Genomic DNA, 115,343 nt, shown 5'->3' with positions numbered 1-115,343 from the left:
CTGAAGTCCATTGCCATTTCAATTGCTTTAACAGTAGCTTCAACATCATCTGCATTTACATGGATAATTGGTAAGTCATAACCTTTTGCAACATCAGTTGAGTATGTTGTTGAGCGTCCATCTTCTGCTTCAGTAGTGAAACCAATTCTGTTATTCGTAATAATGTGTAATGAACCACCAGTTGTGTAACCATCTAAGTTACTCAAGTTCATAGATTCAAAGTTAATACCTTGTCCAGGGAATGCAGCATCACCATGAATTAAGACTGCAAGTGATTTATTAACATCTTGACTTGGTCTTCCAGTATCAATTGTTGTATCTTGATTAGCTCTCGCTTTACCAAGAACGACTGGAGAAACGATTTCTAGGTGACTTGGGTTGTTTGCTAAAGTAATCGATTGTTCGATACCGTATTTACTTGTTGTCTTCGTACCACCTAAGTGATATTTAACATCGCCTGTCCAACCAGCTGTGATTTCTAAAGAACCATCTTTCGGTAAGAAAATAAGTGGGTTCTTATGCATAAATTCAGAAATCATCATTTCATATGGCTTTTCTAATACATGAGTTAAAACGTTTAATCTACCCCTATGCGCCATACCAATTTGGATGTTTGGTATATTTGCAGCATTCGTACGTTTTAAGACTCTTTGTAACATTGGTACTAAACTATCTACACCCTCGATTGAGAAGCGTTTAGCACCTACGAAATTCTTATGGATATATTTTTCAAAGCCTTCTACTTCAGCTAAACTTTTTAATAATTCGATTTTTTCTTCTTTAGAAATTTCAATTGTATGTGTTGATTCGATATATCTCTTCAACCATACGCGTTCTTCATTATTATTAATATGCGTGTACTCAAAAGCGATAGGACCTTGGTAACAAGAAGTCATATATTCTATTGCTTCATATGCATTGTTAAATTCTCCATCAAAGTGATCTGATACGATAACTGCTGGAAGTTTTTCCAAAGTTTCTTTTGAAAGTCCAAAGTCTTGATGTGTTAATTTTGGTACGTTTTTTCTTTCTGGACGGTACACTGGATAAATATCTGCAGTTAAATGTCCATACTGTCTGATATTATCAATTAAACGCATTACACGTTTTACACTTGAGTTGTCCACCCCAGTACTTGATTGTAGGCCAGCGCCTGTGTTGTTACTTGTTAATTCATCGAATAACACTTGCAAGTCTTCCGGTACTGACTCTGGATCATTAACGTAATTATCATACATTTCTAACATTAACCCTAAGTTAGTTCCAAATCTTACAGGTGCTTCGACATGATTATCATTCTTCATGTTCCACCCTCCAAGAAAATTATAAACCGTTTACATTTCCATTTTAGCACTTAACAGTATTGAGTTAAAGGCTAATTTGACAATATTGAACTTATTTGTTTATAAAAGATTCTTTGAATACAACTGATATTTTTGTGTACTCATTCACAACACTTTCAACTTTTACAATTCCATCATAAGAATTAACTAATTTCTTAGCAATTGAAAGGCCGAGTCCATTGCCGCCTTCTTTTCTAGAACGCGATTTATCAACTCTATAAAATCGGTCAAATATGAATTCTAAGTCTTTTTGAGGTATGCCCACACCATGGTCAATAATATCAATTGTAATATTTCTATTTTTTAAATTCGTCACAATTTCAATGTTTTTATTTTTCTTATCATATTTCATAGCGTTATCAATAAAGATTAATAACATTTGTTCAAAATGAAATCGATTGATATTCATTCTAATAGCGTTGTAATTTGATTCGAAATTGAATGTATAATCTGGATGTAATTTCTTTAATGATTTAATTCTAGAATTTATTTCATAGTTGATATCGACAATATCAATCTCATCACCTGTACTAGATCGAGCGTCTTTTGATAATAATAGAAGTTCTTCGACGAGTTTCGTAATGCGTGTCATTTCTTCTATAGAAATATCTAGAGATTCTTCTAATACTTCTGGATTGTTTTTACCCCATCTTTGAATGAGGTTTAAATGCCCTTGTATAATTTGCAGCGGTGTTCTCAATTCATGTGAAGCATCTTCGACGAATTGTTTCTGTTGGTCGAAAGAACTTTCCAATTGTTCCATCATTCTATTAAATGTTTGGATCATATCGTCTGTTTCTTCATAGTTTGTGGGTACTTCAAGCTTTTCTTGGAAACCGTCTCTACGAATTTGTTTCATTTTATCGGATAATATCGTAATAGGTTTCGTGATTTGTGACGAGAATACATAACTGATTAATGCAATTAAGAACAATGCCGTTAATCCAAATACAGTTGCTAGTATAATCATAAATTTAATAATGGCATCATAATTTGCTAGTGGATGGACAACAGCTTCATAACCACTGAAATAACTTGTGTTTACAGGTGTATAAACGACAATATATGATTTATTATTTTGTTTCGTTTCATAAACTTTAAGTTGACTCACACGTTCAAATTTAGGCGTATAATCTAAATCATTATTATGTGTTTCTTCAAAAATTGGTTTACCAAATCTATCATATAGCACAAGCTTTTGATTATCCGTTATCGTCGCATTAATATCAGTTGAAGTAATTTGACCAAGTGTCTTCGTCTTCAATAAATTAATAGTGTCGTATGTACTTCTTGTTGCTGTGCTTGTTTCTTGGTCTTTTAAATATAAACTAATGAAATAAATGATAAACATACTGAACAAAGCAAATATAATAAACGTAATCGTCGTAGTGAGCATCATCCATTTAGTCTTTAATGATTGTTGTTTCATGATCTAATCACGTATCCCACTCCTCTAACAGTTTCGATAATATTCTCTTTCTTGAATGGTTTTAGTTTGTTACGTAAATAACGAATATATACGTCCACAACATTTGTCTCAACTTCTGACTCATAACCCCATACATGATTTAAAATCTGCTCTCTTTGTAAGACGAAATTTTGATTTTCAGCCAATAATAATAACAATTCGTATTCAGTCTTCGTTAAATCAACAGATTCACCATGGATAGATACAGAAAAAGCATTTTTATCAATTGTTAAATCATTAACAGTAATTGTGTGACTTACTGGTTCAACTGTTACATTTCTTCTAATAATAACGCGAATTCTCGCTAATAATTCTTCAATATCAAATGGTTTAACGATATAATCATCTGCGCCATAATCAAGACCAATAACTTTATCATATGTATCGCCCTTAGCCGTTATCATAATAATCGGCGTATCTTTCTCACGACGAACACGTCTACATACTTCAAGACCATTCATTTTTGGTAACATGAGATCTAATAATATACAATTGTAATCTTCAGCTAGAGCTTGGTTTAATCCACTCTCACCATCATTACATATTTCCACTTCATAGTCCTCATGCTTAAGTTCTAATTCTATAAATCTTGCTAAATTTTGTTCATCTTCTATGATGAGTATCTTTTTCATAGTGCCACCTCGTAATAAAATTATAAAAGTTTTCAATTTTTAATTGACAATGATTCTCAGTTAGTTATAATAGTAATTGAAAATGATTATCAATGAAAGAGTTCCCCCTCTAGTAAAAGATAACATTTTCGAGTTTAACATGTTCATTATATATGAGCATTACTATTTTATCATTTAAAATAGTAAAAAATTTAAATAACTAATTGACATTCATTCTCAATTGGTTATAATAGTAATTGAAAATGATTATCAATCAAATAAAAGAGTTCCCCCTCTAAGTATGGATTGAACATTTTCTATAACCCCCTTTTATGCCCATAAAAGTAAAACAGCCGCAGTGATTCTGTCCAAATCACTGTGGCTGTTTTTTGTTTGGATTTAATAGAGGATAGGAGCGTTATTTGCAGTTCGTGTGAGAACTGCTCATAACGGTATCAGTATTAGCACTTTTGGCGAGAACTGCAAATAACGGTATCAGTATTAGCACTTTTGGCCAGAACTGCAAATAACGGTACCAGTATTAGCACTTTTGGTAAGAACTGCAAATAACGCGGTTCTTATGAACACTTTCGGCTAAACTTGTTCATAACGGGTGTCTTATGAACACTTCTCGTCAAACTTGTTCATATCGACGCTACCATATTCACCTCGCCCAACTTAACTCACTCACATCCCATATTTAATCCAAAAAAAGTATGGAACAGCTCATCCTGTTCCATACTCATCTATAATTTCTTTCGTAACATACTTTGAGTTAGCATTATGCAAATGACGCCGCCGATTATACCAGCAATGATATCAGTTGGATAGTGTACGCCTAAATATACGCGTGATGATGATATCATTGCGATACAAATGACACATAACCCCATCAAATAAGGTCGAATAGATTTGTTCGCCACTCTAAATATAATGAATATTAGTGATCCGAAAAATGCCGTGGATCCCATTGCATGTCCGCTTGGAAAACTAAATCCAGATATATCTATCAGTCTAAGTAAAGTTGGTCTTTCTCTGTCGAATATATTTTTAAGAAGTGGATTTAATGTACCTGATAAAATCATCGTAACTGCAAAAAATAATGTTTCAATGTTATATTTTTTAAGTTTTAAGTAACAAATCACAATGAGTGATAAGGCAATCATTGCCCAAACTTCTCCTAGTTTTGTGAAACCAAGCATTATAGAAGTCGTTATAAAGCTTTCAGTTGAATATATAAAGTTATAAACTTCATTATCAATCCATTTACCGAGTCTTGATTCATGGAAAAATGCAATGACTCCAAATATCAAACTAAATATTAGTATGAGTAAAGTACGGTTTGCTTGGCTCATTCGATTGCCCCCTTTACTTTATGTCTGATTCAATTTTGTTGAATAGTGTTTCTTTAGTATAACTTTCTTTGAAATGTGACATTTTGTCAATAATAGCTTCACGTTCATTTTCTAATTTATCAAGTTGACTGATCAGATTAGATTGGTCGACATCTTTTTCTTGTAATACTTTAGCATATCCATTTTTCTCGAAAATTTTAGCGTTATCAATTTGGTCTCCTCTAGATTGATCTAAACCAAGTGGAATTAATAACATAGGTAATTTCAATGTCGCAAATTCATATATAGCGTTAGCGCCTGCTCTACTAATGACAGTGTCCGTAATCGCATAGAAGTGCATTAATTCATTTGAAACAAACTCATATTGGACATAGTTGTCGTTTTTAATACTATGATCCACGTGACCTTTACCAGTTAAATGAATAATTTGATATTTCTTTGTTAAATAGTCTAAGTTATCTCTAATCGCTTTATTTAAAGCTTTAGAACCTAAGCTACCACCCATTACAAGTAATACAGGTAATTGATCATTAAAGCCCGTTAATTGATAACCTTCTTCTTTAGAGCCATCTCTTAAATCTTCTCTAATAATCGCACCAATATAATCTGATTTTTCTTTAGGTACATATTTTAAAGTTTCTTCAAAAGTTGTATACATTTTATTAGCGAATTTCATTGAAATTTTATTTGCTAAACCAGGTGTAACATCTGATTCATGTACAATCGATGGAATTTTTAATGATTTGGCAGCGATAATTACTGGAACACTCACAAATCCACCTTTAGAAAAGACTAAATCCGGTTTTTCTTTCTTTAATACTTTTCTAGCATCTAATATACCTTTTAAAACTTTAAAGACGTCTTTTAAATTCTCAAAAGATAAATATCGACGTAACTTACCACTTGATATCGGAATATATTTCGTATCTTTGGCAGAGTCAGTAATCATTTCTTTTTCTATACCGTTTTTAGATCCAATATATATTGTTTCGATATCACGTTTTTGTGCTTCAGGAATCAGTGCTAAATTTACTGCAACATGTCCTATCGTACCGCCACCGGTAAATGCTATCTTCTTCATGTTTATTTCTCCTCGTTCTCTATCAATTTATAATATGCATAAAATGGTGCGTTTTTATCAAATGGAAACTCATCTGTTTCATATTCACCTATTTTAATAAAATCAAATTTTTCAAACAGTCTTTGTGCACGTTTATTAAGTGAAAATGTATCCGTTATGATAATAGGCGTGCCTGCTTCAGTAGCAATATCAATAGCAAATTGCATCATCTTCATTGCGATACCTTTATATTCAGGATTTGTAGCCATTCTATGAATGACATATGCGGCGTCAGTATTAGCTGGCCAGTCGAATTGTTTATACCATTCAGCTTGTACTTGATTGACACATATATAGCCTGCAATGTCATTGTTTTCTTCATATAGATATAAGTCTCCGTTATCTATATCTTCGTAAAAGTGCTTCTCTAAAGGATAACGATGATCCCATTGAGGATTCTGGTCGTTCTCCATAATCGATTTAGCCATTTCTGTTAATTGATTAATATGTTGAATATCTGATCTTGTTGCTTTTCTCAAACTAGTTTCCCCCATTTACTTATGCATATATTGAATTGCTTCATCAAGTTGTTTATCTTCACTACGGATTTTCTTGCGTAAAAGTTCAATAAATTTCTTAGTTGTATCATCTGTGAAAATACCATTTGCTGTTAAATCATGGTCACTTTGGAATGATTTAACTTGTGATGTCAGTTGGGCATCAAATTTGTCATTTTCATTGTTAATATTATACCCTAAAGCGTTCAAACCAATCTTAATTGATTTAATTTCTTTAGATTGATCGCCTTCTTGGTAAGTTTTACTTGGATCGATTATTTCAATTTCTTCATATTTAGGTGCTTTAATGGTTTTATCTGGTTGAATACCTTTTTTATGAATATAAGATTTATTAGGTGTTAACCATCTCATGTTTGTATATTTTAAAATGCTAGAATCGCTAAATTCTTTATGAACTTGTCCGATGCCTTTACCAAAAGTCGTTGTTCCTAGTACGTCTGCAATTTTATAATCTTGTAATGCGCCTGCGAATATTTCTGCAGCACTTGCAGATCCTTTATTAACGAGAACTGTGTAATCCATATCATCGATACCAGACATTTTGTCGTTTTCAGTTTCAACTGCTTGTGGTTTATCACCTTTCGTTTCTAGATATATAACAGGTTTATTTTTATCAACAAACAAGTTAACGCTTGTCACAACTTCATCTAATAGACCACCTGGATTGTTTCTTAAATCTAAAACGACATGTTTCACTTTGTCTTTTTTAGCTTGTTTCAATGCAGATTGTAATTCTTTTGTTGTTTTATTTTGGAACTTAGAAATTGCAATGACGCCAGTGTCATTTTTCTTCGTATAATCGACACTTGTAAGATGGATTTTGTCACGTTTAATTTTCACATCGAAAGGTTCTTTACCTTCTCGTTTAATTGTTAACGTAACAGTAGTACCTTTTTTACCTCTTACTTTTTTGACGATTTCATTTAAAGATTTATTTTTAATCGATTCATCGTCAACTTTCGTAATAACGTCTAAAGATTTTACGCCAGCTTTTTCAGCAGGAGAATCTTTCATAGGACTCGTAATTCTAACGTAGCCATCGTGCATTTCCATCTCTGCACCAATTCCAACAAAATCACCAGAAATTTCTTCGTTATAGCTTGTTGTATCTTTAGCGGATATGTATTCACTGTAAGGATCATCTAAAGATTTGATCATACCATCAATAGCGCCTTGCGTTAATTTGTCGTCATCAACATCTTTGTAATAGTCGTTATTAATTTGTTTATAAGCCTCTTCAATTTTGTTAAGTTCTTTTTGTTGATCATTCCCAAAGTATAAACCGAATTTATACGAAGCAAACGATACAACAGCCGTTAATAAGACCGTAACAAATAATATAATGAATAACTTATATAAAGGTAGCGTTATTTGCCGACTTTGTTTCTTTTTAAAAGGTTTCATTTACTCACAACTTTCTTGTCAAATATAATTTATTTTAACAGTTAAATCATATAAATAAAAACACTTTGGTGTGGGAAACAGCAAAGTGAACGAATTAATAAGGAAAAATGTTCATATCGTGAGTGTAACGGGAGTTGTTAGGGACAGAATTCTGAGAAATGTCCGTAAGAGATGTTGTTAGGGACAGAATTCCGAGAAGTGTCAGTAAGAAGTGTTGTTAGGGACAGAATTCCGAGAAATGTCCGTAAGAGGTGTTGTTAGGGACAGAATTCTGAGAAATGTCCGTAAGAGTTGTTGTTAGGGACAGAATTCTGAGAAATGTCCGTAAGAGGTGTTGTTAGGGACAGAATTCTGAGAAATCTCCGTAAAAGGTGCTGTTAGGGACATAATTCCGAGAAATGTCCGTAAGAAGTGTTGTTAGGGACAGAATTCTGAGAAATGTCCTCAAAATGAGCGCACTCATAATTACCAGAATTCAGAATAATGGAAGTTACAACGTTCTAATTACCAGAATTCAGAATAATGGAAGTTACAGCATTCTAATTACCAGAATTCAGAATAATGATAGTTAGCGGTCTCTAATTACCACAATCTCGAATTGTGGTAATTAGCACCCCATCACCCAAATCTACAAACGAAAAAACACCTCATTTCCGCTTGAAAATGAGGTGTTTTATTTTACCTTAGAATTTCAACCATTCTTCGTAAGATTCGAATAAGTCATCGAAGACGCTCATTGGTTGTGTGAACATGGCTTCTGTTTCTAAGTAATCTGAAAGTGTATGGTAATCGTTTGTGAATTTAGGGAATGATAAGTCTTGGAAGATTAAATCTGCCAACTTACCTACTTCGCTTTTTTCACTTCGCTTTGTTAGTGCGTATTGATAGAAAGAATATTGTTTCATTTATTTCATTTTCACATCAATAGCCTTAGTTTCACCTTTAACTAGACTTTCTAATTTTTCGATATTAATTTCTTCAGCGTCATCTGTGTTTGTAATAATTACAGGGCTGATTACTGATTTTACTTTTGATTCGATTGTTTCGATGTCGAATTTTAATAACTCATCGCCTTGTTTAACTGTATCACCAGTATTAACAAGTGCTTCAAAGCCTTCTCCACCTAATTGAACAGTTTCTAAACCTACGTGTACCAATACTTCTAATCCGTTAGCTGCTTTAATACCTACAGCGTGATTTGAAGGTTTGAATACATTCACAACTTCTCCATCAAATGGTGCAACTACTACACCTTCTGTTGGTTTAATACCGAATCCTTCACCCATCATTTTTTGAGCAAATACTGGATCTGGAATATCTTCAATTGCTACATATTCACCTGAAATTGGTGCAAATACTTCAACATTTGTATCTTTTGATTTGTTACCGCCAAATAATTTTTTAAACATTACAATCGACTCCTCTAATTTTTAAAATGATTTACTAATTCTCCATACCCTAAATCTTCTAATTTATCATATGGAATAAATTGTACAGCAGCTGAATTAATACAATATCTTAAGCCACCAGATTCTTTAGGACCGTCATTAAAGACATGACCTAAATGACTATCTGAATCTTCAGAGCGTACTTCAGTTCTGATCATACCATGTGTTTTATCAACAAGTTCGATGATATCTTCATCATCTAACGCTTTTGAAAAACTTGGCCAACCACAATCAGATTCAAATTTTTCTTCTGAAGTGAATAATGGTTTACCAGATAATTTATCTACATAAATACCTTTTTCAAAGTGATTCCAATATTCATTTTGAAAAGGTGGTTCTGTACCATTTTGTTGTGTTACGAGATATTCCATTTCATTTAATTCTTCTTTACTTTTTTTAAGCATTTTAACGCCCCCAATACTTTTCTATAAATGCTTTACGTCCAGAACCTTGTTGATACCCTTGATAATGTGCGGGATTCTTCAAGTAATAATCTTGATGATATTCTTCCGCAGGGTAAAAGTTCTTGTACGGTTTAACTGGCGTAATGACTGGTTTATCAAAAATATTTTGTTCATTTAATTGATTGATTTTGTTATGTGCTATTTCTTCTTGTTCTTTGTCGTGGTAGAAAATAACAGGTTCGTAACTTTCGCCTCTATCATAGAACTGACCTTTATTATCTGTTGGATCAAAAGTCTTAAAGTATATATCTAAAATAGCTTCAAAGTCTGTTTCATCTTCATTGTATTCAATTTGAACAGCTTCAACATGACCAGTTTGATTTGTACAAACTTCTTCATAAGTTGGATTTTCAACATGACCACCACTATATCCGGAAGTCACTTCAATAATACCAGGGAATTCATTGAAAGGTTTAACTAAACACCAAAAACATCCCCCAGCTAACGTTGCATATGCCATAGTTGTACCTCCTTTAATGATGTTAAGTTACTTTAACTTAATATCAAAGTACCATTTTTTGTCTGAAATATCTAATGTTTGAATTTGTATAGACTCAACATTATCAATCTCCAACTGATTTAAAGATAAATTGAAGGATTCATCTTTAGGATTTACATGAATATATGGTGGAAGTTCACTATATTTTTTGATTTGAGATAGAATAAATGGATTTGAAATATTTAATTTACCAATATCTATCGATTGAATTTTGAAATAGATTGTATCGTTATTTAACTTTTTAGGTTTCGTTTGAAGTGTTATATCAATATCTTTGCCTAAAATTTTAGTACGAGTATCAAATGACAATGATTTCTTAGTGATGCGTGATTGAATATCATAATCTTTCATAGAAGCATTCATTAACGATTCTAATTGTGCATTATCAAAAGAAATGGTGAAATCTTTCTTAGTTTGTTCTGTATTTATGGTTGGATGGTTTGTACCGTCTGAAATTTGAGACCATACATAAGCTAGAGCACCAAGTATTAGAATAATTAATATAATAAAAGCATAAAACCAAGCTCTATGATTCATCCAATGTTTATTTTCCATAGAAGAACACGCCAATAGCACCTTCACCAGTATGTGTTGAAACGACTGGTGTCGTTACTGCAGTATCAAACAAGTGGAAATTTTTCTTCTCTTTAATTGTATTCATCAATTTCGTCATCAATTGTTCTGCATTCGCATCTGCAATACCAATTTTAATAAGTTCTTTCTTCTCTAAGAAGACATCTAATTCTTTCATTAAATATTTAACGATAGCATTTTGCGTTCTTGCGTTATGCATCATTTCGATTTTTCCGTTAATCAATTCGCCAATTGGTTTAATATTCATCAATGAACCGAGTAAGCCTTTCGCTTTACCGATTCTACCACCTTTAATTAAGTTGTCGATATTACCAATGACCACAAATAGTCTTAAATTATTTTTAATCACTTCAATTTCTTCGACGATTTCTTCAACAGTTTTACCTGCGTTGATCATCTTCACGACTTCTTCAATTTGGAACCCGTAAGCTAATGAAATGAATTGACTATCCACAACTGTAACTTTACTTTCTGTCATTTGTGCTGCTTGTTGAGCTGCGCTAAATGTACCTGATAACTCAGAAGTCATATGAATACTAATAATTTCAGAACCATCTGCTCCTAATGCGTCATATGTTTCAACAATTTTACCAATTGGTGGCTGACTTGTTTTAGGTAGTTCTTTAGCGTCTTTCATTTTTTCTAGAAATTCTGTTGAGCTAATATCCTCTTGGTCTACGTACGTAACACCATCGATTAGTATATTTAGGGGTACGACAGTAATGTTATTTTCTTCTAAAAAGTCTGCTGATAAATCTGTCGTCGAATCAACAACTATTTTAATTTTTGACATAATGATTCTCCTTTAATGATTGAACAGTATTACTAATTTTTCCTTGTACAAATTGACTTACTTCTTGCATGGTCTTATCTTCAAAAATAGAAGGCTCAATTGGGTCTAGAATGTGTACATAAACATCACCAGGGACCATTTTTTTAGAATCTTGAGCTTCCATGATTTTAGATGTCCCATAAATCGCAATAGGTACAATTTTAACTTTAGCTGATTTAGCTAATTTAAAAGAACCTGCTTTAAATTCTTTCATTTCTCCGCCTTTACTTCTACTACCTTCAGGAAAAATTAATAAAGAGTGTTGTTCTTTTAATTTGTTAATACCATCTTTTATCATTTGTAAACTTGCGCGTCTATTTGAACGATCTAAATATATACAATTCATTTCTTCCATCCATGGACTTAAAAACGGAATTTTTTGAACTTCAGTCTTTGATATAAAGCCAAATGGTTGTGGTAAATGATTAATTAATACAGGAATATCAAAATTACCTTCATGATTTGAAATGTATAATACAGGCTCATCAAATGATTCTGTATTGCCAGACAAGTGTGTTGTAACACCAGCTGAATCTAGAATGCGTGAAGCCCATCTTTTTGCATATAAAAAGATCATTTCATCTTGTTTACGGACATCATTAATCAATGTCTTCTTATGCTTAACTTTGTTTAATTGTGAAGACACAAGTGCTGCATAACCTATAATATAACCGATTGTTTTCGTCGTTCTTAACATACTATTTTTTCCTTTCCAAATGCATATAAGTGTGTGGTAAAGTGTTTTTTTCATCGAGTTCGCCTGATTCAGATGAAAGAACCGTCCAATCTTTGAAGTCGTATGGAGGGAAAAAGGCATCACCTTGAAACTTATCTTCTATTACTGTTACATACATATCGTCAACGCGGTCCATCATTTGTTCATAAAGTCCTTGACCACCAAAGATAAAGATATGTCCATCAAGTTGATCGATTTCATCTAAAGAATGAATCACATCGACACCTTCATGTTCAAAAGATGGATTTGTCGTTAATACAACATTACGTCTATTCGGTAATGGCTTACCTAAAGAATCAAATGTTTTTCTTCCCATAACGATCGTATTTCCAGTCGTCAATGCTTTAACTCTTTTTAAGTCATTTGGTAAATGCCATGGCATCTTGTTGTCTAAGCCAATTACGCGATTTTGATCATGACAAACTATAATTGATTTCATTTAAATTACTCCTTTTTAAACTGCAATAGGTGCTTTAATACTTGGATGTGATTCGTAACCGTCAATTTCTAAATCTTCGTATTCAATATCAAACAATGATTTATCTGTGTTGATATTAAGTTTAGGTGCATCGTAAGAATCTCTTGAAAGTTGTTCATTTATTGCGTCTATATGGTTTTTATAAATATGCGCGTCTCCAAATGTATGGACAAACTCGCCTACTTCTAATCCACATTCTTTTGCAATTAAATGTGTTAATAAACTATAACTCGCAATATTAAAAGGTACACCTAAGAATATATCTGCACTTCGTTGATATAATTGACAGCTTAATTTTCCGTCTTTCACATAGAATTGGAATAATGTATGACAAGGTGGTAACGCCATCGTATCTATTTCAGTTGGGTTCCAAGCAGAAATAATATGGCGTCTTGAATTAGGATTTTGTTTAATATTTTCAATTAAAGTCTTAAGTTGGTCAAATCGTTTACCATCTTGATCTTTCCAATCTCTCCATTGTTTACCATAAACATTGCCTAAGTCACCGTATTTTATCATAAAATCATCATCATTTAGAATCTTATCTTTGAATATCGCAAGTTGCGCTTTATATTGTTCATTAAATTCATCATCTACTAAAGAACGACGACCAAAGTCTGTCATATCAGGACCATCATAGTCATTACTTTCAACCCATTTCTTGAAAGCCCACTCGTTCCAAATGTTATTCTTATATTGTAATAAATATCTTATATTTGTATCGCCTTTAATAAACCATAAAAGCTCAGTTGCAATTAATTTAAAAGAAACCTTTTTAGTTGTTAATAACGGAAAACCTTCAGATAAATCAAATCTCATTTGGTGACCAAATATAGAAATCGTACCCGTACCCGTTCTATCGTCCTTATTTTCGCCTTCTTCTAATACCCTTTTGCATAAATCGTGATACGCTTTATCAAAGTTATTCATTTGAGCACCTCTTTTTCATATTCTCCTGTTACTATATTAACGAAATTATCGGTAATTTACTACTGATATAATATAGAAAATTTCCAGATTATTAGGTATAATGGATATAAATTAACAAAGTGCTAACAAAACGAAGGAGGCTATTTCAATGAATGAAATTTTTGCTACTTTAGGGTTCTTCTTATTATTATGCTATATGATTAGTATGTGCATTACAGAATAGTATCAATAAGGGGTAATATACAAAAACTGGGACAAGAGATTGCCCCAGTTTTTTGCATTTTTAAATGATTACGTCCATCACTCAAATTTATAACCCTGATTTATTTTCAATCCGTAATGTGTTTTAGTGCTTTTCCTTATGCATTGTATCGTATTAAACTTTTTGAAAATCTCGCTTTTATAATGTGCTTTTACGATTAAATATTTGAACCCTGATACACTTTTGATTTCTGAAGGTATTTCAATATTACGTGAAAGTTCCCCCATTCTATCGTCTTCATCAAGTGTTTGTTCAAACATATGATCTAAATATAAGATGTCAACCAATTCTGGATGTCGTTCGATCCAATTGTGATAATCATCATTTATATAATGGATGCGTCTTAATTCATCTTCTGTTAAATAGCGTTCCATGCCTTCAGAAATAACATAATGGATAAGTGGATTTTGTTCTATTGCATATACATGTGCTTGTTGATAATGCTTTAATATTAAATACGTATCTCGCCCAAAGCCCATCGTGCCATCTATAAAATTAAATGTTGTAAAATCTGTTGTTATTTCATCTAACATTTCAATTAGTACAGGCATCTTACGTTGTTTCATCATATGCAATTTAACTTTAACTGTATCTAAATGAAAATATATCGGTGTATCTGGCTTGAAATAAAGTTTAGGTCCACTGCTTTCAAATACAATTAATGGTGTCGAATCTCGTTGAAACAATTGATTAATCGTTAATTTTCTTCGTTTAATGATTTGAACATTCTGAATGGATTCTAATTTAGATAACACAGAAAATGCATCTTCTACTTGTTTGTAGAGAGATGCATTTGTCTTAACGGCAGTTGTGATACGAATATTAGTCACAGTATTCATCAAAAGCGTCTTTAATATCCAAACAGATTTCTTGGATATCTCTTCCTTCAATATGTTCACGTGGCATAAAGTATTTAAGCTCATTACCTTTAAATAATGCCATTGATGGACTTGATGGTACTTGTGCGATATATTCTCTCATTGTTTCAGTTGCTTCTTTATCTTGTCCAGCAAATACTGTAGCGATTCTAGAAGGTTTTTTATCATTTTGTTGAGCTACTGTAACAGCTGCAGGACGTGCTAAACCAGCTGCACATCCACATACAGAGTTTACGACGATAAATGTTGTTTCGTTCGGTTGTGCGTTCTCCATATATTCTTTAACAGATTCTGCTGATTCTAAACTTTCAAAGCCTTGTCCTGTTAATTCACTTCTCATTGGTTGAGCAAGTTCTTTCATGTATTGTTCATATGCATTCATATTTTATCCCTCTTTCTTTCTATTAGCCATTTGTTTCCAAACAGAACCTAATGCTTCTTCACCATTTTCGATTCTTTCAATTGCCATTTGTACTTGCAACTTAACATCGAATGCTGGGTCGTCTTGTCTTTTCTTCAATGCTTCTAAAGCAGTTTCATCACCTTCATCAAATATAAACATAGCTGCACGCCATCTTACAATTTTCTGAGGGTCTTCTAATGCTTCTATCATTACTGGTAATGCTTCTTTAAAACCTAAATCACTTAAACAGTCACCAGCTGTTCTTCTAACAGAAACAACTTTATCTTTCATACCTTTATATAAATAAGGTAATGTTTCTTTTGATTCGATCATACCTAATAGTACGATTGCCATTCTGCGTACTTGTGGCTTTTCATCATTTAACGCTACATCTAACAATGGATAATCGTCTTCTGTTGGTGTTGGAAAGTCATTTAACATTCTTAATTTTACTTTCCAATCCTCTTCTTGTTCAAACGTTTCTTTATCAACATGTATAAATTGCTTTTCAGGAATGGTAATGTCACTTGTTAAAGCTTCTTCAACTAAAGCCTCTAATTTCTCTTTAGGGTACAAAGCTAATATTTCTTCTTGAACGGTTGCTAATACTTCCTCTACTTCGCCGTAACGTACACCTAAATCTTCCCATTTTCTTAAAAAGACAACGTTATCTGAGTCTTTCGTTGCTTTTAGCATACTATCAATATAAATTTCAGGAAGTTGTTTACGTTTCTCTTCTTCTTGTGTTGTTAATTTAATTTGATAAGGTATACCTTTAAACTTTAAGACTTCAGCTTTTACTTCACCGAAATGTTCATTTACTTGATTTTCAGCAAAGTCCCCTTCTTGATCTGAACCTGAGATGGCTGCTGTAACGTCTTTAAGTAAAGTATCCCAGTTTTCTTTTGGACGTTTATCTACAGCGATAAAGTCCATAACATGGAATACAGATTTAATACCATCTAATTGAAGAATACGGTTAATGAATTCTGGATTATGATCATTCACTTCAGTATAAGTATTTGAAGACCTATCTTCTTTCTTAAATGATAAAACGATTTTCATCGTATTTGGGCTTGGTGTCGGTTCAACTCTAACAATTTCCATAATATCCTCCTTATTGCAACTTGTTACCTAATTGTTTAATGCGTATACCGATAGAACATTCCGATATACAATACTGATGTGCTTGGTGTTTACCTTTAGTTTCCCTATAATGTGTCTTTAATAAACACCCTTTACAGTATGTTTCCATCAATTGATCTATTTGTTTAATTGCTTGTTTCTCTTCTTGAGCTAAAATGAGTGTCACTCCCTTACTAGACCGTTATTATAACATTCATCATACAAATTGTTTACGATAAAGCTTATTGATTTTTATAACTTTGAGCCGTATAATAGATAAGTTCGATTATCGCGGTTTCTAAACACCCGCTATATCAAAATTTAGGAGGAACAAAGTTATGTATAATGAATTAATAGGTATTGGAACTTTCTTCGTTACGTTTATATTGATGCTCGTTCTATACCGATTTTTTGGAAAAACAGGCCTGTTCGTTTGGGTTGCTATAGGTACTATTATAGCAAATATACAGGTTATTAAAACAGTAGAACTGTTTTCAGTTAGTGCAACACTTGGAAATGTTATGTTCGCATCAATATATCTTGCAACAGATATATTAAACGATATCTATGGTAGAAAACAAGCACGAAAAGCAGTTTGGCTTGGATTTTCTTCAGTAATCGTCATGGTTATATTATTACAGTGCTCTTTAACATTTATTCCTGCACAGGAAGATATCTCTCAAGAAGCGCTAGAAACAATCTTTAATATTGTACCAAGAATTGCACTTGGATCCATCATTGCGTATATCATTGGTCAACATTTAGATGTATTATTATTCACATTAATTAAGAAGAAATTCTCTTCAGATAGAACTTTCTATATAAGAGCTTACGGAAGTACAGTTGTCAGTTCAATAGTCGATACTGCAATCTTTGTATTGATTGCGTTCTATGGTAACTTACCGAACAATGTTGTATTTGAAATATTCTTTACGACATACTTCTTAAAACTCATCACAACATTATCTAACGTACCGTTTGGTTACATTGCTAAATCAATGTACAGAAATGATAAGATTAGCGAATAATTTCATACAAATCCAATAAAAATCCTACCTACTCCATTTCGATGGAAAAGGTAGGATTTTCTTATTGATTGAATACTTTCAAATACTCTACATAACTCGTTAAGTAATGTTCGATATCATCTATCTCTACACGATAACCTTCATGTTTAATATAGAATGCCTCTAATATGCGCTCTGGATTTTGGAAATACATTGCAACTTCAGGATAAAAATAACCTGTTCTCATATAATCTGCTCTTCTATGAATCGTATCAACTAATAAATCAACGTCAAAATATTGTTTAATCAACTCAGATTGGTCATGTTGTTTCGCACTTTCTACTATATTATATGTAGCCATTAACATGCCTAGTAATAATGGATCTGTAGATTGACGGTTTTGTACGTTATTCAAATGTTCTCCTAAATTTTGAAAAGCAAATTGATTATATTTTTCTGCTGGTTCTATTTGAATCAATACTTCTGCACTATAACTTAACCAGTAGTCATGATGTTTCCAATATGATTTTTGAATAAATTTTTCATAAAGTAATTTGGCAGCATTTAACCATTCTTCATTTTGATCAAGTTGATATAATTTTAATAACGCTAATGCTGCTTGACCTTCATAATAAATGACTCTAAATGAATCTTTAACAGTTAAATCTGGATAATTCAACACATGTGTTGTTTCTCCGTTCTCATCAATCATGTTTAATAAGCCTTTCGCAACACTTTGAGCTGCTTTTAAATACTTCTTATTCGAACGACCGTATTGTATATAACCACATACAGCTAGTATAAATGCGGCGTTCTGACCTAATTTAATCTCATTAATATAGTTTGTATCATCAAATACATATGTTGCACCGTCGTGTTTATATAAATAATGATTGATAATGTAATCTATCGATTTCTTAGCAATACTCACATTCTTTTTCAAATATGATAATGACTTGATAAATGCATAAGTTGTTGAACTATGACATAAATTGTTATAAGCATTGATATTGATATTAAAGTGTGGGAAAAATCCATAATGATACTTACCATTATCTTGTATAAGATTCATCAAATAATCTGTATTCGTTTGAATCATACGATCAATTTCAACTGGAAGATTATCTACTGGCCTTAACCCTTTCTTGTAACCTTCTTGTTCTAAATTTATAACCTGTTCACCTTCAATAAAGAAACTCTTTGTATAGAATCTCTTAACTACTTTGCCTTCATAATCTTTGTGTAAATACAAATTGTAATTCTTCTTATACTTTCTTAAATAATGATTGATATTTTTCTCAGAAAGTATGAATATCCCTTTCTCATTTGTTGGTCTAATAAAAGCATTACTGTTTATCTCTTCTGGTAAAAATGCAAGATGCCAATTGGAATCTAATACAAAACCATACTCAACATGATTTCTAGTTGTATGAATCAAATCTTCTTTTAATTCATCAAATGGAATGTCTTCAATAGATGTTACAATATCAATTTTAATCCATTTAGCCGCTTTACCACTCTTCTTACGATATGTTTCGATAAATTTAAATATTTGATTACTGTTCGATAATTTAAAGCTTTTAACAACGGCTTTAACTTTAGGATGGCCAATACTTATAAATAATCTTTCACAATCAGAATGTTCATTTATAATACTTTTAATTTGCTGTTTAGCATTCACGCTCTTTCAGTCCTTTCATTTTCAATATATGTATATAAATCTTTTTTAATCTAAATTCAAATATGTATAGACAAAAATGAAAATAATCATTTTATTTAAAATAAAATTAAAAATGAAGAGTCTGGAACATTAATGTTCCAGACCCTCATTACTCATTATATTTTATTGTTCTTCTTCTTCTTTTTTACGACGACCGAATAAGAATAATGAGCCAAGCCCTGCGAATAAGCTTCCGAATAAAGTAGCATTTTCAGCAGGTGTTTCACCAGTGTCTGGTAATACTTTTGCTTGTTCTTTGTTATCTTTATTCATCATGTTATCTTTAGAACTTTCCATACCATTAGTGCTTTGTTGTTGTTCATTTTGTGCCATATGTCCAGCATGATCAGCAGCTTTGCTATCCATACCTTTCATATTGCTAGAACCAGCATCTGTGTTATCAGAAGCTTTTTCAACTACAACACCAACAGTTACAGTTTGTTTAGAACCATCAGGGTAAGTAACAGTTACTGGAATATCAACTTTAGTACCAGGTGTTACATCTTTAGGTGGAACAACTGTAATGTCACCAGTGTTAGGATCTACAGTTACAGTCCATCCACTTGGAACTTTGTCTGAAGGTACTTCAAACTTCGTACCAGGTGGTAACTCTTTATCGCCAGTTTGTGGGATATGAGTAGATGTACCAGGTTTAACTGGAGTTGGACCTTGATCTTTAGAACCATATCCAGGTGTATTGTCATCAGCTTGAGTCTTACCAGCAGGTTTGTCAGCAGGTTTTTCGACTACAACTTTAACAGGAAGTTCTTTAGTAGAACCATCTGGGTAAGTAACAGTTACTGGAATTTCAACTTCAGTACCAGGTGTAACATCTTTCGGTGGAACGATTGTTAAGTCACCAGTATTAGGGTCTATAGTTACAGTCCATCCACTTGGAACTTTGTCAGCTGGAACTTCGAACTTCGTACCAGGTGGTAACTCTTTATCACCAGTTTGTGGAATCTTAACTTCAGTACCAGGTTTAACTGGAGTTGGACCTTGGTCTTTAGAACCATAACCAGGTGAATTGTCGTCAGCTTGAGAATTTTCAGTAGCTTTTTCAACTACAACTTTAACCGGAAGTTCTTTAGTAGAACCATCTGGGTAAGTAACAGTTACTGGAATTTCAACTTCAGTACCAGGTGTAACATCTTTCGGTGGAACAACTGTTAAGTCACCAGTATTAGGATCAACTTCTACAGTCCAACCACTTGGAACTTTGTCCGCAGGAACGTCAAACTTCGTACCAGGTGGTAACTCTTTATCACCAGTTTGTGGAATATGAGTTTCAGAACCAGGTTTAACTTGAGTAGAACCTTGATCTTTAGAATCATATCCAGGTGAATTATCGTCAGCGTTAGACTTATCAGCTGGTTTGTCAGTTGATTTTTCAACTACAACTTTAACCGGAAATTCTTCAGTAGAACCATCTGGGTAAGTCACTGTAACTGGAATATCAACTTCAGTACCAGGCGTTACATCCTTCGGTGGAACGATTGTTAAATCACCAGTGTTAGGATCAACTTCTACAGTCCAACCACTTGGAACTTTGTCCGCAGGAACTTCAAACTTCGTACCAGGTGGTAATTCTTTATCACCAGTTTGTGGAATATGAGTTTCAGAACCAGGTTTAACTGGAGTTGGACTTTGGTCTTTAGAATCATATCCAGGTGTATTCGATGCAGATTGACTAGGTGTAGTAATATCAGGTTTACCATCACCGTCTTTATCTGTTGGTGAATCAGATTTAGGATCAGATTCATCTTTGTTTGGAATACCATCTTTGTCGTGGTCTTCGTCACCATCAGGAATACCATTACCATCAGTATCGGCTTTAGTTGGGTCAGTACCAATAAGTTCTTCGTCTTTATTGCTTACACCATCACCATCGATGTCATTGTCATCTTTGTCAGGTGTTCCATCACCATCAGTATCCTTCGGAGTTGAGATGTCAGGTTTACCGTCGCCATCTTTATCAGTTGGCGTATCTGATTTAGGATCAGATTCATCTTTGTTTGGAATACCATCTTTATCGTGGTCTTCGTCACCATCAGGAATGCCATTACCATCAGTATCAGCTTTAGTTGGGTCAGTACCAATAAGTTCTTCGTCTTTATTGCTTACACCATCACCATCGATGTCGTTGTCATCTTTGTCAGGTGTACCATCACCATCAGTATCCTTCGGAGTTGAGATGTCAGGTTTACCGTCACCGTCTTTATCTGTTACATCAAATGAATTTGGATTAGATTCGTCTTTATTTGGAATACCATCACCGTCGTAATCCTCGTCACCGTCATTGATACCATTACCATTAGTGTCTGGATTTAATGGATCAGTGCCAATTACAATCTCATCGTAGTCGTTGATACCATCACCATCAACATCAGTATCATCTTTGTCGATAATACCATCGCCATCAGTATCAGCTGGAGTCGTGATATCAGGTTTGCCGTCACCATCTCTATCCGTTGGTTTATCAGATTTACGATTAGATTCAGTTTTGTTCGAGTAACCATCTCCATCGTAATCCTCATCACCATCATCGATACCATTACCGTCAGTATCAACTTTAGTTGGATCAGTACCAATTAGTTTTTCATCTTCGTTGTTAACGCCATCGCCATCAATATCATTGTCATCTTTATCAGGGATGCCATCACCATCAGTATCCTTCGGAGTTGAGATGTCAGGTTTACCGTCGCCATCTTTATCAGTTACATCAAATGAGTTTGGATCAGATTCATCTTTATTTGGAATACCATCTCCATCGTGATCTTCGTCACCATCAGGGATACCATTACCATTAGTATCTGGATTTAATGGATCAGTACCAATTTCTATCTCATCGTAATCATTGATACCATCACCATCGATATCAGGATCATCTAAGTCGATAATACCATCACCATCTGTATCAGTAGGTGTTGAGATGTCAGGCTTACCATCACCATCTTTATCAGTTGGTTTGTCAGATTTAGGATTAGATTCGTGTTTGTTTGAGTAACCATCATTATCGTAATCCTCATCACCATCATTCACACCATTACCGTCAGTATCAGGATTTAATGGATCAGTACCGATAAGTTTTTCATCTTCATTGTTAACGCCGTCACCATCGATGTCATTATCATTTCTGTCAGGTTTACCATCGCCATCAGTATCTTTATTAGGATCAGTTGGCGTAGATACATCTGGTTTTCCATCATAATCCTTATCAGTTGGTTTATCTGAATTTGGATTAGATTCATCTTTATTTGGAATACCATCGCCATCATGGTCTTCATCACCATCAGGGATACCATCATGATCAGTGTCTGGATTATTCGGATTAGTACCAATTAATTTTTCATCTTCATTATTGATACCATCACCATCGATGTCAGTATCTTCTTTATCAGGAATACCGTCACCATCAGTATCTTGTGGAGTCGTGATATCAGGTTTACCATTACCATCTTTATCAGTTACTTTATCTTTATTTGGATTAGATTCGTCTTTGTTTGGTATACCATCACTATCATAATCCTCATCTCCATCACTTACACCATTACCGTCAGTGTCTGGGTTAGTTGGGTCAGTACCGATAAGTTTTTCATCTTCATTGTTAACACCGTCACCATCGATGTCTTCATCATCAATATCAGGAATTCCATCACTATCAGTATCATGAGGAGTAGTGATATCCGGTTTACCATCACCATCTTTATCCGTTGGTGTAGCAGAATTCGGATCAGATTCTTCTTTATTAGGTATACCGTCACCATCATGATCTTCGTCTCCATCATTTACGCCATCACCATTAGTATCTGGATCTAACGGATCAGTTCCAATAAGGATTTCATCTTCATCGTTAATGCCGTCGCCATCCTTATCAGTGTCATCTTTGTCAAGAATGCCATCACCATCTGTATCATCTGGAGTAGTAATATCAGGTTTACCGTCACCATTTTCATCTGTTGGTTTATTAGATTCAGGATCAGATTCATTTTGGTTTGTTACACCATCACTATCAAAGTCTTCTTCTCCATCATTCTTGCCGTTACCATCAGTGTCAGGATTTGTAGGATCAGTACCGATAAGTTTTTCATCCTCATTGTTTACACCATCGCCATCAATGTCAGTGTCATCTTTATCTGGGATGCCATCTCCATCAGTATCTTTTGGAGTCTCAATATCAGGTTTACCATCGCCATCTTTATCCGTTGGTGTAGCAGAATTTGGATCAGATTCATCTTTGTTCGGAATACCATCACCATCATGATCTTCATCACCATCAGAAATACCATCGTGATCAGTATCAGGATTTGTAGGATCAGTACCGATAAGTTTTTCATCTTCGTTACTTATACCGTCACCATCGATATCAGTATCGTCTTTATCTGTGATGCCATCTCCATCAGTATCTTTTGGAGTCTCAATATCAGGTTTACCATCGCCATCTTTATCCGTTGGTGTAGCAGAATTTGGATCAGATTCATCTTTGTTCGGAATACCATCACCATCATGATCTTCATCACCATCAGAAATACCATCGTGATCAGTATCAGGATTTGTAGGATCAGTACCGATAAGTTTTTCATCTTCGTTACTTATACCGTCACCATCGATATCAGTATCGTCTTTATCTGTGATGCCATCTCCATCAGTATCTTTGTCTGAATCAGAATCAGAGCTAGAATTTGAAGTACTGTTAGAGTCAGAGCTACTGTCATTAGCAGAGTTAGAATCTTTATCAGATTGACTATCAGAACTGCTATCAGTGTTAGAACCAGAATTATTAGCGTCTGAATCAGAAGAACTATCAGTAGCAGAATCAGATCCGCTATTTGAGTTAGAGTCAGAGCTGCTATCAGTGTTAGAACCTGAGTTGTTGTTTGAGTCAGAGTTCATGTCAGATCCACTGTTTGCGTTAGAATCTGAGTTGCTATCATAAGCTGAATTAGAATCTTTATCAGATTGACTATCAAAGCTGCTGTCTGTATTAGAACCTGAGTTATTAGCGTCTGAATCAGAAGAACTATCAGTAGTAGAATCAGAACCACTATTTGAGTTAGAGCCAGAACTGCTGTCATTAGCTGAATTAGAATCTTTGTCAGATTGACTATCAGAACTGCTGTCTGTGTTAGAACCTGAGTTATTAGCGTCTGAATCGGAAGAACTATCAGTAGCAGAATCAGATCCGCTATTTGAGTTAGAGTCAGAGCTGCTATCAGTGTTAGAACCTGAGTTGTTGTTTGAGTCAGAGTTCATGTCAGAGCCACTATTAGAGTTAGAGTCAGAGCTGCTATCAGTGTTAGAACCTGAGTTGTTGTTTAAGTCAGAGTTCATGTCAGAACCACTATTAGAGTTAGAGTCTGAATCAGATGTGTTGTTAGCATCTGAAGTTGAGTTACTATCAGAACCACTATTAGAGTTAGAGTCTGAGTCAGAGTTGCTATCATTAGCAGAGTTAGAATCTTTATCAGATTGGCTATCAGAGCTGCTATCTGTATTAGAAGCAGAATCATTGTTAGAACCTGAGTTCATGTCAGAACCATTATCCTTCGGAGTTGTGATATCAGGTTTACCGTCACCATCTTTGTCAGTTGGTTGATCTGAAGATGGATCAGACTCATCTTTATTTGGAATACCGTCGCTATCGTGGTCTTCGTCACCGTCACTTACACCATTACCATCAGTATCAGGGTTGTTTGGATCAGTACCGATGACTTTTTCATCTTCGTTACTTACACCATCACCATCAATGTCGTTGTCATCTTTATCTGTGATGCCATCGCCATCAGTATCTTTCGGTGTTTCAATATCAGGTTTACCATCACCATCTTTGTCAGTTGGTTGATCTGAAGATGGATCAGATTCATCTTTATTTGGAATACCGTCGCTATCGTGGTCTTCGTCACCATCACTTACGCCATTACCATCAGTATCAGGGTTGTTTGGATCAGTACCGATGACTTTTTCATCTTCGTTACTTACACCATCACCATCGATATCTTTGTCATCTTTATCAGGTGTACCATCTCCATCAGTATCTTTGTCTGAATCAGAATCAGAGCTAGAATTTGAAGTACTGTTAGAGTCAGAGCTGCTGTCATTAGCAGAATTAGAATCTTTATCAGATTGACTATCAGAGCTGCTGTCTGTGTTAGAACCAGAATTATTAGCGTCTGAATCAGAAGAACTATCAGTAGCAGAATCAGAACCGCTATTTGAGTTAGAGTCAGAACTACTATCAGTGTTGCTATCTGATGTTGAGTTCGAATTACTGTCACTATCAGAACTGCTATCAGTATTAGAACCGCTATTAGAGTTCGAATCTGAATCAGAAGAACTGTCAGTAGCTGAATTGCTATCTGTAGCAGAATCAGAACCACTGTTCGCATTAGAGTCAGAGCCACTGTCGTTAGCAGAGTTAGAATCTGAACTGCTATCAGTATTAGAACCTGAGTTGTTATTAGAATCAGAGTTCATATCAGAACCACTGTTTGAGTTAGAGTCAGAGTTGCTGTCATTACCAGAGTTAGATCCGCTATTTGAGTTAGAGTCAGAACTGCTATCAGTGTTAGAACCAGAATCGTTGTTAGAGTCAGAGTTCATATCAGAACCACTGTTTGAGTTAGAGTCAGAGTTGCTGTCATTAGCAGAGTTAGAATCTTTATCAGATTGACTATTAGAGCTACTGTCTGTGTTAGAACCTGAATTATTAGCGTCTGAATCAGAACTACTATCAGTGTTAGAACCAGAATCGTTATTAGAATCAGAGTTCATGTCAGATCCACTATTAGAGTTAGAGTCAGAGTTGCTGTCATTAGCAGAGTTAGAATCTTTATCAGATTGGCTATCAGAGCTGCTATCTGTATTAGAAGCAGAATCATTGTTAGAACCTGAGTTCATATCAGAACCATTATCCTTCGGAGTTGTGATATCAGGTTTACCGTCACCATCTTTGTCCGTTGGTTGATCTGAAGATGGATCAGACTCATCTTTATTTGGAATACCGTCGCTATCGTGGTCTTCGTCACCGTCACTTACACCATTACCGTCAGTATCAGGGTTGTTTGGATCAGTACCGATGACTTTTTCATCTTCGTTACTTACACCATCACCATCGATGTCGTTGTCATCTTTATCTGTGATGCCATCGCCATCAGTATCTTTCGGTGTTTCAATATCAGGTTTACCATCACCATCCTTGTCAGTTGGTTGATCTGAAGATGGATCAGACTCATCTTTATTTGGAATACCATCGCTATCGTGGTCTTCGTCACCATCACTTACGCCATTACCGTCAGTATCAGGGTTGTTTGGATCAGTACCAATAAGTTTTTCGTCTTCGTTACTTACACCATCACCATCGATGTCATTGTCATCTTTATCTGTGATGCCATCGCTATCAGTATCCTTCGGAGTTGAGATATCAGGTTTACCGTCACCGTCTTTATCAGTAGGTGTATCAGATTTAGGATCAGATTCATCTTTGTTCGGAACACCATCACTATCGTGGTCTTCGTCACCATCACTTACACCGTTACCGTCAGTATCAGGGTTGTTTGGATCAGTACCAATAAGTTTTTCATCTTCGTTACTTACACCATCACCATCGATGTCAGTGTCATCTTTGTCAGCAATTCCATCTCCATCAGTATCTTTGTCTGAATCAGAATCAGAGCTAGAATTTGAAGTACTGTTAGAGTCAGAGCTGCTATCAGTGTTGCTATCTGAAGTTGAACCTGAATTACTGTCGCTATCAGAAGAACTGTTGTCATCTGAAGTTGAGTTACTATCAGAGCTGCTGTCTGTAGCTGAATCAGAACCATTGTTAGTGTTAGAGTCAGTACTGCTGTCATTTGCTGAATTAGAATCTTTATCAGATTGACTATCAAAGCTACTGTCTGTATTAGAACCTGAATTATTAGCGTCTGAATCAGAAGAACTATCAGTAGCAGAATCAGATCCGCTATTTGAGTTAGAGTCAGAGCCACTGTCATTAGCAGAGTTAGAATCTTTATCAGATTGACTGTCAGAACTACTATCAGTGTTAGAACCAGAATCGTTATTAGAATCAGAGTTCATGTCAGATCCACTGTTTGAGTTAGAGTCTGAGTCAGAGCTACTGTCATTAGCTGAATTAGAATCTTTATCAGATTGACTGTCAGAGCTGCTGTCTGTGTTAGAACCTGAATTATTAGCGTCTGAATCAGAACTACTATCAGTGTTAGAACCTGAGTTGTTGTTTGAATCAGAGTTCATGTCAGATCCACTATTAGAGTTAGAGTCTGAGTTAGATGTACTATTGTCACCTGAAGTTGAGTTACTATCAGAGCTGCTGTCTGTAGCTGAATCAGAACCGCTATTTGAATTAGAGTCAGAGCCGCTGTCTGTATTAGAACCTGAGTTATTGTTAGAATCAGAGTTCATGTTAGATCCACTGTTTGAGTTAGAGTCAGAGCTATTGTCAGAACCACTGTTAGTGTTAGAGTCAGAACCGCTGTTTGAATTAGAGTCAGAATTACTGTTAGCATCTGAAGTTGAGTTCGCGTCAGAACCGCTGTTTGAATTAGAGTCAGAATTACTGTTAGCATCTGAAGTTGAGTTCGCGTCAGAACTGCTGTCTGTAGCTGAGTTACTATCATTAGCAGAACCACTGTTAGTGTTAGAGTCAGAACTACTATCAGTAGCTGAGTTACTGTCAGTATCAGAGTTAGAATCTTTGTCAGATTGACTATCAGAACCGCTGTTAGTGTTACTATCTGAGTTGCTATCTGTAGCAGAACTAGAACCATTGTTTGAATCAGGATTTGCATCAGATCCAGTGTTGTCATTAGAGTCCGAACTGCTGTCATTAGCAGAGTTAGAATCTTTATCAGATTGGCTATCAGAACTGCTATCAGTGTTAGAACCTGAATTATTACTGTCTGAATCAGAAGAATTATCAGTAGCAGAATCAGAACCACTATTTGAGTTAGAGTCTGAGTCAGAGCTGCTGTCATTAGCTGAATTAGAATCTTTGTCAGATTGACTATCAGAACCGTTGTTAGTGTTACTATCTGAGTTGCTATCTGTAGCAGAACTAGAACCATTATTTGAATCAGGATTTACATCAGATCCAGTGTTATCATTAGTATCAGAACCACCGTGTACATCAGAACCTGAGTTGTTGTTAGAATCAGAATTCATGTCAGAACCACTGTTACTGTTAGAGTCTGAGTTGCTGTCATTAGCAGAGTTAGAATCTTTATCAGAGCTGCTATCTGTATTAGAACCTGAATTATTAGCGTCTAAATCAGAAGAACTATCAGTAGCAGAATCAGAACCGCTATTTGAGTTAGAGTCAGAACTACTATCAGTGTTAGAACCAGATTCGTTATTAGAATCAGAGTTCGCGTTAGATCCGCTGTTGTTACTGTCAGAGCTGCTGTCATTAGCTGAGTTGCTGTCTGCAGCAGAGTCAGAACCATTGTTTGAATCAGGATTTGCATCAGATCCAGTGTTATTGTTAGTATCAGAACCACTGCCTGGATTATTATCTGGAGTTGAATCAGATTCAGTATCTTTTGGTTCAACACTTACTGTAATTTCTACATCATCTGAATCGAAAGGATTTTCATTAGGATCACGAGCTACACCTGGATATGTTATATGAACAGGAACTTTATATTCACCTGGTGCTGCATCACTAGGTGGTGTAATAGTAGCCGCTCCGTTATCATCAAATGTTACAACCCATCCTGGAGGAAGTGCTGGTCCAGTTGTATATTTTGTGTTATTAGGTAAGTTATCTGGAGAAGTTCTTTGAACAACCACAGGCTTACCAGGTTGAGTTATACCAGGATTATTATATTTAGGAGTATAGTAATCAGTATATTTATCTATAACTATTGTCACATTAAATTCTTTTGATGTTCCATCTGGAAAACTAGCAACAACAGGAAATACTTTTGTTTCACCAATATAAGAGCCGGCTGCTGGCGTAACTGTAGTGGTACCATTTTCATCAATTGAGACTCCCCATCCTGCAGGTATCTCAAAACCTTCTTTTAATTTATAAGTAGCAATTCCTGGTGCTGGTTTTGGACCCTTATACACCACATCTACTACTTTCGGTAATTCAGGTGCTGTATGTTGGTCAATTTCTTGTTTTTGTGGATTATAGCGTTCGTTATCAAAAGGCATAACTGTTAATATAGCTACCGTTTTATCAATTGTTTTGTCAGGATAAATAATATCCACATGTAAAGTTTTTTTCGTAGTAGTTCTCATGTCTCCAGGAGGATTTACCCTTATAGTACCATCTTCAGTAAGACTATAATTCCAAGTTCTTGGAATTGTTTTTAAATCTCGTTCATTAACTATAAATTTAGTACCTTCAGGAAGTGGTTTATCACTAACAATAGGCATTTCAACAGGATCACCAGGTCTACTTGTTTTTTCAAGATAGCTTGGATTATAAAGATTATTATCATAATCAATTATCTTAACTTTAGCAGTAGCAGTATCTTTAGTACCATCAGGATAAGTCACTTCAACTGGAATATCAGCAGTAGTACCTGATGCTGCATCAGCTGGAGGTGTTGCTGTTACATTACCATTATCTGGGTTAATAGTAGCCGTCCAACCAGCTGGTACGCGGTCACTAGGAATACTGAATTTAGTACCAGCAGGTAACTCTATATCATCATTTTGTGGTACATCAACAGCCTTACCAGGTTTAGTTTCTCTTGGTGTGTCACTGTATCCAGGAGTATTTAGGTCAGCATTTGTTCCAATACCACGCTTAACAATTTTTCTAGTTGGCTCTTTTGATATTTCTTCGTTAGTACTTGCTACTGTAGTTCTATTACCTGTTTCAGGATCAATATTATAAATAGTCGTAACAGTTTTCTTACCAGGAATACCTTCATTAGCGACTTCTTCAATGCCACTAGGTAAATTTGGATCATCTTCATATTCAACTGTAGGCTGAATATCTTCTGTTGTTACCTCTTTAGCCCCTACTTTAATAATTTTATCTTGCTTTTCTAAAAGAGTTTCTTCAGTTACAATAGGATTTGTTTGAGTACCATCTTCAGCTGTTTCAACAGTTTCAATTAACTCACCAGTTTCCTCATTCATTTTATATACAGTAGAAACTTTCTTTTTACCATTTATGCCTTCTTGGATTGTTTCATTTGGCTCTGTAGTCAATTTTATAGTATCAGCTTCATAAATTGTCTTGAATTCTATATCTTCTTCTGTTACTTCAAGTGTATTTACTTCTACATGTTTTTCAATAGGTGTAATAGGATTTCCATTTTTATCTCTGATATATGAAGAAGTAACATAACCATTACCCTCGTTGTTTTTTAATCTTGTAGTATATTTTGTACGAAGTCCGTCACGTCCTTCCTGAGTAATATTATGTTCGCCTTTTTGCTTAGATTCATCTTGTATTGCTGTAAATACTGTGTTTCTCTCTTCAATTGAAGTTAATTCTACATCATGCCCAATTAAAACAAATCTAGTAATATCACCAGCATTCATGCTTGAAATATTTTTATGATTTGAAGTATTACGATCGATATTACTTAAAGGTGTATTTCTACTACTTGCATCTGGGTTTTTAGGATCACTTAGTGATTCTACAGTAAGTTCATGATTATATAATCTTGCTGTAAAATTATTAATATTGTTCCATACATGATCAGGGTTTGAAGTATCGCCATTAACTAAGTTTTCATAAGTTTTGTTTTTATCACTTAAGTGGTTAGTATTCCACGTCATTACACGGTGGTCACCTTTCCATGTAATAATAGCCTTACCATCACCATAAATCATTGCAGTATTTTTATTTGGATGACGTGTTGTAGCAGTACGTTGAATATTCACGTATTTTGCAGTACCTTCGATTTTTAAACTTGTATCATTAGAAGATAAATTTGGTAAAACTAATACTTCAGAGTGGTCAAAATCAGTATTATCAGTACGTAAATCAAAAGTAGCGTTATTTTTAAGTATAATTTCAGATGCTGCGCCTCTCCATCCTTCCATTACGAAAAGCGCATTATGACTATGAACCTTACCAGTATTTGCATTTCTTAAATGGTTAATTGCATCTAATTTAAAAGTAGCATCTTCTTTAATTATTAGGCGGCTAATTGCTTTGAATCTAACTAAAGTATTGTCACGAGGACTTGGACGTCCTTGATTAATCTTACCGTTTGAAGTAGCTAAAAATTGAGTTCCTCTTCCTAATTCAAAATCCGAATTATCATGCATATTTATAATTTGACCATTACCTCTTTGATCAACATTTACAGTGTTATTTTCTCCAAAGGAAACCATAGCGTATTCGGAATCAAAATTAAAAATATCTTGTCCTTTTAAAGTGATTTTATTATTATCACCAAAAGTTATACGTGAACCTTTGCCTTCAACATAAAAGATATCTTGTGAATTATTACCGTAGTCATAGAACTTAGGATCGTAAGCTTCTATATTAACTTTAGTATTATCTCCAAAAGCAAGTATACCTTTCAGCTTATCCCTTTCGTTGCCTTCACGAGTTGTATAAAGTTTGAAGACTTTACCTTCACCTGTCATAGTCATGTTAATAGTACTACCGTTACTAATTCTTATTTCATTGGCTGCAATAGTTAAATTTTCATTAGCACCTAATTTCCCTGTCTGATGACTTGTAAATTCACCGGAAATATTAACTTTTAGATTTTCATCGTTTACTAATGTGACGCCAGTATGACTTATATCTCTAAAATTAATAATTTGGTCATGACTATTTGAACCGTATTGAATAAGTCCTCTTGGTCTTCTACCACTACCTGGTCGATTATCTTGTGTATTAATATGGCCATTACTAAATGTGATATTCCAACCTGGTTGGTTTTTACCATTCGTATCCATTTCAAAATAATTCTTGGCAGTATCAAATAAATGCTTATTTAAATCGATAGTAACTGCTCTAGCAGCATTTAGATTAAGTTTTTGAGAATCATTTTTTACGCCGAAAATATTTTTAGTTGGGTTAGGCATAGTAATATCATTATTAAATACAATTTTCCCTACATTTCTATCGTTGAGTGCAGCTAATAATTGGTTATAATTACTAACATTTCGCGTTTGTAACACTGCTGCTCTAAATACGCTGCTGTAATTTTCACCTGTTCTAGGTGCTTGTCTTGAAGGTTGTTCTAATGTTGTTGCTTCAACTTTGTCTTTGTTTTGGTTGTTAACGATATCTTCAAGTGATTTGGATGATACGCTGTTTGCATCTACATCAGAAATTGTATTTGTAACTGTTGCTTCAACTGTTGGTGTATCTACTGCAGGTGTTTCTTCAACACTTGATGGTTGTACTACATCTTCGGTATTACTTGTTGGAGCTGTAGTTTCTGCTGTTTCTTCAATACTTGTTTCTTCTTTAGCTACTTCGATTGATTCAGCTTTTGGTTGTTCTGCTTTTTCTACAGTTTCAACTTTAGCAGCTTCTGGTGCTACTGTATCAACTTGAGTTGCTTCTTCTGTTGATGCTGTTTCTGTAGTTGATTTATCTTCTGTTGTTGTTTCTTCGTTAGTTGTTGTATCTTGTGTTGTTTCATCAACTGTAGGTGCTTCGGTAATTGCTTCTTCTTTTGGTTGTTCTGCTGGTGTTTCAGCTGTACCGATTTCTTTAGTTCCTTCTACATTTGATGATTCTTCTATTGCAGATGCTTCATCAACTGGATCTGTTGAATTGTCTTCTGCTTTTTCTTCTTGTGCATGTTTTTGAATTACATTTTCCGATGCAAATGCATCATGAGTTGGTAAGCCTAAGAATATAAGCGTACCGATTAGTATCGAACACGTTCCTACTGTGTACTTACGGATACTAAATTTCTGTAATTTCCGTTGCTTATCCATTAGCAAGCCCCTTTACTATAAAATTTCATAAAAGGCAACTTTACTCATGGCTGAGTTCCCCCGTTACTATTTTGTCTCTATCTCATTAGTAATGTGTTCAGTATATATTCTATTAATGAATCTCAGATATATGAGTGAAGTGCACACTATTAATATGTGAATGGTCGTGCGTAATTAACTCTCCTTTCGTTATAATTATTCACACATAAGATATGAACAAAATTAAATTTCGTTCTGAAATAGTATATCACTTTTAATGTCAGTTTCAAATACTATTTATAATAAACTCTATAATTTTTATATACAATTTTTACAACTTACAATATTATGTACAATTTTGATGGAGAATTATTAAGTCGGAATGAAAAGTATTATAACCATTTATTGAAGTCTGTTTATCGTTCGTGTAAATTAGATGAGAAGGTAAATAATTTGAAAGAGTTGATTGAAATGCCGCAAATATATTTTGACGCCGCTTCTAAAGGCAATCCTGGAGAAAGTTGTTGTGCATGCGTCATTATTATGGATGATGCGAGACATCATTTCACATCTTATCTAGGTGAAATGGATAATCATCGTGCTGAATGGGAAGCATTAATCTTCTCTATTCAACATGCAATTGAATTAGAAGTTGGTAATGCATTGATTTATACAGATTCGAAATTAATAGCTGATAGTATTGATAAAGATTATGTCAAAAATCCTACGTTCAAACCCTACTTCGAGCTATTTAAAGAATTAGAACGTCAATTTGATTTAATATTTGTAAAGTGGATTCCACGAGCTCAAAATAAAGAAGCGAATCAATTGGCACAAACTGCCTTAAGAAAACAATTAAAACATAAATAAAAAGCATATCACGACGGCGCGTGATATGCTTTTTGCGTTTAATTATAAGAAGTTTGTTGTTAAATATTTACTTGATACGAATAATTCGTGTTCATTACAGATTTCGATTGATTGTTCGATTTCATGATGATATGTCATTTGATTCAGTAAATCTTCAGTTGCTAATGGTACATCTGTATGAATTTGTGCAAGTTGTTTCGACATAGCTAAGTCATCTCGATATGTGATGATTTTCTTTTGTTGACTTGCTGTTAATTCATTAATGTTTTCAAGAACATTTTCAACAGATTGATATTGTTGTATCAATTTAATCGCCGTTTTCTCACCGATACCTTTAACACCTGGATAACCATCAGCTGTGTCACCCATAAATGCTTTAACATCAACTAATTGATGAGGCTCTAAACCATATTCTTCTCTAAATTTATGAATATCATATTTATTGTAAATATTGAATCCTTTTTTCGTCAGCCATATATTCACATCTGTATTAATACATTGTAATAAGTCACGATCACCACTCACAACATATGTTTCGTGTCCTTTTTCTTGAGCGCGTTTACTAATTGTCCCGATAACATCATCCGCTTCATAATTCGTAATACCTAAATTGAGTAGTCCTAATTTCTCAGCGATTTCTTTCGCTCTATCAAATTGTGGAATCATTTCTTCAGGTGGTGCAACTCTATTTGATTTATATGCTTCAAACATATCATTTCTGAAAGTCTTAGATCCCATATCCCAACATACAGCAACATGTGTCGGTTTAATATCATTGAGCACTGTATAAGAATGTCTAATAAATCCTTGTACAGCATTCGTCGGAATCCCTTTAGAATCTCTCATAAATTGTTTATGAATGCTTGTAGCATAAAAATGTCTAAATAATAAAGCCATACCATCTATTAATAATATTTTGTTACTCATATTGTGCTCCTTTATATCTCTTTTAAGACGTTTTCGATTTTTTCTATGACATCATTATCAATATTTACAGATAAGTAATCTTCAATAAGATGAATCGTCTCTTGATTATATTGATCGATGTACGACTCACCTATTGTATCATAATGTGCCAAATTTTTAGTTAACGCTTCATTAAACGTCACGATTGGATGGTCGATAAGCTTCATTGTATCATTTAAAATTGCATTTTGCGTTTCTTTTACTTTAGATGTCTTAATTAAATCTTTCTTACTCACTGAACTAATCGTTTGTTTCGCAATATCTTGAACTTGAATGCTAATCGGTTCTGGATTGATTTCATTTTCAAAGTCATGTTTAAACTTAGAGATTAAAATAGAAGCATCATTTAATTCAACAATTGTTGGTGTTAATAAATCATCAAATGTTCTCGCATAAAAATTCTTCAATCTTTCTACGATAAGCGAGCTTTCTAGACTTAATTTCTGATTTAAATCATCTACATAATATTTCGTACTCATTTGAAGAGATTGTTTAAATTGATCCGTTACAGTTGATGTATTGAAATGTTTTTTGACGATATCATTAAGTTGAATATTCAATCTGTCTTTCAAGTAATACAGTTGATCGTGAATTTCTTTTTCAAGTTGATGATGTGATTTAATCACAATTTGATTAGTGAAGTTCTGTTTATCTTTATAACTGAGTAAAGTTGATTTTCTCTTTTCAAGTTGTGCTTTATCTTGTCTATACGTATGCACCATTTGTTCTAATTCATTCGTCAGTTGTTTAATTCTAGATTCTACTTGCGACTTTAGAACTTGCTTACTTTCAACTTTAACAAAGTGGTCTAACGCGTCCATAAGTCGTTTGAACTCGTCATCATGTGATTTTAGTGCTTGTTTACTTGAAACTGGATAACACTCTGGCTTAATGTTCAATGCATCTAATGATGATTCTACATAAGATATAACAGCTTGTTTATCTTCTTCAGATTCTGCTAAATCAATGGCGTTAATAACAAATTTCAAACCTTGTGATTGTTGTAAATTATTCATATCACGCATGTAAGTTAAGAACTCACCGTCTTTATCAGTAAAGGCGTGATTATAATAACTTACATAAATAATTAAGTCACTTGATGCAATAATTTGTTCAGTCTCTCTCGTATGTCTTTGGTTATTTGAATTAAGTCCTGGTGAATCGATTATAATCTTGTCTTTTAACCATGCTTCTTCAAGTCTTAAATTAATTTTGTGTACAAATGCAGCATGTGTATCATCTGCTGTTAACTTTTCTAATTCTTCTATATCGAAAGTGACAGATTTGCCTTCTTTTAAGATATCTTTGTAATGATTAAAGTTCGTCTCAATTGCTTCAAAGAATGCTAAATGATTACTAGATAATGAAGGATGTTGTTTAATATCTTTATCGTCAATAAACGATTCAATTGTTGAGTACTGTTTATTGGCGAACTCTGTTATATGGTTAATCTCTTCTAATAATTGCTCATAAGTCTTAAATGTCACTTCTTGTTCAGTACCGTAACTAATTTCAGTAATACTTGCCGTCGTTGGATTCGGTGAACTTAGTAGCACGGGCTTTTGCAAGATAGCATTAATTAAACTACTCTTACCTGCACTAAATGTTCCGAATACAGCAATCTTTGTGATGTTATGCTCTATTCTTTCGACTTGACTTTCGATATTATGCACTTCACCTTCAAATAAAGGTAGTTTCTTTAAATGATTGATTTGTTCTTTAAGTTGTTGCAGATTATTTTCTTGATGTTCCGATTGAACTTCTTTGAATTGTTGTTTCGTTTCTTTCTTATCTTCTAGGTCAAGGTCATTTATATGAATAAAATGTCTATCTATTAGTTTATCGATAGATTCATCAAGATGAATATAATAATGTTGATAATTGTTTGTGATAAGTGATGTTTTTAAATTCTTAAATTCAACATATGTTTCATATTCATTTAATTGATTTGTTTCTTCATTAGACTCGTTATGCACTTCACTCGAATTAACGATTTCCTCTATTAATTGATTTGTTTCATTGCGTATTTTTCGATTAATCATTTCTGTAATGCCTTTAGAATAAATTAACACGTAATCATTTGTAATCGATGTTTGCTCTTGTACTTGACCACTTAATTCTTCTTTACTAATCGTATATTGCTGGTTGATGATTTTCTCGAATAAGTCTGCATCTTGAATGTATTTGTTTAAGTTCTCTAATGATTTAATCCAAACTTTCGTAATTTCATCATGAATTTTGATGTCTAAAGCTTCTTTCACTTGTTCAAGCGTTTCATCTTGAATCATCGCTTTCTTCTTATCTTTATTAAATAGCCCTTTCACTTTATAGTCTTTAGCAGTTGTTTCTAAATAATGTCGAATCGTTTCTCGCATTTCATAAGGCATCAAATAAGCGTTATCTAAAATCTCTTTGCGCTTTTCTTTTAAATTTGAAGTGAATTGATCTTTATCTTGAATTAATGATTGTTCACTTTGGACGTTGAATTTTTCTTTATAAGCTTGATAATCGTCATCGAATGTTTCTTCAGTAGAATCAATATCAGAAAGAATCGTTTCCATATGTTGATTAATATATTTCAGCTGTTCTTGTTTAATGTAATTCGTCACACGGTCAATAAATACTTGGTGTTCCGTACGTTGTTGATCAAGCTGATGGATATATTGATTAAATAACTGCTTCTCATTGTTCGGCGTATCATATTTAGATACATAAAATATCTTCTCTAAATTCAGTTTCCAATCTGTAACGGCTTTGTTGACACGATTTTTATAAGTTTCAAACGAGATTTCATCTTCATCATGTTTATCGACTTGGTTCACAACCAATATCACCGGAATATCCAGCTTGTTTAAGGATTTAATAAAATTAAAATTCATATCCGACTGCACATGGTTATAGTCGACTGTATAAAATACATAATTAGATGTCAGCAAATATTGAAAAGCACTTTCTCTATGATTGTCACTCATTGAATCGACACCAGGTGTATCTTGGAAAGTAAAGCCTTTATTGAATTTATCTGATGTAAATTCAATTTCAATAGATTCCACTTCTCTATCTTCAGTATTAAGCCTTTTAACATCTTCTTGATTATCTACGACTGTATATTGATTGTTGTTTAAATTAACGGAAATGCTGTTTTTGTCTGAAGAAATCAGTTGCGCTGTGTTACTGGTTGTAGGAACAGGAGAACTTGGTAATATATTTTGTCCGATAACATTGTTAATTAATGTAGATTTCCCTGCTGAAAAATGTCCGACAAAACTCACTGTATATTGTTCGTTATATATTTTTTTAATCATTTCATTGATTTGTTTAATTAATGGTTGGTTAGATGACTTTTCAATTTCTTTTTTTAATTTGTAAAGTAAATCTAATGATGCTTGATTACGATCCATTTTAATTCCCCTTTATTTTTACACAAATAATTTAAATAGTGTGATTTACATCACATTAATTTTTTAATCTCTATTCTATTATAAATAATGAAGAGAATATAAGAAAGGATGAATAAAATGACAGTCCAAAATAATGACCTAAACAAGAAGACTGATGACCACTCTCATGATGATCTGGATTTAAGAGGAACACTGTATTCAGTTTTCACATTGGGAGGCATCTTTGCAGTATTATGGGTAATTTGTTTTATTTTATTTTTAGTAAGAATTTAAGGGGTGAAATCTGTGCATAAATACGAAAAGTTATGGCTAAAAGTCGGCATTAGCTCATTAGTCATTTTCTTAACAATTTTGATGATTACAGGTTTGCATAATGGACATACGCCAGCCGCTTCTGGTAGAGACTATGTTAATCCTGATAAAGTCGATCAAATCGAACCTTTCAACAAACCAGGTTTACATAAAGTTAGCGGCAAAGATTACGACTATGAATTAGTTATTCTTGCTTCAGCTTTCAATTATCAACCAGGTAAAGTCGAAATTCCTAAAGGTTCAAAAGTAAAAATCATTGCGACAAGTAAAGATACTTTGCATGGATTTAGTTTACCAGGCACAAACGTCAACATGATGTTAGAACCTGGACATATTAGTGAATATTACAAGACATTCAATGAGAAACGCGAATATTTAATCATCTGTAATGAATATTGTGGTATCGGACATGCAGATATGAAGTCGATGATAAAGGTTGTGGATAAAAAATGATAACACGATTAAATAAGAATGATAGCAGACTTGTAATGGCGCATATGTATGTAGCTATTGGTTGTTTAGTCCTTGGGGGATTAGCAGGTTTGTTACAAACATTAGTAAGATCAGGATATTTACAATTACCTAAACAAATTTCTTATTATCAAATCTTAACAGTACACGGTATCGTATTAGCATTGGTACTGACAACTTTCTTTATCTTAGGCTTTCAATTTTCTGCAGTAGCTAAGACATCTGGACATTTAACGTCTGTTCAAAGAAAGTTCGGTTGGGTTGGATTTTGGGTAATGATTATTGGTACGCTCATGGCAGCAACAATGGTTCTATTAAACAAAGCCACTGTTTTATATACTTTTTATGCACCATTAAAAGCACATGCTATTTTCTATATTGGTATGGCGCTTGTTGTTGTAGGTAGTTGGATTTCTACAGTTGGACAAATTTTAAAATATGTAGAGTTTAAGAAGAAGAATCCAGGTAAGAAATCTCCCCTACTAAGCTATATGGTAGCTATTAATGGGGTAATGTGGATTGTATGTTCATTAGGTGTTGCTGCAACAGTACTCCTTCAGTTAATTCCTTGGTCATTAGGCTTAGTTGAAAGAGTAGACGTAACATTAAGTAGAACATTATTTTGGTATTTTGGTCATGCACTTGTTTATTTTTGGTTATTACCAGCATATATGTGTTGGTATGCAATTATCCCGAAAATTATTGGTGCAAAAGCATTCTCAGACAATTTAGCAAGAATGTCATTTATGCTATTCTTATTCTTCAGTATTCCTGTTGGGATACATCACCAATTAGTTGAACCAGGTATTGATGATACATGGAAATACTTACAAGTTGTATTAACGTTTATGGTTGTCATTCCTTCATTGATGACAGCATTTAGTTTGTTTGCAACATTTGAAAATTACGGTCGTTCTAAAGGCTATAAAGGATTGTTTACATGGTTTAAATCTTTACCATGGAATGACGCAAGATTCGTATTACCATTCTTAGGTATGTTAGCCTTTATCCCAGGTGGTGCAGGTGGTTTAGTAAACGCATCTGCACAAATGAACGGATTAATTCACAATACAATTTGGGTAACTGGACACTTCCATTTAACAATCGCTTCAGCGGTCATCATGACATTCTTCGGAATTATGTACTGGTTAATACCTCATTGTACAGGTAGAAAACTAACTAAATTCACAAATAAATTAGCACTTATGCAAGGTTATACTTGGGCAATCGGTATGACAATTATGAGTGGCGCGATGCACTACGTTGGATTAGTAAAAGGCGCACCAAGAAGATCAACATATTCAGAATATGGCGGTGCTAAACAAGCTGCTGAATGGATACCATATCAAGTACTACAAGCAGTTGGGGGAACAATTTTATTTATTTCTATAATATTAGTCGTAATGGTGTTTATACACTTAGCCTTCTTATCACCTAAAGGCGAAGAAGAATATCCAGTATCAGAAGCATTGGACGAAGAACAACCAGTTATTAAATTTGTTGAGAACTGGAGATTCTTAATCATCGTGACAGTATTGCTTATCTTAATCGCATATACTGTCCCTATCGGACAAATGTTCACAGATCCAGCACCAGGAGCCAAAGGATTAGGAGAAGGCAAACTTTGGTAATACTAAATTAATATATTTAACTTAGAACCTTCATACAATGATGAATAATAGGAAGACTGGCAACAAATCTTTAGAAGATGCGTTGCCAGTCTTTTTTGTTGTGTGGGGGTTGGGTGGTTATTTAATTTAAATTATAAGAAGAAATTTAAAAGATGTGAGTTAAATATGCATTAAACACACATCTATGTAAAACTCGTGAGTTAAAGAAGCAGTAAACTCACATCTTTGAGAAACTCGTGAGTTAAAGAAGCAATAAACTCACATCTTTGAGAAACTCGTGAGTTAAATAGGCAGTAAACTCACATCTTTATGAAACTCGTGAGTTAAAAAGGAAGTAAACACACATCTTTGCGAAACTTGTGAGTTAAATATGCATTAAACACACATCTATGTAAAACTCGTGAGTTAAAGAAGCAATAAACTCACACCTTTGCGAAACTTGTGAGTTAAATAGACAGTAAACTCACATCTTTCTAAAACTCGTGAGTTAAAGACTCAGTAAACTCACATCTTTATGAAACTCGTGAGTTAAAAAGGAAGTAAACTCACATCTTTGTAAAACTCGTGAGTTAAACAATCAATAAACTCACATCTTTATGAAACTCGTGAGTTAAATAGCCAATAAACTCACATCTCACCAATTTCAACCTACTCACCTTCTTCGCACCCTTTCTCCAAACAAAAAAACCACCTGCTCTGCAGGTGGTTTCCTCTTTCCTACTATACTATTTATTTCGTTTGCCCCAATATTGATAGTACGTACATTCAATATAGCCATTAAAGAGTTTTCTTCTTTTTGTGGCTTTTTTACCTACTAATGGTTCAAATTCTTTATAGCTTGTAAGCATATATAATGATGCTTGGTCATTTTGTTTCATGATTTCGCCTAAGTGTTTGTACATTGCTTCTACTTCACTTCGTTCACCGATACGTTCGCCATATGGTGGGTTCCCGATTATTGAAACGGGTCCTTCTGGTACTTCTAGGTTATGAACATCTTGAACTTTAAATTGAATGATGTCCCCTAACCCAACTTCTGTTGCGTTGTCTTTCGCAATTTCAACCATTTTAGGATCGATATCGCTTGCTATGATATTAATTTCTTTATCATATAATGCCGCTTCATCTGCTTCTTGTCTTAATTGGTCATACAACCCTTCTGGTATGATATCCCAATCTTCACTCGCAAACTCACGGTTAAATCCTGGTGCAATATTTTGAGCGATGAGTGCTGCTTCTATTGCAAGTGTACCTGAACCACAGAATGGATCTATAAATGGTGTTTCACCGCTCCAATTTGTTAATCTAACAAGTGCTGCAGCTAATGTTTCTTTCATAGGTGCGTCACCTTGTGCTAAACGGTAACCTCTTTTATGAAGTCCTGAACCTGAAGTGTCGATTGTTAATAAAGCTTCGTCTTTCAGCAATGATACTTCAACTTGGTATTTACTACCTGTTTCATCGATCCAACCTTTAATTTGATACGCATGTTTCAATCTCTCAACTATCGCTTTTTTAACGATTGCTTGACAGTCGGATACGCTGAATAATTTAGATTTAACACTTTTACCTTGAACTGGGAACATACCTTGAGCGCCGATTACATCTTCCCATGGTAATGATTTCGTCTTTTCGAATAATTCATCAAAAGTTGTTGCATGGAATCGTCCTACTACGATTTTGACTCTGTCAGCAGTTCTTAACCATAAATTTGATTTAACGATTGCTGTTTCATCACCTTCGAAAAGTACGCGACCGTTTTCTACTTTTGTTTCATATCCTAATTCTTGAACTTCTTTAGCAACAATTGATTCTAATCCCATTGGACTAGTAGCGAGTAATTGATACATGCATATACTCCTTTATATTTAAATTATCATTATTTACAAATAAAAAGCTCTCCTACTTGGGAGAGCGACACTAGTAAGTGATAAATCTGTAAGCCATGTTTTGTCCTTTAGTACTGCTAACGTGTACTAGTTACACTCGTACGCCAGTGATAATCATCTGTCTGTATGATTACATACCTTCTTATTCCGTTCATTTCCGTCAAAGAAGTGCTCCTACCAATTTTGGATTGCTCACTCGAGGGGTTTACCGCGTTCCACCTTTTACATTTCTGTAAAAGCTACGTCACTGTGGCACTTTCAAACTACTTTAACCATATTATTACTAACTTAGGTTATTTCATTGCCGTCAATTATTTGCCCTGGCTTATTGTTTCGCCAAGCACGAACACTACATTCATCTCAGAATGTGTGAGCATGGACTTTCCTCTACTTAACGTAGCGATTATCCGAAATACCACTCAACAAAGAATTATAGCATAAACAGCGTTAAATAACTATCATTTATTCGCCAAATACTGCTTTTTCAAGATTAGAAATTCGTTTCAAGATATCTACATTATTAGAATTGTATTGTTGAGAGCCTTGTGGTCTGCCTGACGCGACACGGATTCTTAACTGTTCGATTTCTTTTTTAAGTTTAGAATTTTCTTCTGTCAATTTGATGACTTCATTATTTAAATCAGCCATTTTTTGATAGTCTGAAATAATGTCATCTAAAAAAGCATCTACTTCTTCAGTTTTGAAACCTCTTAAACCTCTTTCGAATTCTTTTTCATAAATATCTTTTGCAGATAGCTTTAATGCTACATCAGCCATTTTTACACCTCATTTAATATGATTCGTTGTCATTATTATAATTAAATTCCATAAAGTCTTGTAAATCCATGAATGTAATAACATTATAAGTATAGTTTGTCTTTTCAGCAAAATCAACTAACTTACTTTTGAAGTATTTAGGTGATGCTTCTTGTTCATCATCATAAAATAATATCGTCTTATCGGTATTATCGAGTATAAATTCATTGGCTTGTTGAAATTGGAACCCACCTTGATACTCACTTTGATGAATCGCATTAACATAATCTGCATGTGCAACAATATTTTGATAAGCTTGCTGGTTTGTTTCGTTCCATTTATTATAATGATTTAAAAATGGCGTCAATATCGCAAGTTTCAATTGAGGGAATTTATTTTTCATTTCAATTGTTACTTCTGCTGCCCAAAGTTCAAATCCTAATTGTCCTGAAATAATGACCCACTCCATACCTTCTTCTATTTCTTGCTCAATGATTTCTTTAAGATATGCTTTGATGACTTTCACTTCTGGTTGATCATTTTTAAAAATATTCAGTTCAAACGGTTTGTATCCCGTAAAATATACAGACGTCATGATAAATCACCTATATGGGTATAAATATAATTTAAATCATGTTGTACGGCTTTATGCTTTTCAAAGAAGAGTTTCTTACTTGTACGTTTATAATGGCATTCTACAGACAACTCTTTGTAGTTACTAATTAAGAGTTGGAATTTCTGTTCATTCATATATTGTAATTTCAATACGGCATCTTGATGAACAGCAAGTTTGTCTAGCAGAACATCGACTTGTTCTACAAATGATACGACATCTTTATAAAAGTCGTATTCATGATCGTCTTTTGCGTGTTGAAATATATCTAACATGTTATTTAATTTATTTAAAAGTTCTTGTATCATCGCTACACCTACTATTAATGAAGTTTGTATTTTAAATGTGCTCACGATAAAATGATAACATAACTAGAAAAGTTCTAGAATATTTATGTATCATAAAAAACTTTTGTAACTTATAATGAAATAAGGTATAATATTTAGAGTTTTATGATATGAAACTAGGTGATGAATTTGAATTATCCAAACGGAAAAAAAGTAACAAAAAATACTTCTAAAGTCTCAATCCAAGATGACCCTAAATATAGTAGAATACAATATGGTAAACGGGGTATGAGATTAGAGGAGGAAATTGATAAATCCAATGAATACTTCAGATTAGAAAATATAGCAGTTATTCATAAGAAACCGACACCTATTCAAATCGTTGATGTTGACTACCCTAAAAGACAAAAAGCTGTCATTAAAGAAGCTTATTTTAGAAAGCCTTCAACAACAGATTATAACGGTGTTTATAATGGATACTATATTGATTTTGAAGCTAAGGAAACGAAAAATAAAACAAGTTTCCCTTTAAATAATATCCACGATCACCAAGTATCACATATGGAACAAGTATTAAACCAAAAAGGTATATGTTTTTTGTTGATAAAATTTAGCTATCATGATAGCGTATTTTTATTGCCTTTTAGGAAGTTTATGGTATATTGGGACAGATATAAATCTGGAGGCAAGAAGTCCATCACGCTTAAAGAGATTGAAAATGATGGTTACTTAATACCAATCCAATTTAAACCAAGAATTAACTACATAACAATAGTTGATCAATTGATAAAAACAGAAAGTGAGGCGCTCAAATGAGTCAATCAAAAGCTTCTAATAGTAAAAATGGTAAAGAACAACCTAAGAAGAAGAGGAATATCAAAAGGACGATAATTAAGGTGTTCGGTATTCTCGTGCTAGCATTCTTAGCAATGGTAATCATAGGTGTTCTCGTATTTGCATATTATGCTTGGAAAGCTCCTGCTTTCAATGAAAGTGCGCTTAAAGACCAATTACCAACTAAAATTTATGACAAAAATAATAAACTTGTCACGACCCTCTATATGGGACAAAAGAGAGAACATGTTAAATTTGACGATGTTCCAGATCAAATGAAAGATGCTGTACTTGCAACTGAAGATAATCGCTTCTACGATCATGGTGCATTAGACTACAAACGTTTATCTGGAGCAGTTATGAAGAACTTTACAGGTGGCTTTGGTTCACAAGGTGCATCTACATTAACACAACAAGTTGTAAAACGTTCATTCTTAACAGATAAGAAATCCATCGAAAGAAAAGCACAAGAAGCTTACCTTTCATATAGATTAGAACAAGAATATTCTAAAGATGAAATCTTTGAAATGTACTTAAACAAAATCTATTACTCAGATGGTATTTACGGTTCTCAAACAGCAGCTAAATATTACTTCAATAAGAAATTAAAAGATTTAAACTTAGCTGAAACAGCTTACTTAGCAGGTTTACCACAAGTGCCAAACCAATATAACATTTATGATAATCCTGAAGCGGCTGAAAAACGTAAAGACACAGTTCTTTATTTAATGGAAAGACACGGTAGAATTACTAAGAAAGAAATGAAAGAAGCACAAGATACACCTATCGATAAGAACTTAGTTAAACGTACAGTTGAAGAAAGAAATGACGCTATGACTGATACGCCTGACAATGAGTACGCTTCTTATATTAACTACGTTAAACAAGAAATTACTCAGAACAAAGCGTTCAAAGGTCAATCATTAAATGATATTATGACGAGCGGTCTTAAAATCTACACAAACATGGATAAAGATGTTCAAAAAACATTACAAGAGTCAGTTGATAACGGTACATTCTACAAGAATAAAGACCAAATTACTGGTTCATCTATAGTAGATACGAAGACTGGTAAATTAGTCGGTATCAGTGGTGGTAAAGATTACAAAGATGTAGTTGATAGAAACCAAGCAACAGACGTTCATCCTACAGGTTCATCACTTAAACCGATATTAGCTTATGGTCCAGCAATTGAGAATATGCAATATGCGACAAACCATAAGTTCCAAGATGAAAGTCAATATAATATCAATGGTAGTATCTTCAAGAACTATGATGGTCAAGGTCACGGCTCAGTTACAATGGCTGATGCATTAGCAAGATCATACAACATTCCAGCATTGAAATCTTGGCAAGAAACAAACCAAAACGCTGGTGAAAAAGCAGTTAAAGACTTTGCTTCTAAAGTGAACTTAAATTATAAAGAAGAAATTGGACCTTCAGAAGTACTTGGTGGTTCACAATCAGAATTCTCCCCTACTCAATTAGCATCAGCATTTGCGACTATGGGTAATGGCGGAACATATAACGAAGCAAAATCAATTAGAAAAGTTGTCACTCAAGATGATGAAACAATCAAATTCTCAAGCGAAAGCCATAAAGCTATGGAAGATTACACAGCATACATGTTAACTGAAATGCTGAAAGGAACATTCCAAGCATACGGTTCAGCTTATGGATATGGCATTAACGGTGTGAACGTAGCAGCTAAAACGGGTACTGGTACTTATGGTGATGAAGTATATAGTGAATATCAATTACCTGAAAATGCAGCGAAAGACGTTTGGATTACAGGTTATACACCACAATACACTATGTCAGTATGGATGGGCTTCAACAAAGTTAAAGAATACGGTGAGAACTCATTCTTAGGACATGATGAACAAATTAAACCACAAATATTATTCAATGAAGTTATGTCAGAAATCTCTAATTATGACGGTGCAGACTTCGAAAGACCTGATTCAGTAACAGGAAGCGGTAAAAGCTTAAGTGTTGCAGGTAACGAAGACAATAATACAACATCAAGCTCAGCACCTAGCTCTGGTAATAGTCGTAATCAGCAAAATAATTATAACTTCTCAAACAATAATAATAATGTAACAACAAACGAACCACAGACAAATTCAAATACATCTAGAACGCAACAAAACAATACACAACAACAGTCATCTACAAATCAAAACGTAACAACTGAAGAACAAACGACAGAAACACCAACAACAGAAGAATCAGATTCAGACTCTGACAATAGTAGTTCAACCTCAGATGCAGCAAAACAAGCTGCCAAAGAAGAGAAAGATGACTAAGATATAGAAAAAGCATCACATCCCGCAAAGGATGTGATGCTTTTTTTGGTTATAATAATTTCTATTCTTCGCTTTCACGTTGTGCGGCTCTTTTAAGTTGAATCTGATATCTCGCATTCATTCTAATTAATTCTTCTTTCAATGTTACCATTTGTCTATATCCCATAAAGTGATATATTCTCTCGTTTATATAGTGGTATCGTTCTTCGAAATTCATTGGTATAACTGGATATTCTTCGATATGCGATATATCAAACGTTTCTATTTGATTGATTTGTTCTATATAAGCAATGATCAAATGATAATATTGATCTAACAATTGGTGCGCTTCATTTGTTTTAAGCTTTTTATTTTTAACAAGTGGCTCTATTTGTTGTTCAAGTTCTATGAAATCATTTTTTTGTATCATGCGCCCTCAACCTTTACTAACCCAGCTTTTAAGCGTTTTTGCCCTTCTCTACAATCTGCAAATAATGGACATACTTCGCATTTCGGTTTACGCGCTACACAGTGATAGCGTCCAAAGAATATAAGCTGATGGTGACTTTTTGTCCATCTTTCTCTTGGAATGATGCTACATAAACGATCTTCAACTTGGCGCACATTGTCTTTAATTCTACAAATTGCAAGGCGTTTAGATACGCGCTCTACGTGTGTGTCTACTGCTAATGATGGTTCCCCGAATGCGACACTCATCACAACATTCGCTGTTTTACGCCCTACACCAGCTAAAGATTCTAATTCTTGATGTGTACTTGGTACGACACCATCAAAATTATCTAACAATGACTGACAAAGTTTTTGAATATTTTTAGCTTTATTGCGGTATAAACCGATTGAGCGAATGTCATTTTGAAGTTCTTCTAAACTTACATTTAAATAATCTTCAGGTGTTTTATACTTTTCAAAAAGCGATTTAGTCACTTTGTTGACGAGTACGTCTGTACACTGTGCAGAAAGTAATACTGCGATTGTCAGTTCAAATGGATTGTCATGAACGAGTTCACATTCAGCATCTGGAAACATTTCATCAATAACATCCATCATTTCTAATGCTTTCTTTTTACTTATCATAAGGATTCTCCCCATTTACCCAATCAAAAGTCGGGATTAAATTAACATTGTGTTTTACTTTTTTAGTTTGATTAAACTTTTCACTTTCTTCTTTGGAAGATTCCACAGTCGTGATGTTCTTCTTCTTCCAGTTTAATAAAATGCGGTCGATATATTTGATGCTGAGTTTGTCTAAACTATGCGCTTCGTTAAGCGCGCTCATGATGAGTTCGTTTGAATGTTTATCAGTATCAATCCAGTGGTTTAATGTTTGTACTTCTAATGGTGTTAATGGTCGACCGAAAGTGGATTCGAATTCTTGGAATAATTTCTTGAATTTTAAGTTTTGATCTTCTACTGTACCTTGTTGCATTGCTTCATTTTTAATTAATGCGAGTTGTTCATACATAGGATCAAATGATATGAATTCATTATATTTATGCTGGTCATCTTTTTCAATTTTAATGTCTATAATTTTTAATTGAGAGAGTTGATTGATGATATGACTCACTTCTTGTATAGATAATGTCGTGCCACGTTGGATATCTTCTAATGGAGGCTGTAAGTTACGATCATTCTCTTGGTCCAGCAATTTAATAAGGATAACGAATTGTTTTTCATTTAATCCTAAATTGGCATAATGATCAAACAAAGCTCTTTGAACAACGACTGGCTTTTCTTTTAACATATCACTTGTATACATTTTTTCACCTACTTCATTATAAAAATATAGAGTCTGGGATCACTATTCAGCTCCCAGACTCGCATATTATTATGGATATAATCGATTTAATAAACGTGGGAATGGTGCAGTTTCTCTAACGTGTTCTACGCCACTTAACCATGCTACTGTTCTTTCAAGTCCTAAGCCAAATCCACTATGTGGTACACTTCCGTATTTTCTTAAGTCAGTGTAATAACTATATGCTTCAGGATCTAAACCATGTTCATTAATTCTTTGATTAATTAAATCTAAATCACTAATTCTTTCAGAACCACCAATGATTTCTCCGTAACCTTCTGGTGCGATTAAATCTGCACATAATACAGTGTCTGGATTTTCAGGGTTTGGTTCCATATAGAATGGTTTAATTTTTGTTGGATAATTAATGATAAATACTGGTTTATCATAATGGTTTGCAATTGCAGTTTCATGAGGAGAACCGAAATCGTCGCCCCATTCAATATCATCGAATCCTTCTTGATGTAAGAATTTAATGGCATCATCGTAAGTGATTCTTGGGAATGGTGTTGAAACTTGTTCTAACTTAGAAGTATCTCTTTCAAGAAGTTCTAATTCTAATTTACAATTTGCCAACACAGCTTTAACGATGTGATGAACGTAATTTTCTTGAACTTCTAAGCTTTGGTCATGTTTCATAAATGCCATTTCGCCTTCAATCATCCAGAATTCAATTAAATGTCTTCTTGTTTTTGATTTTTCAGCTCTGAAAGTTGGACCGAAACTAAATACTCTATTGTGCGCCATAGCTGCAGCTTCTAAGTATAATTGACCACTTTGAGATAAGAATGCATCTTCGTCGAAATATTTCGTATGGAACAATTCACTTGTACCTTCAGGAGCACTACCTGTTAAAATTGGTGGATCAATTTTAGTGAATCCACTTTCGTTAAAGAATTCATATGTCGCACGAATAATTTCGTTTCTAATTTTCATAACAGCATGCTGACGTTTAGAACGTAACCATAAATGTCTGTGATCCATTAAGAATTCTGTACCATGATTTTTTGGTGTGATTGGATAATCATGTGATTCTGAAATGACTTCTACACCACTTACTTGCATTTCATAGCCAAATTTAGAACGGTCATCTTCTGTAATTGTACCCGTAACATAAACAGATGTTTCTTGTGTTAATGATTTAGCTAATTGGAAGATGTCTTCTGATACTTCAGCTTTCACAACGACACCTTGCATAAATCCTGTTCCATCTCTTAATTGTAAAAATGCTATTTTCCCACTTGATCGCTTGTTTGCAATCCAAGCACCGATTGTCACTTCTTGATTGACATAATCTTTAGCTTGTTTAATCGTAATATTCATTATTATTTCTCCTATTCAAATAAATTACCTATAGTTATTTTATCAAATTATGCATACAACTGCTATCTGTTTGGATATTTTCTTAGTTTATCTTGGAATTTATTTAAATCGCCTTCGATAACAGGTATTTCACCTAATGCATTAATAAAGTATTTACTGTAATTACTATCTAGTATTCTTCTATCAAAACAAATTAATAAACCTTGGTCATGCTTGTTTCGAATTAATCGACCAATGCCTTGTCTGAACTTAGTTACTGCGTCTGGTAAGACAAAGTCTTTAAAGGGATTGTCAAATTCATCTTTCATTAAATGGTATCGTGGATCATCTTGATGTATAAACGGTAATTTCGTCATCATGACACATTTAATACCTGAAGATTGATAATCAAATCCTTCAAAGAATGATAAAGTACCCAGTAAAATCGTTTTATCAAATTGGTTAAACTGTTGTACGAGTTTGTATACGTGTGAATGTTGTTGCTGCATTAATACGACATAATCATCAAAGATTTCAAGTTCTTCCATGTATCGATATGCTTGATACAACATCGCATAATTCGTAAACAGTACTAAACATTTTTGATTTGTTTCACTCACAAATGTTGATAAATAACTAATAATCGTTTCAATATAGTCATCTTGTTGATGATATTGATAAGTCGGCATATTTTGCGGTACAAAACATGTTGCTTGATTTTTCAAGTCGTAAATATCATTTAAATAATAAGTGTTAAATTGAATGTCTTCAGGAAACATGGATTTAAATGATGTAAATGAATGATTAACGGTTAATGTCCCTGAAATGAAAATATTACTATTGAATTGTTCAATAAACACTTCATTCAGTAAATCTTTAACTTCTGATTTTTTAACAAAAAGTGAAAGTGTAGATTTCTGAGAAATTTTCTTAATGGAAACGAATGGCACTTGACCAGACTTAATCATGTTATAAATTTTAGTATATTGATGATAAATATAAATTAACTCTTTCTTGAATGCTTTAACATGTGCGTGTGAGTATGATTTAAATCTAGATAATATTTGATTGATTGTACTAATTTGTCGTTTAAATATTTCAGATATATTTGCAACATCAATATCATAGAAGTAATGAATTTGTTTGTCATCTTCATGTGATTCTTGATGCTTATCTGAAATTTGAGCCATTAAATCATCAAATAATTGTTCGTTTTGTTCGTGCAGTAAATCAATATCACGTTTCAGTTGATATATATCGATTGGTTCAATTGGATATTGTTCAATGACTCTTCTGTTTTCTAATTTATCTAATCGTTTAAATAATTTTTCTTGCTCATTTTTACCTAATAAACCGAGATGATATTTAATATGTTGGTAACTTAAATCATCTGTCACTTGATTAAGTGCGTAATCTTGAATACGATGTGCTTCATCAACGATGATATGTTTGAACAATTGGTATACGGTATCTTCTGTACTATGTTGTAACAAGTGCGCGTGATTTGTTATACCAATCTCTACATGCTGCGCACTCTCTTTAATAAATTGATAGTAATGTATATCATTTTTAAACGGTACATAAGTCGTGCGTTTTTGTTCAAAGAAGACTTTTTGACCACCTTTAAGATGGAGTTCTTCAATGTCACCTGTTTCCGTTTCAAGAATCCATACAAGCAACTGCATTTTTAAAATAGTCGCTTCATAGTTGTCTGTATCATCTTGTAATATATTTAAGATTAAACCAAGCGAAATATAATGATCTTTACTTTTAATAATCATCGCTTTTAAATCTAAATCTAATGCATTTAAGACTTTATTAAATTCTTGTTCTAGAAGTTGATTTTGCAGTAACTTCGTATGTGTTGAAACGAGAATATGTTCACCAGTTTCTAAATAATACAATAATGCAGCGAGCACAAAGCTCATCGATTTCCCACTACCAAGTGGTGCTTCAATTAAAGCATTCTCGTTGTGCATTAATGAATCGAACAATTGTTGAACAAGTTGATATTGTTCTTTACGATAATCGAAGTTAAATGTTTTAAGAATTCTATCATAAGCTTCATCGAGTGTAATTGATGTACGGTCACTAGAATGACGTATAGGCATTTGCTTTAAATAATGGATGTTTTGGTACTTTTTAATATTGCGATTATGCGTTTTGGCACCTTGATGTGTTCTTACAATTTCAAATAGAACGTCTTTTAAATCATGCTTTAAAGATTTAGATAAATAATAAAGTTGCTTAATCGTATCAATCGGAAGACCATTTATTTTTTCAATGGCTTTGATAAACAATAGTGCAGTTGCTTTAGCATCTTCATAAGCACTATGCGCTTGGTTTAAATCAACTTGTAACGATTGACTCAATTCACTTAACTGATAACTTTCTTCGTTTGGAAATGCGATTTTAAACAATTCCATCGTATCAATTGTTAATTTAGGTTCAAATTGTATTTGATGCTTTTCGAAATGGGATTTGAGAAAGTTTAAATCAAATAGAACATTATGCGCGACAAATACACAATCTTTCAACAAGTTAAATAATGATTGACTGATTTCTTCGAAGTACGGAGCTTCTTCTAAGTCTAATTCATTAATATTGGTTAATGCTTGAATGAAAGATGGAATTTCCAAATCCGTTTTGACATATGAATGATATGTATCGGTAATTTGGTTATTTTCTATAAATGTTATCCCAATTTGAATAATTTCATCATATTGAATTTGGTTTCCGGTTGTTTCTAAATCTACAACAGCGTAACTTTGCGCCATATTATCTCTCCTATATTTCGATATCTGCACTCATAAATTGGTGTAATTGACCATCATCAGATATCACGGTTAAGAACCCATTATCTTGTATATCAATTGCTCGACCAAATACTTGTTTTTTACCTTCTGTATAAGTTAATTTTTTGTCCCAAATCATACTTTTACTTTTATATAAATCTTTAATGTCACTGAATGGCAATTCTAAAAATTGATCATATCTCAGTTCAATAGCTTCTATTAATAATTTCAAAAATTGATAAGGTTCTATAGATTGTTCATTTTCTATTTTTAAACTTGTCGCACGTGATTGACCAGCTTGATCGAAGTCTTCTTGTGTTTGGTTTAAATTAATACCAATGCCACAAATAATCGCATTGACGCCATCAGTATCTGCAATCATTTCTGTTAAAAAGCCACAAACTTTTTTATCACCAATATAAATATCATTTGGCCATTTAATTTTACTTTGAATGCCATAATGTTGTTCGATCACTTCTTGAATGGCAAGACTTATAAATAAATTAAATGTTGACATTCTTTGAATTGGAATATCTGGACGTAATACAACTGACATCCAAAGTCCTTTACTTTTAAGAGATGACCATTCTCTTTGGAAACGCCCTCTCCCATTTGTTTGTTCATCACTCAAAACAATAAAGTCATGATCAATGTCATTAACACGAGACTTGGCTAACAATTGTGTTGAATCTACTTGCGTTTGAACAATTGCGTGATTCAATATATTTTGATCTTGAAGTGTAATGTTCACAATGTCTTCTTGCCAAGTTGTAGGGATTTCTGAGATTTTATACCCTTTATTAGAAATAGACTCAATTTCAAAGCCTTCTTTTCTCAATTGATCGATGACTTTTTTAACTGTTACACGTGAACAATTTAACGTTTCAGCTATATGTTGTCCTGACAAATATTCATTATTTTGATATAAATATTTAATAATTTCACGTTTATATTTTGACATTCTCTCGCACCCATTCTATTAAATCATTTTCTGTATTATCCACTTTATGGTTAATAACAGCTTGTTCAACTTTATTTAAAATATCTTTGATCCATGGTCCACCATTTTTATTAAATGTAGCCATCAATATTTGACCGTTAATTTGTAATTCTGATTTATCATATATAGGTAGTTTATCATATATTTCATCAATTACACGGTCATTCATAATTGTAGGATGGATAGAGATATTCAGTTCTGCATTATGCTCAGAAATAAAGTGAATGATTTCTTTCATTTTATCACGATGAAACGTATATACGAGATGAATCATATCTTGCTTTGAAATTTTATTATCAGAAAGTGATATCAATAATTGAACGTATGATGAGATATCACGCTTTTCTTGATTACTGATTTTCAAACTGTTCAAGCTTGTTAAATCTAATTCGTATAAATAACATAATGCAGCCACCCATAAATTGAAATGGGCATGTTCTGGCATGAAGATACTAATTTGGTTGATTTCTTTGAAAAATGGAATATATTTAAATATTTCTAGTTCATGAGCGGTCGTTTTTGTATCATGAATATATTTGCCTTGAATCATTTTTTTTAGTTCAACAACAATTCTTTCAATTGCAATGGCATTTAAAGAATGTGCTGTTTGATGCATGGCGTCTTTAGTATCATGATCAAGTGCAAAACCTGTCTGAGCTTGGAATCTGACACCTCTCATAATACGTAATGCGTCTTCTTCCATGCGATCAATAGGTGTTCCGACAGCTTTTATAATTTTGGATTGTATATCGTTTAACCCATTGAAATAATCATGGAGTTGATACGACTTATCCATAGCGATAGCATTCATTGTGAAATCTCTTCTCGCCACATCTTCATATAAATCCGTTACAAATTGAACAGATGTAGGTCTTCTATGATCAACATAATCTCCATCTTTTCTAAATGTTGTCACTTCAAACTGTTGATTTTCACCCATGACAATCATCGTGCCGTGCTCTTTTCCTATAGGTAAAGTCTTATCAAATAATTGTTCAACTTCATCGGGTAATGCACTCGTTGTGATATCAACGTCTGAAATTTCTTTCTCCATTAAATAGTCTCTTACTGAACCACCGACAAAATATGCTTGATGCCCATTACGTTCAAGTGTTTCAATTATCCATTTCGCATCTTCAAATACTTGATATTCACGCATATTATTCTCCTAACATATCGTTGTAGCAAGATTCGTACTGATCAGCTATCACCTTAGATGAGAATCTTTCACGTACATCTTGAATCATAGCGTTTTGCATTTTGCGATAAAGTTCTGAATCTGTTAATAATTTGACCGCATATTCACTCGCTTTATCCGTATCACCGACATCAACCGTATAACCTGTTTCACCGTTTTTAATGACTTCTTTTATGCCACCTGCATTTGTACCAATCGGCACGACACCTGTAAGCATAGCTTCAAGTAATACAAGTCCAAAGCTTTCTTTTTCACTTAATAACAACGTTAAATCAGACATTTGATAGAAGATATTCACTTCATCTTGTTTACCTAAAAATAGAACTTGGTCTTCTATATTAAGTTGTTTAATTTGTTCTCTGGCCACTTGTAACTCTGGACCATCACCGATGAGTAATAATTTAGATTTAATTTGTTTGTTAATTTTGTAGAACGTATCTACGACATCAGGCACACGCTTGACTTTTCTAAAATTTGATACAAACGTGATGACTTTTTCATCTTCTTCTATGCCATAACGGCTTCTTAAATCTGTATTATAAATTTGTGGGAAACTTTCTTCTTGAACAAAATTGTATATTGTTTTGATTTCTTTATCAGGCTCTATAATGTCATATGTTTCTTGTTTAAGACTATCACTGACACTTGTTACAACGTCACTCTTTTCAATTCCGAATCGAATGGCACTTTGTAATGACGTATCATAACCTAATACTGTAATATCTGTTCCATGCAACGTCGTCATGATTTTGACATCTTTTCCGGATATTTGACGTGCTAAAATACCACAAATTGCATGCGGTACAGCATAGTGCATATGTAATATATCCAAGTCGTAATCGTTAATGACATCTGCAATTTTAGCACTTAATGTAATATCATATGGTGGATATTGGAATACAGAATATTGATTTACGTCAACTTGATGAAATGTTACGTTTGGAACAGGCTCTCTCATTCTAAAAGGCATATTAGAAGTTATAAAGTGAATTTCATGACCTCTTTTCGCCATTTCCAAACCAAGCTCAGTTGCAACAATACCTGAGCCCCCCATTGATGGATAACAAGTTATACCGATTTTCATATTAATCCTCCATTATGACTTATTTACGTTCAAATCTATCTTTATCTCTTGCATTGAATTTATTCATCGTATCTTGGAAACTTTTATTTAAATCTATGTCTAAAGAATTTGCTAAACAAATTAAGACGAATAAATTATCGCCTAATTCAGCTTCAATTGTATTGTCTTCTTCAGTTGGTTTCTTTTTCTTTTCACCATGACTATGATTAATTTCTCTAGCTAGTTCTCCAACTTCTTCTGTTAATCTCGCTAAATTTGCTAAAGGCGAAAAATAACCTGCTTTAAACTGAGAAATATATTGATCAACTTCATGTTGCATCTCTTTCATGTCCATAAAATTTCCTCCCTACATATCTTTTATATCTTTATATAAAAGAACTCACATAATAAAATTATATATGATAATCATGCATAATGACAACGTAATAAGCTTATATCTACAAACCTCATATATATTTAAAAATAAAAAATACCAACAAAGTCAAAAGACTTTATTGGTATTAAAATGTTTTCATTAATTATTACGTGCCATTAGAATAAATCTTGCTAATTCAGCTACGGCTACAGCTGTTGCTGCAACGTATGTCATAGCAGCTGCAGATAATACTTTTTTAGCATGTCTATATTCTTGTTGGTTAACGATATTTAATTTTTCAATTTGTCGCATTGCCCGTTTACTTGCATCGAATTCAACTGGTAATGTGATGATTGAGAATAATACAGCGAATGACATAAATACGATACCAACCCATAATAATGTTGTACCGAATGTACTACTCATTGCTGTTAATACGATACCAGCTAAAATGATAATGTATGATAACGAACTTCCTAAATTAGCAAGCGGTAAAAGCGCTGATCTAAATTTAAGGAATCCATATCCTTGAGCATGTTGAATAGCATGTCCTACTTCATGTGCTGCAATTGCTGTACCCGCAACACTTGGTTGTTGATAGTTTGCTGGTGATAATACAACACGTTTCTTAGTTGGATCAAAATGATCTGATAAGAATCCTTCACCTTGTAACACTTCTACATCATGAATTCCATTTGCAGCTAAAATTTCTTCTGCAACTTGTTTACCCGTCTTCCCACTTGTTGAACGTACTCTTGAGTATTTATTGTATGTTGATTTTACTCTAAATTGGAAGTACATAGGGACAATCATAATGATAATAAAATATATGATATATGAAAACAAATAACTTCCTCCTTTTTATCCCTGTTATTTATTATATTACGGAGTGACGGCTCTTACGTCAAATATTTTGAACGTAATTTGATGTTTTTTTGGAAATATAGTAATAACAGAAAAGCGATAACGCTTAGCCAAAAAGCAAAGTATCCTATATGTGACTCATACTGACTTAACATACTATATACGGGATATTGATGATACACATAATCAATAACATCATTGTGAAATACCCAAATCATTGTTACAACAATATGCCACTTTTTAATATTGAATAAAGGATAGAACATCAATGCTTGAATAGCCATAATGCCGTGTGAAGTCATCAGCATAATTGCCATTGGAACAAGTTGATCGAAATGAATCATTACAAATATATTCATAACAACCGCCCATACACCATATTTAATTAATGTAATAAATGCTAAACATTCAAACAAACCTAAATGTTTATTGAAATAGATTGCAGCTATCGCAATCACTAAGAATAATGTTGCTGTTGGACTGTCGGGTATTAATGGCCAAAAGTACCATTTGCTATCAAGTAATTGACTGCCATACCATATGTAACCATAAATGGTGCCGAGAAGATTTGCGATAAATAGCGTAATGAGAATAGATTTCTGTCCCATTACATATCTCCAAAATTCCATTTTATTACTCCTTTGAAAAGAGCCCAGGGCACGTCATATGCCCCAGGCTCAAATTTAATTATTTTTTCAATTCTTTACCGTTTGCATCTGTTTCATGTAAATCTGCAACGTATTTAGCAACTTTGTCAATTTCATCTTTAGAAAGTGTATCTTTGAAGCTAGGCATTTTACCTGCACCATTTTCTACGAATCCTTTAACGCCCTCTTTAGGTAATTTCGATTCAACTAAGTTTGGACCTTGTCCACCCGTTAACTCACCACCGTGACAACTTGTACAGTTTGACTTGATGATGTCAGTATAAACTGGGTCTGACTTGTCTAAGTTAGAGAAGACGATTTCACCTTGTTTAGCTTGTTGTTTCCAATCATGGTAATAACTTGATTCCCATGTTGTATAGAATAAGATTGCAATTGCGATTAACATAAATCCAGAAGCAAATGGTCTCTTTGTCCATTTACGTTCAGGGCCTCTATCTAACCAAGGTGCTAATAATAAAGCACCGAATGCGATACCTGGTAAGATAATTGCTCCGAATGTGTTATAAGGACCAGATGCGAATGAATATTTAAGTATTTGATATAAGAATAAGAAATACCAGTCTGGTAATGGTGTATAACCAGTATCAGATGGATCTGCCACACGTTCAAGTGGCGATGGATGAGCGACTGTTAAACATAAGTAAGCGATTAAGAATACCGCACCAGTCATCCATTCTTTTAGTAGAAAGTCAGGCCAGAAACTTTCTGTACGACCTGGAAATTCTGAATAATCTCGATTTAATTTCGGTTTGTCGTATGACTTTATTCTTGAATCACCAACAAACTTCATCCCTTTACCGCGATGCATGTCGCATGACCTCCTTTTTCATTTATTCACGTTAATTTTATAGTGGACCTGAAATACCTTGTTTTCTGATCATTATAAAGTGTGCTGCTAATAACGCGAATAGTGCAGCTGGTAGGAAGAATACATGTATCGCAAAGAAACGAGTTAGAGTTTGTGCACCAACTATCTCTGCATCCCCTGCTAGTAATGTCTTAACCCACGGCCCAATGATAGGAACAGATTCTGCAATTTGTAAACCTACTTTTGTTGCGAATAGTGCTTTCATATCCCATGGTAATAAATAACCAGTAAAACTTAATCCAAGCATTACGAAGAATATTAATACACCGACAACCCAGTTTAATTCTCTAGGTTGTTTATAAGATCCTGTAAAGAATACACGAAGTGTATGTAAAAACATCATTACTACTACTAAACTTGCTCCCCAATGGTGCATACCACGTACGATAACACCAGCAGCTACATCGTGTTGTAGATAGTAAACTGATTTCCATGCATTAACGATATCTGGAACATAGTACATCGTTAAAAACATACCTGATAAAACTTGTATTACTGTAATGAAAAACGTTAGACCACCAAAACAATAAACGAAAGCTGAAAAGTGATAAGCAGGGTTAACATGCTCTGGCACCTCATGATCAGCAATATCTCGCCAAATTGGTGTAATATCAAGTCTGTCATCGACCCAATCATAGATTTTATCTATCATTGTTAATCCCTCCTTATTTAGCTAATTCGTTCTCGTGCTTTTTACCGATTTGAATAATGCCACCTTTAACTTTTACTTCGTATTGATCAAGTGGTGCTAATGGCGGCGTACCTGGAATATTCTTACCGTTCTTTTCATAACGACCGTTATGACATGGACAATAGAATTGATTAGGATTTGATTTATCGCCATTCCACTGTACTGTACATCCTAAATGTTTACAGACTGGTGATAATGCTACGATTTCATTTCCATCTTTGTACACCCAAGCAAATTCTGTAACTTCACTTGTGTACCAAGCATCTTCTTGCTCGAATTTAAAGTCCACTTTAATAGGCTCTTTACCAAGTTCTGACTCCTTTACGCCTGTAGCAATCAAATCGCCTTGTGCATCAGCTTTGAATACAGGATCAAGCGCAAATCTACCCATAGGTAAAATCATACCAGCAGCCATAAATGACCCAACACCCATCAATGAATAGTTTAAAAATTGGCGTCGTGTGACACGTTGGCTCATTTAGATTCCCCCCTCTATTAATCGTTCTTTTATAACTAGGACAACTTAATTTTAGCCTATTATTTCAAGACGGTCAACGCTTTGTCACAATTTAAATGTTTATTTATTAACCTTTTATCTAGGAATTTTTTAAAAAATGAAAAGGCTTTATTATAATGGCGAAAATATTGATAAAAAACTGTGAAAATAACCCTATTTTCCACATAGAAAGGACAATTGTATTTTGGAAATAAAAAAACCGCAACAAATCTTATTGAGTTAAGATTTGTTACGGATATACATCTACCTACTATTTATTCCATGTTCTAATGATAAACTTCATAAATTGTTTGACTTCGTCTTCGATGAGTGTGCGTTTCATATCATCGTCTAAGTCACCCATTGGAATCGTGTTTACTTTATACAGTTCGTGATCGACACTAAGTTCTACTTGATCACTGCTTAAAATAATTATATTGTTCAAGCCATACTCTTTTAAACTTTGTATAAAAGATACGACGTGATCGTATTGATTACCACTTGTGAAAAATGTTGGTGTAAGTAGTAATCTACCTTTAAATTGTTTTTCTGCTAACATACCAACAAGTTGAACTGTTTCATTTTGGTCGCATGATGTTAATAATTGATGATTCATATCAATATTTGATACAGGAATGATGGCTGTATCGATATATTCTAAGTTGTTTTTTAATTCTTTTAAGTCAACATGATTAAATAACATTATCGATGTTCCTCCAACTCATTAATGAATTGTAATATTTTAGACATTTCTATAAACATGTCTTGGTCGTTATTATCTAAAGATTTATCTATTTCATTACTGATGAGTTTACGCCAATGTCCTAGTCCGTGTGTATTGTTATTATTTAAAGCACGAATATCTTTGTCATCTCCATAATAATCAACAAGCATTTGTAACAACAGCAACTTATTCAGTCGATCATCATTTCTGTTCAAATATAAAAGTACATTTAAATGTGTATTATCGAGTCGAATATCGTGGAAGATTTGTCGACCATCTTCTATACAGAACCGATCTTTACAATAAAGTAAAGGCAGTTGTTTAGATTGTTCAGTACTAATGGACAGTATGCGTTCATCTGAAAATTCATTGACAAATGAAATGTTAGATAAATATTTAGGGCTAGTTTTTAATAAATTTAATATCCATACACTTTCAGCAATTTTAAAATCGTATTGATATAGAATATATTCAATAAATCGCTGTTTTTCATAGTTTAACCATGTATGATTCATAATTAACCCTACTTATAATAATCTTTCGTATTCTTGGTCCCAATATGGATTTTCAGGATCAAGTTTGCGAACAGATTCTAATATATTTTTAGCGTTATCGACATGACCGATCTCAATTAAGTAATGGTAATAGTCGTTTAAGAAATCAATATTTTGTGTTAAATCTGGATATGCTAATTCATAGAAGTGTTGAGCTTCTTTATCTCTTTCTTCTTCACCGAATGCATATGCAACGTGCCAAGCTACTACAGGGTCTATATCTTCATGATCAACATATGTTAATAAATTAATAAGACCTGTTATATTATCTTTTTCGCGATAATAATCAGCAAGTATAATGGCAGCTTCAGTATAAGAAGGATCAACTGTTAATGCATCTTGTAACAGTATTGCACCATGTTCATCGTTTGTTGTTAACATTAGTCTAGCAGTATCTGTCATAAGTTCTTTATAATATGCGTTTAAGCGTAGCCCTTCTTTACCGATTTCTATTGCTTTTTCATAATCTTTTTCTGATTCATAAATTTGCAATAAGTAATGGTAAGCTTGCATAAAGTCTGGGTCTTTTTGTAATAACTTTTCAAGTTGCTTAATTGCTTCTCTTGTTAAATCATTTTTTTGATAACTAATTGCTTGTTTGAAATAATCTTCAGCTGTCATATCCATTTCAGATACATTTTCATAATATTTGATTGCTTCTTCGTATGCACCACTTTGTAAACTTGCGTCTGCCATTCGTGCATAAATCGAAATACCATTAATAATATCTTCACCAGTTTGTGTGATTGTTTCATAGTTAGAAATTGCTTTTAAATATTGACCATCATAATAGTACATTTCAGCTAAAGCGAATGTAATCACAATATCATCTGGTTCCATTTCTTTTGCTTCAAGTAATTTCTCTATACCTACTTCAAATAAGCCTTGTTGTTGGTATAAATCAGCCTCAAGCATCAATTTCTCTGTAGAATGAGGGCTGTTATACAATACTTCATGCGCTTTATCTAAGTCGTTTTGGTCGATTAGCCCTTCTATATAATAAACAAGCAATTCATTTTCATCAGGATAAAGTAAATAAAGTTCTTCGAATATTTTAACGCCTTGATCGACAATACCATATTTATATAATGTTTCACCTAACATAAATAATGCGTCGTGGTCGTCAGATTGTAGAACTCTGTTTACTTTCTCATCTAAATGTTCGATATTCTTCATGTGAATATCGTCAATTACTTTATATACATCTTCCATGTTAAAGGACTCCTTCTATTCATTTATTAGAGATTTAAGTTCTTTAAATGCATCTAATACTTCTTCTTTAGAAACGGATTCAATTGTAAATGAAGCTTCACCATTTTGTAAAACCATTTGAATTGTTTGTCCAATATTCTTTTTGTCTTTTTTCATATATTCAAAAATTTGTTCAATATCAGCATGATTTAAGACGTTTAATGGGTAGCCTAATTCTTTTAAATAATTAATGAACAGATGCACACTTGATGTGTTATCGTACATATTTCTATTTTTATTTATCACTTTCTGGAAAAGAATACCGATCATCACAGCTTCACCATGAGCAATTTTTGTTAAGTATTCTAGACCGTGTCCAAAAGTGTGTCCTAAATTTAAATGTTTACGTACGCTACCTTCAAATTCATCTTCAATCACAATTTTTAATTTAGTTTCGATGCCCATTTTTAAATAATCTTCTATATTTTTCAATTGCGCTAATTCTTTTATAGAAGGATAAACATCCATTAAATGAAGTGTGTCGGCTTCACTATTTAAAATGGCATGTTTAAATATTTCACCATAACCACTTCGTATTTCAATATGCGGCAATGTTTCTAGGAAATTTATATCATATATAACAGCGCGTGGTCTATGAAATGCACCGATTAAATTTTTACCGACCGATGCATTAATGCCCACTTTTCCACCGATTGCTGAATCGTGTGCCAAAAGTGTTGTAGGAACTTGTATAAAATCAATGCCACGTAACAAAGTTGCAGCTAGAAAACCAACAAAGTCTCCAGTTGCGCCACCACCGATAGCGATAAGTTGAGATTGTCTTGTGATATTCATTGATAAGAGCTTTTCGCTGAGCGATTCAAAATATGACATTTGCTTACAAGCTTCACCACTCATAACCGTTAAAAATTTAATATCTTGATCTTTAAGATGCGACTTAATATAGTCTTTATGAAATCTATAAACATCTTGGTCAATTAATACAATATTTTGTTCATCTGCTTTAAGATATTGATTAAGTTCAGCTAGTGCGTTCTGCTTTAATATTATCGGATAGTTGTTGTTAGTATATGTTGTTTCAAAAATCATTTCATCACCTAGAAGTTTAAGTTCCAATTACGATGATTCTTAATAGCTTCTTGTAATTGGTCAATGTGATTAGATTGGTATTCTTCAGTTAAAGCTTTTGCAATTTCAAATGCGATAACATTTTCACAAACAACACTTGCAGCAGGAACAGCACAACTATCTGATCTTTCAATTGTCGCTTTAAAGCTATCTTTAGAATCGATATCTACAGAGTTTAATGGTTTATATAATGTAGGTATTGGCTTCATAACACCATTGATGACGATTGGCATACCATTTGACATACCGCCTTCAAGTCCACCTAAGTGATTTGATAAACGATGGTAGCCGATTTCGCTATCGTAAGCAATTTCGTCTTGTATTTCACTACCTGGTTTTTCAGCAGCTTTAAAGCCTTCACCGAAACTAACACCTTTAAATGCGTTAATACTTACGACTGCTTGTGCTAAACGACCATCAAGTTTACGGTCATAATGAACATAACTTCCAATTCCAGCAGGCATATTTTCAACGACTACTTCTACGATACCACCGATTGAATCACCATCTTTTTTAGCTTCATCAATACGATTTCTCATTTTTTCAGCTACGTCATCATTAATACAACGTACATCATTATGGTCAATATTTTGTTTGACTTCTTCAAGTGTGTATTCATAATCGTCTTTAACGCCACCGATTTCAATAACTCTTGAATAAATTTCAATATCTAAAGATTTTAATAAAATTTTAGAAACTGCACCAACAGCAACTCTTGCAGCTGTTTCACGTGCAGAAGAACGTTCAAGTACATTTCTTAAATCTCTATGATTATATTTCATACCACCAACAAGATCGGCATGGCCAGGTCTCGGTTTAGTGATAACTCTTTTCATATTTTCTAATTCTTCTTCAGTTAATGGGTCAGCGCCCATAATTTTTCTCCAATGTTTAAAATCATCATTCTTAACGATGAGTGTAATAGGGCTACCTAATGTATAACCATGTCTCACACCTGAAACGATTTCTACAGAATCTTTTTCAATTTGCATACGACGACCGCGTCCATATCCACCTTGACGTTTAAACATTTCTTCATTAATCTCGTTTACGTCAATTTTCAAGTTTGCTGGTACACCTTCTATAATGACAGTTAGTTGTGGTCCATGTGATTCACCAGATGTTAAGTAACGCATATTATCTCTCCCTACTGTTAATTAAATATAAAATTAATCATATCATATTTAGCGCGTTAAATTAACAAAAACAGACGAATAGTTTAACAAAGTTTTAGATTTTTTTGATTTTAAATAAGTGTGAATTATATGTTGTTCAGAGCATGTCGGTTGTGAGGTGGAAATACAGGTTTTTTTATTAGCTTGTATATTGTGCGGTGGTAATATTGGGTACCGTTATTAGCAAGTTTGGTGAGAAGTGCAAATACTGGGTGCGTTATTAGCAAGTTTGGCTAGAAGTGCAAATACTGGTGCCATTATTAGCAGATTTGGTGAGAAGTGCAAATAAGGAGACCAGTAATTACAATTCTCAGTAATTTTGTAATTAAGGTGGTCCATAGTAACACTTGAGCCGAGTTTTGTAACTAACGCCCTCGTTACGAACAAGTTTGGTCAAAAGTGTTCACAAGACCCTCGTTACGAATAAGTTTGGGCGAAAGTGTTCACAACGCCCGAGAATTTCAGTCAACGCCCCGAGAATACCCGTAAACACTCACGGCGTCACCCCACTTCCGCCTCCTAACAAAAAAGTAGTTCAACAAGAAATTGTTGAACTACTTCTCTATTGTATTTATTTTTCGTAAACCCAATTTTCATTGTTTAATTTATAATCATTTAGTTCTGATTGATTAAACCAGAGACCAATTTCACGTTCTGCTGATTCGTTTGAATCTGATCCATGAATAATGTTTCTGCCTAAATCGATACCATAATCCCCTCTTATCGTACCTGGCGCTGCTTTAGTAGGGTTTGTTTCACCAACAAGTGTTCTTGTTACTTCTACTACATTCTTACCTTCTACTACCATTGCAAATACTGGTCCTGATGTAATAAAGCTTACTAAATCATTGAAGAAAGGTTTCTCAACGTGTTCAGCATAATGTTCTTTAGCTAATTCTTCACTAGCTTGGAATAATTTAGCTGCAACTAATTTTAAGCCTTTTCTTTCTAATCGTGAAACGACTTCACCGATTAAGTTTCTTTGTACTGCATCAGGTTTAATCATTAAAAAAGTTCTTTCCATTGCGTAATCCCTACCTTTGTTTTATGTAAATCCAAGATAAGTTTATCATTGACTACGCATACTTGCAAGCGCTTTCTAGTGGTTTCTATCTCTTATTTTCACAATTATTTCCAATAGCATTTTTTTCCCTGATTCATTATTTAATGTATCAATTAAATTTTCTGCTTTTTGTAAATAATGGTTACTCACTTCTTTAGATTTTTGTAATTCTGGTGATTTGATAATTTCTTGAACTAACCCGTCAAATACTTCTGAAGGACTATCTGGTTGTAGTTCATTAATGCTTGCTTTAAAATCTTTAGAATTTTTCATTCTTAATAAGACTGGTAAAGTTAAATGTCCATTTCTTAAATCAGATCCAACTGGTTTACCGAGTTTCTTTTCAGTACTTGTAAAATCTAAGATATCATCTACTATTTGATAACTCATACCAATGTAATATCCAATTTTAGTTAACTTCTTCACAGTTTCATCATCTGCACGGGCAGCGTATGCACCTAGTTCTGTAGATAATGAAATAAGTAATGCGGTCTTACGTTTAATTCTGCGTAGATAATTTGTTATCGATTGATTTGATACGAATTGATCTTCAAATTGGAATAGTTCACCACGACACACTTCGATTATTCCATTTGCTAATTGTTCATGAAGCTTAGGATGTTCTATTTGGCTTACTGCATTTAAAGATTGAGATAATAAATAGTTACCCGTAATAACTGCAGTTTGCACATCCCACTTCTTTGCTATAGTTGGTTTACCTCTTCTTTTGTCACTTTTATCAATGACATCATCATGAACTAAACTGGCCATATGTATAAGTTCTAATGTAGTTGCTACAGTGATTACATCTCTTGAATAATGCTCGCCAAATTGACTTGCAATTAAAGTGAATAATGGTCGTATACGTTTACCACCAGAAGTTAATAAATATTGGCAAGCTTCGTTTATAGTGTTTTGATCACTATTTATATAACTATTCAATTGTTTTTCTATTTCTTTTACTTCTTTATTTATATGAATTTTAGTTTTGTCATACATGTAATCACCTTGTTATTTAGGTTTGTAAGCTAAATGCATTGCTGAAACGCCGCCAGTAAAGCTTTTCACTTTAATTCTTTCGTAACCAACATCAGCAAACATTTCTGCTAATTCTTTTTTGCCAGGGAAGTTTCCGGCAGATTCTTGTAACCAGTTGTATTCTTTTAAAGATTTCGCAAAAATTTTACCGAATAGTGGCATGATATTTTTGAAATAGAATCTATATAATTGTTTGAATACTGGCATTGTCGGTTGACTTGTTTCTAAACATACAACCATACCGCCTGGTTTAACGACTCTTTTAAGTTCGCTTAAGACATGTTTATAATCGGGTACGTTTCGTAAGCCGAATCCAATCGTTACATAATCAAATTCATTATCTTCGAATGGTAAGTTCATAGCATCACCATGAATTAAATGAATATTGGCCATGTTATCTGTTTTTTTCTTACCGACTTCTAGCATATTCTCACTAAAGTCGATACCAACTACTTCACCATATGGTCCAACAGCGTGACTTAATTGAATAGTCCAATCTGCAGTTCCGCAGCAAACATCTAAAGCTTTAGAACCTGGTTTAACATCCATTTGTTTCATTGTATATTTACGCCATCTTTTATGTTGCTCAAAGCTGATGATATTATTTAATGTATCATATTTACCTGATATATTTTGGAAAACTTCATGTACGTGTTCTGATTTCGATTTATTATCCACTAATTATTCATTCCTTTAAGTTTAAAAATGTAGTTATTCATTAATAATAATATGCATAAATTTGATCTTTCAAAGTTTCTTTATCCATATTAATTTTGTAGTAATCAATCACTGTTGTAATAAAGATTGATTCTATTTCTTTTATAATAGCTGTATCTTGATTTATTTTATCATGAGCCAACGTTTGTTTTAATTCATTTTGTTTACTAATTGCTTGAGTCATAATATCTAAAAATACGAGGTCTTTATTTAATGTAGCACATTTATAAAAATATGCACTAACAAGATCACCTATTAAGATATCTTGATTAGAAACATTTGGCTCGCCTATTCTATTTAAAAAGCGCATTGAGGCATCAATAGATAATGTAGCTAACTTAGCATTAGTATCGATGTTCATTTCATCTAATACGTCAGCTATGATTGGATTAACTACAGGTACATTACTATTCTCTACACCTTTTAACAAATTAGAAATATCTTTTTTATAAATTTTTTCAATTTTATCCATCTTATCACCTCAACAATATCACCTATATATCTTAACACTAAGTTAAATGAATTGAAAATGCATATATTCATTTCATATAAAGAAATAAGACAAATAAAAAAAGCCCTTAAAAAGGGCTTTGATACAATCAATTATTTAACTGCATCTTTTAATGCTTTACCTGCTTTAAAAGCTGGAACTTTGCTTGCAGGGATATCAATTTCTTTACCAGTTTGTGGGTTACGTCCTTTACGAGCAGCTCTTTCGCGTACTTCAAAGTTACCGAAACCAATTAATTGTACTTTTTCACCGTCAGATAAAGATTTTTGAATTGATTCGAACACTGCATCTACAGCAAGACCAGCTTCTTTTTTAGTTAAATTAGCTTTTTCACTTACTGAGTTGATTAATTCTGTTTTGTTCATTTCAATTTCACCTCCCAAAAGGTTATCTAATGATATGTATAAATACCATTATGATAAGACTTTAACACAACAACCAGTGCCACTGCAACGATTTACAAGCTATAAATGCATAATTTCTATATTTTTATTAATATTTTTTCACTTTTGATTTAAAAACAGGCTCATTTTTACTATTTATTGTAAATTCAGGCGAATATGCCGGTAATATCGGCGAATCTTTGTATAATAAATATCGAATATCTTCACCTGGTTTAGGAAGTGATTTTTCTTTTTTAATTGCTTTTGCTAAATCTAATCTATAATCAATAACAAAATCATTTCCGCCATTCATATAGACAGGTAATCTTTCATTACTATATGGACTTGGAACAGTTGGCTGTTTTTTGAATCCATACTTTTTGTATTCAAGTTCATATACATTAGGTGCAACTTTTTTACCTAATTGTAATGGTTTACCAGATGCATCTATTCGAATTCGAATATCCTTTAAAACTTCTGACGTTCTTAAATCGATTAAATGCACTTTAGGGTCTTTGTCGACATCCATGATTACATATTGATAAATACCGCCGTTCTCAAATGAATTACCTGGTAATTGTGATAAGAACTTTGGCTTTAATTTATTAAAGTCAACTGGGTGTTTTAAGTATAATGAATAACTATCATCTCTATCTTTGATAGGTAATAATCCACCACTTGCCTTTTTATATTCATCTACTGCTGTTTGAACCATACTTAATTGGTCTTTCGCTGGCACTTGGTTTTCTGTTTTCTCTTTATTAGGAAAAGCGCATGCTGACAAAATTAATGTACTCAATATTAATAAGATCGATATTTTTTTGTAATTATGCATGGCTCGATCCACCTAATACAACAATCATAAATATACCAGCTATAATAAGAGAAATGACTGCTAAAAACATTGTTATACTACTGATGATTTTATTTTTTAATTTAAATCTTGATAAATATACGAGTATAATTGCCAAAATCATAAAACCAATAGAATAAAATGACACCCACATTAAATCCATTCTTGATATATCAAACATTTAAATACCCCTCTTGCTTAAATATTCTCTGACTTTTTGTCACGTTCCATAAGATCTTTAACACCTTCAGAAACTGGATAATCTTCGAATAACACTTTATATAAACCTGATGTTATTGGCATTTCAACATCATATTCTTTCGCTAAGTTGTATGCAGCTTCTGTTGTTCTTACACCTTCAACGACCATATTCATTTCTTCTAATGCTTCGTCTAATGTAGCCCCTTTACCAAGCATATTTCCGCATTTCCAGTTTCGTGAATGTACAGATGTACAAGTAACGATTAAATCACCGATACCACCAAGTCCTAAGAATGTCATAGGATCAGCGCCCATTTTAACACCTAAACGTGTAATTTCAGCTAAACCTCTCGTCATAAGTGCTGCTTTAGCGTTGTCACCATATCCAATTCCGTCAGTAATGCCTGCAGCAAGTGCAATGATATTTTTTAACGCGCCACCTATTTCAATACCGACAAGATCATTGTTCGTATATACACGGAAGTAATCCGTCATAAATAAATCTTGAGCTAAACGAGCAACTTCTTCGTTTTCTGATGATACTGAAACTGTTGTTGGATGTTTTATCGCAACTTCTTCTGCATGACTTGGTCCTGATAATACAGCGATACCGCCATTTATTTTGCTATCGATTGATTCATCAATCATTTCAGAAATACGTTTGAAAGTACCAGGTTCGATACCTTTAGACACATGGATGAATACTTTTTTACCATAAGCGATTTCATTAATATTTTCACATACTTCGCGAATGGCTTTTGTAGGAACAGCAATAATAAAGATAGATGCATGATGGACAGCATCCTTTAAATCAGTTGTTGCTTTAATATTTTCATTTAAAATATTTTCATTTAAATACTTTGTATTCTTATGTTCTTTGTTGATTTCGTTAATTGTTGTTTCAGTCTTACCCCACATTAATACATTATGTTGGTTGTCTGCTAATACATTTGCTAAAGCAGTTCCCCAACTACCTGTACCAAACACAGTTATATTTGTCATAGTTATCAATCCTTTAATATTAGTTTCTTTTTCTTGAGATTAAATGAACTGGTGTACCTTCATACCCGAACGCATCTCTTATACGATTTTCTAAGAAACGTTTGTATGAGAAATGCATTAATTCAACATCGTTAACAAATATTACAAATGTTGGTGGTTGAATCGCTACTTGTGTTGCATAGAAAATATTTAACCTTCTACCATTATCAGTTGGCGTTGGATTCATCGCTACTGCATCTGTAATAACTTCATTAAGTGTAGAACTTTGTACACGTTTACGGTGGTTTTCATCTGCCATTGTAATTAATGGGAATAATGTTTTTAAGCGTGATTTTTCTAATGCTGATACGAAAGCAATTGGTGCATAGTCTAAGAATTGGAAGTTGTCTCTAACTTTTTCTTCAAACTTTTTCATTGTTTTCGAATCTTTTTCAACTGTATCCCACTTATTAACAACAATGACAATTGCTTTACCGGCTTCATGCGCATATCCAGCAACTTTTTTGTCTTGTTCAATAATGCCTTCTTCAGCATCAATCACAACAAGTACGACATTAGAACGTTCGATGGCTTTTAAAGCACGTAATACTGAATATTTTTCAGTACTTTCGTATACTTTACCTTTCTTTCTCATACCTGCAGTATCAATTAATACATATTCTTGATCATCATATGTGTATATTGTATCAATCGCATCTCTTGTTGTACCAGCAATTGGTGAAACGATAACACGTTCTTCTCCAAGAATGGCGTTGATTAAACTAGATTTACCAACGTTTGGTCGACCGATTAATGATAGTCTAATTGTTTCATCATCATAATCTGGTTCGTCATCTTCAGGGAAATGTTTAGCCGCTTCATCTAATAAGTCACCTAAACCTAGACCGTGTGAACCTGAGATTGGGAATGGCTCACCAAATCCTAATGAATAAAAGTCATAAATTTCACTACGCATTTCTGGATTATCAATTTTATTAACTGCTAATACGACAGGTTTATTTGATTTGTATAATATTTTAGCGACCATTTCATCAGCTTGTGTTACGCCTTCACGACCATTAACCATAAAGATAATAACATCCGCTTCATCAATCGCAACTTCAGCTTGTGCTCTTATTTGTTGTTGGAAAGGTTCATCACCTAAATCTATTCCGCCTGTATCTATTAAGTTGAAGTCATGTGTTAACCATTCTCCACTTGAATATATTCTATCTCTTGTTATACCAGGTGTATCTTCAACGATAGATACCCTCTCGCCTATAATTCTATTAAAAATTGTAGATTTCCCTACATTTGGTTTACCTACAATTGCTATAATGGGTTTCGTCATAAACCTACTTCCTCTCTTTCATAATCCTTTCTATTTTAACATATGATGACTATTTAGCCTATCGAATTAAAAAACTAAAAAAGACTGAAACATTTCATTATGTTCCAGTCTCTTATATACACACATATTATAATTTAAAATCTTTTAATTTATCTCCGAAGACATCTCCTAAAGTAGGATTGTCATCATCTGTATCTTGTTGGTTTAAATATGATTCATCAAAATCAGTTTCTTGTTCGATTGTATCTTTAATAGATAAAGAAATTCTTTCTTCATCTTTATCGACAGCAAGAATTTTCACTTGTACATCTTGTCCTTTTTCTAATACTTCATCAGGATTACCAATGTGCTCGTGACTAATTTGAGAAATATGAACTAAACCTTGTAAGCCAGGTGCGATTTCTACAAATGCTCCGAATTGAGCTAAACGCACGACTTTACCTGGTACGATATCACCAACAGTGAATTGTGAATCGATTTGTTCAAATGGGCTTGGTAACGTGTCTTTAATAGATAAAGAGATTCTTTCTGCTTCTCTATCAACAGCACGTACTTTAACTTTAACCGTATCGCCAACTTTTACAACTTCGTCAGGTGATTTAACATGATCGTGAGATAACTCAGATACATGTACAAGTCCATCTACGCCACCTAAGTCAATGAATGCACCAAAGTTCGCAATTCTAGCGACAGTACCTTCTAATACATCACCTTGTGAAATATTATTGAGTAAGTCTTCTTTTTTAGAACTTAATGCTTCTTGTTCAACTTTCTTGTGACTTAAAATGACTCTGTTATTTGTTTGATCTAATTCTTCAACTTTAAGTGTTAATACTTTACCTAAATAGTCAGAGAAATCATCAATATAATTTACAGAGATTAATGAAGCTGGAATAAAGCCTCTAATACCAGCATCAACAACTAATCCGCCTTTCACAACTTCAGTTACTTCAGCTTCGATTGTTGCGTCATCTTCTAAAATCTTTTGTAACTTTTCGTATGAAAGATTTTCATCTAATTTACGTTTCGATAATATATAATGTCCGCTTTCATCATTTTGTTCGATTTTAGTTACGAATGCTTCGATTTCATCACCAATATTGACGACTTCGTTAGCTGTTTCGATGTGTTGAGTTGACAGTTGGCTAATTGGAATGATGCCATCAAATTTACCACCCACTATATGCACAACTACGTGTTTATCTTCTACTTGTTGTACAGTACCCTTAACTTTGTCACCTTCTTGCACTTCATTTATCATGGATTCGTTGAATTCTTCCGTCATCAAAATTGCCTCCTTTAAATAAATATCATAATAATAACTTCTTATAAAGCGGCTTAATTGTCAAGAAATTCGAACTATTTAGACCATTTTACTTTTTGCAAGTTCGACTATCTTATTTGTCACTTCTTCAATTGACAATCCAGTCGTATCAATACTAATAGCATCTTCTGCTTTCACTAAAGGTGAGATTTCACGATTCATATCATATTGGTCACGACGTTCAATATCAATCTTTAATGATTCGATATCAGATTCGATGCCACGTAATTCATTATCTTTAAATCTTCTAATAGCACGTTCTTCAACAGATGCTATCATGTAAACTTTTAATTCTGCATCAGGCAATACTGTTGTACCAACATCTCTACCATCCATTACGACATTTTTCTCATCTGCTAATCTTTGTTGTTCTTCTACTAAAAATGTTCTAACAGGTTCTTTAGAGGCCACATATGAAACTTTTTCGGTTACATCATTTTCTCTGATTCTTTCTGAAACATCTTTACCGTTTAAAATAACACGTTGCCCGTTATCTAATACGATTTTTAAGTCAATTTCTTTAACAAGATGGTCAAAGTCTTCTGAACCTTGCTCAATATAATAAAGTGTAATCGCTCTATACATAGCGCCTGTATCCACATAAATCATATTAAAATGTTGCGCTACAAGTTTAGCGATTGTACTTTTACCAGCTGCTGCTGGACCATCTATTGCTATATTTATTTTTTTCATTTGTATAACCTCTCTTGTTCTTTAATCTTATATATTTTATCATAAATTATAATCATATGAATAGGAGGAAAGAAATGAAGAGAATATTAGTTATACATACTGGTGGAACAATTAGTATGTCTGAAGATAAAGATACAGGTAAAGTAGAAACAAATACTGAACATCCGATGCATAGACATCAAGCATTTATACAATCTCTAGGTGATATTACAGAAATAAATCCATTCCAAGTACCTTCCCCACATATGAATAATCAATATATTAATCAATTGAAAGATATTATTACAGAATCAATTGATAAAGATGAATATGATGCGTTTGTGATTACTCATGGAACAGATACTTTAGAAGAAACGGCGTATTTATTAGATTTAACAATAGATACGAAGTTACCTATTATTTTAACAGGTGCCATGAGATCTTCAAATGAAATAGGTTCAGATGGTCTATACAATTATGTTTCAGCTTTAAAAGTAGCATCTACAGATGATGCGCAAAATAAAGGGGTTATGGTTGTATTTAATGATGAAATTCATACAGCTAAAAATGTAACAAAAACACATACGTCAAACACAAGTACTTTCCAAAGTCCAAACTACGGACCAATTGGCAGTGTTACAAAGACGCATGTCATATTCCATCATCAACCTTTTCCATATAAAAAATATCCAAACATCAATCCAAATATCAAAATAGGTATTGTAAAAGCTCATATGGATCTATCAAGCGATTTATTAGATTTCTTTGTAGAAAAACAATATGATGGTCTAATTATAGAAGCCCTTGGTCAAGGCAACATGCCACCAACTGCATTACAAGGAATTCAGAACTTGCTCGATGCTGATATTCCAGTTGTAATGGTTTCACGTTCATTCAATGGAATTGTAGGCGGTATTTACGCATATGAAGGTGGCGGATACCAACTTCAACAAATGGGCATTATTTTATCAAACGGATTAAATGGACAAAAAGCACGTCTTAAACTACTTGTTGGTTTAAGTAATCATTTGTCTAAAGAAGATTTAGTTGAATATTTCGCTTAAAAAATAACCATGTTACTGGCTAATTGTCCAATAACATGGTTGTTTTTATGATTCTAAAGGTGTTTGCTTTTTTCTTTCAATATCTTGTGCAATTGTGCCACCGTGGAATTTACCATTTTCGATAAATATCGTGTTAGCATCGTTACCAGCAGCTATAACACCAGCGATATATAAATTCTCAACATTTGATTCCATTGTATCTCTATTATATGAAGGTGCAGTTCCAAATTCATTTGTAATTGTTTCTACACCACAAGATTCTAGGAATTTATAATCAGGGTGATAACCGATCATTGCAAAGACAAAGTCGTTTTTAATTGTATATGACTTACCTTCTTTATTAAATGTAAGTGTGTCTTCATCGATACGTTCTACTTCACTGTTAAAATGCATCGTGATTTTTTCGTGTTTTGCTAATGATTCAAAGTTAGGTAATATCCATGGTTTAATACTTTTAGAGTATTCTGATCCACGGTATAAGACTGTTACATTTGCGCCTGCTTTTTCTAATTCAATTGCTGCATCGACAGCTGAATTTTTCCCGCCAATAATCACAACATCTTGATTAAAATATGGATGTGCTTCTTTGAAATAATGCATTACTTTACTTAATTCTTGACCTTGCACTTCTAATTCGTTTGGTTGACCGTAGTAACCAGTTGCAATTGTTAAGAATCTCACTTTATACGTTTGTTTAGTTGTTGATACTAAAAATCTATTATCAACCTTTTTAACAGCTAATACTTCTTCAAAAGTTCTTACATCAAGTTGGTGATGTTTAACGACTTCTCTATAATAAACGAGTGCTTGATTTCTTTTAGGCTTTAAATCTTCAACGATAAATGGTACATCACCAATACCAAGTTTATCACTAGAAGAAAAGAATGTTTGATGAGTAGGATAATGATAAATAGCATCTACAACATTACCTTTTTCAATCACGACAGCATTAATACCTTTTCTCTTCTGTTCGATTGCTGCACTCAATCCACAAGGGCCACCACCGATTATTAAGCTTTCATATTCTTGCATGTACTTTCACTCCTTATAATATCCTCAATCATTATATCAATAATGCGAGATTAGTAAAATAAAATGAAACTGATTATATGAAAAGATTGGAATTGAAGCGTGGCTAGGTGTTATTAGCAGTTTTGGTGAGAAGTGCAAATACTGGGGTCGTTATTAGCAAGTTTGGTCAGAAGTGCAAATACTGGGGTCGTTATTAGCAAGTTTGGTGAGAAGTGCAAATACTGGGGTCGTTATGAACAAGTTTGGGCAGAAGTGTTCACAAGGCACCCGTTACGAACAAGTTTAGGAGAAAGTGTTCACAACAGCTGCCGAACCACCATATTCAACTCCATTAAAATGAAAAGAACCTGAACACATCACATGTTCAGGTTCTTTCTTAATTTATTCTTCTGATACATCAAGTACTTTGAATCCATTTTTGCCTAAATACTTAATGAATTTTTCTAAGTTGTTTGTTTTCTCAACTTTGATGATCATTCTGCGATACATTTTATCTGTTTCATCAAATGTTACAAATGATATTGTATTAAGTTTGAATTTAGCAATGATACTTGATAAACGTTTAATTCTGCCTTCAGCTTCTACAGAAGTAATCGCAATACGGATTCCTTTTTGTTTCATGCCGAATGCTGATTTAAATTGTTCCATTACATCATATCTTGTTACGATACCAAGAAAATCTTTTTCGTCATTTACAACTGCTAATATTGGAAAGTCTTGCAAGTTAAGTAGTGATTCTTCTACTACTTGGTTTGCATTTAATGAATGTAAATCTAACGTTAAGATTTCTTCAATTTTAGTACTTTCAATAAATTCATCCCTTGAGACATTTTCTTTTTTGAAGAAGTAATGTCTAAAAATACTATATCTCGTAATCATACCAATATACTTTCCATCAGCAACTACTGGTAACCCATCAATACCATGATGTTCTAATTTATCAAGTGCTGAGTGAATCGTATCTTTCGGATTCGCGATATAACATTTTTCCTTTGGTATCATAATATTCGTTAAATACATAAAGCCATCCCCTTTTGTTTATGTCTATGGTATTACTAAATTCTGACCTTGAGATATTTCATTGCCAGAAATACCATTTGCTTGTCTAATTTTTTCTACATTTTCTGGTGATCCACTACCATAATATTGAATCGCAATACGGTATAAGTTTTCTTTACCAGTTACAGTATGTGATTCTTGAGACTGATTTTGGTTTTGATTACTTTGTGTATTTTGATTTGTTTGGTTGTTAGCTGCATCATCAGCTGCATTTTGTACATCTTCATTACTTGAGCTATCACTATATTGATTTACGCTATCGTCACTGTTTTGATCTTGGTTGCTTTGGCTATCTTCATTGCTATTTGCATTTGAGTCTGAATCTGAATTACTTTCGTCTGAGCTATTTTCAGAAGCGTTATTTGAATCACTGTTTTTGTCAGAGTCTTCATTTGATTCTTTAGCTTTGTCATTCGCTTTATCTTCGTCTTCTTTTTTAGCTCTATCTTTTTCAGCTTGTTCATCAGCTTTTTTCTTAGCGTCACTATTAGTTTGCTCTGTTTTTTCAGCAATTTCTTTACCATTATCTTTATTTGCGCCATTTAAGTACATACCTAAGAATAAGGCAAGTGCACCAAGTATAAGAATTGCAGCTATTATAGGAACAAGTGCTTTCTTGAATTTATTAGAGTTGCCATCATCGCCGTTTTGTCCACTGCTACCATTACTTGGTGGTGTACCTCCACCGGCTGATCCGCCTCCTGCAGCTCCTGCTGCGCCAGCGCCAACAGCTCCGGCACCCGCTGCTGCGGCTGCACCTTTTTTGTTTTTAGATTGCTTTTCTTTGTTATCTTTGCTGTTTGATTCTTGTTTGTTGTTTTTATTTGATGAAGCAGATGCTGCTACACCAGCACCAACTGCACCAGCTCCGGCAGCGGCTGCTGCACCTTTTTTACCTTTTGACTTGTCTTTTTTGTTTTGATCTTTAGCATTATTCTGATTTGCAGAATTACTTGCGGCACTAGCGCCTGCACCAGTAGCAGCGGCAGCACCTGCAGCTTTTTTATGATCATTTTGATCTTTAGGTTGTTGATCCTTAGTTTCAGGTTTGTCTGTTAAAGATCTTTTTTGTTTTGGTTTATTATTTTGAGAGTTTTTATTTGCGTTAACTGCACTTGCACCTGCTGCTCCGGCACCAACTGCACCTGCAGCGTCAGCTGCTCCAGCTTTTTTAGAAGACTTATCTTCGTTGTTTGATGTTTCTGAAGCTTTAGGTGTTTCTTGTTTATGTTGTTCTTCTTTTGCTTTCTGTTTATTAGCTTCTTCTTTTCTACGTTGTCTTCTTAATGCGCCTCTTGGTGGATATTGTTGTTCTTGTTTACTTTGTTGTTTATCTTCTTTTTTGTTGTCTGTTTCTTTTCGATTTGGCTGACTTTTATCGTTTACCTCTTCGTTGTTGTTTTCTACTTCTTGTGTCTTGTCTTCAGGTCGTTCTATCTTTTGACGACTTTTTTCGAATTCGTCTTTAAAATTATCTTTAGACAATAAACTCACCTCATCATTATCTTTTTGTATATATTGAATTATACTTTATTATATCCTTGTTGAACTTATCAAGTAAAGCAATCCTATTAAAATATTGCATTTAATCTATTTTTATAAGAAGTTTTGAATTTGACTTCTTTTATATTTGGTAATTTTAATAAATTTGCATTCTTACAATTGTCACAACAATGATTATCTTGTGTAACATGTTCATTAAAATAATTCATTAAATACGTACGTCTACATGTATCGATTTGAATATAATTTCTCATAAAACTAAATGCATATTGTTTTTGATTCTGCTCAGCTTGAATTTTCTCTTTTAATTGATTAAGTGGATATAATTCAAGAAGATACTGGATATTTTTAGATATCTCCTCATTTAGTTGATACCCTTGTTCAAATAAATTAAGCATATCTATATCAATTCCATGCTCATTAGCTAAATGGCTTAAAATATGAATATCACTTGCTGTAAATAAACTAATTGCTTGAGAGGGTTCACCATCACGTCCTGCTCGGCCAACTTCTTGTACATATTTAGAAGGTGACGTAGGTAAATGGTAATGAATCACTGTTCTTACATCTTGTTTATTAATACCCATTCCAAAAGCACTTGTAGCGACAATGATTTTAATATCGTTATTGATAAACTGAGTTTGTACAGTTGTTCTTTCTTGATAATTTAAATCCCCATGATAAATCCCTGTTAAAAAGCCTTCTTTATAAATCATTTCAGCTAATTCATGACATTTCTTCTTAGATGACACATAAATAATGGTTGGTCCTGAGTCTTTTATGGTGTCTAATAGGTAATGATCTTTTTCTTCTTCGCTATCATAATTAACATGATGATACATAATATTTGAACGATTGAGTCCTTCTTTATGTATTTTAAAATGGCGCTTAGTAATGATTTCTATATCTTCCATCATTTTATTTGTCAATGTTGCTGACAGTGCGATAACTTGTGCTTGTTTAAAGTATTGTGTGACTTTTGAAATCAGTGCATAATGCGGTCTAAAATCAAATCCCCATTCACTTAAACAGTGTGCTTCATCTAAGACAATATATTTAAAACCTATAGATTTAAAGCGTTTAAAATTATGTTCTTCATATATAAATTCTGGGCTACAAAATATAAATTGATAGTTCGATAAATTTCTAAATATGTCTGACCGTTCATTTGGATCGATAGCAGAATGAATTGCGACAGCATTCTTCTCACCATTTAATTTCATTTGAACGACTTGATCATCCATTAAAGAAATAAGTGGAGAAATAATAAGCACTCTGCCACCAGTTATATATGCTGGCAATTGATAACATAAACTTTTTCCAGCGCCAGTTGAAAGTATACTTAACACATCATGTCCGTCTAATATATTTTGGACGGTTTCCTCTTGTCCACTTCTAAAATGATCATATCCAAAATACTTTTTAAGTTCTTGTTGTAGCATTTAATCCCTCCATTGCATAGCAAACATACATGAGTTTGATTTCGAAATACGTAAAATCATTTAACGCTTCATAATAAAATTTCAAATTTTGATTAGGTGTTTGTTGAATCACTTCTACAAATCTTGCGTATTGGTCATCACTAAAGTATAAATTCTTATCCTTTAAATAACCTTTAATATACATTTCAATAATATGGTCATGAATCGTATGCGTCTTAACACGTTTAATATTCGCTAGTTGATCCATATCATAAGTACGATTTAATAATTCATATGTTGTGAATGTTTGTTGGTTTAACAAAGGTTGATATTTAATCTGAGATAATATTGGATAACGTTCTTTATTTTGTATCGCAACTTGGATAAATTGATATTCTTCTACTAAATGTTCTCTTAAATCCATTATACCAATATCTTCAATCATTGAAATTTGTTCAATTGTATAAGGCGTTTCTCGAAAACCTGCTAATAAATAATGCATATATATTGTTTGAAAGTATGTATTCATATCTTCAAATAGCTGATATATTTCTTCTATAAATTTATCTTCGCCTACTTCTTTAATGTGTACGTAAATTTCTTTAGCTTTAAATTGTATCTCTTTATCATTGATGATTGGTTGATATGTTAAATGGTTATGCTTTTTTTGACTTATCATCTGAGTTAATAATAAGATTGTATTAACAGATTGAATGGCCTGACTATAGAAAAAGTCGCCTATGATAGGTTTATTAATATGTTCCACTGATTCGTTAATGATTTGTTCGAATTGTTCAAATTTCAAATTTGGCAAACAACCATAATACAATTTCAAATGTTCAATCGTTGCATCAAAATATGTTTGATGAGTCTTTTTACCGATTAAAATATTATAAATACTTTTATCAGTTTTGTTGTCATGCTTCATGGAAAGGGTTTTCAGTATAATCTGTTTCAAATAAGTCACCTCAAATAACATAAAAATGTTGAAATCTCTAAGTGTTATCACTAAAATAAGTATGTATAATAAGTGTAGCATGTTTTTTAAAGGAGGCGAAAATTTTGGCTAAATACACAATAGTAGATATGGATACATGTATAGCATGTGGCGCATGTGGAGCAGCTGCCCCTGATATATACGATTATGATGATGAGGGAATCGCCTACGTAATACTAGACGACAATAAGGGAATCGAAGCTGTCCCAGAAGAATTATTAGAAGATATGGAAGATGCTTTCGAAGGCTGTCCGACAGATTCAATTAAAATAGCAGATGAATCATTCGACGGAGATGCACTTAAATTCGAATAATATATATGAGAAAGGCTAGGACGTGAGGTCCTAGCCTTTCTTTATTTTATAATAGACTTAAGTTTATCAAATATTAAAATGTATATGACAGAAATGACAATACCTTTAATTAAATTAAATGGAATAATACCGGCAGATACGATTAATTTTAAATTATTTGCGATATCTGCAAGATTCATAATTTGTCCGTATAAAGGTAATAGAACAAAGTAATTCATTAAACTCATGAGAATTGTCATTAAGATTGTACCAACTGCTAATCCATATCCCATAAATAATTTTGATTTTTTCATGCGATAGAAATAATAAGTTGGAATGACGAGACATATTGACGCTAAAAAGTTAGCCGTATTTCCAATTGGTTCGTGTGACACAATTAAGAAATTCAATACGTTTTTAAATAATGCGACTAATATACCTGAAACTGGACCGAACGCAAATGTTGCGACAAGTACAGGAATATCACTGAAATCCATTGTTAAATATGGTGGTAAAAATGGCAATGGAAATTTCAAAAACATTAAAATAAAGCTGATTGCGATGAGCATACTTACAGTGAGTAAGCGTTTTGTTTTGTTATCGTTAGACATATAAACTCCTCCTATTCATCTCGTAAGAATAGGAGGAAAAATTATCGCAAAATAAACCTAGTCAAGACTAGATTTTTTCCTCCATCTTCTCCCATCCAGACTTTAACTGTCGGCCTTAGAATTTCACTAAGTCAGCCAATATACATACATATATTGGGTCGCGGGCTTTAACCGCCGGTATGGAATTACACCAAACCCCGAAGATGAATTTTTTTATTTAGTTTTAATTACAAAATATATATTAGCACATTGGTCAGGTATTTTCATCTATATAACTCAACAATTTAAACTTTTGGTAAAGTTATTGTAAATTGAGTGCCTTCACCCTCTTTACTATCAACTTTAATCGTACCATGATGTGCATCTATAATTTTTTGAACGATAAAGAGACCAAGTCCTGTTCCGTGTTTACCTCTTGTGCGAGAAGCGTCAACTTTATAGAAACGATCAAATATTTGATCTAAATGTTCCTTAGCGATACCTACGCCACTATCTTGAACTGTTATAACAAAGTCTTCTTCATTTGTATCATCAAAGACAACATTAATAGTATCATTTTGATGTGTGTATCTTATCGCGTTATCGATTAAATTCGTTAAAATTTGCTCAACTCGATCACTATCACCATACCAATTCGTAAGACTCCCAATATGTTTAACGGATAAATTCAATCCATTTTCTCTCGCTTGTGGTAAGAATTTAGTATCAATTTTGTTCATTAATGTAGAAATGTTAAAGTCATCTAAATGAACTTTAATGCCTTCAGCGTCCATTTTGGCAACTTCTAATAATTCATTAATTAATCTACTTAATCTCTTTGACTCATCTAAAATAATATATAAGAAATCATCAACGTCTTTCTTCTCAGTTACAATACCGTCAACAATTGCTTCAGTATAACCTTGTAACATAGAAATTGGTGTTCTTAATTCGTGTGAAACACTTGCGATAAAGTCTTTTTTCATTTGGTCCATATGGTGTTCATCGGTCATATCACGAATGATTACAACAATACCTGATGAACCATCATTTTGAATGCTATCGATATACGTTGATATAACGACATAATATTTATGTCCCAATTCGTATTCGAAAAACTGCGTATTCTTTTCTTTAAATGTGTCGTTTCTTTGTGTAGATATATCAACATGATCAAATTCTCTTACTTCTTTTAAGAATGTATCTGCTTTGGAGTTAGAAATAATGATTTCATTCTTGTCATTAATACCTAGCACACCATCGATCATCGAATTAATAAGTTTTTCTTGTATATTATTTTTCGATTTAACATCATCTATGTTTGTACGGATATCTTTACTCATTTTATTAAATGCTAAACCGAGTTCGCCAATTTCATCACGCGTATAAATCGGTACTTTTTCAGTATAATGACCTTTAGCAACTTTAAAGGCTGCATGTTTCAATTGAATTAAAGGTTTCGTAATTCTGTTTGAAAGGAAGAAGGCAAAGATCGTACTCACGATTAATAATATAATGGCTGAAACAAGTATACTCAATGTAACAACATTTTGAGCTTCTTTAATGGAGTTGATATCTTGGAATAAAAAGATACCTGCATCGTCTTCAGGAAAAGCTTGTGAAGGATAGCCTAATAAAATATATTGATGTTTCTCACCGTTATAAGTTAAATTGATTTCTTTTAATACGTGCTTATCTTCATTAAAGACTTTATCGAATGCATGATTAGTTCTGATCTCATTAAGCATGACTTCTTTTAACGGGTCTTCAGATCTTGCTGTCAAATCCTCACTATTTTTAACGATAATGAGTCCAGCAGGATCTTCAACAAGTGCTCTTGCATAATCGATTGCTGACTCTTTTTCGTGTGAACTCAGTAATAAACGTTCTATTTTACTTGCATTATTATATAAATTTTCACCTGTAGTAGATGTATTATTAGATTGTAAAAAAGTTATAAGAAATCCGCTTAATAAAAGTAAAACTGTCGTTACTATTAAAATAATAGATAACCACAGTTTTACAACAACACTATTTAATCGATTCATTATTCAGGAACCTCAAATTTATAACCGACGCCCCATACAGTATGAATCATTTGTGCAGCATCTTCAGAAACTCTATTTAACTTTTCACGCAATCTTTTAACGTGCGTATCAACTGTTCTTAAATCACCATAAAATTCATAGTGCCAAACTTCTTTCAACAGTTGTTCTCTATCAAATACTTTATCAGGTGATTTTGCTAAATATAATAATAATTCATACTCTTTAGGTGTTAAATTTACTTCTTTTTGATCTGCTAATACGCGATGTGCGTCATTATCAATGACTAAGTTTTCAAATACAATTAAATCTTTAGCTGTATTCGTTTGATTAACCATTGAATGATTCGTAGTACGTCTTAGTAATGCTTTTACGCGTAAGACAACTTCTCTAGGCGAAAATGGTTTGACGATATAATCATCTGCCCCAATTTCAAATCCTTCAACGCGATTATTTTCTTCACCTTTAGCTGTTAACATAATAATAGGTGTTGATTTTGTTTCTCTTACTCTCTTACATACTTCGATTCCATCTATTTCAGGTAACATTAAGTCTAACAATATGCAGTCATAATCTTCGTTTAAAGCTTTATCTAAGGCATCTTGGCCATTATCCGCTTCATCAGTTTCATAACCTTCTCTTTCGAGATACATTTTAACTAATTTTCGAATTCTATCTTCATCATCTACTACTAAAATACGATCTGTCATGCTTCGTTGACTCCCTTCTAGCATTTTTTAAGCATAAGAATGTAAACCAGCTACTATTAAGTTAACGGCAATAACATTAAATAGAATGATTGCAAGGCCACCAACAGCTAACCATGCTGATTTTCTGCCTTCCCAACCTTTACCTAATCTTAAATGTAAGAATATCGCATAATATAAGAATGTTATAAGCGCCCAAACTTCTTTAGGATCCCAGCCCCAATATCTACTCCAAGCCATTTGTGCCCAGATACTCGCGAATAATATACCGCCAAGTGCAAATAATGGGAAACCAATGATTACTGAACGATATCCTATTTCATCCATCAAGGATAGATTGACTTTTTTCGTAAGTGGTTTGATAAGACTAAACAAAGTCTTGCCTTTCAAAATCAATCTTAGTATACCATATAAGACTGTACCAACTACAATTGACCAAACAACTGTATTAAGTTTTTGAGCGTTGATAACAGCAGGTAATTCAATCTTGCTCCATTTTAAGATATCAGTTCTTTCTTTTGGTTCATAATCGCTACCAGAAACATGATCTACAAGTAAACTATCTTGTTGTGTCACAAATGCTGGAAGATGATAATGTTGAACAGAGTTATTATCGTTTTTATCGATAAAGAAATAAGTGTCATCGTAACCAACGATATCTTTCATAATGATCGTTGTTAATATAAATCCAATGACAATAACTATGAAATACATAATGACTTCTACAAAGAAACTATGTATCGATTTTTCTTCTGGACTAACAGCAGCGAATAAATAAATTAATCCTGCTATACAGCTGATTGATAAAATACCATATGAGATTGTTACTGTTATAACGTGAATTGCTAACCAACTAGATTGTAACGCAGGAATTAATGGCGAAACATCTCTAGAGAACATACTTGCATATGCAATTAACAACATCGCAATTGGTAATACGAATAGCGCTAAAATAGGTGTCTTATAAATAGAGTAAATAACAAGGAAGCCACCTACCATCATAATGCCAAACATCGTTAAGAATTCATACATATTACTTACCGGTGCATGTCCCGCTGCAATCCATCTTGTAATAAAGTATAGAATTTGTAACACAAAGCCGATGACAGTTAATGTCACCCCTACTTTTTCTGCTCTTTTCTTAGGTGAACGGATTGAGAATGAATATGGGACAATCGCAACTAAGTACAAAATAAAAGCAGAATATAAACTGATATTACTAATATTTAAAAACATATCTTTATCCATTGTTTGCCTCCTTACTTTCGTGAATGTTTTGTTTAGTATCTTCTATATGTGAAATATGATGTTTATCTAAGACTTGGTTAATCTCTTTAGAGAAACCATAATAATTCTTATTCGTATGTGCAGCGATATTAAACTCACCGTTATCTGTATTAATCCAAATACGTCTATGGTTAATATATGATCCGACTGCTAAACCTAATAAGAAAATAACGAAACCAGTAAATAATATTGGAAGTGTTAAGTCTTTCTTCACTGCCAACACTGTTGCCCATTGATTTGTTGCATTAGCAAATTTCACATCGTATTTATTATCTTTAGATATATCTTGTGATTCTTTAATTCTTAAGAAACTAAATTCTGATTGTTTACCTTTATCAGTTACCTCAAACACAAAAGCTGGATTATTTGGATTTGGAGATTTAGTTGCAAGTACACCATTTTCTATTTTTTCGTAATCTGGCGCATAACTTCTTAACTTAACTGTTAAATCATCTGTAATTTTATAAGTCTTTTTAGGACTTTCCAAATTAACTGTAAATGGTTTCCCGAGTGCCTTACCGTCTTTTGTTTTTAAGTTAAATGTCATATCTTTTAACAACGAGTTGTCGAAGCTACTTTGGTAAAATTGTAAGTGATCATATTTCAATGGATGATTGACTTTAATTGAACCAGAAGCGACTTCTTTTAAATTAGCATCTGAACCAATTACTTCTTCTTGACTGTTTTTATACAAAGTAGCTTTTGTTTCGTAGTTCTTAGCAATTTTGTTTAAACTTGGGTCAATTGATTCAGGGTTTGTATTAGATTGAGATTTTTGATCATATTCTTCATATATAAAGTCGTTATTTTTTATATAATAGCCTCTATCTGTACCCGGTACCGGCTTCGTTTCTCCTTCTTTCACATAGACCATATCATCTAAGTAAAAGCCTGGTAAGAATCTTAACATTGCCCCAAATAAAAGTATGATTAAACCAGTATGGTTGATATAAGGACCGTATCTTGATAAACGTCCTTTTTCAAGTAAGATATGATTCCCATCTTGTTTAACTTTATATCTTTTTTCTTTAAAAGATTGACTTATTTCATCTAGATTAACTTTATCATCTGAATGCAAGTTTAATCTTTGACGTTTATAGAATGAACTGTGCTTTTTCGTTCTTTGATTTTTCAAAGATTTATGTAAAGGTATCCCTCTATCAATACTTGATGTAATAATAGAGAACGCTACTAAACCTAACAGAATTAAGAACCACCATGAACTATATAAATTGTGGAATCCAAGTTTATAATATAGTAAGCCTAGTGAACCATAATGTTCATAATAATATTGTTCTGGATTCACATTCATTGGAATAAAATATTCTTGTGGGAATATTGTTCCAATTGAAGCTGCAATAACCGTTAATACGAGTAAAGTAACACCTGTTTTGATTGAAGCGAAGAAATTCCATATGCGATCTAAGATTGTTCTGTTTTTTGTTTTCGAACGTATCGCTTGCCCATCGTAACGCATAACGTCGGTTGTCTTTTTCTTATCATAGTCGTCATTTATTAAGCGACCACAGTTTAAGCATAATTGAGTTCCTTCTGGGTTCTTATGCCCGCACTCACAAACAATTTGCTTGTTGCTCACTTTAAATCCCCCTCTATTTCACTTTAACCTTTTCCATTTCTTCTATGATTTGCTTTTTAGAAAGTTCACCAGTATGCTTTGTTTTTATTTTACCATCTTTATCAACCGTTATCGTAGTTGGTAATGGATTGATACCGTATGCATCTGTTACTAAATTATCGTTATCCATTGCAACTGTGAATGTTGGTGTTTCTTTTAATGAACTTAAATATTGTTTGATTTGTTGAGGATTATTTCTGACATGTATCGCAACGACTTCAACACCTTTGTCTTTGTAGTTTTGATATTGTCTTTCTAACTCAGGCATTTCGCGTTTACATGGTTCACACCAAGTCCCCCAAAAGTTAATTAAAACACCTTTCCCACGTAAATCTTTTAAATTAACCTTTTTCCCATCAACTGTTTGGAGTTCAAAAAGTGGCGCATCATCTCCAACTTGCGCTACTTTATCCTTATCTTTCGTAAGACTGGACCATACTGTAAATACAATTGCAATTAAAATCACTGCAGTTATAACAATTTGGAGTACAGTCTTCTGTTTTTTCTTCATTTAAAATCCTCCCTAACACAATAAAAAAACCATACATATGCAATGTTATGGTGTTTTGTCTAGTATATCATGACTAAAAAGCAGATTAGTGGCATTATTGTGAACGTTTACAGATTATTTACCATCTTGTGCTAAATGTCTTAAAACTTTGATTTCATGAGGTGATAACGTTCTGCCCTGTCCAGCATTTAAGCCTTTTAAATTAAGTGGACCATATTCTACTCTCGTAAGTTTAACAACTTCATGTCCAAAATGACTAAACATTCTTCTAACCTGTCTATTTCTACCTTCCGTAATCGTAATTTCTACATGTGTTACATTACGCTCTCTGTCTTGACTTTTTACTTTTACAATTGCAGGTTGTGTCATGCCATCTTCTAACTGTATACCTTTTTCCAATTGTTTAACTTCTTCTCTTAGTAAATAGCCTTTTAATTTTGCTACATATTTCTTTTGAATTTTATAACGAGGATGTGTCATTAAGTTTGTAAACTCACCATCATTCGTTAAAATTAATAAACCTGATGTATCATAATCTAATCTACCAACTGGGAAAATTCTCGTCTTAATATCTTTAAAATAATCCGTTACAACCGCTCTTCCTTTATCGTCAGATACACTTGTAATTACTTTCGTTGGTTTATGGAATAAAATATATAGTTTATCCGGCATTTCTAATGGAATACCTTCTACTTCGATATAATCAGAATCTTTCACTTTCGTGCCAAGTTCTGTTACTTGTTTATGATTAACGTATACAAGCCCTTCTTCGATTAATTTTTCTGCTTTTCTACGTGACGTATAGCCACTTTTCGCAATAACTTTTTGTAATCTCTCTAATTCTTCACTCATTATGATTGCTCCTCATTGTTTTGTTTTTCGTTCATGCTACTAAAAAACAAATCCATTTCTTCTTGTTCATTTTCTTCATTTGTTGATTTCGGTAATTCGTCTAAAGAAGTCAGTCCAAATACATTTAGAAAGTAATCTGTCGTATACAATAATTGGCTTCTAGATTGATCGTTATGTTTTGATTCAACGACACCTTTCGCAATTAAAGTCTTAACAGAAGCGTCTGAATTTACACCACGAATCACTTCTATATCACTTCTCGTAACAGGTTGATTATATGCAATAATAGATAATGTTTCTAACGCAGCTTGTGATAATTTTGTATTCATATTATCTATCATTAATTTTTCAAGATATTGATGCATAATTGGCTTTGCTGTAAGAATGCATTTATTACCGTAAAAAATAATTTGTAATGTTTCGCGATCATATTCATTTGCTAAATCTTTTAATTGTGATGGCGTTAATTCTAATAACTCACATAACTGATTAACTTCAATGCCTTCATCACCTAATGAATATAATAATCCTTCTAATAATCCTAATTTACTCACTGACATAATTCACGCCTCGATTTATAGTTATTTCTCCAAATTGATATTGTTGAAATACATCAATTTGTCTTAATTTCATCATTTCCAATATTGCCAAGAACAACGTTACTAATACATTTGTAGATAAATCAGATGGCAATGTCTCGAAAAATTTATAACTCTTATGTTCGGCAAGTTGTGCTTGTATTGAAGCAGTTGCCATTTCAATCGTATAACTATCTTCGTTAACTGTGACATTCTGTGGTTTATTAAATCGTTGTCTACGTTTAGTACGTTGGTATGCAATAATTAAATCCGTCATATCTAAATCTAAAGGTGCACGTTTGTCATGAACGGCTTCAAATTTGGATAAATCTGCTGGCTTTTTGATGAATATTTGTTCTCTGTCTTGTTTTTTATGATTTAATAATTCAGCATATTCTTTATAATTTTGGTATTCGATTAATTGTCTAACTAAATCGTCCCTTGGATCATCTTCAAATTCATCAATATCTGATGGTTGTGTAGGTAGTAATAATTTGCTTTTGATCATCAATAACTCTGATGCCATCACTAAATATTCACTCGCTACATTTATTTCTAATATTTTCATTTGATGTATATAACTTAAGTATTGCTCGGTTAGTTCCTTCATTGGAATATCATAAATATCAATTTCGTATTTTTGTATTAAATGAAGTAATAAATCCAAAGGTCCTTCAAAGGCATCAAGTTTTACTTCATACATTTAAAACTTCCTCATTTCTATTCCTTTTACGTGCATAAATCTAAAAATTATTATACCATGATTACGTATAAATATTCTATGCTGAGAGGGATTTTAAATGGAAACACAAATAATGTCATTTCACTATCATTTCCATGTCTTAAGACATTATTTTGAATGTCACGATATATTAGAAGATCATTGGAAAGATCAAACTCAATTTAGTAAACATGATGCAATTGTAAGTTTAATATTGTTCTCTACAGCGTGTTACCACTATAGACGTGATAATACGAAAGGCGCTCTAAAAACTTATAAAAAAGCATTACAAATTGCAGAATTAAATGATGACTTTAGCCATTTAGGTATTGAAAAAGCATCGTTTCAATCTTTAATTCGTTCACAAATCATGCGCATTGAGCAAGGTCATCCATATGAAAATATACAACTCCCTTTAACAGATGCAAGCTATCGTGCTTTAGAAAGTACATTTGATGACTTTGAATTTAACTATAATACAGATGTATCAGATTATATTAAACACCATCATCTACTAAGAGATCGTTCTGAAGTGATAGAAAGTCGTATTTCAGCATATAAACAACGTCACGCTAGACAATAAATAACCAATAAATAAGACCCCAAGCAACAGCAAATGTTAATAAAATTGCTAAAGTGACATATTTTTTTGATTCATTTTGTTGTTGTTTATTGTTCTTCATTTTTCTTCTCCTTCTTGGCTCTAGGGTGATACGTTAAATACATCTCGCGTATTTGTTTCTTAGAGATGTGTGTGTAAAGTTGTGTTGTAGAAATGTCGGAATGTCCGAGCATTTCTTGCACTGCCCTCAAGTCCGCACCATTTTCAAGCAAATGCGTCGCAAAAGAATGCCTTAAAGTATGAGGTGTTAAAGTTTTCGTTATCCCTTTTTCTAAGCCGATTTTTTTTAATATTTTCCAAAATCCTTGTCGCGTTAAAGCTGTACCACGCGCATTTAAGAATAATATATCTGTAACATGTTTCTTCAATAAATTTGGTCGAACTTCTTGAATGTAATTTCTTAAAATGCCCATTAAATGTTCACCAAGCGGTACGATTCGTTCTTTATTTCCTTTACCAAACACTCTAATAAATCCCATCGTCAAATTGACGTCTTCCACATTTAATTGAATCAATTCACTTACACGAACGCCCGTACCATATAAAAATTCAAGCATCGTTCGGTCACGTTCATCTCTAGGATTTGTAATATGTGTAAATGTTAAGAGTTGGTTCACTTCATCTTCACTCAATACATCTGGAAGTTTCTGTTCGTATTTAGGTGTTTCAATCAATATGGTTGGATCTTTAACGGCGTATTTTTCTCTAATCGCAAATTGATGAAAGCTTCTAATCGTCGCTGCTAATCTCGCAATTGTTTTAGCTGATTTGCCTTCTTGTTTAAGATGCGCAAAATATTTTTGTATCACAATACGGTCAATATTGTCTATATGACTAATTTTATGTTCAGTTATGTATTGGTTATATTGCTTTAAATCTCTTTGATACGATTGGATTGTATTTTGACTCAAACCTTTTTCTAATCTTATAAAATCTATAAACTCATTTATGATTTGTTCCATGAATTCACCTCATTGTTGTCATTATTTTACCATAAAAAAAGACATCACTAAAATCAGTATAAAACTTCATTTAGTAACGTCCATTATAGATTTATTCTTCGTGACATCTATGACAAATACCATGAAAAGTTAATCGATGGTCTAAAATTTTAAAGTTAAATTCTTTTTCAACACGACGTTCTACGTCTTCTAATAAATCTTCTTCGATTTCATCAACTGCGCCACATTCCATGCATACCATATGGTGGTGAAAATGTTTTGCCCCTTCTTTTCTTAAATCGAATCTAGCAACACCATCGCCAAAGTTAATTTTGTCGACTACTTTTAATTCTGCTAATAGTTCTAACGTACGATAGACAGTTGCGAGACCAATCTCAGGTGCCTTATCTTTAACTTTTAGGTAAACGTCCTCTGCACTTAAATGATCGGCTTCATTCTCAAGTAATACTCTAACTGTCGCTTCTCTTTGCGGAGTTAGTTTGTAGGAAGCTTTGTGTAATTGTTCTTTCACACGTTGTATGCGTTCTTCCAACTTGACACCTTCTTTCTAAAAAATAATCATTATCAATTAGTAATGTATTCGTATACTAAAATACCAATAATCTTCTCAAAAAGCAAGAAAAAATATCTTTTTATTTAGAATGATTATAATTTAATAATAAGTATTGGAAGGCAATCATTGTTTTTGCATCTTCAATTTTATGTTCTGATAATAAAGACTGTATTTGATCAATTGGAATTTTAGTTAAATTCAAGAATTCATCCTCATCTAAATTTGCGTTTCCTTCTTTTAAATCTTTCGCGATATAAACACTTACTTTCTCGTTACAGAAGCCTGGACAGCCATATACTTCACCGATGAGTTCTAATTTGTCTGCAACGTATCCTGTTTCTTCTTCTAATTCTCTCAGTGCAGCTGACTCTCGTTCCTCCCCTATTTCTAATTTACCAGCAGGAATTTCGATTAATGTCTTTTCCATTGCTTTTCTATATTGTTCCACCACTAATACTTCATTGTCTGGTGTTATAGCTAATACAGATACTGCACCATTATGTAATACGACTTCGCGTTCGCTCGTTTGCCCATCTGGAAGTGTTACTTGATGTTTTTCCAGCTTAATAATACGACCATCATATATTGTTTCTTTCGAAATCGTTTCTTCAGTTAGTTTCATTATAAGTGTGCCTCTTTTCATTAAAATAATTTATCTGGTAAACTTAATAAATAAAGTGTAGCGAAAGGAGCTTCAATATGCAAAAGAATACATTGAAAAATGGCATTGAAATTTCAGAAGTCGGATTAGGTTGTATGAGTTTAGGAACAGATATCAACCATGCAGAAACAATTGTTGATGAAGCAATCAAACAAGGTATCACATATTTTGATACAGCTGATTTATATGATTACGGTGAGAATGAAAAAATCGTAGGACAACTTTTGAAAAAATATCAAAATCAACAAGATATTGTCATTGGATCAAAAGTCGGTAATCATTTTGATAAAGATAAACAAGAGCACTTTTGGGATCCTTCTAAAGAACACATTATGAAAAGCATTAAAGAATCATTACAAAGATTGGATCTTGAACAATTAGATTTATATATGTTACATGGCGGTACGATTGAAGATAACAAAGATGAAACAATAGAAGCATTCGAAAGATTAAAAGAACAAGGTCTTATAAAAGCATATGGTATTTCGTCAATTAGACCTAATGTGATCGATTATTACTTGAAAAACAGCAACATTGAAACAATTATGATGCAATTTAGTATTTTAGATAATCGCCCTGAAAGTCTTATTGAAAAAATTAACGAACATGGTGTCAAAATATTAGCGAGAGGTCCAGTTTCTAAAGGTTTATTAACTCATAAATCAAACGAAGTATTAGATCGTAAATTTAAAGATGGCTTACTAGAATATAATTATAATGATTTATCGGATACCATTTCTCAACTGAATAAAGAATATGATGACTTATCAAGTGTTACATTTAATTATTTGAAATCATTTGACGCACTTGGATCTATTATTACAGGTGCAAGTTCTCCAGAGCAATTAGCTGAGAGTATCCAAAGTTATAATGGAACATTATCAGAAGCTCAAATTAAGCACGCTCGTTCAATAGTAAAAAATATTGAATACACAAATCACTTAGTTTAAAAGTAAAGAGTCTGGGAGAAGATTAATTTTCCCAGACTCTATTTATATCTTTTTACTTAAAAAACTTTGTTTAAATAATTTTTCCAATGTACGAGGTGCTAATTGATAAAATCTCAATCCTAAATCCATCCATTTCGGTTCGTTTATTTCTATTTTTCTTTTAATCATACTTTTAACAATTTGTTCGCTTAAATCTTCTACATTAAGTTGTATTTGAGATGTGAGCTTTTCAAAGTGACCTGAAGGGTCTGCTTTAGCATGAAATTGTGATTTGAAAGGTCCTGGATTGACATTAAGTACATGTAAATCTTCGTGTTCAAGTCTTAAAGCATTTGTGAAACTACTCAAAGCTGCTTTTGACGCTGCATAATGACTGCCATATGGTGTTGTCACTTTAGAAGAAATCGATGAAATATTAACGATTGATGCCCCTCTTTTTAAATAAGGTAATATACGGTTCAATAGAATAATTAAATTGACGAGATTCGTATGATAAATGTCCTTAATTTCCTCATTTGTATGTGCCTCATTAGATTTAAAGTAACCTAACCCAGCATTATTAATAATCCCGTCATACGTATTGTTCTGTGCAAGATTAAATTGTTCGACTTGCGCGGTGTCATTCATATCTAATACAAATACTTCTTTAATATTTTTATATGCCGTCATTAAATGATTGGCTTTATCCACATTTCTAACAATTATTGAAACGTAAGCACCGTGATTATTCAATGATTGTATCAAGCTCTCCCCTAGTGAACCTGTGGCACCAGTTAATAAATAATGTTTACCGATCATTTAACTCATCCTTTATTCATTGTTATGTATAATGTATCATAACACTTCAAAAAAACTAAATACGATACAAGCAATTTTGACATAAGATTATATTTCTTTATAATTAAAATGAATTCATATGGAAGTGAGTGATTTTATTATGAAAATTGTGTTTTATGGATCTGGTAATATGGCAAACGCGATATTCACTGGAATTGTTAACAGTAAGTCGATTGAACCTGAAAATATTTATTTAACAAATAAGTCGAACCAAGAAGCATTGGAAAGTTATCATGAAGCTTTAGGCGTTAGCTATAGTTATGATGATGAAGAATTGTTAAAAGATGCAGATTATGTATTCTTAAGTACAAAACCTTATGATTTCTTAAAATTAGCTGAACGCATTAAACCTTTCATAACGAGTGATAATAAATTCATTTCAATTATGGCTGGTTTACCGATTAGTTATATTAGAGATAATTTACAAGTCGATAATCCAATTGCTAGAATAATGCCGAATACGAATGCGCACGTTGGGCATTCAGTAACGGGTATTAGTTTCTCTACAAACTTCGATCCTAATTCTAAGCAAGAAGTATTAACGCTTATTGAAGCTTTCGGTACAGCATTAGAAGTTAAAGAAGATCATTTACATCAAGTGACAGCTATTACTGGTAGTGGACCTGCATTCTTATATCATGTATTTGAACAATATGTAAATGCTGGTACTAAATTAGGGATTGAACAATCTCAAGTTGAAGAGTCTATTAAAGAGTTGATTATTGGTACAGGTAAAATGATCGAACGCTCTGATTTGAAAATGGATCAATTACGTAAAAATATTACGTCTAAAGGTGGTACAACGCAAGCTGGTTTAAATGCGTTAAGCAACCATGACATAGAAGCTATTTTCTTAGATTGTTTAAACGCAGCTGTTAAGAGAAGTATCGAACTTGCAGAAGCGGATGAAGATTAATTGAATAAGTTACAAAAAGGGACTGGGACATAATGTAATGTCTCAGTCTTTTTTATCATCTTGGCAGTAGCTGACTGAATTGAAAATGCGCTTGTACCAAGCTTTTTTCAACTCTAGTCATCCTTGCCGGGGCGGGACGACGAAATCTTTTTATACAAATTAGATTTCTGTCCCGCTCCCTTTTATATTTGAAATTGGTCATAATCTTTTACAAATTTAAAGTCATGATTTACAGTTGAACGCAATGTGGCTTCAACTGTTTGAATATCTTCTAATTCATATCGATTAGATAAATGTGTGAATAGACCTTTTTTTACATTAACATCAGTCATTAATTGAAAGACATCTTCAATATGACTATGATAATAAGAATTGGCTAATTTTTTATCGCCTTCGATATACGTTGTTTCATGAACAATAACGTCTGCATCTTGAGCAAGGATATGTTCATTTTGACATGGCATCGTATCACCAAAGATTGTAATCACTTTCCCCTTTTTCTTAGGACCTTTGAAATCTTTAGATTGATAAGTTTGATTTTCATATTCAAAAGTTTCGTTTGCTTTTACTTCTTGATATTTTGGTCCAGGCTCTATTCCGATTGCTTTAAGTTTTTCAACATCTAGCTTCCCTTCAATATCAGGTGCTGTGATACGATAACCGACAGATAATATACCATGTTTTAAAGGTAAAGCTTTAATTTGAAAGCCATCGATATTAAGTTCGGTTTCCGTGTTGAATTCATTTACAGTTATCGGGTAATTTAAATTTGATTGAGAAATTTCTAATGCCGTTTGTATAAACTTTGTTATACCTTTAGGGCCAATGATTGTTAAAGGTTTATCTTTACCACCTTGGAAGGAACGACTTGTTAATAATCCAGGTAATCCAAATATATGGTCACCATGTAAGTGCGTAATAAATATATGACTTATTTTGCCAAGTTTAATGCCAGTATGTAATATTCGATGTTGAGTTGCTTCACCAACATCAAATAACCATAGTTGATTGACGTGAGGTAGGCAATTAAAGGCAATTGATTGTGTATTTCTTTCTTTAGTCGGTAATCCGGCACTTGTGCCTAAAAATGTGAGTTCCATCGTCTTCCTCCTTACGTTATTATTATAACATGTATCGTACAATGATTTATAAAAATACATAAAAATGATGATGATTATACAACTTACTGAATAAATTGAAAATTTAACAGTTCAAATGGAAGAATATCAATCACTAACATGTTATAATAATTAATATTGTAAATTGTGAAAAAGTTAGAGAATCGAGGTAAATAAATGACAACCGAAACTAGAAATATTCCATGCTTAATTACAATATTTGGGGCTACAGGTGATTTAAGTCACCGTAAATTATTCCCATCTATTTTTCATTTATATCAACAAAATCAATTAGACGAGCACATCGCAATAATTGGTGTTGGTCGAAGAGATTGGACTACTGAAAAGTTCAGAAATGAAATTAAAGCTTCAGTAGAGAAACATGTACAGAATACAGACAAGTTAGATGAATTTATGGAACATGTGTTTTATCAATCGCACGATGTTAGTGACCCTTCTAGTTATGAAGAATTATTAGCTTTTTCAAATGAGTTAAATGAACAATATCAATTAGAAGGTAATCGATTATTTTATTTAGCAATGGCACCTCAATTCTTTGGAACTGTTACGGATTTCTTAAAATCTTCAGGTTTAACAGATACTGACGGTTTCAAACGTTTAATTATTGAAAAACCTTTCGGCACAGATTTAGCATCTGCTGAAGAATTAAATGAACAAATTAGACGTTCATTTAAAGAAGAAGAAATTTACAGAATCGACCATTATTTAGGTAAAGATATGGTACAGAACATTGAAGTGTTAAGATTTGCGAATGCGATGTTCGAACCATTATGGAATAATAAATATATTTCTAATATTCAAGTAACATCATCTGAAATATTAGGTGTAGAAGATCGTGGTGGATACTATGAAAATAGTGGTGCATTAAAAGATATGTTCCAAAACCATATGTTACAAATGGTTGCTTTATTAGCAATGGAACCGCCTATTAGTTTAAACAGTGAAGATGTTAGAAATGAAAAAGTAAAAGTATTGCGTTCAATTAGAGCTTTAGATGAGTCAGAAGTTAAACAGAACTTTGTTAGAGGACAATATGATAAAGGTCAAATTGAAGGCGAAGAAGTTAGAAGCTATAGAGAAGAAGATAAAGTAGCAGATGACTCTAATACCCCTACTTTCGTTGCAGGTAAAGTATTGATAGATAATTTCAGATGGGCTGGCGTACCATTCTTTATTAGAACTGGTAAAAGAATGAAGAAAAAAGGTATTCAAGTCGTTGTTGAATTCAAAGAAGTACCAATGAATTTATATTATCAACGTGATTCAGAATTAGAATCTAATTTACTTGTGATTAATATTCAACCTAATGAAGGTCTTTCACTACATTTAAATGCTAAAAAACAAGTTCAAGGCATAGAAACAGAACCTGTTCAATTATCATACGCAATGAGTGCACAAGATAAAATGAATACAGTTGATGCATATGAGAACTTAATCTTCGACTGTCTTAAAGGTGATTCAACAAACTTTACGCATTGGGAAGAATTAAAAGCAACTTGGAAATATGTAGATGTGATACAAAATGTGTGGGACAATGATAAAGCACCGTTCCCTAATTATAGAGCGGGTACCAATGGACCGATTAAGAGTCAATTATTATTGTCTATTGATGGATTTAAATGGTGGGACGATATTAACTAATCTTTCCGCCAACAGGAGTGACTGAACATTGGAAGTAATTAAAGATTTACAAAGAGCAATTGTGTACATTGAAGATCATCTATTGAGCGATATCGATTTACAAACTTTGAGCGATCACGTTGAAAAGTCCCCTTTTCACTTGAATCAATCATTTACGATGGTTATTGGTATGACACCTATTGAATATCAACTTGCTAGAAGAATGACTGAAGCTGCGTTTGATATTTTAAGTGGTCATACACGTATTTTAGATATCGCCTTAAAGTATGGATACAGAGATGCACATGCATTCGCTCATGATTTTAATGCATATCATGGCATAAGTCCGCTACAAACGAAGACACATCAATCTATGCTTAAAATTAAAAAAAGAGTCTCTATTAAATTAACTTCTACAGAAACAGAGCCGTTAAATTATTCATTACAGTACAAAGATGATTTAAAGTTAGTAGGAAAGAATCATCATTATCATTCAAATGAACTAGATAATCATTTTTTAATACCTGACTTATTAGAAATGTTATTAGAGAATAATTACATAGAAGACTTTATTAAATATAATGATGTTAAACCTAATCAACTATTCGTTATTCGAAGACCACTTGTAGATGGACTCGAAGTATTTGTAGGTGTTCCTAGTGAAAGATATCCAGGTCATTTAGATAATTACTATTTACCTGGACATCATTTCGCGACGTTTAATTTACAAGGTGAATTAGATTTTGTAGTGAGTGAAGCTTGGCACCATATTGAAAATCAATGGCAACTTAAAATGCCTTATTTACATGATGATTTTTATGTTGAGGTATACCCTCTTGATGTTAATTTTGATCAAGAAACTTCTAAAGTACAACTTTGGATACCTATTGATCATAAAAGTATGAATTAAAAAACAACCCGCTATCTCTTGGAGATAACGGGTTGTTTTGTTATATCAAATTATTTAGTCCATTCAGTATGGAAAATACCTTCTTTGTCTTTACGTTCATAAGTATGCGCACCAAAGTAATCGCGTTGTGCTTGAATTAAGTTGGCAGGTAAATCTTCTGAACGGTAACTATCAAAGTAATTGATTGCTGAAGAAAAACCAGGTGTTGCAATTCCTGCTTTGATTGCAGTCGCTGATACTTCTCTTAATGAACCTTGATATTTTGCAACGATATCGTTGAAGTAAGGATCTAATAATAAGTTTGTTAATGATGAATCATTATCGTAAGCGTCTTTGATTTTTTGTAAGAATTGCGCACGGATGATACAACCCTCTCTCCAAATCATAGCTAACTCACCTAATTTTAAGTTCCAGTTATTTGTTTCACTAGCAGTTTTCATTTGAGCAAATCCTTGTGCATAACTACAGATTTTACTCATATAAAGTGCTTGTCTGATTTGTTCTAAGAATGCTTCTTTGTCACCATCAAACTCAGTTACTTCTGGATTAAACGCTGTGCTTGCTTTAACTCTTTCATCTTTGAATGAAGAAATAAATCTAGCAAATACAGACTCAGTAATAATTGTTAATGGAATACCTAATTCTAAAGCATTGATCGAAGTCCATTTACCAGTACCTTTTTGTCCAGCTTTATCCATAATTTTTTCAACTAATGGTGTACCATCTTCGTCTAATTTATTAAAGATTTCGCCTGTGATTTCAATTAAATAACTTTCTAATTCGCCAGCGTTCCATGATTTAAACGTTTCAGCGATTTCTTTATGATCCATGTGTAATACACGTTTCATTAAGTCATAACTTTCAGCGATTAATTGCATATCTGCGTATTCAATACCGTTATGCACCATTTTTACATAGTGACCAGCACCGTCTGGACCAACATATGTTACACATGGAGAACCATCGCTAGCTTTTGCAGAAATGCTTTCTAAAATTGGTGCTACCAATTCATAAGCTTCTTTCTGACCACCAGGCATAATTGAAGGACCAGTTAAAGCACCTTCTTCTCCACCTGAAACACCTGTTCCAATGAAGTTTATTCCACTTTCATCTAAGTATTGATTTCTACGAATCGTATCTAAATAGTTAGTGTTTCCGCCATCGATAAGGATGTCGCCTTTATCTAATAATGGTAATAAGCTATCGATTGTTTTATCTGTTGCTTCACCAGCTTTTACCATAAGTAAAATTTTTCTTGGTTTTTCTAATGAATCTACAAACTCTTCGATTGAATAGTTTGGATGTATATTTTTACCTTGTGATTCTTCAACCATTTGGTCGACTTTCTCTTTTGAACGGTTATACACTGAAACTGAGTAACCACGTGATTCAATATTCCAAGCTAAGTTTTTACCCATTACAGCTAAACCAACTACACCTATTTGTTGTGTCATGAAATTAACCTCACTTTTTTTCATTTTCTAGTACATTTTAACATAGTTTGAATACATTTTTCGTCTATAAAGTCTTTAATTTCAAATGAATACGTTTACATACTGAATTTTTATGCAAGTTCAGCAATTGCAACGATTTGTTCTGTAATTTTTTGTAATTCTTCAACTGGCATACGTTCATTTGTTGTATGAATATATTCATATCCAACACCTAAAATAACAGTAGGAATTCCGAATCCACTAATAACATTTCCGTCAGATCCGCCACCTAGTTTAACAAGGTCTGCTTTACGTCCAATTTTTTCAGAAGATTTAACGGCTAATTGAACAACATCGTCTTCTTGAGTTAAGTTAAAGCTTGGGTACATAATTTGTACATTAACTTCAGCAGAACATCCGAATTCTTCAGCAGTTTTCTCGAATGCTTCTTTCATATGTGTAACTTGTTGATTCATTTTTTCGTCATCTAAAGATCTAGCTTCTGCTAAAATATATACATGATCGCTTACGATATTTGTTGCTGTTCCACCTTCGAATCTACCGATATTAGCAGTTGTTTCTTCATCGATACGTCCTAAGTTCATATGACTAACAGCTTTAGCAGCAATATTAATCGCAGAAACACCTTTTTCAGGTTCTAATCCAGCGTGTGCTGTTTTGCCTTTTATAATAGCCTCTATTTTAGCTTGTGTAGGAGCTGCTACAACAGTTGTACCTACTTTACCAGGCGCATCAATAGCAAAGCCATATTTCGCTTGAATATCATCAGGATTTAAAGCTTTAGCACCTACTAAACCAGATTCTTCACCAACTGTAATGATAAACTCAATATCACCATGTTGAATATTGTTATCTTTAATAACTTGAATAGCTTCTAAAATTGCAGCTAAACCAGCTTTATCATCAGAACCTAAGATTGTTTCTCCTTTAGAATAAATGTAACCATCTTCACGTAATTCAGGTTCAATATTATTACCAGGTGTAACAGTATCCATATGGCTTGTAAAATAAATCGGTGTCTTGCTAGAATCTTCACCTTTTAATTTACAAATTAAATTACCAGCACCATAACCAGTTTCACTTTGAGAGTCATCCTCTTTAACATCTAAACCTAAATCCGTAAACCTTTGCTTTAATAAGTCAGCAATCTTTCTTTCATTTTTAGATTCAGAATCTACCTTTACAAGTTCCATAAAAGTATTTAATAATCTTTCTTCATTAATCATGATTGTCCCTCTTTTCATTTATTTAAATATCTCATAATCTAGTGTATAATAGTTGATAAATATATACAAAACTAATGTTTAAAGAGAGGGTTATCATGGGAAATAAGAATGTACGTAAAATCATAATCATCGTAATGTTAGTAGCAATCGTAGCTGCACTTGTATTATCAGGTATCTTACCATTCCTATTAAATTAATAATATAATTCAAAAGCGCTAGCTCATGATGAGTAGCGCTTTTTTTGGGATGAGAGATACAAATTTTAATTAGGTAATATTAGAATACGTGGAACTCGTGAGTTAAAGACAGAATAAACTCACGAGATTGTGAAACATGTGAGTTAAAGACAAAGTAAACTCACGAGATTAGGAAACATGTGAGTTAAAGGCAATATTAACTTACGAGATTGTGAAAGATGTGAGTTAAAGACAACATTAACTCACGAGATTAGGAAACATGTGAGTTAAAGACAATATTAACTCACAAGATTAGGAAACATGTGAGTTAAAAGCAACATTAACTCACGAGATTAGGAAACATGTGGGTTAAATACCTCATTAACTCACGAGATTAAGAAACATGTGAGTTAAAGACAATATTAACTCACGAGATTAGAAAACATGTGAGTTAAAGCCCACATTAACTCACGAGATTGGGAAACATGTGGGTTAAATCCCACATTAACTCACGAGATTGGGAAACATGTGGGTTAAATCCCACATTAACTCACGAGATTGGAAAAGATGTGAGTTAAAGGCAATATTAACTCACAAGATTAGGAAACATGTGAGTTAAAGTCAACATTAACTCACGAGATTGGAAAAGATGTGAGTTAAATGCAACATAAACTCACGAGATTAGGAAAGATGTGAGTTAAATACCTCATTAACTCACGAGATTGGAAAAGATGTGAGTTAAAGCCAACATTAACTCACAAGATTAGGAAACATGTGAGTTAAAGACAATATTAACTCACGAGATTGGAAAAGATGTGAGTTAAAGGCAATATTAACTCACAAGATTGTGAAAGATGTGAGTTAAAGCCAACATTAACTCACGAGATTGAAAAACATGTGAGTTAAAGTCAACATAAACTCACGAGATTGTGAAAGATGTGAGTTAAAGTCAACATAAACTCACATCTCCCCCCACTATATACACAAAAAACGCAATGCCATATAGCATTGCGTTTTTACTTCTTAAGGCTACCGAATTGTGATTTGATTAGTAAGTATTCTTCTACTTCGTTTAATAGTTGAAATAGTGCTGCGATACTTTCTAATTCTTGATGTGATTTTGGTAGCTCGATAGATTGTAATTTTATTTTAATGTCATATAGATTATGCAATCTCATGAGTGAGTAATCGTTTCCTTGTACGTTTTGTGATACTTCTAATAACAATTGACTACATAAATGATGTGCATGCTGACTGTGCTGCATGGATTCGATTAATTTTTTCATTCTTTTTAATAAAGTTAATTGTTCTTCTCTCATATCAAAATAATGATAGTAAGAGTTCTCATTTCTCACAAAATGATTTTTAACTTCTCTAAATGCTAATGATTTAGCTTTTCTAATATTTTCTGAAACGATATCAAATGACGGTACATTAATTTTCTTATTTGGATCTTGTAAGCATTGACTATAAATAAAGGTTATTAATATAAAGTCGTCTTCTATTTTGCGTTTATAATTGTTAAGTTTATAATCTAAACTTGGCATAAACATATTCATGATTAAAGCTATACCTATACCAATTACAAGTAATAAAATTTCATTTACGACAACATTCATATCAATCGTTTTAGCCATATACAGATGAAGTATAATAACACAGCTTGTTACAATTCCTTCTTGTACACCAATCATGACTGTTACGGGTATAAATAAAAGCACCATAATACCAAGTATAATAGGTGTACTTCCTAAATAAGTGAAAAATACTGAACCTATCAAAATTGCTATAAAACATGCTACAAATCTATATATTGCAGCTTCAAATGATTTAACTCTTGTATCCTTAATGCATAATACAACAAGAATAGCACTGGATGCATAATTATCTAAGCCGATTAACCTAGAAAGGATGACAGCTAATGTCATCCCTAGGGCAGTTTTTAATGTTCTATATCCTATTCTGTACGGTTTTATTTGCATAAGAAATGAACCGTTCCTTTACACTTCTTCGCAATACTCTTCGAATAGTGCTTGAATGTTTGTAATAACACTCATTGGATCGTGACCTTCGATTTCATGTCTTTCAATCATTTTGACAATTTTGCCATCTTTTAGAAAAGCAAATGATGGACTTGATGGTGGATAACCTTCAAAATAATCACGTGCTGTTTCTGTTGCTTCTTTGTCTTGACCAGCAAATACAGTTACTAATTGATCTGGTAATTTATCATAGTGTAACGCATGTTGTGCTGCTGGTCTTGCGATACCGCCTGCACATCCACAAACTGAATTAACCATAACAAATGTTGTACCTGGTTTGTTGAAAGTTTCTTCAACTTCTTCTTTAGTTGTTAATTGTTTGTATCCAGCCGCTTCTATTTCATTTCTCGCAGAATTAACTACATCATTCATATATAAATTGAAATCCATTTCCATAAAAAAAGCCTCCTGTAATAATAGATAAGTCTATTTTACAGGAGATTTAAGGGTAAAACAATGACAAGGTTTTATTAATATATAGATGTGTTCTCGATTGTCATACTTTGTAATCTTTCTTTTACATATTTTAAGAATTCACCGGCCATTAAACCATCTAATATTCTATGATCAATTGATAATGATAAATTAACCATATCACGAATACCGATCATATCATTGACAACTACAGGTCGTTTCACAATAGATTCTACTTGTAAAATAGCAGCTTGTGGATGATTGATAATACCCATTGATGATACTGAGCCAAATGAACCTGTATTATTGACTGTGAATGTACCGCCTTGCATATCTTGAGAAGTTAACTTATGCTTTCTTCCTCTAGTTGCAAGATCATTAATTTCACGAGCAATACCTTTGATTGATTTATCATCAGCATTTTTAATAACAGGTACATATAATTTATCTTCACTTGCTACTGCGATTGAAATATTAATATCTTTATGAATTTTAATTTCATCGCCTGCCCAAGTACTATTTAACATCGGATATTTCTTCAATCCTTCTGCAACAGCTTTTACGAAAAATGCGAAGAATGTTAAGTTATATCCTTCATTTTGTTTGAAAGATGATTTATGATATTGTCTTGTTTTAACAAGATCTGTAGCATCAACTTCGACCATCATCCAAGCATGTGGAATTTCATGAACACTTTGCAACATTTTATTCGCAATTGCTCTTCTTACACCATTGACTGGAATTGAATCGCCAGGTAAAGAAGTTGTTTCTGGTTGAACTGTATTTTCATCCACTTCTTGAACTGGTGCATCTACTTGTTTAGATGATGCATCTTCAGTTGGCACACCATTTTCAATCGCATTTAAAATGTCTTTTTTAGTCACTCTTCCTAAATTACCAGTACCTTTAACTTTATTTAAATCAATATTATTTTCACTTGCTAATTTAAATACAACTGGTGAATATTGACCGTTATTCATTGGACCTACTTGTGGTTTATTAGAAACAGGTGTTTCAGCTTTTGCAGGTTGCTCTTCTTTAGTTACTTCTGGTTCAGTTTGTTCATCAGCACTATTATTGTTTTCCTCTGATGTTTCACCTTCAACTTCCATTGTACAAATAACTGTTCCAACATCTACTGTTTCACCGGCTTCTACAACAATTTCTTTAATTGTTCCATTAAATGTTGAAGGGACTTCAGCTGTTACTTTATCTGTTATCACTTCGCACAGTGCATCGTACTCTTCAATTGTGTCACCTGGTTTAACAAGCCATTGTTCGATTGTACCTTCATGAACACTTTCTCCAAGTTTCGGCATCTTCACGTCCATAATTTAACCTCCTAAAATTCAGCTAACGTTCTCATTTTTTCTTCTATTTTCACAGGATTCATCATAAAGAAATCTTCCATTGGTGGTGAAAATGGCATAGCTGGTACGTCTGGACCTGCAAGTCTTGCAATTGGTGCGTCTAAATCAAATAAGCAATTTTCTGCTATTATGGCAGATACTTCACTCATGACACTACCTTCTAAATTATCTTCAGTTACAACCAATACTTTGCCAGTCTTTTTCGCACAATTAATAATTGTTTCTTTGTCTAGTGGATATAATGAACGTAAATCTACTATTTCTGCATCTATACCTTCAGTTGATAATATTTCAGCTGCTTGAAGTGCATAATTTACACATAATCCATAAGTGAATACTGTAATATCTGAACCTTCTCGTTTAACATCTGCTTTATCGATTGGGACAGTATAATATTCTTCTGGAACTTCTTCTTTTAATAGTCTGTATGCTTTTTTATGTTCAAAGTATAATACAGGATCATTATCTTCAATTGCCGCAAGAAGTAATCCTTTAGCATCGTATGGTGATGATGGAATGACAACTCTTAAGCCTGGTGTTGAACAGAATATACTCTCAATACTTTGAGAATGATATAATGCGCCATGAATTCCGCCACCAAATGGACTTCTAATTGTTAAAGGACAATCCCAATCATTATTAGAACGGTATCTTATTTTAGCTGCTTCATTGATAATTTGGTTTGTTGCCGGAACGATGTACTCTGCAAATTGAATTTCAGATACAGGTCTTTTACCCATCATAGCTGCACCAATTGAAGCACCAACGATATTTGATTCTGCTAAAGGTGAATCGATCACGCGTCTTTCACCATATTTGTTGTATAAATTTTTAGTTGCGCCAAATACGCCGCCTTTTAGACCAACATCTTCGCCGATAACAAATACGTTATTATCTTTTTCCATCGCTTGGTCCATTGCTTGATTAATCGCGTCAAGATAGGATAACTTAGGCATTCTTTTCGCCTCCTTGATCATATACATGTGTTAAAGCTTCTTCCGGTAATGGATAAGGTGCTTTTTCTGCATTTTTAGTAGCAGTATTGATTTCTTGTTTAATTTCATCTTCAATTTGGCTGAACCATTCATCGTTTGTAACTTGATGTTCAACTAAATATTCTTTGAATTTAATCATACAATCATTGTCTTTTTCTTCTTTCATTTCTTCTGCCGGACGATAATTATCATCATCATCTGAAGAATGAGGTGTTAAACGACTACATAATGCTTCAATAAGTGTTGGTCCTTCACCATTTATTGCACGTTCTCTTGCACGTTTAACTGCTTCATAAACAGCTATAGGATCATTACCATCCACTTGTTCACCAAATGCACCGTAACCTGCAGCTCTAGATGATAAATCATCTGTTGCGTACTGTAAGTGACTTGGTACCGAAATGGCATATTTATTGTTTTCGATAATACAAATAAATGGCAACTTATGAACACCAGCAAAGTTCATTGCTTCGTGGAAATCACCTTGACTCGTACTACCTTCACCTAAAGTAGCAAGTGCAATCGCTTCTTTGCCATCCATTTTAAGTGATAAACTTGCGCCAACTGCATGTAACACTTGAGTTGTTACACAAGAACCTTGCGTTAAAATAGATAAATCTTTTTTACTAAAGTGAGATGGCATTTGCTTACCACCACTTGAAGTATCACCTTGTTTTGCAAATGCAGCTAACATAGATTCTTCAGCAGAAATACCACGAGCTGTAACTAAAGCTAAATCTCTATAGTAAGGCGCTAATACGTCTTCGTCTTTTAGTGCATAATATGTGCCAATTTGTGTTGCTTCTTGACCTTGACAACTAATAACAAACGGTAGTTTACCTGCTCGGTTAAGTAGCCACATTCTTTCGTCAATTTTTCTACCTAATAACATCCATTTATAAATTTCTTTTAAGTCTTCATGCGTTAATCCGACAGTCTTATAATCTAACATCTAATCTCTCCTCTTTAGACGTGAATAGCACGATTCTCAGATTTTAACCCTAGTTCCATGAGCACTTCTCCAATTGAAGGATGTGCATGTACAGTAGTTGCTAGTTCTTCAGTAGAGCCATTCATAAATGTAAATAGAGCTGCTTCATTAATTAATTCAGTCACTTTTGCACCAATCATATGAATGCCAAGCACTTTTTCATTGTCTATATCTTTAATTAATATACATTCACCAAGTCCATTATTTTCGATGACGGATTTGCCAATCGCTTTAAAAGGTACTTTGAACTTTTTGAAATTAATATTTTGCGCTTTTGCATCTTGTTCAGTCATCCCTATCGAAGCAATTTCAGGGTTTGTATATATACATCTCGGTACTGTTAAGTAATCTAATGTGATAGGATTTTGATCAAACATATGCTCTACAGCAATTGTGCCTTCTTTAGTTGCAACATGTGCTAATTGATAATTACCGATGACATCTCCAACCGCATAAATATGTTTATCATCAGTTTGATAAACATCATTTGTTAGTATATAGCCTTTATCATCGATCTTTATTTTTGTGTTGTTCAATCCTAAATCTTCAGTATTCGGTGTTCTACCAACTGCGACTAATACTTTTTCAAAAGTTTGTTGCTCATTTTGAAGTGTGACATCTACATGTTTATCATGTATGTTGACATCTTGTTCAGATAAAGGACATTTCTCATGAATGGTTATGCCATTTTCTTCAAAGCTACGTTTAATCGTTTTACTGATTTCTCGTTGTTCGTTAGGAATAATGGATTGCCCAGCTTCAACAACTGTTACTTTTACACCTAAATCATTTAATAAAGATGCAAATTCAAGTCCAATCACACCGCCACCGATAATTAACATGCTTTCAGGCAACGTTTCTAATTGCATCATATCATCACTTGAAATGATGGTTTGATGGTTAAACTTTAAGAATGGTAATTCAATTGGTCTTGACCCTGTTGCAATTAATACATGTTGATTAACGAATAGTTCTGATTCGCCATTTTCAAATTCAACAGATACAGTTCCAGCTTGAGGCGAGAACAATGAAGGTCCTAGAATTCTGCCATTACCTTCGTAAATGTCAATTTTGTATTTTTTCATCAAACTTTGTACACCATTGTACATCGTAGTAACTGTTTCATCTTTCTTAGCAACAACATCCGTCATTTCAAAATCAGCTGAAGCAGTTTTAATACCATATTCGTTTGAATGTTGTATGTATCTTAAAATTTCTGCAGTTTTTAAATATGATTTTGTAGGTATACAACCTTTATGTAAACAAGTTCCACCTAACTTAAATTTCTCTACAATTGCGACTTTTTTTCCTAGTTGTGAAGCACGAATTGCTGATACATAGCCTGCCGTACCGCCACCTAGAACGACTAAATCATATTCTTTAGACATAGTATTACTCCTTATTCATATGACTTGGTACTAATTTTACCGTGTAAGAGGTCCATTACGCCAATATTTAAGGCGTGCATTTCTTTTTCTCCTTTATATATAGTAACATTTTGTAGCCAAGATACATATTGTTTTACTTTATTTATGATATATTTTGAATAACTTAATCCGCCAGTTATGATAATTTGATCGATTTGACCTTCTAAAACGACCGCGCAAGACCCTATTGATTTAGCAATTTGATAACACATAGCATCTAAGACAAGTTTAGCAGTTTTATCGCCATTTTCCATCATTTGTTCTACTTTTAAACAATCATTTGTACCAAAATATGATAATAACCCAGAATTTTTACTTAATTCATTATTAGCTTCTTTAGCATTTAAATCGTGATCAATAACCCATTTAATTAACGCATCATTTGGAATGGAGCCAGCTCTTTCAGGACTAAATGGACCCTCGCCTAACAAGCCGTCATTAACTTCGATGACTCTTCCTTTTCTATGAGCACCTACACTTATACCTCCTCCAAGATGTGCGACGATGACATTAATATCTTCATATGCTTTGTTCGTATCAGCTGCATATTGTTTAGCGACTGATTTCTGGTTTAATGCATGGAAGATACTGCGTCTTTCAATACCTTTAATGCCAGTAATTCTTGCTTCTGGTATTAATTCATCTACGACGACTGGATCAACAATATAAGCCTGTATATTTAATTCTTTAGCAAATGTATAGCCGATAATACCACTTAAATTTGAGGCATGAAATCCATATTTAAAAGATTTCAAGTCTTGATACATGATGTTATTAACAAGATATGTTCCACCTTGTATAGGCTTTAAAACACCACCCCTACAAGCAATAGCATCTATTGCTTGTAGTGAGATATGATGTTGGTTTAATGAGTTCTTGATACTTTCAAGTCGAAATGGGACTTGATCAATTAATGGAAGATTAGTTTGATCGATATCATGTCTGATAACATCCTCAAATAACATATCATAGTTATTAAATACTGCAACTTTAGATGATGTGCTTCCTAAATTAAGTACAAGAATTTTTTTCATTATTTTTTACCTCTAGAAATGATAGATCTTTCAGTTTTTAAGAAATTACTTCTAACATTCATCAGTTGTTCAATGCGTTCTTCAGCTAAAATTTCAGCTGCACGTGCAGTAGTAATTTGATCTCGCTTACTAATTTCAAATACTTTATCCATTTGGTCATAGATTTTTTCAATGTTTGAGATAGCACGTACTTCATTGTATCCATCTAATTCATCCGCAACGTTGATAACACCACCAGAGTTAGCAACGAAGTCAGGCGCATATACAATACCTTTATCTTCTAATTGAGCACCGTGTACATCTATGTCTTGTAATTGGTTGTTTGCACTACCACATACGACTTTAACTTTTAAGCGTGCAATAGTATCGTCATTTAATACGCCACCTAAAGCACAAGGTGCAAAGATATCAGCATCTACATCATAAATATCATTAATACCGACACTTTGAGCGTTGAAGTCATTTACAACTCTATCAACAGCTTCTTGGTTAATATCCGTTACAACTAATTGAGCACCTGCTTCATGTAAATAACGACATAGTTCGTAAGCAACGTGTCCAACACCTTGTACAGCAACTGTTTTCCCGTTTAAGTCATCTGTTCCAAATGCTTCTTTAGCTGCGCGTTTCATAGAAACAAATACACCTAATGAAGTTTTAGGACTTGGGTTACCACTAGATTGGTGACTTTCAGATAAACCAACTACGTAATCAGTCTCTTCAAAGATAATATCCATATCGTCTTCAGTCGTTCCTACATCTTCAGCAGTAATATAACGACCATTTAAACTTTCTACATATCTACCTAAAGCTCTAAATAAAGCTTCTGATTTATCTTTTTTAGGATCACCAATAATAACTGTTTTACCGCCGCCTAAGTTTAAACCAGCTGCAGCATTTTTATATGTCATACCTCTTGATAAGCGTAATGCGTCATTAATAGCTTCTTCTTCACTTTCATATGGCCACATTCTACAACCGCCAAGTGCTGGTCCTAATGTTGTATCATGAATCGCAATGATTGCTTTTAATCCTGAACTTTTATCGTGACAAAATACTATTTGCTCATAGTCATATTTTTCTATCGTTTCAAATAACATAATAATCCCCTTTTCAACTTTAATATAATAACTTCATTTCTAATTTTACATGAAATGTTTTATTTATCAAATAAATTGACGAAAAATGATAGCGCTTACAAAAAGTAAAAATTTTTAGAAAATTCAATCTTTATTGATATAAAAGCATTGTAAGCTCTTTCAATACTTTGAAATAAAGAGTATAGTTATTAATTTGTTATTATAATATACTAAATAAGCATTAACGCACTACATATAGAATGAAATTTATCTCGTGATGAATCTGATCTAGAAGTTAAAATTATGGGTATTTTTGCACCAATTATAACAGATGCTACATCAGCGTTAGATAAATATACGAGAGATTTATATAAAATATTGCCACTTTCAATTTGAGGGACGATTAAACCATCAACGTTACCTGATATTTTTGAATCTATTTTTTTAATAATGGATGCCTTTTTATTAATTGCAGCATCAAATGCAATTGGACCTTCTATTTCAAGGTCTGGTTTTTCTTGATTGAGATAAGATACCACTTCTTTCGCATCAACCGACGACTGCATTTTCGGATTTACATTTTCAATTGCAGAAAGCACCCCTATTTTAGGTGAGTCGATACCAATTTTTTTGAGTGAATAAACTAAATTCGATGTGATTTCAATTTTTTGTTCGATATTTGGTGCAATGTTCATTGCAACATCTGATACGGTTAACATCTTGTGATACTCAGGTATATTAAATATTGCGATATGACTCATTCTATAGTTGGTCTTCAAGTTATATTTATCTTTTAAAACTTCTTTCAATAATTCTGAAGTTGAAATTAATCCTTTCATTATTAAGTCTGCTTTTCCATCTGCTACAGCTTGTACACATTGCGATACAGTATGTTCTTCGTTAAGTGTTTGAATAATTTCTATTCTATTTAATTCTTCATGTGTTAAATTAAATGACCTGATCAACTCATCTTGTGGTCGTTCATCAAACAACATGAATCTAGCTTTTGTATGTTTAATCGCTTTTACAATTGCTTTAATGACACCTTCATCATTTGATTTACATACAGCAATTGTAGCTGATATATTTTGACCATTTTTTATCATATCTTTAAAAAGCATTTAATCCCCTCCTATTACTATCATAATCAAATTGTACCGTTTATTCCATTTTTTTAATGTTTACTTTTACTCATTATCTCATATATAATATAAGTTATTAATTAATAGGAGTTTTAACTTATGCAAAAGTATATTGCATTACTCATTTTGGTCATACCAGGTATCATTGCAGGACTAGGTATTAAATGGATGAGAGATGCTGTTTTTGGACAACTTGTTCCACAATTACATTTTATTTGGTTACAGTTTTTATTAGGCTTTATCTTCTTTGTATTTGGTGTAGTGTTCATTGGGGGTTATATACTGCATCGTGAAAAGAAAAATAAACGCGCACAAGAACATTTTATGAAGAAACAAAATGCCAAAAAAAGAGACTAGGCTTACCTAGTCTCTTTTTTAAACTTTTCATATAGATGTAATAAAAACTCACCATTTGTAGGTCGTACATACAATTTTTCGCTATTATACCAATAGGACTTTAATTCTTTATCCCAAGCTAATTTAATAGCATGTCTGATAGACCTTTCCACATTATTCGCTTGAATATTATAATTTTGAGAAATTAAAGGATATAGTTCTTTAGTTAACGGCATCTTACGATTATATTGAAGCATAAGGTGTACACCATATTTAATATATTCGTACCCGTTTAAATTTGATGAAAATCCAATCTTCTCAAGTAATAAATCTAAAGCATCCATTTCTTCTATATTAGAATCTGTTGTCGTTAATACACGTTGTATCGTATCTAACAAGACATCAAACTCAACAGGTTTAATTAAGAAGTAATCTACTCCTAATGAAACAGATTCTTTTAAGACATCATCACTCACAAAAGCACTCATACATATCACTTTAAATTGCTTATTTTGTTTTATATATTTTTTAAGCAAAGTCATGCCATCTATATGTGGCAAGATTAAGTCTAATAGAAGAACATCGAAAACTTCTCCATTTAAAATGTCGAGTGCCTCTTTACCGTTGTATCCAATATTAACAATTTCAATATCGTGTTTCTTTAAATATTGTGCCATTTCACTAACATATGCTTTCGAGTCTTCTATTATTGCTACCTTAATTACCATGCTTAACACCCTAACGAATCATTCTATTTTAAATTTTTGTTTTGTATAATCATTTCTTTAGCGTGTTGTCGTGTTAATTCTGTAACTTCAACACCTGATATCATTCTTGCTATTTCATCTATCTTATCTTCACCATCTAATTGTTTGATAGAAGTCGTTGTTCTATCATTTACGGTTTCTTTAGCAATATACAAATGATTATCACTTATTGCAGCGACTTGAGGTAAATGCGAAATACATATCACTTGAAGTGTTTGCGCAATTTGATGCATTTTTTCAGCCATTTTTTGTGCGACTCTTCCAGATACACCTGTATCTACTTCATCGAATAAAATTGCTGTTTGTCCTTTTGAAGAAACAAATATACTTTTCAACGCAAGCATTATTCTTGATAGTTCGCCACCAGAAGCTATTTTATTTAAGCTTTTTAATGGTTCGCCTTTATTTGGACTGATTAAGAATTCTACTTCTTCTAAGCCATATTGTGTAGGTTTCGTTTTAGTGAAAGTAATTTCTATATTCGCATCTTGCATGTGCAAATTCTGTACTTCTTCAACTAATCTATCTCTAAGATTCAACGCAACTTGTCTTCTTTTAGCTGATAGTGCTTCACCATATTTTACAACGTTTGTATAAAGATCATTAATTTCTTCACGTAATTGAGAAGTACTTTGTTCGTAGTTCTCAATTTTATAAATTTCATCGTCAATTTTATCTCTATATTTGATTAATTCAGGTATGCTTTTGCCATATTTACGATTGAGGTCTGTGAGTACATTTAATCTAGACTCATACTCATTTAGTAAAGATTCATCAAAGTCATTAGACGTTAACTCATTATATAGTTCATGTTTGTAGTCTTCTAAAGTGTAATACATTTGATCTAATTCTTCACTAAAAGCAGTGTATTTATCCGGAATAATATCGTTAATATGTTGAATTTCTTGATTAAGCTCATAAATTTTATCAGTAATGTTTTCTTCACTACTCAATAACATATGCGCTTTATTAAGACTTTCGTTTATTTTTTCGTGATTTTGAAGTTTCTTAA

105 protein-coding genes, 1 other RNA gene and 1 riboswitch (2 of these 107 only partly in view) are annotated in these 115,343 nt (G+C 33.0%); of the genes, 15 read left to right on the top strand and 91 right to left on the bottom strand.

The window, feature by feature from the left end; translation table 11 throughout:
• The 20 genes from LQ617_RS01980 to LQ617_RS01885 all read right to left on the bottom strand — a co-directional run.
• A protein-coding gene (locus LQ617_RS01980; protein WP_204170195.1) for a 2-oxoglutarate dehydrogenase E1 component crosses the window boundary here: on the bottom strand, nt 1-1,304 show its 5' portion. 1,483 nt of this gene lie to the left of the window's left edge; the window shows 1,304 of its 2,787 coding nt (coding positions 1-1,304); it begins with the start codon at nt 1,302-1,304; its stop codon lies off the left edge, out of view.
• 91 nt (nt 1,305-1,395) lie between these two features.
• On the bottom strand, nt 1,396-2,772 hold the full coding sequence (locus LQ617_RS01975; RefSeq protein WP_191835562.1) for a HAMP domain-containing sensor histidine kinase: 1,377 nt from the start codon (nt 2,770-2,772) through the stop codon (nt 1,396-1,398).
• Entirely contained in the window at nt 2,769-3,443 is a 675-nt protein-coding gene (locus LQ617_RS01970; RefSeq protein ID WP_037590505.1) for a response regulator transcription factor, read from the bottom strand. Before LQ617_RS01970 ends, LQ617_RS01975 begins: the two co-directional genes overlap by 4 nt.
• A gap of 725 nt (nt 3,444-4,168) precedes the next feature.
• A complete protein-coding gene (locus LQ617_RS01965; RefSeq protein WP_037590506.1) occupies nt 4,169-4,777 on the bottom strand; it encodes a phosphatase PAP2 family protein in 609 nt (202 codons plus the stop codon).
• Nucleotides 4,778-4,790: 13 nt separating this feature from the next.
• A complete protein-coding gene (locus LQ617_RS01960; protein WP_037590507.1) occupies nt 4,791-5,858 on the bottom strand; it encodes an undecaprenyldiphospho-muramoylpentapeptide beta-N-acetylglucosaminyltransferase in 1,068 nt (355 codons plus the stop codon).
• Between the two features lie 2 nt (nt 5,859-5,860).
• Nucleotides 5,861-6,391 (bottom strand): GNAT family N-acetyltransferase, encoded by a 531-nt coding sequence (locus LQ617_RS01955; protein ID WP_239739353.1) that lies wholly within the window; start codon nt 6,389-6,391, stop codon nt 5,861-5,863.
• A complete protein-coding gene (locus tag LQ617_RS01950; RefSeq protein ID WP_191835565.1) occupies nt 6,392-7,819 on the bottom strand; it encodes a S41 family peptidase in 1,428 nt (475 codons plus the stop codon).
• Between the two features lie 683 nt (nt 7,820-8,502).
• Nucleotides 8,503-8,724 carry a YozE family protein gene (locus LQ617_RS01945; protein WP_025906287.1) on the bottom strand — a complete coding sequence of 74 codons (222 nt, stop codon included), beginning with the start codon at nt 8,722-8,724 and terminating at the stop codon, nt 8,503-8,505.
• Nucleotides 8,725-9,228 (bottom strand): PTS sugar transporter subunit IIA, encoded by a 504-nt coding sequence (locus LQ617_RS01940; RefSeq protein WP_025906286.1) that lies wholly within the window; start codon nt 9,226-9,228, stop codon nt 8,725-8,727.
• Between the two features lie 14 nt (nt 9,229-9,242).
• Nucleotides 9,243-9,671, bottom strand: coding sequence for a peptide-methionine (R)-S-oxide reductase MsrB (msrB, locus tag LQ617_RS01935; RefSeq protein WP_037590510.1), 429 nt, complete (start codon nt 9,669-9,671; stop codon nt 9,243-9,245).
• Nucleotide 9,672: 1 nt separating this feature from the next.
• Entirely contained in the window at nt 9,673-10,191 is a 519-nt protein-coding gene (gene msrA, locus LQ617_RS01930) for a peptide-methionine (S)-S-oxide reductase MsrA (RefSeq protein WP_239739352.1), read from the bottom strand.
• 27 nt (nt 10,192-10,218) lie between these two features.
• Nucleotides 10,219-10,785: a DUF2140 family protein gene (locus tag LQ617_RS01925; protein ID WP_239739351.1), complete on the bottom strand. Its 567-nt coding sequence runs from the start codon at nt 10,783-10,785 to the stop codon at nt 10,219-10,221.
• Nucleotides 10,775-11,617, bottom strand: coding sequence for a DegV family protein (locus LQ617_RS01920; RefSeq protein ID WP_037590513.1), 843 nt, complete (start codon nt 11,615-11,617; stop codon nt 10,775-10,777). The genes LQ617_RS01925 and LQ617_RS01920 overlap by 11 nt, the downstream gene beginning before the upstream one ends.
• On the bottom strand, nt 11,604-12,353 hold the full coding sequence (locus tag LQ617_RS01915; protein WP_204255446.1) for a lysophospholipid acyltransferase family protein: 750 nt from the start codon (nt 12,351-12,353) through the stop codon (nt 11,604-11,606). The genes LQ617_RS01920 and LQ617_RS01915 overlap by 14 nt, the downstream gene beginning before the upstream one ends.
• 1 nt (nt 12,354) lies before the next feature.
• Nucleotides 12,355-12,831 carry a dihydrofolate reductase gene (locus tag LQ617_RS01910; RefSeq protein ID WP_037590516.1) on the bottom strand — a complete coding sequence of 159 codons (477 nt, stop codon included), beginning with the start codon at nt 12,829-12,831 and terminating at the stop codon, nt 12,355-12,357.
• Between the two features lie 15 nt (nt 12,832-12,846).
• Nucleotides 12,847-13,800, bottom strand: a complete 954-nt coding sequence (locus tag LQ617_RS01905) for a thymidylate synthase (protein WP_025906279.1) — start codon at nt 13,798-13,800, stop codon at nt 12,847-12,849.
• Nucleotides 13,801-14,100: 300 nt separating this feature from the next.
• Nucleotides 14,101-14,901, bottom strand: a complete 801-nt coding sequence (locus tag LQ617_RS01900) for a class I SAM-dependent methyltransferase (protein ID WP_239739349.1) — start codon at nt 14,899-14,901, stop codon at nt 14,101-14,103.
• Nucleotides 14,885-15,322 carry a BrxA/BrxB family bacilliredoxin gene (locus LQ617_RS01895; protein WP_025906276.1) on the bottom strand — a complete coding sequence of 146 codons (438 nt, stop codon included), beginning with the start codon at nt 15,320-15,322 and terminating at the stop codon, nt 14,885-14,887. The genes LQ617_RS01900 and LQ617_RS01895 overlap by 17 nt, the downstream gene beginning before the upstream one ends.
• A 3-nt stretch (nt 15,323-15,325) precedes the next feature.
• Nucleotides 15,326-16,450, bottom strand: a complete 1,125-nt coding sequence (locus LQ617_RS01890) for a virulence factor (RefSeq protein ID WP_239739347.1) — start codon at nt 16,448-16,450, stop codon at nt 15,326-15,328.
• Nucleotides 16,451-16,460: 10 nt separating this feature from the next.
• Nucleotides 16,461-16,655, bottom strand: a complete 195-nt coding sequence (locus LQ617_RS01885) for a zinc-finger domain-containing protein (protein ID WP_049318859.1) — start codon at nt 16,653-16,655, stop codon at nt 16,461-16,463.
• A gap of 151 nt (nt 16,656-16,806) precedes the next feature.
• On the opposite strand from LQ617_RS01885, the gene LQ617_RS01880 reads away from it, so the two are divergent.
• Nucleotides 16,807-17,496: a queuosine precursor transporter gene (locus LQ617_RS01880; RefSeq protein ID WP_239739345.1), complete on the top strand. Its 690-nt coding sequence runs from the start codon at nt 16,807-16,809 to the stop codon at nt 17,494-17,496.
• A 61-nt stretch (nt 17,497-17,557) separates the two neighbouring features.
• Here the strand turns inward: LQ617_RS01880 and LQ617_RS01875 are convergent, their stop codons facing one another.
• Together LQ617_RS01875 and LQ617_RS01865 are read right to left on the bottom strand one after the other, a co-directional pair.
• On the bottom strand, nt 17,558-19,156 hold the full coding sequence (locus LQ617_RS01875; protein ID WP_239739343.1) for a poly(glycerol-phosphate) alpha-glucosyltransferase: 1,599 nt from the start codon (nt 19,154-19,156) through the stop codon (nt 17,558-17,560).
• A gap of 162 nt (nt 19,157-19,318) precedes the next feature.
• Nucleotides 19,319-33,091 (bottom strand): Rib/alpha-like domain-containing protein, encoded by a 13,773-nt coding sequence (locus LQ617_RS01865; RefSeq protein ID WP_275590236.1) that lies wholly within the window; start codon nt 33,089-33,091, stop codon nt 19,319-19,321.
• 450 nt (nt 33,092-33,541) lie between these two features.
• Here LQ617_RS01865 and LQ617_RS01860 point away from each other — a divergent pair, with 450 nt between their 5' ends.
• Nucleotides 33,542-33,940, top strand: a complete 399-nt coding sequence (locus tag LQ617_RS01860) for a ribonuclease HI family protein (protein ID WP_239739342.1) — start codon at nt 33,542-33,544, stop codon at nt 33,938-33,940.
• A gap of 42 nt (nt 33,941-33,982) precedes the next feature.
• Here LQ617_RS01860 and LQ617_RS01855 read toward each other — a convergent pair whose 3' ends face one another.
• Nucleotides 33,983-34,867 (bottom strand): 5'-3' exonuclease, encoded by an 885-nt coding sequence (locus LQ617_RS01855; RefSeq protein ID WP_239739341.1) that lies wholly within the window; start codon nt 34,865-34,867, stop codon nt 33,983-33,985.
• 11 nt (nt 34,868-34,878) lie between these two features.
• The gene (locus LQ617_RS01850) at nt 34,879-38,307 is read right to left on the bottom strand and encodes a dynamin family protein (protein WP_239739340.1); all 3,429 of its coding nucleotides are present in this window, start codon (nt 38,305-38,307) and stop codon (nt 34,879-34,881) included.
• A 285-nt stretch (nt 38,308-38,592) separates the two neighbouring features.
• On the opposite strand from LQ617_RS01850, the gene LQ617_RS01845 reads away from it, so the two are divergent.
• Nucleotides 38,593-39,072, top strand: coding sequence for a cytochrome c oxidase subunit II (locus tag LQ617_RS01845; RefSeq protein WP_025905838.1), 480 nt, complete (start codon nt 38,593-38,595; stop codon nt 39,070-39,072).
• The gene (locus LQ617_RS01840; RefSeq protein WP_126477460.1) at nt 39,069-40,721 is read left to right on the top strand and encodes a b(o/a)3-type cytochrome-c oxidase subunit 1; all 1,653 of its coding nucleotides are present in this window, start codon (nt 39,069-39,071) and stop codon (nt 40,719-40,721) included. Before LQ617_RS01845 ends, LQ617_RS01840 begins: the two co-directional genes overlap by 4 nt.
• 725 nt (nt 40,722-41,446) lie before the next feature.
• Here the strand turns inward: LQ617_RS01840 and LQ617_RS01835 are convergent.
• The 5 genes from LQ617_RS01835 to LQ617_RS01815 all read right to left on the bottom strand — a co-directional run bounded on the left by LQ617_RS01835 (nt 41,447) and on the right by LQ617_RS01815 (nt 44,332).
• On the bottom strand, nt 41,447-42,571 hold the full coding sequence (locus tag LQ617_RS01835; protein WP_191835577.1) for a THUMP domain-containing class I SAM-dependent RNA methyltransferase: 1,125 nt from the start codon (nt 42,569-42,571) through the stop codon (nt 41,447-41,449).
• Between the two features lie 84 nt (nt 42,572-42,655).
• Nucleotides 42,656-43,025, bottom strand: an RNA gene (rnpB, locus tag LQ617_RS01830) — RNase P RNA component class B.
• A gap of 47 nt (nt 43,026-43,072) precedes the next feature.
• A complete protein-coding gene (gene gpsB / locus LQ617_RS01825) occupies nt 43,073-43,387 on the bottom strand; it encodes a cell division regulator GpsB (RefSeq protein WP_037588130.1) in 315 nt (104 codons plus the stop codon).
• A 13-nt stretch (nt 43,388-43,400) separates the two neighbouring features.
• The gene (locus LQ617_RS01820) at nt 43,401-43,964 is read right to left on the bottom strand and encodes an SLOG family protein (protein ID WP_239739763.1); all 564 of its coding nucleotides are present in this window, start codon (nt 43,962-43,964) and stop codon (nt 43,401-43,403) included.
• Nucleotides 43,958-44,332: a DUF1798 family protein gene (locus LQ617_RS01815; RefSeq protein ID WP_345773039.1), complete on the bottom strand. Its 375-nt coding sequence runs from the start codon at nt 44,330-44,332 to the stop codon at nt 43,958-43,960. The genes LQ617_RS01820 and LQ617_RS01815 overlap by 7 nt, the downstream gene beginning before the upstream one ends.
• 123 nt (nt 44,333-44,455) lie before the next feature.
• Between LQ617_RS01815 and recU the strand changes: the two genes are divergently transcribed.
• Together recU and LQ617_RS01805 are read left to right on the top strand one after the other, a co-directional pair.
• Nucleotides 44,456-45,082, top strand: a complete 627-nt coding sequence (gene recU / locus LQ617_RS01810) for a Holliday junction resolvase RecU (RefSeq protein WP_049318846.1) — start codon at nt 44,456-44,458, stop codon at nt 45,080-45,082.
• The gene (locus LQ617_RS01805; RefSeq protein ID WP_126477464.1) at nt 45,079-47,409 is read left to right on the top strand and encodes a transglycosylase domain-containing protein; all 2,331 of its coding nucleotides are present in this window, start codon (nt 45,079-45,081) and stop codon (nt 47,407-47,409) included. Before recU ends, LQ617_RS01805 begins: the two co-directional genes overlap by 4 nt.
• 61 nt (nt 47,410-47,470) lie before the next feature.
• Here the strand turns inward: LQ617_RS01805 and LQ617_RS01800 are convergent, their stop codons facing one another.
• From LQ617_RS01800 to cmk, 30 genes are all read right to left on the bottom strand, one after another.
• A complete protein-coding gene (locus LQ617_RS01800) occupies nt 47,471-47,818 on the bottom strand; it encodes a YpoC family protein (RefSeq protein WP_206167029.1) in 348 nt (115 codons plus the stop codon).
• Nucleotides 47,815-48,483, bottom strand: a complete 669-nt coding sequence (gene nth, locus LQ617_RS01795) for an endonuclease III (protein ID WP_206167028.1) — start codon at nt 48,481-48,483, stop codon at nt 47,815-47,817. Before nth ends, LQ617_RS01800 begins: the two co-directional genes overlap by 4 nt.
• The gene (locus LQ617_RS01790; RefSeq protein WP_206167027.1) at nt 48,473-49,165 is read right to left on the bottom strand and encodes a DnaD domain-containing protein; all 693 of its coding nucleotides are present in this window, start codon (nt 49,163-49,165) and stop codon (nt 48,473-48,475) included. The genes nth and LQ617_RS01790 overlap by 11 nt, the downstream gene beginning before the upstream one ends.
• Before the next feature lie 69 nt (nt 49,166-49,234).
• Nucleotides 49,235-50,527 carry an asparagine--tRNA ligase gene (gene asnS / locus LQ617_RS01785; protein ID WP_025905487.1) on the bottom strand — a complete coding sequence of 431 codons (1,293 nt, stop codon included), beginning with the start codon at nt 50,525-50,527 and terminating at the stop codon, nt 49,235-49,237.
• 62 nt (nt 50,528-50,589) lie between these two features.
• Nucleotides 50,590-53,283 (bottom strand): helicase C-terminal domain-containing protein, encoded by a 2,694-nt coding sequence (locus tag LQ617_RS01780; protein ID WP_206167026.1) that lies wholly within the window; start codon nt 53,281-53,283, stop codon nt 50,590-50,592.
• 10 nt (nt 53,284-53,293) lie between these two features.
• Nucleotides 53,294-54,262, bottom strand: coding sequence for a biotin--[acetyl-CoA-carboxylase] ligase (locus LQ617_RS01775; RefSeq protein WP_206167025.1), 969 nt, complete (start codon nt 54,260-54,262; stop codon nt 53,294-53,296).
• Nucleotides 54,249-55,460, bottom strand: a complete 1,212-nt coding sequence (locus LQ617_RS01770) for a CCA tRNA nucleotidyltransferase (protein ID WP_204258503.1) — start codon at nt 55,458-55,460, stop codon at nt 54,249-54,251. Before LQ617_RS01770 ends, LQ617_RS01775 begins: the two co-directional genes overlap by 14 nt.
• Before the next feature lies 1 nt (nt 55,461).
• Nucleotides 55,462-56,583 (bottom strand): N-acetyl-alpha-D-glucosaminyl L-malate synthase BshA, encoded by a 1,122-nt coding sequence (bshA, locus tag LQ617_RS01765; protein WP_049318836.1) that lies wholly within the window; start codon nt 56,581-56,583, stop codon nt 55,462-55,464.
• Between the two features lie 19 nt (nt 56,584-56,602).
• The gene (locus LQ617_RS01760) at nt 56,603-56,917 is read right to left on the bottom strand and encodes a nucleotide pyrophosphohydrolase (RefSeq protein WP_204258505.1); all 315 of its coding nucleotides are present in this window, start codon (nt 56,915-56,917) and stop codon (nt 56,603-56,605) included.
• A 180-nt stretch (nt 56,918-57,097) separates the two neighbouring features.
• Nucleotides 57,098-57,784, bottom strand: coding sequence for a zinc metallopeptidase (locus tag LQ617_RS01755; protein ID WP_037588148.1), 687 nt, complete (start codon nt 57,782-57,784; stop codon nt 57,098-57,100).
• 53 nt (nt 57,785-57,837) lie between these two features.
• Nucleotides 57,838-58,431, bottom strand: a complete 594-nt coding sequence (locus LQ617_RS01750; protein ID WP_239739339.1) for a DUF1405 domain-containing protein — start codon at nt 58,429-58,431, stop codon at nt 57,838-57,840.
• 58 nt (nt 58,432-58,489) lie between these two features.
• Nucleotides 58,490-59,278, bottom strand: a complete 789-nt coding sequence (locus LQ617_RS01745; protein WP_037588151.1) for a menaquinol-cytochrome c reductase cytochrome b/c subunit — start codon at nt 59,276-59,278, stop codon at nt 58,490-58,492.
• 37 nt (nt 59,279-59,315) lie between these two features.
• Nucleotides 59,316-59,990, bottom strand: coding sequence for a menaquinol-cytochrome c reductase cytochrome b subunit (gene qcrB, locus LQ617_RS01740; RefSeq protein ID WP_016912349.1), 675 nt, complete (start codon nt 59,988-59,990; stop codon nt 59,316-59,318).
• 13 nt (nt 59,991-60,003) lie between these two features.
• Complete coding sequence (locus LQ617_RS01735; RefSeq protein ID WP_037588153.1) at nt 60,004-60,507, bottom strand: Rieske (2Fe-2S) protein; 504 nt, start codon at nt 60,505-60,507, stop codon at nt 60,004-60,006.
• 289 nt (nt 60,508-60,796) lie between these two features.
• On the bottom strand, nt 60,797-61,228 hold the full coding sequence (locus tag LQ617_RS01730) for a DUF2487 family protein (RefSeq protein WP_239739337.1): 432 nt from the start codon (nt 61,226-61,228) through the stop codon (nt 60,797-60,799).
• Complete coding sequence (locus tag LQ617_RS01725) at nt 61,228-61,764, bottom strand: YpiB family protein (protein WP_239739335.1); 537 nt, start codon at nt 61,762-61,764, stop codon at nt 61,228-61,230. Before LQ617_RS01725 ends, LQ617_RS01730 begins: the two co-directional genes overlap by 1 nt.
• A 12-nt stretch (nt 61,765-61,776) precedes the next feature.
• A complete protein-coding gene (locus LQ617_RS01720; protein WP_037588157.1) occupies nt 61,777-63,015 on the bottom strand; it encodes a tetratricopeptide repeat protein in 1,239 nt (412 codons plus the stop codon).
• A 15-nt stretch (nt 63,016-63,030) separates the two neighbouring features.
• Complete coding sequence (aroB, locus tag LQ617_RS01715; protein WP_481816967.1) at nt 63,031-64,104, bottom strand: 3-dehydroquinate synthase; 1,074 nt, start codon at nt 64,102-64,104, stop codon at nt 63,031-63,033.
• A gap of 8 nt (nt 64,105-64,112) precedes the next feature.
• Nucleotides 64,113-65,279, bottom strand: a complete 1,167-nt coding sequence (gene aroC, locus LQ617_RS01710) for a chorismate synthase (RefSeq protein WP_204252633.1) — start codon at nt 65,277-65,279, stop codon at nt 64,113-64,115.
• A gap of 610 nt (nt 65,280-65,889) precedes the next feature.
• The gene (ndk, locus tag LQ617_RS01705) at nt 65,890-66,342 is read right to left on the bottom strand and encodes a nucleoside-diphosphate kinase (protein WP_037588159.1); all 453 of its coding nucleotides are present in this window, start codon (nt 66,340-66,342) and stop codon (nt 65,890-65,892) included.
• 75 nt (nt 66,343-66,417) lie between these two features.
• On the bottom strand, nt 66,418-67,380 hold the full coding sequence (locus LQ617_RS01700; RefSeq protein WP_232157835.1) for a polyprenyl synthetase family protein: 963 nt from the start codon (nt 67,378-67,380) through the stop codon (nt 66,418-66,420).
• Nucleotides 67,381-67,392: 12 nt separating this feature from the next.
• A complete protein-coding gene (locus LQ617_RS01695; protein WP_025907099.1) occupies nt 67,393-68,097 on the bottom strand; it encodes a demethylmenaquinone methyltransferase in 705 nt (234 codons plus the stop codon).
• A 40-nt stretch (nt 68,098-68,137) separates the two neighbouring features.
• The gene (locus LQ617_RS01690) at nt 68,138-68,608 is read right to left on the bottom strand and encodes a hypothetical protein (protein WP_025907097.1); all 471 of its coding nucleotides are present in this window, start codon (nt 68,606-68,608) and stop codon (nt 68,138-68,140) included.
• Nucleotides 68,609-68,739: 131 nt separating this feature from the next.
• Nucleotides 68,740-69,012: an HU family DNA-binding protein gene (locus LQ617_RS01685; RefSeq protein ID WP_016912122.1), complete on the bottom strand. Its 273-nt coding sequence runs from the start codon at nt 69,010-69,012 to the stop codon at nt 68,740-68,742.
• A gap of 127 nt (nt 69,013-69,139) precedes the next feature.
• Nucleotides 69,140-69,865, bottom strand: coding sequence for a hypothetical protein (locus LQ617_RS01680; RefSeq protein WP_239739332.1), 726 nt, complete (start codon nt 69,863-69,865; stop codon nt 69,140-69,142).
• Complete coding sequence (locus LQ617_RS01675; protein ID WP_025907089.1) at nt 69,858-70,064, bottom strand: DUF2768 domain-containing protein; 207 nt, start codon at nt 70,062-70,064, stop codon at nt 69,858-69,860. The genes LQ617_RS01680 and LQ617_RS01675 overlap by 8 nt, the downstream gene beginning before the upstream one ends.
• Nucleotides 70,065-70,081: 17 nt before the next feature.
• Nucleotides 70,082-71,086 carry an NAD(P)H-dependent glycerol-3-phosphate dehydrogenase gene (locus tag LQ617_RS01670; RefSeq protein WP_159315641.1) on the bottom strand — a complete coding sequence of 335 codons (1,005 nt, stop codon included), beginning with the start codon at nt 71,084-71,086 and terminating at the stop codon, nt 70,082-70,084.
• 19 nt (nt 71,087-71,105) lie between these two features.
• Nucleotides 71,106-72,416 (bottom strand): ribosome biogenesis GTPase Der, encoded by a 1,311-nt coding sequence (gene der / locus LQ617_RS01665; protein WP_025907085.1) that lies wholly within the window; start codon nt 72,414-72,416, stop codon nt 71,106-71,108.
• Between the two features lie 127 nt (nt 72,417-72,543).
• On the bottom strand, nt 72,544-73,701 hold the full coding sequence (gene rpsA, locus LQ617_RS01660) for a 30S ribosomal protein S1 (RefSeq protein WP_037588164.1): 1,158 nt from the start codon (nt 73,699-73,701) through the stop codon (nt 72,544-72,546).
• Nucleotides 73,702-73,779: 78 nt separating this feature from the next.
• The gene (gene cmk / locus LQ617_RS01655; RefSeq protein ID WP_025907081.1) at nt 73,780-74,433 is read right to left on the bottom strand and encodes a (d)CMP kinase; all 654 of its coding nucleotides are present in this window, start codon (nt 74,431-74,433) and stop codon (nt 73,780-73,782) included.
• A gap of 74 nt (nt 74,434-74,507) precedes the next feature.
• On the opposite strand from cmk, the gene LQ617_RS01650 reads away from it, so the two are divergent.
• The gene (locus LQ617_RS01650) at nt 74,508-75,476 is read left to right on the top strand and encodes an asparaginase (RefSeq protein ID WP_119594078.1); all 969 of its coding nucleotides are present in this window, start codon (nt 74,508-74,510) and stop codon (nt 75,474-75,476) included.
• 45 nt (nt 75,477-75,521) lie between these two features.
• Here LQ617_RS01650 and LQ617_RS01645 read toward each other — a convergent pair whose 3' ends face one another.
• The 5 genes from LQ617_RS01645 to LQ617_RS01625 form a co-directional block, all read right to left on the bottom strand.
• Nucleotides 75,522-76,508: a YpdA family putative bacillithiol disulfide reductase gene (locus LQ617_RS01645; protein WP_025907077.1), complete on the bottom strand. Its 987-nt coding sequence runs from the start codon at nt 76,506-76,508 to the stop codon at nt 75,522-75,524.
• A gap of 381 nt (nt 76,509-76,889) precedes the next feature.
• Nucleotides 76,890-77,528 carry a CBS domain-containing protein gene (locus LQ617_RS01640; RefSeq protein WP_037588166.1) on the bottom strand — a complete coding sequence of 213 codons (639 nt, stop codon included), beginning with the start codon at nt 77,526-77,528 and terminating at the stop codon, nt 76,890-76,892.
• Between the two features lie 24 nt (nt 77,529-77,552).
• Nucleotides 77,553-79,052: a LysM peptidoglycan-binding domain-containing protein gene (locus LQ617_RS01635; protein WP_239739331.1), complete on the bottom strand. Its 1,500-nt coding sequence runs from the start codon at nt 79,050-79,052 to the stop codon at nt 77,553-77,555.
• Between the two features lie 86 nt (nt 79,053-79,138).
• Complete coding sequence (locus LQ617_RS01630) at nt 79,139-80,512, bottom strand: RecQ family ATP-dependent DNA helicase (protein WP_239739329.1); 1,374 nt, start codon at nt 80,510-80,512, stop codon at nt 79,139-79,141.
• Nucleotides 80,493-81,419, bottom strand: a complete 927-nt coding sequence (locus LQ617_RS01625) for a helix-turn-helix domain-containing protein (RefSeq protein ID WP_239739326.1) — start codon at nt 81,417-81,419, stop codon at nt 80,493-80,495. The genes LQ617_RS01630 and LQ617_RS01625 overlap by 20 nt, the downstream gene beginning before the upstream one ends.
• A gap of 134 nt (nt 81,420-81,553) precedes the next feature.
• Here LQ617_RS01625 and LQ617_RS01620 point away from each other — a divergent pair, with 134 nt between their 5' ends.
• Nucleotides 81,554-81,802 (top strand): ferredoxin, encoded by a 249-nt coding sequence (locus LQ617_RS01620; protein WP_016913182.1) that lies wholly within the window; start codon nt 81,554-81,556, stop codon nt 81,800-81,802.
• Nucleotides 81,803-81,843: 41 nt separating this feature from the next.
• On the opposite strand, the gene LQ617_RS01615 is transcribed toward LQ617_RS01620, so the two are convergent.
• From LQ617_RS01615 to LQ617_RS01575, 9 genes are all read right to left on the bottom strand, one after another.
• Entirely contained in the window at nt 81,844-82,392 is a 549-nt protein-coding gene (locus LQ617_RS01615; RefSeq protein WP_025907065.1) for an ECF transporter S component, read from the bottom strand.
• Nucleotides 82,393-82,471: 79 nt separating this feature from the next.
• A riboswitch (FMN riboswitch) is annotated at nt 82,472-82,601 on the bottom strand.
• A 75-nt stretch (nt 82,602-82,676) separates the two neighbouring features.
• The gene (locus LQ617_RS01610) at nt 82,677-84,419 is read right to left on the bottom strand and encodes an ATP-binding protein (protein WP_126477483.1); all 1,743 of its coding nucleotides are present in this window, start codon (nt 84,417-84,419) and stop codon (nt 82,677-82,679) included.
• A complete protein-coding gene (locus tag LQ617_RS01605) occupies nt 84,419-85,126 on the bottom strand; it encodes a response regulator transcription factor (protein ID WP_025907062.1) in 708 nt (235 codons plus the stop codon). The genes LQ617_RS01610 and LQ617_RS01605 overlap by 1 nt, the downstream gene beginning before the upstream one ends.
• A 27-nt stretch (nt 85,127-85,153) precedes the next feature.
• The gene (gene ccsB, locus LQ617_RS01600; protein WP_037588178.1) at nt 85,154-86,371 is read right to left on the bottom strand and encodes a c-type cytochrome biogenesis protein CcsB; all 1,218 of its coding nucleotides are present in this window, start codon (nt 86,369-86,371) and stop codon (nt 85,154-85,156) included.
• Nucleotides 86,364-88,007, bottom strand: coding sequence for a cytochrome c biogenesis protein ResB (gene resB, locus LQ617_RS01595; RefSeq protein ID WP_239739325.1), 1,644 nt, complete (start codon nt 88,005-88,007; stop codon nt 86,364-86,366). Before resB ends, ccsB begins: the two co-directional genes overlap by 8 nt.
• Before the next feature lie 13 nt (nt 88,008-88,020).
• Nucleotides 88,021-88,557 carry a thiol-disulfide oxidoreductase ResA gene (gene resA / locus LQ617_RS01590; RefSeq protein WP_037588184.1) on the bottom strand — a complete coding sequence of 179 codons (537 nt, stop codon included), beginning with the start codon at nt 88,555-88,557 and terminating at the stop codon, nt 88,021-88,023.
• 114 nt (nt 88,558-88,671) lie between these two features.
• A complete protein-coding gene (locus LQ617_RS01585; protein WP_204170176.1) occupies nt 88,672-89,409 on the bottom strand; it encodes a pseudouridine synthase in 738 nt (245 codons plus the stop codon).
• Nucleotides 89,409-89,969, bottom strand: a complete 561-nt coding sequence (gene scpB, locus LQ617_RS01580) for an SMC-Scp complex subunit ScpB (RefSeq protein ID WP_037588190.1) — start codon at nt 89,967-89,969, stop codon at nt 89,409-89,411. Before scpB ends, LQ617_RS01585 begins: the two co-directional genes overlap by 1 nt.
• On the bottom strand, nt 89,956-90,690 hold the full coding sequence (locus LQ617_RS01575; protein WP_037588191.1) for a segregation and condensation protein A: 735 nt from the start codon (nt 90,688-90,690) through the stop codon (nt 89,956-89,958). The genes scpB and LQ617_RS01575 overlap by 14 nt, the downstream gene beginning before the upstream one ends.
• 97 nt (nt 90,691-90,787) lie before the next feature.
• Here LQ617_RS01575 and LQ617_RS01570 point away from each other — a divergent pair, with 97 nt between their 5' ends.
• A complete protein-coding gene (locus tag LQ617_RS01570) occupies nt 90,788-91,291 on the top strand; it encodes a DUF309 domain-containing protein (RefSeq protein WP_239739323.1) in 504 nt (167 codons plus the stop codon).
• Between the two features lie 86 nt (nt 91,292-91,377).
• Here LQ617_RS01570 and xerD read toward each other — a convergent pair whose 3' ends face one another.
• From xerD to LQ617_RS01555, 3 genes are all read right to left on the bottom strand, one after another.
• The gene (xerD, locus tag LQ617_RS01565) at nt 91,378-92,292 is read right to left on the bottom strand and encodes a site-specific tyrosine recombinase XerD (protein ID WP_239739317.1); all 915 of its coding nucleotides are present in this window, start codon (nt 92,290-92,292) and stop codon (nt 91,378-91,380) included.
• 91 nt (nt 92,293-92,383) lie between these two features.
• The gene (gene fur, locus LQ617_RS01560) at nt 92,384-92,824 is read right to left on the bottom strand and encodes a ferric iron uptake transcriptional regulator (protein ID WP_025907044.1); all 441 of its coding nucleotides are present in this window, start codon (nt 92,822-92,824) and stop codon (nt 92,384-92,386) included.
• A gap of 100 nt (nt 92,825-92,924) precedes the next feature.
• The gene (locus tag LQ617_RS01555) at nt 92,925-93,467 is read right to left on the bottom strand and encodes an NUDIX hydrolase (RefSeq protein ID WP_239739316.1); all 543 of its coding nucleotides are present in this window, start codon (nt 93,465-93,467) and stop codon (nt 92,925-92,927) included.
• A gap of 77 nt (nt 93,468-93,544) precedes the next feature.
• Here LQ617_RS01555 and LQ617_RS01550 point away from each other — a divergent pair, with 77 nt between their 5' ends.
• Nucleotides 93,545-94,456, top strand: a complete 912-nt coding sequence (locus LQ617_RS01550; RefSeq protein ID WP_239739315.1) for an aldo/keto reductase — start codon at nt 93,545-93,547, stop codon at nt 94,454-94,456.
• A 42-nt stretch (nt 94,457-94,498) separates the two neighbouring features.
• Here the strand turns inward: LQ617_RS01550 and LQ617_RS01545 are convergent, their stop codons facing one another.
• Complete coding sequence (locus tag LQ617_RS01545) at nt 94,499-95,254, bottom strand: SDR family NAD(P)-dependent oxidoreductase (RefSeq protein ID WP_239739314.1); 756 nt, start codon at nt 95,252-95,254, stop codon at nt 94,499-94,501.
• 139 nt (nt 95,255-95,393) lie between these two features.
• Here LQ617_RS01545 and proC point away from each other — a divergent pair, with 139 nt between their 5' ends.
• Entirely contained in the window at nt 95,394-96,209 is an 816-nt protein-coding gene (proC, locus tag LQ617_RS01540; RefSeq protein ID WP_025907039.1) for a pyrroline-5-carboxylate reductase, read from the top strand.
• Nucleotides 96,210-96,391: 182 nt separating this feature from the next.
• Here proC and rnz read toward each other — a convergent pair whose 3' ends face one another.
• Nucleotides 96,392-97,309: a ribonuclease Z gene (gene rnz / locus LQ617_RS01535; RefSeq protein ID WP_239739313.1), complete on the bottom strand. Its 918-nt coding sequence runs from the start codon at nt 97,307-97,309 to the stop codon at nt 96,392-96,394.
• A 195-nt stretch (nt 97,310-97,504) separates the two neighbouring features.
• Between rnz and zwf the strand changes: the two genes are divergently transcribed.
• Nucleotides 97,505-98,989 (top strand): glucose-6-phosphate dehydrogenase, encoded by a 1,485-nt coding sequence (gene zwf, locus LQ617_RS01530; protein ID WP_037588201.1) that lies wholly within the window; start codon nt 97,505-97,507, stop codon nt 98,987-98,989.
• 28 nt (nt 98,990-99,017) lie between these two features.
• Nucleotides 99,018-99,878: an effector binding domain-containing protein gene (locus LQ617_RS01525; RefSeq protein WP_191835598.1), complete on the top strand. Its 861-nt coding sequence runs from the start codon at nt 99,018-99,020 to the stop codon at nt 99,876-99,878.
• 50 nt (nt 99,879-99,928) lie between these two features.
• On the opposite strand, the gene gndA is transcribed toward LQ617_RS01525, so the two are convergent.
• Both gndA and LQ617_RS01515 read right to left on the bottom strand, forming a co-directional pair.
• Nucleotides 99,929-101,332, bottom strand: coding sequence for an NADP-dependent phosphogluconate dehydrogenase (gene gndA, locus LQ617_RS01520; RefSeq protein WP_025907031.1), 1,404 nt, complete (start codon nt 101,330-101,332; stop codon nt 99,929-99,931).
• 110 nt (nt 101,333-101,442) lie between these two features.
• Nucleotides 101,443-102,558, bottom strand: a complete 1,116-nt coding sequence (locus tag LQ617_RS01515) for a M20/M25/M40 family metallo-hydrolase (protein WP_204252626.1) — start codon at nt 102,556-102,558, stop codon at nt 101,443-101,445.
• Nucleotides 102,559-102,653: 95 nt separating this feature from the next.
• Between LQ617_RS01515 and prli42 the strand changes: the two genes are divergently transcribed.
• Nucleotides 102,654-102,755, top strand: coding sequence for a stressosome-associated protein Prli42 (gene prli42, locus LQ617_RS01510; protein WP_150527395.1), 102 nt, complete (start codon nt 102,654-102,656; stop codon nt 102,753-102,755).
• A gap of 995 nt (nt 102,756-103,750) precedes the next feature.
• Here prli42 and LQ617_RS01505 read toward each other — a convergent pair.
• The 9 genes from LQ617_RS01505 to LQ617_RS01465 form a co-directional block, all read right to left on the bottom strand.
• Nucleotides 103,751-104,716, bottom strand: a complete 966-nt coding sequence (locus tag LQ617_RS01505; RefSeq protein ID WP_239739312.1) for an aromatic acid exporter family protein — start codon at nt 104,714-104,716, stop codon at nt 103,751-103,753.
• 18 nt (nt 104,717-104,734) lie between these two features.
• Entirely contained in the window at nt 104,735-105,172 is a 438-nt protein-coding gene (locus LQ617_RS01500; RefSeq protein WP_025904925.1) for a BrxA/BrxB family bacilliredoxin, read from the bottom strand.
• 74 nt (nt 105,173-105,246) lie between these two features.
• Complete coding sequence (locus tag LQ617_RS01495) at nt 105,247-106,521, bottom strand: dihydrolipoamide acetyltransferase family protein (protein ID WP_239739311.1); 1,275 nt, start codon at nt 106,519-106,521, stop codon at nt 105,247-105,249.
• 11 nt (nt 106,522-106,532) lie between these two features.
• Nucleotides 106,533-107,516, bottom strand: coding sequence for an alpha-ketoacid dehydrogenase subunit beta (locus LQ617_RS01490; protein ID WP_239739309.1), 984 nt, complete (start codon nt 107,514-107,516; stop codon nt 106,533-106,535).
• Nucleotides 107,509-108,507: a thiamine pyrophosphate-dependent dehydrogenase E1 component subunit alpha gene (locus LQ617_RS01485; protein ID WP_206167005.1), complete on the bottom strand. Its 999-nt coding sequence runs from the start codon at nt 108,505-108,507 to the stop codon at nt 107,509-107,511. Before LQ617_RS01485 ends, LQ617_RS01490 begins: the two co-directional genes overlap by 8 nt.
• A 14-nt stretch (nt 108,508-108,521) precedes the next feature.
• The gene (gene lpdA / locus LQ617_RS01480; RefSeq protein ID WP_239739307.1) at nt 108,522-109,934 is read right to left on the bottom strand and encodes a dihydrolipoyl dehydrogenase; all 1,413 of its coding nucleotides are present in this window, start codon (nt 109,932-109,934) and stop codon (nt 108,522-108,524) included.
• A gap of 11 nt (nt 109,935-109,945) precedes the next feature.
• Entirely contained in the window at nt 109,946-111,007 is a 1,062-nt protein-coding gene (gene buk / locus LQ617_RS01475; RefSeq protein ID WP_239739305.1) for a butyrate kinase, read from the bottom strand.
• Nucleotides 111,007-112,107, bottom strand: coding sequence for a Glu/Leu/Phe/Val dehydrogenase dimerization domain-containing protein (locus LQ617_RS01470; RefSeq protein ID WP_025904931.1), 1,101 nt, complete (start codon nt 112,105-112,107; stop codon nt 111,007-111,009). Before LQ617_RS01470 ends, buk begins: the two co-directional genes overlap by 1 nt.
• A 209-nt stretch (nt 112,108-112,316) precedes the next feature.
• Nucleotides 112,317-113,207, bottom strand: coding sequence for a phosphate acyltransferase (locus tag LQ617_RS01465; protein ID WP_239739303.1), 891 nt, complete (start codon nt 113,205-113,207; stop codon nt 112,317-112,319).
• A gap of 120 nt (nt 113,208-113,327) precedes the next feature.
• Here LQ617_RS01465 and LQ617_RS01460 point away from each other — a divergent pair, with 120 nt between their 5' ends.
• The gene (locus LQ617_RS01460; protein ID WP_025904933.1) at nt 113,328-113,585 is read left to right on the top strand and encodes a DUF2627 family protein; all 258 of its coding nucleotides are present in this window, start codon (nt 113,328-113,330) and stop codon (nt 113,583-113,585) included.
• Between the two features lie 2 nt (nt 113,586-113,587).
• Here the strand turns inward: LQ617_RS01460 and LQ617_RS01455 are convergent, their stop codons facing one another.
• Nucleotides 113,588-114,292, bottom strand: a complete 705-nt coding sequence (locus tag LQ617_RS01455; protein ID WP_025904934.1) for a response regulator — start codon at nt 114,290-114,292, stop codon at nt 113,588-113,590.
• A 23-nt stretch (nt 114,293-114,315) separates the two neighbouring features.
• On the bottom strand, nt 114,316-115,343 hold the 3' portion of the coding sequence (gene recN, locus LQ617_RS01450; protein WP_206179805.1) for a DNA repair protein RecN. Its footprint extends 649 nt past the window's final position; only the last 1,028 of its 1,677 coding nucleotides appear in the window; its start codon lies off the right edge, out of view; it ends in the stop codon at nt 114,316-114,318.

The sequence above is a fragment of the Mammaliicoccus sp. P-M59 genome (assembly GCF_022386135.1).
Taxonomy (GTDB): Bacteria; Bacillota; Bacilli; order Staphylococcales; family Staphylococcaceae; genus Mammaliicoccus; species Mammaliicoccus sciuri_A.
Note: the sequence above shows the minus strand (reverse complement) of the source record. Positions and strands in the feature narration are given on the sequence as shown.

What these genes read in the sequence shown, in the direction of transcription:
- LQ617_RS01975 (WP_191835562.1), bottom strand. Translation starts at nt 2,772, where the DNA reads ATGAAACAACAATCATTAAAGACTAAATGGATGATGCTCACTACGACG.
- LQ617_RS01970 (WP_037590505.1), bottom strand. Translation starts at nt 3,443, where the DNA reads ATGAAAAAGATACTCATCATAGAAGATGAACAAAATTTAGCAAGATTT.
- LQ617_RS01965 (WP_037590506.1), bottom strand. Translation starts at nt 4,777, where the DNA reads ATGAGCCAAGCAAACCGTACTTTACTCATACTAATATTTAGTTTGATA.
- LQ617_RS01960 (WP_037590507.1), bottom strand. Translation starts at nt 5,858, where the DNA reads ATGAAGAAGATAGCATTTACCGGTGGCGGTACGATAGGACATGTTGCA.
- LQ617_RS01955 (WP_239739353.1), bottom strand. Translation starts at nt 6,391, where the DNA reads ATGGGGGAAACTAGTTTGAGAAAAGCAACAAGATCAGATATTCAACAT.
- LQ617_RS01950 (WP_191835565.1), bottom strand. Translation starts at nt 7,819, where the DNA reads ATGAAACCTTTTAAAAAGAAACAAAGTCGGCAAATAACGCTACCTTTA.
- LQ617_RS01945 (WP_025906287.1), bottom strand. Translation starts at nt 8,724, where the DNA reads ATGAAACAATATTCTTTCTATCAATACGCACTAACAAAGCGAAGTGAA.
- LQ617_RS01940 (WP_025906286.1), bottom strand. Translation starts at nt 9,228, where the DNA reads ATGTTTAAAAAATTATTTGGCGGTAACAAATCAAAAGATACAAATGTT.
- msrB (WP_037590510.1), bottom strand. Translation starts at nt 9,671, where the DNA reads ATGCTTAAAAAAAGTAAAGAAGAATTAAATGAAATGGAATATCTCGTA.
- msrA (WP_239739352.1), bottom strand. Translation starts at nt 10,191, where the DNA reads ATGGCATATGCAACGTTAGCTGGGGGATGTTTTTGGTGTTTAGTTAAA.
- LQ617_RS01925 (WP_239739351.1), bottom strand. Translation starts at nt 10,785, where the DNA reads ATGGAAAATAAACATTGGATGAATCATAGAGCTTGGTTTTATGCTTTT.
- LQ617_RS01920 (WP_037590513.1), bottom strand. Translation starts at nt 11,617, where the DNA reads ATGTCAAAAATTAAAATAGTTGTTGATTCGACGACAGATTTATCAGCA.
- LQ617_RS01915 (WP_204255446.1), bottom strand. Translation starts at nt 12,353, where the DNA reads ATGTTAAGAACGACGAAAACAATCGGTTATATTATAGGTTATGCAGCA.
- LQ617_RS01910 (WP_037590516.1), bottom strand. Translation starts at nt 12,831, where the DNA reads ATGAAATCAATTATAGTTTGTCATGATCAAAATCGCGTAATTGGCTTA.
- LQ617_RS01905 (WP_025906279.1), bottom strand. Translation starts at nt 13,800, where the DNA reads ATGAATAACTTTGATAAAGCGTATCACGATTTATGCAAAAGGGTATTA.
- LQ617_RS01900 (WP_239739349.1), bottom strand. Translation starts at nt 14,901, where the DNA reads ATGAATACTGTGACTAATATTCGTATCACAACTGCCGTTAAGACAAAT.
- LQ617_RS01895 (WP_025906276.1), bottom strand. Translation starts at nt 15,322, where the DNA reads ATGAATGCATATGAACAATACATGAAAGAACTTGCTCAACCAATGAGA.
- LQ617_RS01890 (WP_239739347.1), bottom strand. Translation starts at nt 16,450, where the DNA reads ATGGAAATTGTTAGAGTTGAACCGACACCAAGCCCAAATACGATGAAA.
- LQ617_RS01880 (WP_239739345.1), top strand. Translation starts at nt 16,807, where the DNA reads ATGTATAATGAATTAATAGGTATTGGAACTTTCTTCGTTACGTTTATA.
- LQ617_RS01865 (WP_275590236.1), bottom strand. Translation starts at nt 33,091, where the DNA reads ATGGATAAGCAACGGAAATTACAGAAATTTAGTATCCGTAAGTACACA.
- LQ617_RS01860 (WP_239739342.1), top strand. Translation starts at nt 33,542, where the DNA reads ATGCCGCAAATATATTTTGACGCCGCTTCTAAAGGCAATCCTGGAGAA.
- LQ617_RS01855 (WP_239739341.1), bottom strand. Translation starts at nt 34,867, where the DNA reads ATGAGTAACAAAATATTATTAATAGATGGTATGGCTTTATTATTTAGA.
- LQ617_RS01850 (WP_239739340.1), bottom strand. Translation starts at nt 38,307, where the DNA reads ATGGATCGTAATCAAGCATCATTAGATTTACTTTACAAATTAAAAAAA.
- LQ617_RS01840 (WP_126477460.1), top strand. Translation starts at nt 39,069, where the DNA reads ATGATAACACGATTAAATAAGAATGATAGCAGACTTGTAATGGCGCAT.
- LQ617_RS01835 (WP_191835577.1), bottom strand. Translation starts at nt 42,571, where the DNA reads ATGTATCAATTACTCGCTACTAGTCCAATGGGATTAGAATCAATTGTT.
- gpsB (WP_037588130.1), bottom strand. Translation starts at nt 43,387, where the DNA reads ATGGCTGATGTAGCATTAAAGCTATCTGCAAAAGATATTTATGAAAAA.
- LQ617_RS01805 (WP_126477464.1), top strand. Translation starts at nt 45,079, where the DNA reads ATGAGTCAATCAAAAGCTTCTAATAGTAAAAATGGTAAAGAACAACCT.
- LQ617_RS01800 (WP_206167029.1), bottom strand. Translation starts at nt 47,818, where the DNA reads ATGATACAAAAAAATGATTTCATAGAACTTGAACAACAAATAGAGCCA.
- nth (WP_206167028.1), bottom strand. Translation starts at nt 48,483, where the DNA reads ATGATAAGTAAAAAGAAAGCATTAGAAATGATGGATGTTATTGATGAA.
- LQ617_RS01790 (WP_206167027.1), bottom strand. Translation starts at nt 49,165, where the DNA reads ATGTATACAAGTGATATGTTAAAAGAAAAGCCAGTCGTTGTTCAAAGA.
- asnS (WP_025905487.1), bottom strand. Translation starts at nt 50,527, where the DNA reads ATGAATATTACGATTAAACAAGCTAAAGATTATGTCAATCAAGAAGTG.
- LQ617_RS01780 (WP_206167026.1), bottom strand. Translation starts at nt 53,283, where the DNA reads ATGGCGCAAAGTTACGCTGTTGTAGATTTAGAAACAACCGGAAACCAA.
- LQ617_RS01775 (WP_206167025.1), bottom strand. Translation starts at nt 54,262, where the DNA reads ATGTCAAAATATAAACGTGAAATTATTAAATATTTATATCAAAATAAT.
- LQ617_RS01770 (WP_204258503.1), bottom strand. Translation starts at nt 55,460, where the DNA reads ATGCGTGAATATCAAGTATTTGAAGATGCGAAATGGATAATTGAAACA.
- bshA (WP_049318836.1), bottom strand. Translation starts at nt 56,583, where the DNA reads ATGAAAATCGGTATAACTTGTTATCCATCAATGGGGGGCTCAGGTATT.
- LQ617_RS01760 (WP_204258505.1), bottom strand. Translation starts at nt 56,917, where the DNA reads ATGGACATGAAAGAGATGCAACATGAAGTTGATCAATATATTTCTCAG.
- LQ617_RS01750 (WP_239739339.1), bottom strand. Translation starts at nt 58,431, where the DNA reads ATGGAATTTTGGAGATATGTAATGGGACAGAAATCTATTCTCATTACG.
- LQ617_RS01745 (WP_037588151.1), bottom strand. Translation starts at nt 59,278, where the DNA reads ATGCATCGCGGTAAAGGGATGAAGTTTGTTGGTGATTCAAGAATAAAG.
- qcrB (WP_016912349.1), bottom strand. Translation starts at nt 59,990, where the DNA reads ATGATAGATAAAATCTATGATTGGGTCGATGACAGACTTGATATTACA.
- LQ617_RS01735 (WP_037588153.1), bottom strand. Translation starts at nt 60,507, where the DNA reads ATGAGCCAACGTGTCACACGACGCCAATTTTTAAACTATTCATTGATG.
- LQ617_RS01730 (WP_239739337.1), bottom strand. Translation starts at nt 61,228, where the DNA reads ATGTTATTTAATCATGTTGACTTAAAAGAATTAAAAAACAACTTAGAA.
- LQ617_RS01725 (WP_239739335.1), bottom strand. Translation starts at nt 61,764, where the DNA reads ATGAATCATACATGGTTAAACTATGAAAAACAGCGATTTATTGAATAT.
- LQ617_RS01720 (WP_037588157.1), bottom strand. Translation starts at nt 63,015, where the DNA reads ATGGAAGATGTATATAAAGTAATTGACGATATTCACATGAAGAATATC.
- aroB (WP_481816967.1), bottom strand. Translation starts at nt 64,104, where the DNA reads ATGATTTTTGAAACAACATATACTAACAACAACTATCCGATAATATTA.
- aroC (WP_204252633.1), bottom strand. Translation starts at nt 65,279, where the DNA reads ATGCGTTACTTAACATCTGGTGAATCACATGGACCACAACTAACTGTC.
- ndk (WP_037588159.1), bottom strand. Translation starts at nt 66,342, where the DNA reads ATGGAAAGAACTTTTTTAATGATTAAACCTGATGCAGTACAAAGAAAC.
- LQ617_RS01700 (WP_232157835.1), bottom strand. Translation starts at nt 67,380, where the DNA reads ATGTATGACAAAACTAAAATTCATATAAATAAAGAAGTAAAAGAAATA.
- LQ617_RS01690 (WP_025907097.1), bottom strand. Translation starts at nt 68,608, where the DNA reads ATGGATAAAATTGAAAAAATTTATAAAAAAGATATTTCTAATTTGTTA.
- LQ617_RS01685 (WP_016912122.1), bottom strand. Translation starts at nt 69,012, where the DNA reads ATGAACAAAACAGAATTAATCAACTCAGTAAGTGAAAAAGCTAATTTA.
- LQ617_RS01680 (WP_239739332.1), bottom strand. Translation starts at nt 69,865, where the DNA reads ATGCATAATTACAAAAAAATATCGATCTTATTAATATTGAGTACATTA.
- LQ617_RS01675 (WP_025907089.1), bottom strand. Translation starts at nt 70,064, where the DNA reads ATGTTTGATATATCAAGAATGGATTTAATGTGGGTGTCATTTTATTCT.
- LQ617_RS01670 (WP_159315641.1), bottom strand. Translation starts at nt 71,086, where the DNA reads ATGACAAATATAACTGTGTTTGGTACAGGTAGTTGGGGAACTGCTTTA.
- der (WP_025907085.1), bottom strand. Translation starts at nt 72,416, where the DNA reads ATGACGAAACCCATTATAGCAATTGTAGGTAAACCAAATGTAGGGAAA.
- rpsA (WP_037588164.1), bottom strand. Translation starts at nt 73,701, where the DNA reads ATGACGGAAGAATTCAACGAATCCATGATAAATGAAGTGCAAGAAGGT.
- cmk (WP_025907081.1), bottom strand. Translation starts at nt 74,433, where the DNA reads ATGAAAAAAATAAATATAGCAATAGATGGTCCAGCAGCAGCTGGTAAA.
- LQ617_RS01650 (WP_119594078.1), top strand. Translation starts at nt 74,508, where the DNA reads ATGAAGAGAATATTAGTTATACATACTGGTGGAACAATTAGTATGTCT.
- LQ617_RS01645 (WP_025907077.1), bottom strand. Translation starts at nt 76,508, where the DNA reads ATGCAAGAATATGAAAGCTTAATAATCGGTGGTGGCCCTTGTGGATTG.
- LQ617_RS01640 (WP_037588166.1), bottom strand. Translation starts at nt 77,528, where the DNA reads ATGTATTTAACGAATATTATGATACCAAAGGAAAAATGTTATATCGCG.
- LQ617_RS01630 (WP_239739329.1), bottom strand. Translation starts at nt 80,512, where the DNA reads ATGCTACAACAAGAACTTAAAAAGTATTTTGGATATGATCATTTTAGA.
- LQ617_RS01625 (WP_239739326.1), bottom strand. Translation starts at nt 81,419, where the DNA reads ATGAAGCATGACAACAAAACTGATAAAAGTATTTATAATATTTTAATC.
- LQ617_RS01615 (WP_025907065.1), bottom strand. Translation starts at nt 82,392, where the DNA reads ATGTCTAACGATAACAAAACAAAACGCTTACTCACTGTAAGTATGCTC.
- LQ617_RS01610 (WP_126477483.1), bottom strand. Translation starts at nt 84,419, where the DNA reads ATGAATCGATTAAATAGTGTTGTTGTAAAACTGTGGTTATCTATTATT.
- LQ617_RS01605 (WP_025907062.1), bottom strand. Translation starts at nt 85,126, where the DNA reads ATGACAGATCGTATTTTAGTAGTAGATGATGAAGATAGAATTCGAAAA.
- ccsB (WP_037588178.1), bottom strand. Translation starts at nt 86,371, where the DNA reads ATGGATAAAGATATGTTTTTAAATATTAGTAATATCAGTTTATATTCT.
- resA (WP_037588184.1), bottom strand. Translation starts at nt 88,557, where the DNA reads ATGAAGAAAAAACAGAAGACTGTACTCCAAATTGTTATAACTGCAGTG.
- LQ617_RS01585 (WP_204170176.1), bottom strand. Translation starts at nt 89,409, where the DNA reads ATGAGTGAAGAATTAGAGAGATTACAAAAAGTTATTGCGAAAAGTGGC.
- scpB (WP_037588190.1), bottom strand. Translation starts at nt 89,969, where the DNA reads ATGTCAGTGAGTAAATTAGGATTATTAGAAGGATTATTATATTCATTA.
- LQ617_RS01575 (WP_037588191.1), bottom strand. Translation starts at nt 90,690, where the DNA reads ATGTATGAAGTAAAACTTGATGCCTTTGAAGGACCTTTGGATTTATTA.
- LQ617_RS01570 (WP_239739323.1), top strand. Translation starts at nt 90,788, where the DNA reads ATGGAAACACAAATAATGTCATTTCACTATCATTTCCATGTCTTAAGA.
- xerD (WP_239739317.1), bottom strand. Translation starts at nt 92,292, where the DNA reads ATGGAACAAATCATAAATGAGTTTATAGATTTTATAAGATTAGAAAAA.
- LQ617_RS01555 (WP_239739316.1), bottom strand. Translation starts at nt 93,467, where the DNA reads ATGAAACTAACTGAAGAAACGATTTCGAAAGAAACAATATATGATGGT.
- LQ617_RS01550 (WP_239739315.1), top strand. Translation starts at nt 93,545, where the DNA reads ATGCAAAAGAATACATTGAAAAATGGCATTGAAATTTCAGAAGTCGGA.
- LQ617_RS01545 (WP_239739314.1), bottom strand. Translation starts at nt 95,254, where the DNA reads ATGATCGGTAAACATTATTTATTAACTGGTGCCACAGGTTCACTAGGG.
- proC (WP_025907039.1), top strand. Translation starts at nt 95,394, where the DNA reads ATGAAAATTGTGTTTTATGGATCTGGTAATATGGCAAACGCGATATTC.
- rnz (WP_239739313.1), bottom strand. Translation starts at nt 97,309, where the DNA reads ATGGAACTCACATTTTTAGGCACAAGTGCCGGATTACCGACTAAAGAA.
- zwf (WP_037588201.1), top strand. Translation starts at nt 97,505, where the DNA reads ATGACAACCGAAACTAGAAATATTCCATGCTTAATTACAATATTTGGG.
- gndA (WP_025907031.1), bottom strand. Translation starts at nt 101,332, where the DNA reads ATGACACAACAAATAGGTGTAGTTGGTTTAGCTGTAATGGGTAAAAAC.
- LQ617_RS01515 (WP_204252626.1), bottom strand. Translation starts at nt 102,558, where the DNA reads ATGATTAATGAAGAAAGATTATTAAATACTTTTATGGAACTTGTAAAG.
- prli42 (WP_150527395.1), top strand. Translation starts at nt 102,654, where the DNA reads ATGGGAAATAAGAATGTACGTAAAATCATAATCATCGTAATGTTAGTA.
- LQ617_RS01505 (WP_239739312.1), bottom strand. Translation starts at nt 104,716, where the DNA reads ATGCAAATAAAACCGTACAGAATAGGATATAGAACATTAAAAACTGCC.
- LQ617_RS01500 (WP_025904925.1), bottom strand. Translation starts at nt 105,172, where the DNA reads ATGGAAATGGATTTCAATTTATATATGAATGATGTAGTTAATTCTGCG.
- LQ617_RS01495 (WP_239739311.1), bottom strand. Translation starts at nt 106,521, where the DNA reads ATGGACGTGAAGATGCCGAAACTTGGAGAAAGTGTTCATGAAGGTACA.
- LQ617_RS01490 (WP_239739309.1), bottom strand. Translation starts at nt 107,516, where the DNA reads ATGCCTAAGTTATCCTATCTTGACGCGATTAATCAAGCAATGGACCAA.
- LQ617_RS01485 (WP_206167005.1), bottom strand. Translation starts at nt 108,507, where the DNA reads ATGTTAGATTATAAGACTGTCGGATTAACGCATGAAGACTTAAAAGAA.
- lpdA (WP_239739307.1), bottom strand. Translation starts at nt 109,934, where the DNA reads ATGTCTAAAGAATATGATTTAGTCGTTCTAGGTGGCGGTACGGCAGGC.
- buk (WP_239739305.1), bottom strand. Translation starts at nt 111,007, where the DNA reads ATGAAAAAAATTCTTGTACTTAATTTAGGAAGCACATCATCTAAAGTT.
- LQ617_RS01470 (WP_025904931.1), bottom strand. Translation starts at nt 112,107, where the DNA reads ATGTTATTTGAAACGATAGAAAAATATGACTATGAGCAAATAGTATTT.
- LQ617_RS01465 (WP_239739303.1), bottom strand. Translation starts at nt 113,207, where the DNA reads ATGCTTTTTAAAGATATGATAAAAAATGGTCAAAATATATCAGCTACA.
- LQ617_RS01460 (WP_025904933.1), top strand. Translation starts at nt 113,328, where the DNA reads ATGCAAAAGTATATTGCATTACTCATTTTGGTCATACCAGGTATCATT.
- LQ617_RS01455 (WP_025904934.1), bottom strand. Translation starts at nt 114,292, where the DNA reads ATGGTAATTAAGGTAGCAATAATAGAAGACTCGAAAGCATATGTTAGT.